The sequence below is a fragment of the Agrobacterium sp. ICMP 6402 genome, assembly GCF_009498615.1.
In the GTDB taxonomy this organism is placed as follows: Bacteria; Pseudomonadota; Alphaproteobacteria; order Rhizobiales; family Rhizobiaceae; genus Agrobacterium; species Agrobacterium burrii.
Map to the genome: position 1 here is coordinate 25,114 of NZ_QSNV01000013.1, position 90,943 is coordinate 116,056.

Annotated in this window: 89 protein-coding genes; 50 read left to right on the plus strand and 39 right to left on the minus strand. The window is 59.7% G+C overall.

Annotation, left to right across the window (positions count from 1 at the left end):
- Positions 1 to 69 precede the first annotated feature (69 nt).
- The 7 genes from DXT96_RS24265 to DXT96_RS24295 form a co-directional block, all read right to left on the minus strand.
- The gene (locus tag DXT96_RS24265; RefSeq protein WP_153516831.1) at positions 70 to 966 is read right to left on the minus strand and encodes a sugar phosphate isomerase/epimerase family protein; all 897 of its coding nucleotides are present in this window, start codon (positions 964 to 966) and stop codon (positions 70 to 72) included.
- A 46-nt stretch (positions 967 to 1,012) separates the two neighbouring features.
- On the minus strand, positions 1,013 to 1,921 hold the full coding sequence (locus DXT96_RS24270) for a substrate-binding domain-containing protein (RefSeq protein WP_194287737.1): 909 nt from the start codon (positions 1,919 to 1,921) through the stop codon (positions 1,013 to 1,015).
- Positions 1,922 to 2,074: 153 nt separating this feature from the next.
- Positions 2,075 to 3,016: a sugar ABC transporter substrate-binding protein gene (locus tag DXT96_RS24275; protein WP_153516833.1), complete on the minus strand. Its 942-nt coding sequence runs from the start codon at positions 3,014 to 3,016 to the stop codon at positions 2,075 to 2,077.
- 281 nt (positions 3,017 to 3,297) lie between these two features.
- Positions 3,298 to 4,326 carry a LacI family DNA-binding transcriptional regulator gene (locus DXT96_RS24280; RefSeq protein ID WP_153516834.1) on the minus strand — a complete coding sequence of 343 codons (1,029 nt, stop codon included), beginning with the start codon at positions 4,324 to 4,326 and terminating at the stop codon, positions 3,298 to 3,300.
- 492 nt (positions 4,327 to 4,818) lie between these two features.
- The gene (pcaF, locus tag DXT96_RS24285) at positions 4,819 to 6,024 is read right to left on the minus strand and encodes a 3-oxoadipyl-CoA thiolase (protein WP_153516835.1); all 1,206 of its coding nucleotides are present in this window, start codon (positions 6,022 to 6,024) and stop codon (positions 4,819 to 4,821) included.
- Positions 6,025 to 6,034: 10 nt separating this feature from the next.
- Positions 6,035 to 6,730, minus strand: coding sequence for a CoA transferase subunit B (locus tag DXT96_RS24290; RefSeq protein WP_153516836.1), 696 nt, complete (start codon positions 6,728 to 6,730; stop codon positions 6,035 to 6,037).
- Positions 6,727 to 7,434 carry a 3-oxoacid CoA-transferase subunit A gene (locus DXT96_RS24295; RefSeq protein ID WP_153516837.1) on the minus strand — a complete coding sequence of 236 codons (708 nt, stop codon included), beginning with the start codon at positions 7,432 to 7,434 and terminating at the stop codon, positions 6,727 to 6,729. Before DXT96_RS24295 ends, DXT96_RS24290 begins: the two co-directional genes overlap by 4 nt.
- A 139-nt stretch (positions 7,435 to 7,573) precedes the next feature.
- Between DXT96_RS24295 and DXT96_RS24300 the strand changes: the two genes are divergently transcribed.
- A complete protein-coding gene (locus tag DXT96_RS24300; RefSeq protein ID WP_153516838.1) occupies positions 7,574 to 8,335 on the plus strand; it encodes an IclR family transcriptional regulator in 762 nt (253 codons plus the stop codon).
- Here DXT96_RS24300 and DXT96_RS24305 read toward each other — a convergent pair.
- Positions 8,305 to 9,228: a helix-turn-helix domain-containing protein gene (locus DXT96_RS24305; RefSeq protein WP_153516839.1), complete on the minus strand. Its 924-nt coding sequence runs from the start codon at positions 9,226 to 9,228 to the stop codon at positions 8,305 to 8,307. The two genes, DXT96_RS24300 and DXT96_RS24305, sit on opposite strands and share 31 nt — an antisense overlap.
- Before the next feature lie 117 nt (positions 9,229 to 9,345).
- Here DXT96_RS24305 and pobA point away from each other — a divergent pair, with 117 nt between their 5' ends.
- On the plus strand, positions 9,346 to 10,518 hold the full coding sequence (gene pobA / locus DXT96_RS24310) for a 4-hydroxybenzoate 3-monooxygenase (protein WP_153516840.1): 1,173 nt from the start codon (positions 9,346 to 9,348) through the stop codon (positions 10,516 to 10,518).
- Here pobA and pcaQ read toward each other — a convergent pair.
- Positions 10,512 to 11,456: a pca operon transcription factor PcaQ gene (gene pcaQ, locus DXT96_RS24315; RefSeq protein ID WP_153516841.1), complete on the minus strand. Its 945-nt coding sequence runs from the start codon at positions 11,454 to 11,456 to the stop codon at positions 10,512 to 10,514. The two genes, pobA and pcaQ, sit on opposite strands and share 7 nt — an antisense overlap.
- Before the next feature lie 94 nt (positions 11,457 to 11,550).
- On the opposite strand from pcaQ, the gene pcaD reads away from it, so the two are divergent.
- From pcaD to aroQ, 11 genes are all read left to right on the plus strand, one after another.
- Positions 11,551 to 12,348 (plus strand): 3-oxoadipate enol-lactonase, encoded by a 798-nt coding sequence (gene pcaD, locus DXT96_RS24320; protein WP_153516842.1) that lies wholly within the window; start codon positions 11,551 to 11,553, stop codon positions 12,346 to 12,348.
- Between the two features lie 3 nt (positions 12,349 to 12,351).
- On the plus strand, positions 12,352 to 12,786 hold the full coding sequence (gene pcaC / locus DXT96_RS24325; RefSeq protein WP_153516843.1) for a 4-carboxymuconolactone decarboxylase: 435 nt from the start codon (positions 12,352 to 12,354) through the stop codon (positions 12,784 to 12,786).
- Positions 12,783 to 13,523 (plus strand): protocatechuate 3,4-dioxygenase subunit beta, encoded by a 741-nt coding sequence (pcaH, locus tag DXT96_RS24330; protein ID WP_153516844.1) that lies wholly within the window; start codon positions 12,783 to 12,785, stop codon positions 13,521 to 13,523. Before pcaC ends, pcaH begins: the two co-directional genes overlap by 4 nt.
- Before the next feature lie 2 nt (positions 13,524 to 13,525).
- The gene (gene pcaG, locus DXT96_RS24335) at positions 13,526 to 14,146 is read left to right on the plus strand and encodes a protocatechuate 3,4-dioxygenase subunit alpha (protein WP_153516845.1); all 621 of its coding nucleotides are present in this window, start codon (positions 13,526 to 13,528) and stop codon (positions 14,144 to 14,146) included.
- Positions 14,147 to 14,164: 18 nt separating this feature from the next.
- On the plus strand, positions 14,165 to 15,226 hold the full coding sequence (locus DXT96_RS24340) for a 3-carboxy-cis,cis-muconate cycloisomerase (RefSeq protein ID WP_153516846.1): 1,062 nt from the start codon (positions 14,165 to 14,167) through the stop codon (positions 15,224 to 15,226).
- 365 nt (positions 15,227 to 15,591) lie between these two features.
- A complete protein-coding gene (locus DXT96_RS24345; protein ID WP_153516847.1) occupies positions 15,592 to 16,260 on the plus strand; it encodes an amino acid ABC transporter permease in 669 nt (222 codons plus the stop codon).
- 10 nt (positions 16,261 to 16,270) lie between these two features.
- Entirely contained in the window at positions 16,271 to 16,921 is a 651-nt protein-coding gene (locus DXT96_RS24350; protein ID WP_149901538.1) for an amino acid ABC transporter permease, read from the plus strand.
- Positions 16,922 to 16,963: 42 nt separating this feature from the next.
- Entirely contained in the window at positions 16,964 to 17,803 is an 840-nt protein-coding gene (locus tag DXT96_RS24355) for a transporter substrate-binding domain-containing protein (RefSeq protein WP_153516848.1), read from the plus strand.
- Positions 17,804 to 17,816: 13 nt separating this feature from the next.
- Positions 17,817 to 18,578 carry an amino acid ABC transporter ATP-binding protein gene (locus DXT96_RS24360; RefSeq protein ID WP_149901540.1) on the plus strand — a complete coding sequence of 254 codons (762 nt, stop codon included), beginning with the start codon at positions 17,817 to 17,819 and terminating at the stop codon, positions 18,576 to 18,578.
- A gap of 71 nt (positions 18,579 to 18,649) precedes the next feature.
- On the plus strand, positions 18,650 to 19,519 hold the full coding sequence (locus DXT96_RS24365) for a shikimate dehydrogenase (RefSeq protein ID WP_153516849.1): 870 nt from the start codon (positions 18,650 to 18,652) through the stop codon (positions 19,517 to 19,519).
- On the plus strand, positions 19,516 to 19,959 hold the full coding sequence (aroQ, locus tag DXT96_RS24370) for a type II 3-dehydroquinate dehydratase (RefSeq protein WP_153516850.1): 444 nt from the start codon (positions 19,516 to 19,518) through the stop codon (positions 19,957 to 19,959). Before DXT96_RS24365 ends, aroQ begins: the two co-directional genes overlap by 4 nt.
- On the opposite strand, the gene DXT96_RS24375 is transcribed toward aroQ, so the two are convergent.
- Positions 19,934 to 20,626 carry a TetR/AcrR family transcriptional regulator gene (locus DXT96_RS24375; protein ID WP_149901543.1) on the minus strand — a complete coding sequence of 231 codons (693 nt, stop codon included), beginning with the start codon at positions 20,624 to 20,626 and terminating at the stop codon, positions 19,934 to 19,936. The genes aroQ and DXT96_RS24375 overlap by 26 nt on opposite strands.
- A 121-nt stretch (positions 20,627 to 20,747) precedes the next feature.
- Here DXT96_RS24375 and DXT96_RS24380 point away from each other — a divergent pair, with 121 nt between their 5' ends.
- Positions 20,748 to 22,649, plus strand: a complete 1,902-nt coding sequence (locus DXT96_RS24380) for a bifunctional sugar phosphate isomerase/epimerase/4-hydroxyphenylpyruvate dioxygenase family protein (RefSeq protein WP_153516894.1) — start codon at positions 20,748 to 20,750, stop codon at positions 22,647 to 22,649.
- Positions 22,650 to 22,709: 60 nt separating this feature from the next.
- On the opposite strand, the gene DXT96_RS24385 is transcribed toward DXT96_RS24380, so the two are convergent.
- The gene (locus tag DXT96_RS24385; RefSeq protein ID WP_153516851.1) at positions 22,710 to 23,003 is read right to left on the minus strand and encodes a putative quinol monooxygenase; all 294 of its coding nucleotides are present in this window, start codon (positions 23,001 to 23,003) and stop codon (positions 22,710 to 22,712) included.
- A 401-nt stretch (positions 23,004 to 23,404) separates the two neighbouring features.
- Between DXT96_RS24385 and DXT96_RS27010 the strand changes: the two genes are divergently transcribed.
- The 7 genes from DXT96_RS27010 to DXT96_RS24415 all read left to right on the plus strand — a co-directional run bounded on the left by DXT96_RS27010 (position 23,405) and on the right by DXT96_RS24415 (position 31,703).
- Complete coding sequence (locus DXT96_RS27010) at positions 23,405 to 23,542, plus strand: hypothetical protein (protein WP_174375138.1); 138 nt, start codon at positions 23,405 to 23,407, stop codon at positions 23,540 to 23,542.
- A 139-nt stretch (positions 23,543 to 23,681) separates the two neighbouring features.
- A complete protein-coding gene (locus tag DXT96_RS24390; RefSeq protein ID WP_153516852.1) occupies positions 23,682 to 25,502 on the plus strand; it encodes an ABC transporter ATP-binding protein in 1,821 nt (606 codons plus the stop codon).
- A gap of 42 nt (positions 25,503 to 25,544) precedes the next feature.
- Positions 25,545 to 27,080: an ABC transporter substrate-binding protein gene (locus DXT96_RS24395; protein ID WP_153516853.1), complete on the plus strand. Its 1,536-nt coding sequence runs from the start codon at positions 25,545 to 25,547 to the stop codon at positions 27,078 to 27,080.
- Positions 27,081 to 27,157: 77 nt separating this feature from the next.
- The gene (locus tag DXT96_RS24400; RefSeq protein ID WP_188356158.1) at positions 27,158 to 28,081 is read left to right on the plus strand and encodes an ABC transporter permease; all 924 of its coding nucleotides are present in this window, start codon (positions 27,158 to 27,160) and stop codon (positions 28,079 to 28,081) included.
- Positions 28,082 to 28,087: 6 nt separating this feature from the next.
- Positions 28,088 to 28,936, plus strand: coding sequence for an ABC transporter permease (locus DXT96_RS24405; RefSeq protein ID WP_149901547.1), 849 nt, complete (start codon positions 28,088 to 28,090; stop codon positions 28,934 to 28,936).
- Between the two features lie 5 nt (positions 28,937 to 28,941).
- Positions 28,942 to 30,675, plus strand: coding sequence for a M14 family metallopeptidase (locus tag DXT96_RS24410; protein WP_153516854.1), 1,734 nt, complete (start codon positions 28,942 to 28,944; stop codon positions 30,673 to 30,675).
- Positions 30,676 to 30,878: 203 nt separating this feature from the next.
- Positions 30,879 to 31,703, plus strand: coding sequence for an AraC family transcriptional regulator (locus tag DXT96_RS24415; RefSeq protein WP_153516855.1), 825 nt, complete (start codon positions 30,879 to 30,881; stop codon positions 31,701 to 31,703).
- Positions 31,704 to 31,783: 80 nt separating this feature from the next.
- Here the strand turns inward: DXT96_RS24415 and DXT96_RS24420 are convergent, their stop codons facing one another.
- The gene (locus DXT96_RS24420; protein ID WP_153516856.1) at positions 31,784 to 32,161 is read right to left on the minus strand and encodes a hypothetical protein; all 378 of its coding nucleotides are present in this window, start codon (positions 32,159 to 32,161) and stop codon (positions 31,784 to 31,786) included.
- Between the two features lie 378 nt (positions 32,162 to 32,539).
- Between DXT96_RS24420 and DXT96_RS24425 the strand changes: the two genes are divergently transcribed.
- The 11 genes from DXT96_RS24425 to DXT96_RS24475 all read left to right on the plus strand — a co-directional run bounded on the left by DXT96_RS24425 (position 32,540) and on the right by DXT96_RS24475 (position 45,274).
- The gene (locus DXT96_RS24425) at positions 32,540 to 33,712 is read left to right on the plus strand and encodes an ABC transporter substrate-binding protein (RefSeq protein ID WP_153516857.1); all 1,173 of its coding nucleotides are present in this window, start codon (positions 32,540 to 32,542) and stop codon (positions 33,710 to 33,712) included.
- A 117-nt stretch (positions 33,713 to 33,829) separates the two neighbouring features.
- Positions 33,830 to 34,693: a branched-chain amino acid ABC transporter permease gene (locus DXT96_RS24430; RefSeq protein ID WP_153516858.1), complete on the plus strand. Its 864-nt coding sequence runs from the start codon at positions 33,830 to 33,832 to the stop codon at positions 34,691 to 34,693.
- Between the two features lies 1 nt (position 34,694).
- On the plus strand, positions 34,695 to 35,702 hold the full coding sequence (locus tag DXT96_RS24435; protein ID WP_149901552.1) for a branched-chain amino acid ABC transporter permease: 1,008 nt from the start codon (positions 34,695 to 34,697) through the stop codon (positions 35,700 to 35,702).
- Positions 35,699 to 36,463: an ABC transporter ATP-binding protein gene (locus DXT96_RS24440; protein WP_153516859.1), complete on the plus strand. Its 765-nt coding sequence runs from the start codon at positions 35,699 to 35,701 to the stop codon at positions 36,461 to 36,463. The genes DXT96_RS24435 and DXT96_RS24440 overlap by 4 nt, the downstream gene beginning before the upstream one ends.
- Positions 36,444 to 37,160: an ABC transporter ATP-binding protein gene (locus DXT96_RS24445; protein ID WP_149901554.1), complete on the plus strand. Its 717-nt coding sequence runs from the start codon at positions 36,444 to 36,446 to the stop codon at positions 37,158 to 37,160. The genes DXT96_RS24440 and DXT96_RS24445 overlap by 20 nt, the downstream gene beginning before the upstream one ends.
- Before the next feature lie 274 nt (positions 37,161 to 37,434).
- Complete coding sequence (locus DXT96_RS24450; RefSeq protein WP_149901555.1) at positions 37,435 to 38,250, plus strand: MurR/RpiR family transcriptional regulator; 816 nt, start codon at positions 37,435 to 37,437, stop codon at positions 38,248 to 38,250.
- 206 nt (positions 38,251 to 38,456) lie between these two features.
- Positions 38,457 to 40,373: a 5-dehydro-2-deoxygluconokinase gene (gene iolC, locus DXT96_RS24455; protein WP_153516860.1), complete on the plus strand. Its 1,917-nt coding sequence runs from the start codon at positions 38,457 to 38,459 to the stop codon at positions 40,371 to 40,373.
- Entirely contained in the window at positions 40,370 to 42,196 is a 1,827-nt protein-coding gene (iolD, locus tag DXT96_RS24460) for a 3D-(3,5/4)-trihydroxycyclohexane-1,2-dione acylhydrolase (decyclizing) (protein ID WP_371418990.1), read from the plus strand. The genes iolC and iolD overlap by 4 nt, the downstream gene beginning before the upstream one ends.
- Before the next feature lies 1 nt (position 42,197).
- Entirely contained in the window at positions 42,198 to 43,106 is a 909-nt protein-coding gene (iolE, locus tag DXT96_RS24465; RefSeq protein ID WP_149901558.1) for a myo-inosose-2 dehydratase, read from the plus strand.
- Positions 43,107 to 43,295: 189 nt separating this feature from the next.
- The gene (gene iolB / locus DXT96_RS24470) at positions 43,296 to 44,108 is read left to right on the plus strand and encodes a 5-deoxy-glucuronate isomerase (RefSeq protein WP_153516861.1); all 813 of its coding nucleotides are present in this window, start codon (positions 43,296 to 43,298) and stop codon (positions 44,106 to 44,108) included.
- A 38-nt stretch (positions 44,109 to 44,146) separates the two neighbouring features.
- On the plus strand, positions 44,147 to 45,274 hold the full coding sequence (locus DXT96_RS24475) for a Gfo/Idh/MocA family protein (protein WP_153516862.1): 1,128 nt from the start codon (positions 44,147 to 44,149) through the stop codon (positions 45,272 to 45,274).
- A 135-nt stretch (positions 45,275 to 45,409) separates the two neighbouring features.
- Here the strand turns inward: DXT96_RS24475 and DXT96_RS24480 are convergent, their stop codons facing one another.
- From DXT96_RS24480 to DXT96_RS24490, 3 genes are all read right to left on the minus strand, one after another.
- Positions 45,410 to 46,372: a 2-hydroxyacid dehydrogenase gene (locus DXT96_RS24480; protein ID WP_153516863.1), complete on the minus strand. Its 963-nt coding sequence runs from the start codon at positions 46,370 to 46,372 to the stop codon at positions 45,410 to 45,412.
- A 492-nt stretch (positions 46,373 to 46,864) separates the two neighbouring features.
- Positions 46,865 to 47,887, minus strand: coding sequence for a LacI family DNA-binding transcriptional regulator (locus DXT96_RS24485; RefSeq protein WP_080793893.1), 1,023 nt, complete (start codon positions 47,885 to 47,887; stop codon positions 46,865 to 46,867).
- Between the two features lie 132 nt (positions 47,888 to 48,019).
- Positions 48,020 to 48,529, minus strand: a complete 510-nt coding sequence (locus DXT96_RS24490) for a MarR family winged helix-turn-helix transcriptional regulator (RefSeq protein WP_149901562.1) — start codon at positions 48,527 to 48,529, stop codon at positions 48,020 to 48,022.
- A 79-nt stretch (positions 48,530 to 48,608) separates the two neighbouring features.
- Between DXT96_RS24490 and DXT96_RS24495 the strand changes: the two genes are divergently transcribed.
- From DXT96_RS24495 to DXT96_RS24505, 3 genes are all read left to right on the plus strand, one after another.
- The gene (locus DXT96_RS24495; protein ID WP_153516864.1) at positions 48,609 to 49,409 is read left to right on the plus strand and encodes a creatininase family protein; all 801 of its coding nucleotides are present in this window, start codon (positions 48,609 to 48,611) and stop codon (positions 49,407 to 49,409) included.
- Positions 49,410 to 49,526: 117 nt separating this feature from the next.
- Positions 49,527 to 50,645 (plus strand): GTP-binding protein, encoded by a 1,119-nt coding sequence (locus DXT96_RS24500; RefSeq protein WP_153516865.1) that lies wholly within the window; start codon positions 49,527 to 49,529, stop codon positions 50,643 to 50,645.
- Between the two features lie 229 nt (positions 50,646 to 50,874).
- The gene (locus tag DXT96_RS24505; protein ID WP_149901565.1) at positions 50,875 to 51,867 is read left to right on the plus strand and encodes a WD40 repeat domain-containing protein; all 993 of its coding nucleotides are present in this window, start codon (positions 50,875 to 50,877) and stop codon (positions 51,865 to 51,867) included.
- 163 nt (positions 51,868 to 52,030) lie between these two features.
- On the opposite strand, the gene DXT96_RS24510 is transcribed toward DXT96_RS24505, so the two are convergent.
- From DXT96_RS24510 to DXT96_RS24520, 3 genes are all read right to left on the minus strand, one after another.
- A complete protein-coding gene (locus DXT96_RS24510; protein ID WP_153516866.1) occupies positions 52,031 to 53,212 on the minus strand; it encodes an MFS transporter in 1,182 nt (393 codons plus the stop codon).
- A 283-nt stretch (positions 53,213 to 53,495) separates the two neighbouring features.
- The gene (locus DXT96_RS24515; RefSeq protein ID WP_153516867.1) at positions 53,496 to 54,143 is read right to left on the minus strand and encodes an outer membrane protein; all 648 of its coding nucleotides are present in this window, start codon (positions 54,141 to 54,143) and stop codon (positions 53,496 to 53,498) included.
- A 489-nt stretch (positions 54,144 to 54,632) separates the two neighbouring features.
- Positions 54,633 to 54,920 (minus strand): hypothetical protein, encoded by a 288-nt coding sequence (locus DXT96_RS24520; protein ID WP_149901568.1) that lies wholly within the window; start codon positions 54,918 to 54,920, stop codon positions 54,633 to 54,635.
- A 270-nt stretch (positions 54,921 to 55,190) separates the two neighbouring features.
- On the opposite strand from DXT96_RS24520, the gene DXT96_RS24525 reads away from it, so the two are divergent.
- The 3 genes from DXT96_RS24525 (at position 55,191) to DXT96_RS24535 (ending at position 58,157) form a co-directional block, all read left to right on the plus strand.
- A complete protein-coding gene (locus tag DXT96_RS24525) occupies positions 55,191 to 56,369 on the plus strand; it encodes a hypothetical protein (RefSeq protein WP_153516868.1) in 1,179 nt (392 codons plus the stop codon).
- A gap of 91 nt (positions 56,370 to 56,460) precedes the next feature.
- Positions 56,461 to 57,102: a DUF1007 family protein gene (locus tag DXT96_RS24530; protein WP_194287735.1), complete on the plus strand. Its 642-nt coding sequence runs from the start codon at positions 56,461 to 56,463 to the stop codon at positions 57,100 to 57,102.
- Entirely contained in the window at positions 57,096 to 58,157 is a 1,062-nt protein-coding gene (locus DXT96_RS24535; protein ID WP_149901570.1) for a nickel/cobalt transporter, read from the plus strand. The genes DXT96_RS24530 and DXT96_RS24535 overlap by 7 nt, the downstream gene beginning before the upstream one ends.
- Before the next feature lie 79 nt (positions 58,158 to 58,236).
- Here DXT96_RS24535 and DXT96_RS24540 read toward each other — a convergent pair whose 3' ends face one another.
- From DXT96_RS24540 to DXT96_RS24560, 4 genes are all read right to left on the minus strand, one after another.
- On the minus strand, positions 58,237 to 58,446 hold the full coding sequence (locus DXT96_RS24540; RefSeq protein ID WP_153516869.1) for a hypothetical protein: 210 nt from the start codon (positions 58,444 to 58,446) through the stop codon (positions 58,237 to 58,239).
- Complete coding sequence (locus DXT96_RS24545) at positions 58,439 to 59,125, minus strand: GNAT family N-acetyltransferase (protein WP_153516870.1); 687 nt, start codon at positions 59,123 to 59,125, stop codon at positions 58,439 to 58,441. The genes DXT96_RS24540 and DXT96_RS24545 overlap by 8 nt, the downstream gene beginning before the upstream one ends.
- Positions 59,126 to 59,422: 297 nt before the next feature.
- On the minus strand, positions 59,423 to 60,118 hold the full coding sequence (locus tag DXT96_RS24555; RefSeq protein ID WP_149901573.1) for a tellurite resistance TerB family protein: 696 nt from the start codon (positions 60,116 to 60,118) through the stop codon (positions 59,423 to 59,425).
- 109 nt (positions 60,119 to 60,227) lie between these two features.
- Positions 60,228 to 60,866 (minus strand): 2-dehydro-3-deoxy-phosphogluconate aldolase, encoded by a 639-nt coding sequence (locus tag DXT96_RS24560; protein ID WP_149901574.1) that lies wholly within the window; start codon positions 60,864 to 60,866, stop codon positions 60,228 to 60,230.
- 172 nt (positions 60,867 to 61,038) lie between these two features.
- Here DXT96_RS24560 and DXT96_RS24565 point away from each other — a divergent pair, with 172 nt between their 5' ends.
- The 3 genes from DXT96_RS24565 (at position 61,039) to DXT96_RS24575 (ending at position 63,465) form a co-directional block, all read left to right on the plus strand.
- A complete protein-coding gene (locus tag DXT96_RS24565) occupies positions 61,039 to 61,527 on the plus strand; it encodes a CYTH domain-containing protein (protein ID WP_149901575.1) in 489 nt (162 codons plus the stop codon).
- Positions 61,511 to 62,419 carry a CHAD domain-containing protein gene (locus DXT96_RS24570; protein WP_153516871.1) on the plus strand — a complete coding sequence of 303 codons (909 nt, stop codon included), beginning with the start codon at positions 61,511 to 61,513 and terminating at the stop codon, positions 62,417 to 62,419. The genes DXT96_RS24565 and DXT96_RS24570 overlap by 17 nt, the downstream gene beginning before the upstream one ends.
- A 101-nt stretch (positions 62,420 to 62,520) precedes the next feature.
- Positions 62,521 to 63,465, plus strand: a complete 945-nt coding sequence (locus DXT96_RS24575; RefSeq protein ID WP_153516872.1) for a rhodanese-related sulfurtransferase — start codon at positions 62,521 to 62,523, stop codon at positions 63,463 to 63,465.
- Positions 63,466 to 63,522: 57 nt separating this feature from the next.
- On the opposite strand, the gene DXT96_RS24580 is transcribed toward DXT96_RS24575, so the two are convergent.
- The 6 genes from DXT96_RS24580 to DXT96_RS24605 form a co-directional block, all read right to left on the minus strand.
- A complete protein-coding gene (locus DXT96_RS24580; RefSeq protein WP_153516873.1) occupies positions 63,523 to 64,710 on the minus strand; it encodes a Gfo/Idh/MocA family protein in 1,188 nt (395 codons plus the stop codon).
- Positions 64,711 to 64,781: 71 nt separating this feature from the next.
- Complete coding sequence (locus DXT96_RS24585; protein ID WP_153516874.1) at positions 64,782 to 65,834, minus strand: sugar phosphate isomerase/epimerase; 1,053 nt, start codon at positions 65,832 to 65,834, stop codon at positions 64,782 to 64,784.
- A gap of 145 nt (positions 65,835 to 65,979) precedes the next feature.
- Entirely contained in the window at positions 65,980 to 67,053 is a 1,074-nt protein-coding gene (locus DXT96_RS24590; protein WP_153516875.1) for an ABC transporter ATP-binding protein, read from the minus strand.
- Between the two features lie 17 nt (positions 67,054 to 67,070).
- Complete coding sequence (locus tag DXT96_RS24595; protein WP_153516876.1) at positions 67,071 to 67,919, minus strand: carbohydrate ABC transporter permease; 849 nt, start codon at positions 67,917 to 67,919, stop codon at positions 67,071 to 67,073.
- Positions 67,912 to 68,850, minus strand: a complete 939-nt coding sequence (locus DXT96_RS24600) for a carbohydrate ABC transporter permease (protein WP_153516877.1) — start codon at positions 68,848 to 68,850, stop codon at positions 67,912 to 67,914. Before DXT96_RS24600 ends, DXT96_RS24595 begins: the two co-directional genes overlap by 8 nt.
- 69 nt (positions 68,851 to 68,919) lie before the next feature.
- A complete protein-coding gene (locus DXT96_RS24605) occupies positions 68,920 to 70,221 on the minus strand; it encodes an ABC transporter substrate-binding protein (RefSeq protein WP_153516878.1) in 1,302 nt (433 codons plus the stop codon).
- Between the two features lie 195 nt (positions 70,222 to 70,416).
- On the opposite strand from DXT96_RS24605, the gene DXT96_RS24610 reads away from it, so the two are divergent.
- The 3 genes from DXT96_RS24610 to DXT96_RS24620 are packed head-to-tail and all read left to right on the plus strand — an operon-like array spanning position 70,417 to position 73,445.
- Entirely contained in the window at positions 70,417 to 71,616 is a 1,200-nt protein-coding gene (locus tag DXT96_RS24610) for an ROK family transcriptional regulator (protein WP_153516879.1), read from the plus strand.
- A 53-nt stretch (positions 71,617 to 71,669) separates the two neighbouring features.
- Positions 71,670 to 72,770 carry a Gfo/Idh/MocA family protein gene (locus DXT96_RS24615; protein WP_153516880.1) on the plus strand — a complete coding sequence of 367 codons (1,101 nt, stop codon included), beginning with the start codon at positions 71,670 to 71,672 and terminating at the stop codon, positions 72,768 to 72,770.
- A 33-nt stretch (positions 72,771 to 72,803) separates the two neighbouring features.
- Positions 72,804 to 73,445: a ThuA domain-containing protein gene (locus DXT96_RS24620; RefSeq protein WP_003510737.1), complete on the plus strand. Its 642-nt coding sequence runs from the start codon at positions 72,804 to 72,806 to the stop codon at positions 73,443 to 73,445.
- A 152-nt stretch (positions 73,446 to 73,597) separates the two neighbouring features.
- Here the strand turns inward: DXT96_RS24620 and DXT96_RS24625 are convergent, their stop codons facing one another.
- Positions 73,598 to 74,956, minus strand: coding sequence for an amidase (locus tag DXT96_RS24625; RefSeq protein ID WP_153516881.1), 1,359 nt, complete (start codon positions 74,954 to 74,956; stop codon positions 73,598 to 73,600).
- A 346-nt stretch (positions 74,957 to 75,302) separates the two neighbouring features.
- Between DXT96_RS24625 and DXT96_RS24630 the strand changes: the two genes are divergently transcribed.
- The 3 genes from DXT96_RS24630 (at position 75,303) to DXT96_RS24640 (ending at position 79,544) form a co-directional block, all read left to right on the plus strand.
- Positions 75,303 to 77,645, plus strand: a complete 2,343-nt coding sequence (locus DXT96_RS24630; RefSeq protein ID WP_153516882.1) for an EAL domain-containing protein — start codon at positions 75,303 to 75,305, stop codon at positions 77,643 to 77,645.
- A 30-nt stretch (positions 77,646 to 77,675) separates the two neighbouring features.
- The gene (locus DXT96_RS24635) at positions 77,676 to 78,569 is read left to right on the plus strand and encodes an amino acid ABC transporter substrate-binding protein (protein ID WP_149901588.1); all 894 of its coding nucleotides are present in this window, start codon (positions 77,676 to 77,678) and stop codon (positions 78,567 to 78,569) included.
- 69 nt (positions 78,570 to 78,638) lie between these two features.
- Positions 78,639 to 79,544, plus strand: a complete 906-nt coding sequence (locus DXT96_RS24640) for an amino acid ABC transporter substrate-binding protein (protein WP_153516883.1) — start codon at positions 78,639 to 78,641, stop codon at positions 79,542 to 79,544.
- Positions 79,545 to 79,585: 41 nt separating this feature from the next.
- Here the strand turns inward: DXT96_RS24640 and minE are convergent, their stop codons facing one another.
- Genes minE through minC form a run of 3 tightly spaced genes read right to left on the minus strand, consistent with a single transcriptional unit; the run spans position 79,586 to position 81,424 of the window.
- On the minus strand, positions 79,586 to 79,846 hold the full coding sequence (gene minE, locus DXT96_RS24645) for a cell division topological specificity factor MinE (protein ID WP_046802074.1): 261 nt from the start codon (positions 79,844 to 79,846) through the stop codon (positions 79,586 to 79,588).
- On the minus strand, positions 79,843 to 80,658 hold the full coding sequence (gene minD / locus DXT96_RS24650) for a septum site-determining protein MinD (protein WP_149901590.1): 816 nt from the start codon (positions 80,656 to 80,658) through the stop codon (positions 79,843 to 79,845). The genes minE and minD overlap by 4 nt, the downstream gene beginning before the upstream one ends.
- A gap of 37 nt (positions 80,659 to 80,695) precedes the next feature.
- A complete protein-coding gene (gene minC / locus DXT96_RS24655) occupies positions 80,696 to 81,424 on the minus strand; it encodes a septum site-determining protein MinC (RefSeq protein WP_153516884.1) in 729 nt (242 codons plus the stop codon).
- Positions 81,425 to 81,835: 411 nt separating this feature from the next.
- Between minC and DXT96_RS24660 the strand changes: the two genes are divergently transcribed.
- Positions 81,836 to 82,522, plus strand: coding sequence for an HAD family hydrolase (locus DXT96_RS24660; RefSeq protein ID WP_153516885.1), 687 nt, complete (start codon positions 81,836 to 81,838; stop codon positions 82,520 to 82,522).
- 132 nt (positions 82,523 to 82,654) lie between these two features.
- Here the strand turns inward: DXT96_RS24660 and DXT96_RS24665 are convergent, their stop codons facing one another.
- Positions 82,655 to 83,137, minus strand: a complete 483-nt coding sequence (locus tag DXT96_RS24665; RefSeq protein ID WP_371418992.1) for a DUF2244 domain-containing protein — start codon at positions 83,135 to 83,137, stop codon at positions 82,655 to 82,657.
- A gap of 37 nt (positions 83,138 to 83,174) precedes the next feature.
- Here DXT96_RS24665 and nth point away from each other — a divergent pair, with 37 nt between their 5' ends.
- Positions 83,175 to 83,957 carry an endonuclease III gene (gene nth / locus DXT96_RS24670; RefSeq protein ID WP_153516886.1) on the plus strand — a complete coding sequence of 261 codons (783 nt, stop codon included), beginning with the start codon at positions 83,175 to 83,177 and terminating at the stop codon, positions 83,955 to 83,957.
- Here the strand turns inward: nth and DXT96_RS24675 are convergent.
- Positions 83,919 to 84,656 carry a sulfate transporter family protein gene (locus DXT96_RS24675; RefSeq protein ID WP_153516887.1) on the minus strand — a complete coding sequence of 246 codons (738 nt, stop codon included), beginning with the start codon at positions 84,654 to 84,656 and terminating at the stop codon, positions 83,919 to 83,921. The genes nth and DXT96_RS24675 overlap by 39 nt on opposite strands.
- Positions 84,657 to 84,955: 299 nt before the next feature.
- Between DXT96_RS24675 and DXT96_RS24680 the strand changes: the two genes are divergently transcribed.
- Positions 84,956 to 85,789, plus strand: a complete 834-nt coding sequence (locus DXT96_RS24680; protein ID WP_149901596.1) for a MurR/RpiR family transcriptional regulator — start codon at positions 84,956 to 84,958, stop codon at positions 85,787 to 85,789.
- Between the two features lie 230 nt (positions 85,790 to 86,019).
- On the opposite strand, the gene DXT96_RS24685 is transcribed toward DXT96_RS24680, so the two are convergent.
- The 5 genes from DXT96_RS24685 to DXT96_RS24705 form a co-directional block, all read right to left on the minus strand.
- Positions 86,020 to 87,594: an FGGY-family carbohydrate kinase gene (locus DXT96_RS24685; RefSeq protein WP_194287736.1), complete on the minus strand. Its 1,575-nt coding sequence runs from the start codon at positions 87,592 to 87,594 to the stop codon at positions 86,020 to 86,022.
- Positions 87,595 to 87,651: 57 nt separating this feature from the next.
- On the minus strand, positions 87,652 to 88,371 hold the full coding sequence (locus tag DXT96_RS24690) for an HAD family hydrolase (protein ID WP_153516889.1): 720 nt from the start codon (positions 88,369 to 88,371) through the stop codon (positions 87,652 to 87,654).
- 6 nt (positions 88,372 to 88,377) lie between these two features.
- Positions 88,378 to 89,862 (minus strand): mannitol dehydrogenase family protein, encoded by a 1,485-nt coding sequence (locus DXT96_RS24695; protein ID WP_153516890.1) that lies wholly within the window; start codon positions 89,860 to 89,862, stop codon positions 88,378 to 88,380.
- Between the two features lie 58 nt (positions 89,863 to 89,920).
- Positions 89,921 to 90,697 carry an L-iditol 2-dehydrogenase gene (locus DXT96_RS24700; protein ID WP_149901600.1) on the minus strand — a complete coding sequence of 259 codons (777 nt, stop codon included), beginning with the start codon at positions 90,695 to 90,697 and terminating at the stop codon, positions 89,921 to 89,923.
- On the minus strand, positions 90,694 to 90,943 hold a 250-nt coding region (locus DXT96_RS24705), incomplete at its 5' end, for a TOBE domain-containing protein (protein WP_153516891.1). The genes DXT96_RS24705 and DXT96_RS24700, both read right to left, overlap by 4 nt.

A 90,943-nucleotide genomic window follows, 5' to 3' on the forward strand; every position in this document is an offset into this window, starting at 1 on the left:
CGGCGGGCGTGATCGCGCCCGATTGCGCCGGTGCCGACGACACCAATTCTCACAGTCATCTGAAAAACCTCATTTCCAGTATTTGGCGACGTATCGCCGGGTTTCGCTGAGCATGAACCGCGCGCTTTCATCGACACGGTCTTCCCAGGCAAAGACGCAGTTCGACAGCACGCCGTCGAATTTCATGTCGGCAAGCGTCGCAAAGAAGGTCTCCCAGTCGATCTCGCCCTGGCCGAAATCGGTGTGCTGGTGCACCCTCACCTTCGAGCCGGGCGGATTGACGATGTAACGCAGCTGCGACGACTTGTTGTGGTCATAGGTATCCGCAAGGCGCACATGCACCAGATGGCCCTCCGTCGCACGGAGGTTAGCCACCATGTCCGGCCCGTAAAAGAACGTGTGTGGCGCGATGAAGGAGGCCTTCACCGCCTTGGAATTGATGGTCTTTATGATATCGATGGCCGGCGCGATTTCCTCGATCCAGTCTTCGGGATGAGCTTCCAGCGACAGCACCAGCCCTTCCCGTTCGAGGATCGGCACCAGAATATCCATGGCGCGGAAGAACTGCGCCTCGCAGGTTTCCGGCCGGTGCAGGCCGGAGCGGTCGTTGAGGCTGCGGTCGGGCGAGCCGCCACGGCCGAATTCCGAAACGAACATCGGGCATTCCATCTCGACCGCGATCTCGATGGCGCGTTTCCAGTTGTCGATCGCCACTTCCCACTCGTCCGGATAGGGACTTGCCCAGCGGTACATGGGTTGCAGCGTGGCGAGACCGACTCCATGGTCCTTCAACGCCTTTTTGAATTCGGCGACCCGTTCGGGATAGACCTTGGGCCGTGTCCACCAGGAGAGGAAATCCGGGCGCGGCGAAAGTTCGACGTGATCATAACCGAGTTCGGCGACCTTGCGGCAGGTCTCAGGCAACGAGAGATGCCGGAACATGTGGGGATCGAGCGTATGTTTCATGGCTGTTTCCAGTGGAGGGATAAAAAGACCGGGGCCGAAGCCCTGTCTATTTCGCGTAGGCGGACATATTTTCCGGTGTAACGAGTTCGAACGGCACCCAGAGCGTCTTCTCAGTGCTTTGCCCGGCAGCGGCCTTCACCGCCGTCTGGACGGAGACCTCCCCCTGCTTCGTCGCATTCTGGTAAACGGTGATATCGAGATCGCCGGCCTGCATGGCGGCAAGCCCGTCAGGCGTGGCGTCGATGCCGGCAATGACGACATCCTTCATGGAAACGCCCGCTGCTTTGAGCGCCTGCGCGGCGCCGATCGCCATTTCATCATTATTGGCGATGACGGCATCGAACTGGATGCCCGCCGTCAGCCAGGAGGATACGAGGTCCTGCGCCTGCGTGCGGCTCCAGTTCGCTGTCTGCTTTTCGAGGATTTCGATCTTGCATTCCGGTTTGGAAAATACCGTTTCGACATCCCTGGTGCGCACCAGCGCCGCATGGTTTTCCAACGGTCCCATCAGGATGACAGCCTTGCCCTTGCCACCCATCAGCTTGCAGGCGGCTTCAGCTTCCATGGTGCCGGAATCGAGTTCGTTGGAACCGACAAAGGCCGTTCCGTCAGGCAGGCCGGTTTCCAGCTCGGCCGGCGGATGGTTGACATAAACCAGCGGAATTTTTGCGGCTGATGCGGCCTTGGTGATTGCGGCGGTGGCGTCGCCATCCACGGCATTGACGATGATCGCGTCGACACCATTGGCGATGAAATTCTGCACCTGATTGAGCTGCTTCGACGGATCAAGCTGGGCATCCTCAACCAGAAGCTCGATGTTTTTATCGCGCCCGGCTTCTGCCCTGATGCCGTTGAGCAGGATCGTCAGAAACGGATTGTCGAAAGACGTCATCGAGACTGCGATGCGGATCTCGGCAAGGGCCGGTGTCGCGAAGATGCAGAGCGCCGTCGCCATCAATAGTTTCTTCAAGGTTTCCTCCCACGGAAAATCGCTGCTGATTGCATCATTTTGTTTCGCCGGAGCCGGCCATCCTGCCGGCTCCGGCGCGTTCGGCCTGCCCAGCGGCACTCCCCGGGAGCGGAGAAGCCGCCAAGGCAAGGCCATGGCTCAGTTCTTGGCCTGATAGTTCTTGAGGTTGTCAGGCGTCACCAGTTCGAAGGGAACGAAGACCTTCTTGTCGATCGTCTCACCCTTGGCGAGTTTCAGCGCCGCATCGAGAGCACCCTTGCCCTGTCCTGCGGCATTCTGGAAAACGCTCACATCCAGATCCCCCGCCGCCATGGCGGCAAGCGCGTCCTGCGTGGCGTCGATGCCGGCGATGATGACGCTGTCCATCGACCGGCCCGCCGCCTTCAGCGACTGGATAGCGCCGATGGCCATCTCGTCATTGTTGGAAATGACGGCATCGAACTCAACGCCGGCTGAAAGCCAGTTGGTCATCAGGTCCGACCCTTGCGTGCGCGACCAGTTGGCGGATTGTTCCTCGACAAGCTTGATGAAGCTGCAATCGGGCGTGGCAACGACATCCTTGATATCCTGCGTGCGCATACGCGCCGCCTGGTTGGAAAGCTCGCCCATCATCACCACGGCCCTGGCTTCCGTCTTGCCCGCCTCCTTCAACAGCCGGCAGACTTCCTGCGTCTGCAACGTGCCCGACTGCTTTTCATCGGAGGCGACAAAGGCCTGTTTTTCCGGCAGGCTGTCGAGATTGACCGGCTGGCGGTTGACGTAAACGAGCGGAATGCCCGCGGCGGCAGCGGCCTGCGAAAGCGCCACGGTCGCGTCCGTATCCACCGGATTGACGATGATGGCATCGACACCGGCGGCGACGAAGTTCTGCACCTGGCTCAGCTGCTTGCCGACATCGTTCTGCGCATCCTCGACCTGCAGCGAAACGCCGCTCATGCCCTTGGAATAATCAATCATGCCGTTGCGCAGCACGGTCAGGAAATTATCGTCGAACAGGGCCATAGAAACCCCGACGGTCTGCGCCGATGCGCCCGTTGCCAGCATCGCGGCGAAAGCTGCAATTGCGAAATGTCTTTTCATGTCGTTCTCCTCCAAACCCCTTTGAAAAGAACCGGTCGAGCCGGCTTGAGCGCATCGCGCCACCACCGTCTTCCGGCAAAAGCTGGCCTTCGCCGCGAAGGAAAACTCGCAGCGTCAAACAGCCTCGAAATAATCTAATGTCGTGTGGGTCCGGCCTCCTGCCCGTTCCACCCGCGGCCAAGATTTCCTAGTCCGGCCCTGGCGTCAACGCGTCAGAGACCACCGAAACCATCAAGCCTGATAGAAACGGCATCGGATTTATGATGGAATCCATCAAACCATCAAAGGCTCCCAGGAACCCACAGATGCGCAGGCACAAAACGCTGTCCCGGCGTTTCCGCAATACCGTGTTCGATGGTGTGGACCATGGTGGCAAGAAGGTCGGCGCACAACTCGCGAAGCGGTGTCTGGAAGACTCCGCTGATGCGCCTTTCCAGCAGTGCCTGACGGGACTCGGGCGTGAGTTCATTCACGAGACAGACGATTGTCTCCTGCTTGTTTTCTTGCTGCATGGCCTCGACCACCCCTTCCATGCCGCCGCCGATGCAATAGATGCCGACGAGATCCCGGTGCTTGGCGATGGTGTCCATGACAAGCTCATAGGTCAGGCGACGCGTTTCGAGCGTGATGAGGGCATCCATCACCTCGAATTCCGGCGCATATTCCCGCATGTAGCTGCGAAAGCCCGTTTCGCGCAGCGAATGGCCGTGGAACCGGTGGCCGCCCAGCAGCAAAAGCACCTTCCCCCTGCTGCGCGCCAGTTGCGAAATCATCCAGGCGGCCGTGCGCCCAACCTTCATATTGTTGGCGCCGAGATACGCCTCCCTCACGCCCTGGGCAAAATCGGACAGCAACGAAAACGTCGGGATGCCTTTGGCTTTCAAAGCCTCGACGGCGGCCGTAACATCATGATGGTCGGGGCCAGTGGCCGCCACGGCCTGCACGCGGCCCTTCATGCCTGTCAGCAACGCTGCAAGCTCAGCCGGCTCCCCCGACTGGGCGAATTCAATACGCAGATTGAGGTGGCGATCCCGGATGTTGCGCGCCGCAAGCTCCAGCTCGTCGGCAAAGGTCTGGTAGAAAGCATGCCGTTCCTTGCGCAGGATGATGCCGAGACTATAGGACGGCATATCGGCCAGCATGCGCTGGCGAATGATGTTGGTGGCGTGAAAGCCGATCTTCTCCGCGGCCTCAAACACCCGCCGCGCGGTTTCCTCCCGCACCGGCAGGCGGCCGTTCAGTACCCGGTCGACGGTGGCGACGCTGACGCTCGCGGCTTTTGCGACATCGGTGATGGTCGGACGCTTCATGTTGGCTCCCGCAGGCGGAAAGATTCCTGTCATATCTCGCAAAACATGTCACGGATAATGATGGAATCCAACATGGGCTAAGGAATATGGCGGGGAGCGTGATGGGAAAATGCTGAGGCTGCGTCTTCTGTATGGCGCCTGCTTTACCATCCACCACGACTAGCCACTACGACTAGTCCGCCACACCCCCTTCCCTCATCTCTGTGCTTGTCACAGAGATCCAGCCAGCCCAAGTCCTAGGGCTGAAGGAATTCTTTCGCGGTGCAGACGCGCGTCGGCCGGATTCCTGTGAAAAGCACAGGAATGAGGTAAATGGGGAGGGCACGGTTGGTATGGGCCAAGGCGAGAAAATCGTCGGCCAGCGCGGCTTGAATGATCGCAATCACGCGTAATGAAACTGAGGCAGCGGCATTCACCCCATTTTACAGCAGCATCCGCACCGTATCACGACGGCACTCGCCCCGTATACCGATACCGAATGCCGCTATCCGGTCAGACTCGCTCCAGCGCCACGGCAATACCCTGCCCGACGCCGATGCACATGGTAGCGAGCGCAAGCCGCTTGCCCGTCAGCGAAAGTTCAAGCGCCGCCGTGCCGGCAATGCGGGCACCCGACATGCCGAGCGGATGGCCAAGCGCGATCGCGCCGCCATTGGCATTCACCCGCGCATCGTCATCGGCAATGCCGAGCTGGCGCAGCGTCGCAAGTCCCTGGCTGGCGAAGGCCTCGTTCAGCTCGATCACGTCAAGCTGTTCCTGCTTCAACCCGAGCCGTGCCAGAAGCTTGGCCGAGGCCGGGGCCGGGCCGATGCCCATCACGCGCGGCGGCACACCGGCGGCGGCACCACCGAGGATGCGGGCAATGGGGGTGAGCCCATATTTCTTCGCCGCTTCCGCTGAAGCGAGGATGAGCGCGGCCGCACCATCATTGACGCCGGAGGCATTGCCCGCCGTCACCGTCGCGCCATCGCGCTTGTTCACCGGCTTCAGCTTCGCCAACGCTTCAAGGCTTGTCGCACGCGGGTGTTCGTCCCTTGAGACAACAAGCGGATCACCCTTGCGCTGCGGGATCGTCACCGAAACGATTTCCTTGTCGAGACGGCCATTCGCCTGCGCATCCGCCGCCTTCTGCTGGCTGCGCACCGCAAAGGCATCCTGATCCTCCCGCGACACCTGATAATCGACGGCAACATTGTCACCGGTTTCCGGCATGGAATCGACGCCATATTGCGCCTTCATCAGCGGGTTGACGAAACGCCAGCCGATGGTGGTGTCATAAATTTCAGCATTGCGCGAAAAGGCGCTTTCCGCCTTTGGCAGAACGAAGGGCGCGCGGCTCATGCTTTCCACGCCGCCGGCGATCATCAGCTCCGCCTCGCCCGATTTCACGGCGCGGGCGGCCGCAATGACGGCGTCCATGCCCGAGCCGCACAGCCGGTTGATCGTCGTTCCGGTCACCGAGACCGGCAGGCCGGCGAGCAGCAACGACATGCGCGCCACGTTGCGGTTATCCTCGCCCGCCTGATTGGCGCAGCCGAAGATCACATCCTCGACGGCTTCCCAATCGATGGACGGATTGCGTTCCATCAATGCCTTGAGAGGCACCGCCCCGAGATCGTCGGCCCGCACGGAGGAGAGCGCGCCGCCGAAGCGGCCGATTGGCGTGCGGATATAATCGCAGATGAATGCGTCGGTCATCGGTTTTTCCTCACAGTTCCGGGGCGACGAGATCGATTACCTCGCCATCCACATGCAGTGGCGCACCGGTCATGGCCTGCAATTCCTCAAACGTCATCGCCGGCAGTTTTTCGCGCAACACAAAACGGCCATCCACCACGTCGATGACGGCATGGCTGGTATAGATGCGGGTGATGCAGCCGACGCCGGTGAGCGGAAAAGCGCATGTCTCAACGAGCTTCGGTTCGCCATTCTTGGTGACATGTTCGGTGATGACAAAAACCTGCTTGGCTCCATGCACCAGATCCATGGCCCCGCCGACGGCCGGCACGCCCCTGGAGCCGACGCGCCAATTGGCGAGATCGCCATTCTGCGCCACCTGATAGGCTCCGAGGATCGCCACATCCAGATGCCCGCCGCGCACCATGGCGAAGCTGTCGGCATGGTGGAAGAAGGCGGCACCGGGTTTCAGCGTCACGGCCTTCTTGCCGGCATTGATGAGGTTCCAGTCCTCCTCGCCTTCCCGCGGCGCTTCGCCGAAATTCAGGATGCCATTTTCAGTGTGGAAGATCGCCTGACGGCCGGGTGGCTGATAACGCGCCACCATTTCCGGAAAGCCGATGCCAAGGTTGACGTAAGCACCGTCCTCGATGTCCTGCGCCGCACGCCAGGCGATCTGGGCATTGGAGAGTTTGATGTCTTCGCGGGTGTCGATGGTCTGGGTCATGCGTATGCTACTCCCGCACGAATGAGGACTTCTTCCTGTTGCGGATCGGGGATTTCTACGACGCCGTTCACAAAAATACCGGGGGTAACGACATGTTCCGGGTCGATCTCTCCGGCGGCGACGATTCTGGAAACCTGCGCGATGGTCGTCTTTGCGGCCATGCACATCAGCGGGTTAAAATTACGCCCGGCCTTGTTGTAGGTGAGGTTGCCATAGGTATCGCCAAGTTCGGCCTTGACGATGGCGAAATCCGCCTTCAGCCAGCGCTCCTGCACGTAAGAGCGGCCGTCGAATTCTGCGATGACCTTGCCTTCGGCCAGTTCCGTTCCAAAACCGGTGGGCGTGTAAAAGGCCGGAATGCCCGCGCCGCCAGCGCGGATGCGCTCGGCGAGCGTCCCTTGCGGCACCAGTTCCAATTCGATTTCGCCGGCCAGATATCGGTCTGTAAAGGCGCGGGGATCGGAAGAGCGCGGGAAGGAGCAGATCATTTTCCTGACCATGCCAGCGTCGATCATCGCGGCGATGCCAATGCGGCCATTGCCGGCATTGTTGTTGATGACCGTCAGGTTCTTCGGCCCTTTGTCTATAAGCGCGTGGATCAACTCGATCGGCGCGCCAGATCCGCCGAAACCGCCGATCATGATCGTCGCACCATCACCGATGCCGGAAAGCGCCTCTTCAGCACTCTTGATTGTCTTGTCCATTCTTAAAACCTCCATCCAGCCGAGCGGATGGAACCGACAAGGCTGCTTGGCCATGAGGTAAAGCCGAAAATGCCTCGACGGCAAGAATTTTGTGCGCTATATGATTTTTGTTCGTATATCGCACAAATGGAGCGTGAGCATGGCCGTCAGTGAAAGAGACATGATGGGCGGTCTCGCCAAGGGATTGCGGGTGATCGAGGCCTTCAGCGCCGAGCGTCCACGGCTTTCTATTTCCGATGCTGCCGAGATTGCCGGGCTTGATCGTGCGACGACACGGCGCTGTCTGCTCACGCTTTCGGAACTCGGTTATGCGGCTTATGACGGCAAATTCTTCACCGTCACACCCAAGGTGCTGCGGCTCGGCACCGGCTGTCTGGCCACAATGCCGCTGCCGAAGATCGTGCAGCCGCTGCTAGACCGCCTGTCGGAGGAGATTGGCCAGAGCACCTCAGTCTCCATTCTGGATGAGAACGAGATCGTTTATGTGGCGCGCGCCGCTCAGCAACGCGTCATGTCGATTGCGCTGATGCCGGGCTCACGCCTGCCCGCTTATTGCACCTCCATGGGCCGCGTTCTTCTTTCGGCGCAGCCAAACGAGCGGCAACACGAAATCCTCGAGGCCTCCCGCCTGGTCGCCCGCACGGAAAGAACGATCACCAGCATGGACGCCCTGCTCGCCGAGATTGAGGCGACCGGCCATCGCGGCTATGCGCTGATCGATCAGGAAGTCGAAATCGGTCTTCGCTCCATCGCCGTGCCGCTGAAAAGCGTGCGCGGCCAGACGGTCGCCGCGCTTAATGTCGGGCTCGCCGCCTCGGTGGCCTCGATGGAGGATCTGGTGAAACGTTACCTGCCAGAACTTCTTGCCGTTCAGCGGGAACTGGCGAGAATGCTGGTCTGAGGCTCTTTCTGCCGCGCACCGGAATCGCCCATTTTCTGCTGTTCGGCGACCCGCCAGGCGCGCGGCGTCATGCCTGTCTCACGCCTGAAGAAGCGATTGAAATAGGCGGGATCGGCAAAGCCCAGCCCTTCGGCGATCATCTGCACGCTCGAGACGGTGAAGATCAGCTCCTGCTGGGCTATCTCGATCTGACGCTTAGCGATCAGCCGCTGCAGGCTGAGGCCGGAAACCGAGCGGACCAGACGGTTGAGATGAGTCTCAGACAGACCGACCTTCTTGGCGTAAAACCCGGCTTTTTGCGGCTCGCGGATATGGCGGGCGATCAGCGACAGCAACCGTTCGAAACGCTGCTCCGCAAGGCCTTCGCCACTCGTTTCCAGAAGCGGGCGCGCCGCCCGCGTCAAAAGCGTGACGACGGTGGCGAGCTGGCCTTCGATCATCGCATCCCGGCCGATCTCGCGGGCCTCATATTCGGCGGAAATCCGTTCGAAACCTTGGCGCAGGCATTCTTCCTCAGCAAAATCCCGCAACGGCAGAAGCACTGGCCGCTGGAAATTGCGCAGCAAAAGCGCCTGCACCGATGCCGGCAACGCGCCCGGCAACATGGTGACGATCACTCCACCAATATCGCGTGAAAAACGGAAGCCGTGCTCGAAACCCGGCGGCACGATGATGGCGACCGGCGGGCGGATAGGCTCGATGCGGCCATCCAGCAACGCATCGCCCTCGCCGCCAAAAATGTACAAGATTTGCAGAAAGGCGGAATGGCGATGCAACCCGATTTCGAAGCGGTGCAAGCTGCTTCTTGAAAAAAGCGTCTCACAATGGAAGCGAAAATCAGTGCCTTGCGCTGCTTCTTCGCCATAAAGCCCCTCATTCGCAGCAACCCGCATCTCACCACACTCCTCCGTCTGATGGTCGGATTGTGCAACTTACGGATCAGAAAGTCCATTGAGCTTGTGGCCCGCCTTGGTCAATTTCTTGACCGGAGACAAGTTCGGGAGGAAATAATGCGCACACAGGTCGTCATCATCGGCTCCGGCCCATCAGGGCTTCTGCTCGGCCAACTTCTTGCGAGAGAAGGCATCGAGACCGTCATTCTCGACCGGGTCGGCAAGGATTACATCCTCGGCCGCGTCCGCGCCGGTGTGCTGGAAGAAGGCACGGTGCAGCTGATGGAAAAGGTCGGCGCGGATAAGCGCCTGCACCGGGAAGGCTTGCCGCATGACGGTTTTTCGCTGACCTTCGACGGCCGCGACCATCGCATCGATCTGTTCGATCTGACCGCCGGCAAACGCGTCATGGTCTATGGCCAGACCGAGGTGACCCATGACCTGATGGATGTGCGTGAGGCGGCAAACCTTGTGACGATCTATGACGCCGGCAATGTCGAACCGCATGATTTTGATGGCGCAAGCCCCTATGTCACCTACCAGAAAGACGGCGTAACCCACCGGATCGATTGCGATTTCGTCGCCGGTTGCGACGGTTTTCACGGTGTGAGCCGCAAATCGGTGCCTCAGGGCGCGATCAAGGAATTCGAGAAGGTCTACCCCTTCGGCTGGCTCGGCATTCTGGCCGATGTGCCGCCGGTCAACCACGAACTTATCTACGCCAACCACCCGCGCGGTTTTGCTCTCTGTTCCATGCGCTCGCACACACGCAGCCGTTATTACATCCAATGTTCGCTGAATGACCGGCCCGAGGACTGGAGTGACGAGCGTTTCTGGGATGAAATCCGCCGTCGCCTGCCGGAAAACCATGCGGATGCCATGGTAACCGGCCCTTCCTTCGAAAAATCCATCGCGCCGCTACGGTCCTTCGTCTGCGAACCCATGCGGTTTGGGCGGCTGTTTCTGGCGGGCGATGCCGCACACATCGTGCCACCCACCGGTGCTAAGGGCCTCAACCTCGCCGCCAGCGATGTGCATTATCTGAGCGAGGCGCTGATCGAGTTTTATCGCGACAGGTCCAAGGCCGGCATCGATGCTTATTCGCAAAAGGCGCTTTTCCGCGTCTGGAAGGCTGTGCGTTTCTCATGGTGGATGACGACGATGATGCACCGCTTTCCCGATACGGGAGATTTCGGCCAGCGCATTCAGGAAGCGGAGCTGGACTATCTCGTCCAATCCCGCGCCGCTTCCACGGCCCTTGCGGAAAACTATATCGGGCTTCCTTACTGAGATGCAGCTTCCGTTTTCCCATCCAGCAACTCGCTCGCTGCCTCGCGAATAGCCTGCATCAGCAGCGACAGCGGCAGGGAGGGCTGCGTATCGGCCCTGACCGTCAGCCCCACGGGACCGCTGGTGTCGCCGGTCTCAACCGGCAGGATCGCCAGAATGCCATCCGCCACATCTGCCGCCACCACGCCTTCCGAGATGATCCAGATCGCATCGCTGGTACGCAGGAAGGCACGGCCGAAGGCATCCGAGACGGTTTCGATGCGGATCGGCAGGGCCGGAACGCCGTTGGCGATCAGAAACTGCTCAACAACAGGACCGATGACGGATTGCCGCGTCGGCATCAGCACCGGATATTCATGCAGGTGATCGAACACCGAAAGGCCCGGAGAAAGCAGCGGGTGGCCGGCGCGCACCACGAAGCGCACCTTTTCAGAATAGAGATGTTCGAAAGAAAAGCCCGCCATTTTCTGCGGCGCGGCGAGACGCCCAACGACGAGATCGAGATCGCCGACACGCAGCTGCTCCAGCAGCACGGCGTTTTCGCCGGTGACGATCTTGACCGGGCTGCCGGTCTTTTCCGCCAGAAAACCGGCCATCGCCTTCGGCATGATCCGCACCGAAACCGTGGGCAGAGCACCGATCCGAACGGGAGGACCGGCACGCGCCGCCTCCTGCGAGACCGAATCGACCGCCTGACGCAGCGCCGTCATCGTCGCGCCCGCATGGCGCAGGAACACCTCGCCATAACGGCTGATACGGATGCCGCGCCCCTCGCGGTCGAATAACGAGACGCCGAGAATCTCTTCCAGCTCGCGAATGGTCTTCGTCACCGCCGGCTGGCTGACATGCAGGATTTCCGCCGCGCGGATGACGCTTTTCTGGCGCGCCACCTCCACGAAAGTCTGCAGGTGGCGGAACTTGATACGCTGGTCGACCATCGCTCATATAATCCATAGGTTATGATTTTCATCGATAATGTCATTTTACTTAACCGGAACCGGCTTGCAATATCCTTCGCAGGAGGAGCACATCATGCATTTTCTGCGCTGCGGCGAGACTGTGATCCATTATCGCATTAAGGGATTGGACAGCGGCAAGCCGGTCATCGCCTTCATCAATTCGCTCGGCACCGATTTCCGCATCTGGGATGCGGTGATAGAAGCGCTGGGCGATGATTATGCGTATGTCCTGCACGACAAGCGCGGCCACGGGCTTTCCGATGTCGGGCGCACTCCCTATTCCATCGACGATCATGCCGGTGACCTGATCGAACTCCTCGATCATCTCGGCGTAAAAAGCGCCATTATCTGGGGCCTCTCGGTCGGTGGCCTCATTGCGCAGGGGATTTATGCGCGCCGTCCCGATCTCGTCCGCGCCCTGGTGCTTAGCAACACCGCCCACAAGATCGGCACGGCCGAAATGTGGAATGCACGCATCGACAAGATTGCCGCCGACGGCCTCGCCTCGCTGGTCGATCCTGTCATGGAGCGCTGGTTCACGCCCGCTTTCCGCACACCGGGCAATGCCGCGTATGCCGGTGCGCGCAACATGTTATGCCAGCAGCCGGAAGCGGGTTACAGCGGCACCTGCGCCGCCATCCGCGATGCGGATTTTACGCAAGAAGCAGGCCGCTTCGCCGTGCCGACACTCTGTGTCGCGGGCGATCAGGACGGCTCCACCCCGCCGGAACTGGTGCGGTCGCTGGCCGATCTTATCCCTGCGAGCCGCTTCGTAACCATTGCCGGCTGCGGACACATTCCCTGCCTTGAACAGCCGCTTGCCTACACACAGGCAGCGTGCATTTTTCTGAAGACCTTGCCGGAGCATTGACCGATGGCGGACCATATCGACAAGAATGAACGTTTCGAACAGGGCATGAAAACCCGTCGCTCGGTGCTGGGCGACGCCCATGTCGACCGGGCGCAGACCATGACGTCCGGCTTCGACCAGCCTTTCCAGCAACTCATCACCGAAGCCGCCTGGGGCACGGTGTGGTCCGGCAATCACTGGACGAAGCGCGAGCGCTCTATGGTCACCATCGCCTTGCTCGCCGCGCTGGGGCAGGATGAGGAACTGGCCATGCATGTGCGCGCCACCGCCAATACCGGCGCCACGGAAGCCGACATCCGCGAGGCGCTGCTGCATGTGGCGATCTATGCCGGCGTACCTGCCGCCAATCATGCTTTCAAGATCGCCAAGCTTGCCCTGGCCAGCATGAAGGCCGATAGTTCCCAAGATAATTCTGGCGATGGGGAGGAGAAGAATTGAGCAACCAGCCGCCCGAAACCGGGCCGTTCTTCGCGCGCAACCGCGACATTCACCCACTGGCCTATGCGCCCGGCTACAAGACCTCCATTCTGCGTTCACCGCAGCGCGCGCTGATTTCGCTGGAAGGCACGAAAAGCGAGATCACCGGCCCGGTCTTCGGCCATGGGCTGCTGAACCCGCTGGATAACGACCTCATCCTCAACTATGCTCGCCCCGGCGAAATGCCGGTTGGCCCGCGCATTCTGGTGCACGGCCGGGTGCTGGATGAGCGCGGCCGCGGTGTGGATGGCGCGCTGGTGGAATTCTGGCAGGCCAATGCCGGTGGTCGTTACCGCCACAAGAAGGAAAGCTATCTCGCCGCCATCGATCCGAATTTCGGCGGCGTCGGCCGCACCATCACCGACGAGAACGGTTATTACTGGTTCAAGACCATCCAGCCGGGTGCTTACCCCTGGCCGAACGGCGTCAATGACTGGCGGCCGGCCCACATCCATTTCTCGGTCTTCGGCCACGGCTTTGCTCAGCGGCTCATCACCCAGATGTATTTCGAAGGCGATCCGCTGATCTGGAAATGTCCCATCGTCAAAACCATTCCGGACGAGGATGCGATCAGAAGATTGATCGCACCGCTGGACATGAATGCGACGCTGCCGATGGATATGTTGGCCTATAAGTTCGATATCGTGCTGCGCGGTCGCCGCTCCACCCTTTTCGAAAACCGCATGGAGGGCAACTGACCATGGTTCAGCCGCTCGACTATTTAAAAGAGACCGCCTCGCAGACGGCGGGCCCCTATGTGCATATCGGCTGCACGCCGAATTTCGTCGGCATCGAAGGTGTGTTCGAAAAGGATCTGGGTTCCGGCGCGCTCTATAACGACAAGGCCCGTGGTGAGCGCATCAGCGTGCGCGGCACTGTCTATGACGGCGCAGGCATGCCGCTGAAGGACGCGCTGGTCGAAATCTGGCAGGCGGATACGAACGGTTTTTACAACAGCCCGAGCGAAACCCGCGGCAAGGCCGACCCAAATTTCATCGGCTGGGGCCGCTCGCCGGGCGACATGGATACCGGCGAATTCATTTTCGAGACGATCAAGCCGGGTACCGTGCCTTTCCGCGACGGCCGGCCGATGGCGCCGCACATCACCTTCTGGATCGTGGCGCGTGGCATCAATATCGGCCTTCAGACCCGCATGTATTTTCCGGAAGAGCAGGAGGCCAATGCAGCCGATCCGGTTCTTGCACGCGTCGAACAGAAAAGCCGCATCGCCACGCTTGTCGCCAGGAAGGAAGAGGGGAATATCTATCGTTTCGATATCCGTCTTCAGGGCGAAGGCGAAACGGTGTTTTTCGATATCTAAGCGGAAGCGAAACCTGAGATGAGCCTTACACCCTTCGAACATCCGTTTTTGTCAGGCCTTTTCGGCGATAGCGAGATCGTCGAACTGTTTGCGGCAAAAGCGGATATCGACGCCATGGTCCGCTTCGAAACGGCTCTGGCGGAAGCGGAAGCCGAGGCCGGTATTTTGGCGGATGGTGTGGCGGAAGCCATCGTTTCGGGGCTGACCGACTTTGCCGCCGATATGACTGCGCTTCGCCACGGCGCCGCAAAGGATGGCGTGGTGGTGCCGGAACTGGTGCGGCAGATGCGGGCAGCGGTCGCCGGCAAGGCAGCGGACAAGGTGCATTTCGGCGCGACCAGCCAGGATGTCATCGATACCAGCCTGATGCTGCGGCTGAAGGCGGCAACTGAAATCATCACCACCCGACTCGGCCACCTCATCGATACGCTCAGTGACCTCGCCTCCCGCGACGGCCACAACCCGTTGACGGGCTATACCCGCATGCAGGCCGCCATCCGCATTACCGTCGCCGACCGGGCCGCGAGTTGGACCGCGCCACTGGAGCGCCACCTGCTGCGGCTCGAAACCTTTGCGCAGAATGGTTTTGCCCTCCAGTTCGGCGGTGCGGCCGGTACGTTGGAAAAGCTCGGCGACCATGCCGGCGCGGTCCGCGCCGATCTTGCAAAACGGCTCGGTCTTGCCGACAGACAGCAATGGCAAAGCCAGCGCGACGGCATCGCCGAATTCGGCAATATTCTCTCCCTCATCACCGGCACGCTCGGCAAATTCGGTCAGGATATCGCGCTGATGGCCGAACTCGGCGCGGAGATCCGCCTTTCCGGCGGCGGCGGCTCCTCGGCCATGCCGCACAAGCAGAACCCGGTCAATGCGGAAACGCTGGTGACACTTTCGCGCTTCAACGCCGTGCAGATATCGGCGCTGCATCAGTCCCTCGTCCATGAACAGGAACGTTCCGGCGCGGGCTGGATGCTCGAATGGATGACGCTGCCGCAAATGGTGACGGCAACAGGAGCCGCACTTCTGATTGCCGAACGGCTTGCCGGGCAGATCGACAGGCTGGGAGCCGGCGAAGACTAGCCGAAAGACTGGTTGTTTTTCAAAAGAAGACAGGTTCCCGGGCGCTTCTAATGGGAAAGCCAAGGCAGCGCAACCGTGCATCGAAACCGCTTGCGAATTTTCGCCTTAAATATTGATATAAAAAGACTTTCTGGAAAAACTAAAAAGAAGAAAAAACCGCTTTTGAGGCACTTTTCACCGGGCATGACGCTTGACTCTAAAATGAACTAACTGGTACAAACATTCTCGTTAAGACATGCCGGGGAAGAGGAAGAAGAGCTTCCAAGGCAGGGCAAAACAATGGAGGGCTTTGGCGCCACCAGGTGTCCAAAGCGATACGGGCAAGGCGAAACGCCTGTCCGGACCCGAACGGGTTGGGAGGAAGAATGTCCTACAGTCTCGATTTTTCGGTGGTCATGGACCGCCTGCCCGAGCTGCTTTTAGCCTGTCTGGCAACGATCGGCCTTGCAATCGCCGGCATGTCGCTCGCCACCGTCATCGGCGTTCTCGGCGTCGTTGCCCGTCGTTCGCGGTTCAAGCTGCTGCGCAGTCTGGTCATCGGTTTTGTGGAAGTCATCCGCAACACGCCGTTTCTGGTGCAGATATTTTTCATCTTCTTCGCCCTGCCGCAGATCGGCATCAAGCTCAATCCCACCGTCACCGCTATCATTGCGCTGGCTTTGAACGGCGGCGCCTATGCCATTGAAATCATTCGTGGCGGCGTGGATTCCATTCCCAAGGGGCAGGTGGAAGCCGGACTGGCGCTTGGCCTGCAACGGTCGCAGATATTCCGCCATATCATTCTGAAGCCGGCATTGCGCGCGGTCTATCCGTCGCTCACCAGCCAGTTCATCATGCTGACGCTGACGACATCGGTCTGCACCTCGATCGCGGCTTACGAACTGACATCGGTGGCGCAGCAAATCGAGGCGGACACCTTCCGGTCGTTCGAGGTCTATTTCTCGATCACGCTGCTTTACCTGGTCATTTCCTCGCTGATGATGGGCGTTTTCTCGCTCATCTCCCGCGCATCCTTCAGCTATCCGGTCAAGTGAGGAGAAGACAATGGAATCCATCGGTCCCAACCAACTCTTCTTCCTGATGCAAGGCCTGAAATGGACGCTGGCGTTGACGGTGATCGGCTTTATCGGCGGCGGTGTCTTCGGTCTCTGCGTGGCGCTTGCCCGTGTTGCCGATAGCGTGGCGGTCCAGCGCGCAAGCACGGCTTTCATTGCGGTGTTCCAGGGAACGCCGCTGCTGATGCAGCTTTTCGTGGTTTATTACGGCGTGGCACTCGCAGGCCTCAATGTCGACGCCTGGGTCGCCGTCGCCATCGCATTTACCCTGCATGCCAGCGCCTTTCTCGGCGAAATCTGGCGAGGCGGCATCCAGGCGGTGCCGAAAGGCCAGACAGAAGCCGCCAATGCGCTCGGCCTGCATTATATTTCCCGCATGAAGGACGTGGTTCTGCCGCAGGCCTTCAAGATTTCGCTGCCGGCCACCATCGGTTTTCTGGTGCAGCTCATCAAAGGCACCTCGCTTGCGGCCATCGTTGGTTTCGTCGAGCTGTCGCGTGCCGGACAGATCGTCTCCAACCAGACGTTCCGCCCGCTGACCGTTTTTGCCATCGTCGGCATCATCTATTTCCTGATTTGCTGGCCGCTTTCCCTCTGGGGTGCGGGCGTGGAGAGACGGATGCAGGCCAATTCCCGTTAACAACCAAAACCATCTCATCAGCTTTGTAAGGAGGAGCAAAAGATGAAAATCACCACCATGAAACTCTCTCGCCGCGCTCTGCTCGCGCTTGCCGCGGCAACGGTTGCGTTACCCTTTGTCGCGCCGGTCGATGCCTTTGCCGGCACGGTCGATGAGGCCAAGGCCAAGGGCAAGGTCGTCATCGGCATTCAGGGCGACAATTCGCCATGGGGCTTCGTCAATTCCACCGGCGTGCAGGACGGTCTCGATGCCGATATCGGCAAGGCCTTTGCCGACTATCTCGGCGTCAAGGTCGAGTTTGTGCCACTTGCCGTGGCAAACCGCATTCCGGCCCTGCTGACCGGCAAGGTCGACCTGTTGTTCGCAACCATGGGCATGACGGCCGAGCGCGCCAAGACCATCCAGTACTCCAAGCCCTATGCCGGCAACGTGTTGTCCGTCTATGGCCCGAAGGACAAGAAGATCGCCGGCTATGACGATCTGACGGGCGTTTCCGTTGGCGTGCCGAAGTCAAGCGCCATGGACACCTCGATCACCGCCGGTGCAGGCTCCAAGGCAAACATCCTGCGCTTCGACGATGACGCCGCCAACATTCAGGCGCTGATCTCGGGCCAGGTGGAAGCCGTCGGCGGCAATCAGTTTTATGGCGACCGGTTGAACAAGGCGGCGGAAGGCAAATACGAGCCGAAGTTCGATCTGACGACGCTTTATAACGGCGCCGGCACCCGCCCGGGTGAAAAGGACTGGAACGAGACCGTCAACGCCTTCCTCGACAAGATCAAGTCCGATGGCCAGCTGGCCAAGATCTACGACAAGTGGATGAAGCGCGAAGTTCCGGCCTTCCCGGACAGCCTGCCCGACATCCCCTTCACCGTGAAGTAATCCGGAGGTTTCCATGCCACAATCCACAACTGCCGAGGTTCCGCTTATCGCCCTTCAAGGGGTTGGAAAGTGGTATGGAGCCTTCCACGCGCTTAAAAATATCGACATGACGGTTCGCAAGGGTGAGAAAATCGTCCTTTGCGGCCCGTCGGGTTCGGGAAAATCCACCCTTATCCGCTGCATCAACCATCTGGAAGAAATCCAGGAGGGCAAGATCACGGTCGAGGGAACCACGCTTTCGGATTCCAGCCGCGCCATCGATGCGGTTCGCCGCGAGGTGGGCATGGTGTTCCAGAGCTTCAACCTCTTCCCGCACAAGACCATCATGGAAAACTGCACGCTCGCCCCCATGCGGGTGAAGGGACTTTCGAAAGCCGAAGCGGAAGCGACGGCGCGCAAATATCTGGAACGCGTGCGCATTCTCAACCAGGCTGATAAATACCCGGCGCAGCTTTCCGGCGGCCAGCAGCAGCGCGCGGCGATTGCCCGGGCGCTGTGCATGGAGCCGAAAGCCATGCTGTTCGATGAGCCGACATCGGCACTCGATCCGGAAATGGTGAAAGAAGTGCTCGACACCATGATCGGCCTTGCCCGTGATGGCATGACGATGATCTGTGTCACCCATGAAATGGGTTTCGCCCGGCAGGTTGCCGACCGCGTCGTCTTCATGTCGGAAGGCGAGATCATCGAGGAAGGCCCGCCGGACGAGTTCTTCCGCGACCCCAAGCACCAGCGCACCCGCACGTTCCTCGGCGAAATTCTCGCCCACCATTGAGGTTCGCGCGCTCACAGACAGGCGGGACTTTTCCCGCCTCTCCCACCCCGTCCGATGAGCGACCCGTGATCATGACAGAGAAAACCGCATTCAAGGTCGGCCTGATTGGCGCCGATATCCAGCTTTCCAAATCGCCCGCGCTGCACATGCGCGAAGGTGCGGCCCATGGGCTCGATTATTCCTATGAGCCGGTGGATGTCACCGCCCGCAAACTGCCGGCCAGCGCCCTTGCCGATCTGCTGGATGAGCTTGAGACGCGCGGCTTTGCCGGCACCAACATTACCCATCCGTTCAAGCAGGCGGTCATTCCGCATCTGCACGAACTGTCTGACGACGCCTGCATGCTTGGCGCGGTCAATACCGTTGTGTTCCGGGACGGCCGCCGCATTGGTCACAATACCGACTGGTACGGTTTTTACGAAAGTTTCGTGCGCGGCCTGCCGGATGCGAAACGTGACCGGGCGCTGCTGGTCGGCGCTGGCGGTGCGGGTGTGGCCGTGGCCCACGCCGCGCTGAAGCTCGACATCGCCCGTCTCGACATTTTCGACCGCGATTTCCCGCGGGCGGAAAGGTTGGCCGGCGAACTCAATGCCCGTTTCGGCGAAGGCCGCGCCTTTGCCGTTGACGACCCGGGTACCTCCCTGCCGTTCGCCGATGGTCTCATCCATGCGACGCCAATGGGTATGCCCGCTCACCCCGGCATGCCGGTTGCGGCCGATCTCATCGAACAGCGGCACTGGGTGGCCGATATCGTCTATATGCCGCTGGTCACCGAGCTTCTGGCGACGGCAGCAACAAAAGGCTGTCGCACCCTGCCCGGCGGCGGCATGACCGTGTTTCAGGCCGTCGGCGCATTCCGTCTCTTCTGCGGCCGCGAGCCGGATGCGGAACGGATGACGGCGCATTTCACCGAACTTTGCATGGCGGAGGGGGTGGCATGAGCCTTTTTACTGTTTTGAACGGACCCAATCTCAACCTGCTCGGCCAGCGCCAGCCGGAAATCTACGGCTATGAGACCATGGCCGATGTGGAGACTAACTGCCGCAAGGTGGCCGATGCTGCCGGCCATGAGCTGTTCTTCGCCCAGAGCAACCGCGAATATGAGCTGATCGACTGGATTCACGACGCGCGGGGCAAATCGTCAGGCATTGTCATCAATCCCGGCGCGTTTACCCACACATCAGTGGCGATCCTTGATGCGCTGAATGCCTTCGAGGCACCTGTCATCGAGGTCCATATTTCCAACATCCACAAACGCGAGGTTTTCCGCCACCATTCCTACGTCTCGACCCGCGCCGAAGGCGTAATCGCCGGTCTCGGCATCGAAGGTTACGAAGTGGCGCTTCGCCACCTCATCAACCGTTTTTCCCGATCGTCGTGATATGGGCGGGCGTCAGCACATAACGCAGTACCATGTCGCTGACATGCCGCGACAATGTCTCCTGACCGTTTTCGGTAAACAGGCCGTCGCCGAAGATGAACGAAAAGGTCTCGGCGTTCGAAACGTTGAAGAAGGACAGTGCGCTGATCTGCCAGTGCAGTTCCAGCGCATCGATGCCATCGCGGAAGATGCCGCCTTTCTGGCCGCGCAGCAGCACGCTTTCCAGCGCGTCGATGGCCGGCCGGTTCAACTGGCGGATCGTTTCGGAGGACTGCATGTGGCGGCCGTGGTGAATGTTTTCGATCATCACCATGCGGATGAAGGCCGGATTGCGCCGGTGGTGGTCGAAGGTGAACCGACAGAGCTTGTCGAGCGCCGCCGCCGGCTCCAGATCGTCAAGCTCCAGATCGCTTTCACCGCCGCGCACCTTGGCATAGGCTTCCTCAAGCACGCGCTGGTAGAGGCTCTCCTTGTCGCTGAAATAATAATAGATCATGCGCTTGGACGTGCGCGTGCGGGCCGCAATTTCATCGATGCGGGCACCGGAAAGACCGTTCTGCGAAAACTCTTCCATGGCCACCGAAAGAATGTCGCGGCGAACCCCTTCCGGATCGCGCTTCGCCTGCCGGCTGTCTCGGGTTCCGTTCGACGTCGCGCTTTTGGTCATCATCCATTCCATCGGTGGGGCGGCGGCCTGCGGTCACGCCCTGAGTATTAACCAATCAGTACATAAGGCTGAAAAGGAAGGCAATATGGCGAGCTATGACACAGGCAGACAGAGCATGCCAATGCGCACATCCATCGCAACCGTGTCGATCAGCGGAGAATTTCCCGAAAAGCTTGCGGCCATCGCCAAGGCGGGCTTCAGTGGCGTGGAGATTTTCGAAAATGATTTCCTGACCTATGACGCCTCACCGCGCGAGGTGAAGGCGCTGGCCGCCGATCACGGTCTGGATATCACGCTTTTCCAGCCATTCCGCGATTTCGAGGGCATGCCGGAACCGCACCGCGCCCGCGCCTTCGACCGCGCCCAGCGAAAATTCGATATCATGGGCGAACTTGGCACCGAGCTAATGCTGATCTGTTCCAATGTCTCGCCGGTATCGCTCGGCGGCATCGACCGCGCCGCCGCCGATTTCCATGACCTTGGCGAGCTTGCGGCAAAACACGGCGTGCGCGTCGGTTACGAGGCGCTGGCCTGGGGCCGGCATATCAGCGATCACCGCGACGCATGGGAAGTGGTGCGCCGCGCCGACCACGCCAATGTCGGCATCATTCTCGACAGTTTCCACACGCTGTCGCGCAAGATTGATCCCAATTCGATCCGCTCCATTCCCGGCGACAAGATTTTCATCGTGCAGCTGGCCGATGCGCCGCTGATCGACATGGACCTGCTCTACTGGAGCCGCCATTTCCGCAACATGCCAGGCGAAGGCGACCTGCCGGTGGTGGATTTTATGCGTGCGGTCGCCGCCACCGGCTATAGCGGCCCGCTATCGCTGGAAATCTTCAACGACCAGTTCCGCGGTGGCTCAGCCCGCCTGCTCGCCGAAGACGGACACCGTTCGCTCATCAACCTCATGGATCAGGTGTGCCGTCTCGAGCCTGATATTCGCATCGATGTGCCGGCCATGCCAGAGCGGGTGCAAACGCAAGGGGTGGAATTCGTCGAATTCACCACGGCACCGGAAGAAAAAGCCCATCTGGAGACATTGCTCGCCACGCTCGGCTTCGAAAGAACCGGCAAGCACCGCAATCGCGATGTCAATCTTTATACGCAGGGCGATATCCGTATTGTCATCAATACCAGCGATGAAGGCGACAGTTTCGCCGGTGCGTCCTATTCCATCCACGGCACCAATGCCTATGCCTTCGGCCTGAAGGTCGATGATGCGCAGGCAGCCCTTGCCCGAGCAGAAGCGCTCGGCGCGCCGACCTTCACTGAACCGCGCAAGACGGGCGAAGTCGCCGTTCCCGCCATCCAGGGCGTGGGCAATGGCGTCATCTATTTCCTTGACGGTTCGCCGGCGCTCGCCTCCATCTGGGACAATGAATTCGTGCCGACGCAGGGACAGAAGGCAGCCGACGATGCCGGGCTGAAACGTATCGATCATCTCGCACAAACAACGCATTATGATGAAATGCTGACCTGGCTTCTGTTTTACGCCTCGCTGTTTTCCACCCGCCGCACGCCGATGATCGATGTCGTCGATCCGGGCGGTCTGGTGCGCAGCCAAGCGATCGAAAGCGTTCCCTCACCGCATTTCCGCCTGACCATGAACGGCGCGGACAACCGCAAGACCTTTGCCGGCAAATTTCTGGCCGAGGGTTTCGGCACCAGCATCCAGCACATCGCGTTTGCCACCGACGATATTTTCGCCACCGCCAAGGCAATGCAGGCGCGCGGTTTCCACGCCCTGCCGATCTCCCGCAATTATTACGACGACCTCGAAGCCCGTTTCGGGCTTGAACCGGAATTTTCCGATGCCTTGCGGGAGGCGAGCATTCTTTATGACCGCGACGACAATGGTGAATATTTCCAGATCTATAGCCGCACTTTCGGTGAAGGTTTCTTCTTCGAGATCATCGAGCGGCGTGGGGCTTATGCCGGTTATGGTGCGATGAACGCGCCCTTCCGCATTGCCGCGCAACGGCGCCTCGCCCCACCAGTCGGCATGCCGCGGGAATAGGCCCCGTCAAACTCTGATCAGGCCGCAGCCGGCAGTAATGTCGATGCGGCCGATCTGCATTCAAGCCAGCGTCACTATCTCATAATCCCGTGGAATGGCGGAGGTGGCAGTGAACCACTCCGATGCCCGCGTCCGCTGCTGATGGAAATCAAAGGCGGCGCGATCGACAAAAAGTTCCTCCACTCGCCAGATCAGAGGATCGTCGGTCTGAGTGACGTCAAAGGAAATGCAGCCGGGTTCCGCTCTGGTCAGACGAAGGTGCGCTGGAAGATGGGTTTCCACAAGCTGGATATCCTCCACCGATGCGCACCGCAGGAAGCCGGATAATCTGACCGCACCCGTTCTATTCGTCATGTTCGGTATCCTTGTTGAATTACTTCATGCGCCACGGGCGACGAATAGCAGTACCTCTACCATTGCGACATCAAGATAAAATTCGCCCGCGCAACTTTCCGGATTTAATCCAGAATCCACAAACCGTTAAAAGCAATGGAGTACCGGTTCAAGCCCGAGCACCAGTTCGTGTATGGCGAGAACCCGTACATCCATATGCCCTCAGTCCAGCCAGCGGCGACCCTTTTTAAAGCGACCGAAAGCCATCGGATTCTCCTCGCCCGGTGGCCAGAACACCCCGCGCCCAAAATAAATGCACCTGCGCATTTGTAGAGCAGTACACAAAAATTGTTCAACACTCTGGACATGATTGTCGGGGTTTGTTAGCTTTTTTGTAAAACAAGGGTGGGGAATACAGTTTCATGCGCAACATCGATTCCGGGGCCGATGCCGGGCTTTTTGCCGGCACCGACGCGGTAGCTTTCAGAGCCGGGGCAAGATCGCAATATCCGCGCTTGCCGGCCTCATCCGATGCGCATTGCGCCCTTGAGGCGGCGTGAGACACCATGCGCTTCTCCCCGGCATTCACGTTTTTTGCTCAGAGATTGATACCAAACGCCTGTCCGACGCCCCTTTGCCCTTCCATAATTCAGATGGCCGCGCCAGAATTGCCGCGCACGCCAAGCCGGAGACGCTGACATGACTGCCGCAAACCGCAACGCCCTCCTCTCGGTCGAAGGCCTGAGCGTCGAGTTCGGCGACAGCCGCGTCGTGGACGACATATCCTTTTCCGTGGAAGCCGGCAGGACGGTGGCGATCGTCGGCGAATCCGGATCGGGCAAATCGGTCACCTCGCTTTCGACCATGCGTCTTGCGGACATGATGGGCGCGACTTACCCCGCAGGTCGTATCCTGTTCGAAGGCCGTGATCTGCTGAAGGCCTCTCAGAAGGAGATGCGGTCGATCCGTGGCAAGGAGATCGCCATGATCTTCCAGGAGCCGATGACCTCGCTCAACCCGGTCTTCACCATCGGCGACCAGATCTGTGAAGTGCTTGTTCTGCATGAGAAGCTGGGCAAGACGGCTGCTATGGAGCAGGCAAAGCAACTGCTCGACATGGTGCGCCTGCCCGATGCGGCCGAGCTTTTGCACCGTTATCCGCACCAGCTTTCCGGCGGCATGCGCCAGCGGGTAATGATCGCCATGGCGCTCGCCTGCCGGCCGAAGCTGTTGATCGCCGACGAGCCGACGACAGCGCTGGATGTCACCATTCAGGCACAGATTCTCAACATCATGCGCGACCTGCAGAAGAAGCTCGGCATGGGCATGGTCTTCATCACCCACGATATGGGCGTGGTGGCGGAAATGGCCGATGACGTTGTCGTTATGTGGAAGGGCAAGAAGGTCGAGGAAGGTCCGGTCAAGGATATCTTCGCCAATCCGCAGCATCCCTATACGCGCGCCCTGCTTTCCGCCGTGCCGCGCCTCGGCAGCATGACCGGTGAAGAGTTTCCCAAGCGCCTGCCGCTCACCGTGTTGCAGGATGGCCAGCCGGTCATAGTCGGCGAAGAGCGTGTGCAGAACACCGCGAAATACGATGACAAGCCGCTGCTGTCGGTCAAGGATCTGTTCGTTCGCTTCGATATTCGCAAGAACCTGTTCGGCAAGGCGACGCACCGTTGCAGCGCAGTGCAGAAGGTCAGCTTCGATATTCATGCCGGCGAAACACTGGCGCTGGTGGGCGAATCCGGTTCCGGCAAATCCACCATCGGCCGCACCATCCAGCAGTTGCAGACAGCCGTATCAGGTGAAATTGCCTTCAACGGACGCAGCTATTCGCAGATGTCGTCGGCGGAACGGTTCCGCATGCGCCAGCAGGTGCAATACATCTTCCAGGACCCCTTCGCCTCTCTCGATCCGCGCAAGACGGTCGGTTTCTCGATTGCCGAGCCGATCAACACCCATGGTTTGATCAATGATCAGAAGGCGGTACGGCGGCGGGTGGATGAATTGCTGGAGCGTGTGGGCCTCAGCTCCGAACATGCATCGCGTTATCCGCACGAGTTTTCCGGCGGCCAGCGCCAGCGTGTCTGCATTGCCCGCGCGCTCGCCTCCGACCCGAAACTCATCATCGCCGATGAGGCACTGTCGGCGCTCGATGTCTCCATTCAGGCGCAGATCATCAATCTGTTCATGGATTTGCAGGCCGAGCGCGGTCTCGCTTACCTGTTCATCAGCCATGACATGGCGGTGGTGGAAAAGATGAGCCATCGCGTCGCCGTGCTTTATCTCGGCCAGATCATGGAAATGGGCAGCCGCCAGCAGGTCTTCGAAACGCCGACGCATGATTATACCCGCCGTCTGCTTTCGGCCGTGCCGGTTGCCGACCCGTCCGTCGAGCGCCGCATCGCCATGATCGAGGGCGAAATACCCAACCCCGTGCGCCGTGTCGGCGATGAGCCGGCCATTCTCGCCCATGAGGAAATCAATCCGGGCCACTTTATCGCAAAGAGCGCCTGAACAACCGCGAAAAACCGCAACCATCTGAAGAGGAACAGGTAGATGACAAATATCAAAAAGGGGATGACGACAACGTTCGTCGCGCTTGCGCTGGCCGGCACGGCCTTCACCGCAGCACCGGCTTTCGCCGCCGGCAAGATGACCATTTCCAGCCCGCAGGACCCCGGCAGCTGGGATCCGATCGACACCTTCCTCGTGCAATGGGCGGCTGTGGCCACCAACATCTTCGATGGCCTGACCTATCGCGGCCCGGACCTGAAACTGGTTCCCGGCCTTGCCGAATCCTGGGAAGAGCTGGACGAGGGCAAGCGCATCCGCTTCAAGCTGCGCCAGAACGTCAAGTTCCACAATGGCGAGCCCTTCAACGCCGCCGCCGTCAAGTTCACCTTCGAGCGCCTTCTCGGCGAACAAGGTGCAAAAGGCCCGCAGCGCTCCAACTACGTCGCCATCGAAAGCGTCGATGTCATCGACGACTACACCGTCGACATGAAGCTGAAGGCACCGGATCCGGTGCTGCTCACCAAGCTTGCCGGTTATGGCGGCATGATCGTTCCGCCTGCCTACATCAAGGAAAAGGGCGAGGACAATTTCAACCTCAACCCTGTCGGCACCGGCGCGTTCAAATTCGTCTCCTATCAGCCGAAGACCAACATCAAGCTGGAAGCCAACCCGGATTACTGGGGCGGTGCGCCAAAGCTTTCCGAACTGGAATATCGCTTCATTGCCGAGCCGGCGACCGCCGTTGCCGAATTGCAGGCAGGCCGCGTCGATCTCGTCATTCCGCCGACCATCCCGATCGGCATGATCCCTGTCATCGAAGGCGATTCCAAGCTTCAGATCGTCAGCGTGCCCGGCCCGACGGTCGATGCGCTGCGTTTCAACACCCGTGACGGCATCACCGCCGATCCGAAGGTGCGCAAGGCGATCATCATGGCCGTTGATCGCGGCACCATCGTCAAGTCGATCCTCGCCGGCCAGGCCTCGGAAATCGCCAGCTTCCAGAGCGCGCTGTCTTTCGGTTATGATCCGGAACTGAAGCCGCTGCCTTACGATCCTGATGGTGCGAAGAAGCTTCTCGCAGAAGCCGGCGTCAAGCCGGGTGCGGCGTTGCAGATCGATATCAGAGGCAATGATGCGACGATGAACGAAGTGGCGCAGGTCATTTCCAGCTATCTGTCCATGGTCGGCATCACCGCCACCATCAAGCCTTATGAAACCAACGTTCTCCTGAACGACATCATCCCGCAGGGCAAAACTGGCGCGATGTTCCAGCAGAAATGGGGCGGCTGGACCTTCGATTACGATAACACGGCCTATTCCATGTATCACTCGGGTGAAAAGTGGAACCCTTACGACAAGGACGAGAAACTGGACAAGTTGCTGGAATCGCAGCGTCCGCTGACCGACCGTGCCGAGCGCGAAAAGATCCTCAAGGAAGTCGGCGCTTATGCCGCCGAACGTGCACTGGAAATTCCGCTTTACAACACCAATGCCATTTACGGCATCAACAAGCGGGTCAAGGGTTTCATCGCACCGCCGGACAACCGCCTGAAGCTTACCGACGTTACCGTCGAATAATCAGGCTGATTTTCTGAACAACACACCTTGCCCGCCGCAATGCGGGCAAGGCCGGATCTCTCTTCAAGGTAAAAAACGTGGCCGGTTTCCTCATCAAGCGATTGTTGCAGGCGATTTTTGTCGTCATCGCCATCACCCTTCTCGTTTCTTTCGCCGTCCGCCTGACGGGCGATCCGGCTGTCACCATGTTCCAGGGCGGCGGCAGCATGACGGAAGACGATCTGGCACGCATTCGTGCGGCGCTCGGCACCGACCGGCCGTTCTTCGTGCAATATTTCAGCTTCCTGAAGGGTCTCGTGACGCTCGATTTCGGCCGCAGCTTCACCGGCAGCACGCCGGTCTCGCGCCTCATCGCCGATGCCCTGCCCGCCACGTTACTCCTCGCCTTCATCTCCATGGCCGTGTCGATCGCGCTCTCCATCCCGCTAGGCATCAAGGCGGCGACATCACGCGGCAAGACGGCCGATCAGGTGATCCGCATCTTCTCGCTCATCGGCCTGTCATTCCCCAATTTCTGGCTTGCCACCATGCTGGTGCTCCTGTTCTCCATCACGCTCGGCTGGCTGCCGCCCAGCGGCATGGGCGGTTTTGCCAGCTACATCATGCCATCAGTGACGATGGGCGTCATCCTCACCGCCACCAATGTGCGCCTCGTGCGCACCGCCATGCTCGATACGCTGCGCTCGCAATATATCATGGTGGCGCGCGCCAAGGGCCTGAGCGAAAGCAAGGTTCTCTACAAACACGCGCTGCGCAACTGCGCCATTCCGCTCATCACCTATTTCGGTCTGCAATTCGGCGGGCTGCTCGGCGGCATCGTCGTTATCGAGCGCGTCTTCAACTGGCCGGGTCTCGGCACGCTGGCTTTCGATGCAGTCGGCGCGCGTGACTATCCCGTGCTTCAGGCCGTCATCACCGTGCTGTCGCTGATGATCGTCGGCATCAACCTTCTGGTCGATATCGCCTACGGGCTGGTCGATCCGCGCATCCGCACGGAGTAAGTGACGATGGCTGCCAAAACCTCGCGCCTGTCGCGCTTCACCAATCTCGAATTCATCCTCGGCGCGTCCCTCACCACCGTCATCTGCCTTGCAGTCGTCTTTTCCGACGTGCTGTTTCCGGGCGGGGCGGACAAGATCGACCTGATGGCGCGCCTTGCCAAGCCCTTTGCCAATGCCGCCCATCCGCTCGGCACCGATCCACTCGGACGGGATGTGCTCGCCCGCGTCGTCGCCGGCGGCAAGATTTCGCTGCTGGTCGGTTTCACCTCGGTCATCGGCGCGGTCATCTTCGGCGTCGCGGTCGGCCTGGTCGCCGGTTATTATCGCGGTTTCTGGGATATGCTGGTCATGCGCTTTGCCGATATCCAGCTCGCCATGCCCTTCATTCTGCTCGCCATCACCTTCATCGCCATTGTCGGCGGCAGCCTTACCAACACCATCATCCTGTTGATCATATCGCAATGGGTGCAATATGCCCGCCTCGTGCGCGGCTCTGTGCTGACGCTGCGGGAGCGGGAATTCATCCTGTCTGCCCGCGCCATCGGCGTGAAGGACTGGCGCATCATTCTTCAGCACCTGCTACCGAACCTCATTGGCCCGGTCATCGTGCTGATGACGCTCAATGTCGCCAACAACATCCTGCTTGAAAGCAGCCTCACCTTCCTCGGCCTCGGCGTCGATCCCACCATTCCGAGCTGGGGCGGCATGCTGGCGGACGGCCGCACTTACTTGCAGACGGCATGGTGGGTCAGCGTCTTCCCCGGCCTTGCCATCCTGCTCACCGTGCTCGGCCTCAACCTTCTCGGCGACTGGTTGCGCGACAGCCTTGACCCAACAGGCAGAACCTCGAGGTAATCCAGATGAGCCAGATTTTCGACCAGACCTTCGAGCGTACTCTGGACACGCTTGTCGCCCGCGCCACGCCCGGCCAGTCCTTCGAGGCATGGACCTTCGATGATGCCAAAAGCCGCCGCGAAGCCGAAGAAAGGCTGAAGAAAAAAGGCGTCAGCGCCCGTATCCGCAGCGCCTACAAACCGCTTCTCTTCACCTTTCTGGAAGAGATCAATCTGGAAGGCATCGACGCCATCGAGGTGGGTTACCCGGTGCACGCCAATGCGCCCGCCAACCGTTTCCGGCTGGAGGCCTATCCGCTGGCGGCTCTGGTGGGCGATGCGAAGATCGATTTCATCGCCCGCGACGACGACGCCTTCCATTATGACGTTACGCTGAGCCGCAACGGCAAGAAGGAAAGCCTGAAGGTTCCGGCCCCAAACCGGGTTCACACCGATATCGTCGGCGAAACCAATGTCTCGCCAACCGGCTGGTTCCGGCTTGCCGGTGACGCGACGGGCGAGCGACTGGCAACGGATTACGAGCAGCTTTTCGAAGCGGCGATCAATGCCGTCGCCAACCACGGCTGGGGCAATGAAGAACCCTATTTCGAGGAACTGAACATCCGCGTCGCGCATCCGGCCGAAGACATGGTCCTGCCCATCGGCGACGAAGTCGTCAGCCTGCGTGAAGCACTGCATGAGGATTTCTATTTCTCGCTGCTGGAATTCTTCCAGAAGAAATCCGGCCGCCCGCTGGGTGACCGGGGCCTGAAGCCCGGTCAGATCGTACCGGAAATCGTCAAAAACGAAGGCGAAATCTCCCTCCGCATCGAGACCCGCAAGCTCACCATCGCCTTCCTCGACGGCGGCGAACAGCCGATCGATACGGCCCGTGAACCGATCGCGGCAGGGCAGCTTTCGGCTCTGCTGGCGGATATCGGCGGCGAAGTCTTCGAGGCGCGCTCCCGTTCTGGCCGCATCCTTTCCGCCCGTTATGTGGCCGGCAGCGATGCCGCCGTGATGGTGAGCGGCGGCCAGCATCCCAATGAAACCACCGGCATCGTCGGCGCCATCCGCGCCGCCCGCAAACTCGCAGACCGCAGCGGCGCGCATTTCACCATCTCCCCGCTGGAAAACCCTGACGGCTACGCCCTGCATCAGCGGCTTCGCCTCGACAATCCGCGCCATATGCACCATGCCGCGCGCTACACGGCGCTGGGCGACGACCTCGAATATCGCACGCCGGAAAATTCAGGCAGCCATCTCAACGAGAAGGAAATCCGCTTCAAGGCGCAGGACATAAGCGGCGCAAGCCTGCATGTGAACCTGCACGGTTATCCCTCTCACGAGTGGACCCGGCCTCTATCAGGTTATGTGCCGCGCAATTTCGCCATGTGGACGCTGCCGAAGGGTTTCTTCCTCATCATCCGCCACCATGCGGATTGGGAAAGCCAGGCCGAAGCCCTGCTCGACAAGGTGACCCGCCATCTCGGCGCCATTCCGGGCCTTCTGGACTACAATAATCGCCAGATCGCGCTTTATGAAATCCACGCCGGCGAAACCGGTTTCCGCATCATCAACGGCTTCCCGTGCCTGTCTTCCATCGACGACCGCCACACCGTGCCGATGACGCTGATCACTGAATATCCGGACGAGACGATCTATGGCGATGATTTTATCACCGGCCACACGGCGCAGATGGAAACCGTTCTATCCGCGTATGACGCCTGGCAGGAGATCGTGTCGCCGCAAGTCGCCTGACATCGTCAGGCAGGGACCCCATGCCAGCGGTTCACCTTCGGGACGCACTGGCACCCGGTCAACTTGGAAGCAGCGGCGCAACATCCGATAAATGTTCGGATGTCTCCTGTATTGTCAGGCCCATGCGCGACAACAAGTCAAACCCGATCAAGCATGAAGCGGAGCGGTTTTGCATGGTGCGGGCGTGAACCACAGGAGACCCCATGCCCGCTCTGGACAAGCTCATCTGGCAGATCGAAACCGATCTGCATAAAAACCTGACATTGACGGTCCTGTCCGACCGCTGCGCCATCAGCACACATCATATGTGCCGATTGTTCCAGCTTTCCACCGGCCTGTCGATCATGTCCTATGTCCGGGCGCGTCGACTTTCCGAGGCGGCCAGAACCATCGCGCAGTGCGATGCTGACATCCTCACCGTCGCGCTTGGTGCGGGATACGGATCTCATGAGGCGTTCACACGAGCCTTTGCGAATTATTTCAACATATTACCGAGCATTGTTCGCAAGGCCCGATCAACCTCATCCCTTGATCTCATGGAGCCATTCAAAATGAAGAAAGACATGTTCGTCGAAGTCCAGCCACCGGAAATGCGCCACGCCGAGGCCTTCCTGGTAGTCGGTCTCAGCACCACCTGCTCGCTGGAGAACAACGGCGCTATTCCGGCGCTCTGGCAAGCCTTTAACACCCGTGAAAACGATATCGAGGAGGCGGTATCCGGGGCCGCTTACGGCATATGCAGCGTTGCGGATGAAGCTGGCAATTGCACATATCTAGCCGGCGTCAAAGCGCTGAAGAAAACAGCTGGCATGGATCACATCGAGGTGCCCGCGCAATCCTACGCGGTCTTCACCCATAGTGGCCATATCTCGGATCTTCCCAAAACGGTCTATACGATCTGGAACAAAGTCTTGCCCGATGCCGGCCTTAAAACTGCCCGCTCCCCCGATTTCGAACTGTATGATCGACGTTTCGATCCGCAAACAGGACGGGGCACTGTGGAAATCTGGATTCCGATCGTCGCCTGACGTCTGAAATAGCATGCCCCAGCCTGATGCTGGGGCATGCCCTGAACCGCATTTTTGGCGGGCAGGAACAGAAATTACGCTTATTTTGCCGGCGTCGTGATGGCGGCGAGCTTGTTTTCCCGCTGTTTCTGCAACAGCTTCTTGCCTTTGCTGAGGATATGCAGGTTCGCGGCGTCGAGCTTGTTATAACCGGCCTGAATGATATCGATATCGGCGACATGGCCGATTGCGGCGAGCTTGTACATGACATCGCCGACGGCCACGTCGACGGTTGGCACCGGCAGGGTTGCAATGTCCTTCGTCGCCGCCTGAACACCCTCCCCCGTACCCCCCATGACGTGATACAGAGCCAGCGCCTTGCGCAGAAACGCCTCGCGGCGCTCGATCTTGTTGTTGAGTATACTTTCTCCGACGCGATTTCGCATCAGCTCAACAGCTTTATTTTGATATTCGCCCATCAGACACCAAATAAATTTCAAAATATGCTTCGCGAGACTACGAACAATCCCCTTAGAACTGGTTAAGGCATATCATTTTGCGCGCATGAAATCCGTGTTTTCCCGTCACCCGGTCGCAGCCGGTTTTGATAACGGGACATCCAGACGCGGAAGCTAGCAGACAAGCCGCCCGCGATGGTCACCGGCACGCCTTGTATTGAGAATCATCCAGCGATCCCTATTGTGGGTTCCATTGCAGGCGGACGCGGATGAAGCGGGGATTGATAACCGTCAGGTTATTTATTACCCCCCTTATTTCATTTTACTTTGGTCATCGCACTCATCAATCTGGCAGCCTGGATCGGTGGATGGGAGCCACGGATCAATTGGGAGGAAATCATGAAATTACGGATCACCGCCGCAATCGCGGCCATCTGCTTCAGTTCTGCTGCTTATGCCGAGACGATCAAGGTCGGCGTGGTCGGTCCGTTCTCCGGTCCCTTTGCGTTGCAGGGCAAAAACTTCAAGGCCGGCATTGATGCCTGGTTTGCGCTGCACGGCAACAAGGTCGGTGATGATAGCATTGAAGTCGTCTATCGCGACGTGCCGCAGGCCGATCCGGCGCAGTCCAAGGCACTGGCGCAAGAACTGGTGGTGAAGGAACGCGTGCAATATCTTGCCGGCTTCTATTTCACCCCTGATGCCATGGCCGTCACCCCACTTCTGAAGCAGGGCAATGTGCCGATGGTCATCATGAATGCCGCCACCTCGGCCATCGTGACCAAAAGCCCCTATGTGGTGCGCACGTCGTTCACCACCTGGCAGACCTCCACCCCCATCGCCAAGGTGGCGTTTGATGGCGGTGTGAAGAAGGTCATTTCGCTGGTCAGCGATTACGGCCCCGGCGTCGATGCCGAGAACGCCTTCAAGGCGGCATTTACCGCCGCCGGCGGCGAGGTGGTGGAAACCATCCGCATGCCGCTCTCCACCAATGATTTCAGTCCGATCATGCAGCGCGTCAAGGATTCAGGCGCTCAAGGGGTTTTCGCCTTCCTGCCATCTGGCCCGACCACGCTCGGCTTCGTCAAGGCCTTCAACGATAACGGCCTGAAATCCGCTGGCGTCAAGCTTTTCGCGCCGGGCGATCTCACCCAGGAATCCGACCTGCCGGCGCTCGGCGAGGCCGCACTCGGCATGCAGACGACCTTTCATTACGCCGTCTCGCATGATTCACCTGAGAACAAGACATTCGTGGAAGCCGCCACCAAGGCGATCGGTAATCCGAAGGAACTGTCCTTCCCCTCCGTTAGCGCATTTGACGGCATGTATGTCATCAGCAAGATGATCGAGGCCACCGGCGGCAAACAGGATGCGGAAAAGGCAGTCGAGGCGGTGAAGGGTCTTTCCTGGACAAGCCCGCGCGGCCCTGTCAGCATCGATCCGGAAAGCCGCCACATCACGCAGAACATCTATCTGCGCGAAGTCGCCAAGGGCGATGACGGTTCCTACTACAACAAGGAAGTCCAGACCTTCGAAAAACAGGGCGATCCGGGTCTCGCGGCCGCGAAATAACCGGCGACACCGGCATCGCCGCCACAATGGCGGCATTCTTGAAACGGTCGAACCGCCTTGCAGCGGTTCGGTTCCGGCCCGGACGGGCGTAACAGCACCGGGAGGAGTTTTTTCAACATGCAGACGGTCTTCAGCATCCTCATCGATGCGCTTGCCTATGGCATGGTCCTGTTCATCATTTCCATCGGTCTATCGGTGACAATGGGGCTGATGCGGGTGGTCAATCTGGCGCATGGCGCTTTCGCCATGATCGGCGGTTACCTCGCCTCTTATGCCGCCCATGGCCTCGGTGTCGGTTATGCGGCGGCGATCCTCGTTGCCATCGTCGGCACCATCATTATCGCCATACCGCTCGAACGTTTCCTTTACCGGCGGATTTACGGCGCACCTGAACTGACGCAGGTGCTGATGACCATCGGCATCACCTTCTGCATCATCGGCATCGCCAATTTCGTGTTCGGGCCGACACTCAAAACCATTCCCTTGCCGCAACAATTGGCCGGCCCCACCGATCTCGGCTTCCGCACCATCGCCACCCACCGCATCTTCGCCATCGTCAGCGGCCTCGTCGTCGCGGCAACACTGTGGTTCACTTTTGAAAAGACCGCCTTCGGCATCAAGCTGCGCGCGGCGGTGGACAATGCCGCCATGGCTGCGGCGCTCGGCGTGCGCACCGAGGTCATCTATGCCGTCAGCTTCGCCATCGCCGTCGGCCTTGCCGCCATGGGCGGGGTCATCGGCGCGGAGCTGCTGCCGGTCGAACCCTATTATGCGCTGCGCTATATGGTCACCTTCCTCGTGGTGGTTTCGGTCGGCGGCGCGGGCTCCATTCCCGGCGCGCTGATAGCCTGCCTGCTGCTCGGCGCCATCGATACGACCGGGCGGTATCTCGCCCCCGAATATGGCGAATTCTTCTTTTATCTGGCGGTCATCGTGATCATCACGTTGTTCCCGCGCGGCCTTCTTGGAAGGGCGAAATGAGATGGCGGTGCTCATGAACGACCTGACTGCAACGGCAGACACCCCGAAGGCACGCTCGCCGTTGCGCGCTGTCGCCGGGCCGCTCCTCATCATCGCCGCCGCCATCATCGGCTACTTTCTGTTTCCGGATAATCTGGCGCTTCTGACCCGTATCATCGCCATTGCACTGCTGGTGCTGTCGATCGATCTCGTCACCGGTTATTGCGGCGTCGCCACGCTTGGTCATGCGGCGCTCTTCGGTGCGGGCGCCTATGCCGCCGGCATCGCCGCCGCCCATTTCGAGATCACCGATCCTCTTCTGATGACCGCCATCGGCGCGGCAGCAGGTGGCGTCGCCGGGCTGCTCTCCGGCACGGTTCTGCTGCGCGCCCACGGCCTGCCGCAGCTGGTGCTTTCCATCGCCGTCATCCATCTGTTCCATGAGGCGGCCAACAAGGCATCGAACTGGACCGGCGGCAGCGACGGGCTATCAGGCGTTTCGCCCGACGCCCTGTTCGGCACCTTCGAATTCGATCTTTTCGGCCGCACCGCCTATATCTATGGCGTCTGTCTGCTACTCCTCGTTTTCCTTGCCCTCAGGGTCATCGTCAACTCACCCTTCGGCATGCTGTGTCGCGGCGTCAAGCAGGACAGCATCCGCATTCAGGCCATGGGCGGCTCGGTCAACGGCACCATTTTGAAGATGTTCGTCATATCAGGCGTCGTCGCCGGCATTGGCGGTGCGCTGAACGCCATTTCCACCCAGGTCGTCGGCCTCGACAGCCTCAGCTTCACGCTTTCGGCCGAAGGGCTGGTCATGCTGGTGCTGGGCGGCGCGGGTTCACTTTATGGTGCGCTGATCGGCACTGTCACCTTCATGTGGTTTGAGGATGTCGTTTCCGCCGCCAATCCGTTCCATTGGCTGACGATCGTCGGCCTGTTGCTGATTGCCGTCGTGCTCTTTGCACCACGCGGGCTTTACGGCGCAGGCGAACAGATCATTGCGCGCCTGCGGGGAGATCGCAAATGAGCGCCATTTTCGAAGTCTCCGGCCTGCAGAAGAATTTCGGTGGCCTCGTCGTCACCAATAATGTCTCGCTATCGCTGTCGCCGGGAGACCGCACGGTGCTGATCGGCCCCAATGGCGCCGGCAAAACCACCTTCGTCAATCTCGTCACCGGCACCATCAAGCCCTCGGCCGGCACAGTGCGCATTGCCGGCGAGGACGTGACAGGCCTCAGCGCCAGCCAGCGGGTGAAGCGCGGACTCGTCCGCTCGTTTCAGGTCACGCGGCTGTTTCAGGATATGACGCCTGAAGAACATGTGGCGCTCGCCATTCTCCAGCGGGAAGGAAAGACCGGCCGGATTTTCGGCCGTTACCGCGCCATGCCCGCGGTGATGAGCGAAGCGCGCGATATTCTCGGCACGCTCGGCCTTCTGGCGCTTGCCGAAACAAGGGTGCGGGAAATCGCCTATGGCCAGCAACGGCTGATCGAGATCGCGCTTGCCATGGCGCTTCGCCCGAAAATCCTGCTGCTCGACGAACCGGCAGCCGGCGTGCCTTCGACGGAAACGGCGCGCATAGAGCAGGCGCTCGACCGGCTGCCGGCCGACCTCGCCATATTGATGATCGAACACGACATGGATCTGGTTTTCCGCTTCGCCAAACGTGTCGTGGTTCTCGCGGCCGGCGCCGTCATCTTCGACGGTTCGCCTGATGATGTCACCAGCAATGCGGAAGTCCGCCAAGCCTATCTGGGAAGTTATGCCGATGCCCGCAGCGCCGCTTGAAATCTTGAACCTGACCGCCGGTTACGGCCCGACCCGCGTCATCGAAGGCCTGTCGCTTTCGGTGCCATCAGGTTCGCGTTTTGCCGTTCTCGGCCGCAATGGCGTTGGCAAGACCAGCCTTTTTGCCACGCTGGCCGGCCAGACGAAACGCTTTTCCGGCGATATCCGCCTTGGCGGGCAGGACATTGCCGCCCTGCCGAGTGCCGCCCGCGCCAAAGCCGGCCTCGGTTACGTGCCGCAGACCCGCGACGTGTTTCCAACACTGACCGTTGAGGAAAACCTTTTCGTCGGCCTCAAAGGTCGGCCGAAATCTGCGATCGAGGAGGCCTATACGCTGTTTCCACGCCTGAAGGAACGCCGCCGCAATCTCGGTTCGCAACTTTCCGGCGGCGAACAGCAGATGCTCTCCACCGCCCGGACGATTCTCGGGAAGCCGCGGGTGCTGCTTCTCGATGAGCCGCTGGAAGGCCTCGCACCCGTCATCTGCGAAGAACTGATGGCCGCCTTCTCCAAACTGGCGCAGTCAGGCGAAATGACCATTCTTCTCGTCGAACAACGTATCCAGATGGCCATCGACTTCGCCGACCATGCCATTATCATGGAACGCGGCCGCATCGTCTGGGAAGGGCCGTCCAGCGAACTGGCACAAAACCCGGATATTATCGATACGCATCTCGGGGTTGGCGGGCTGCACTGAGCCAACACATCGCCGTTGCGCGTTCATATATATAATCTCCGTCATACCGGCCTTGAGCCGGTATCCAGCCACCCCAAGTCCTTGGGGTGAAAAGACTCTTCGCGCCGCGCAGACGCGCGCCGACTGGATTCCGGCTCAAGGCCGGAATGACGGAGGATGACCGATCGCACAAAGCCCCCGCCGTCTCATTTGCCCTTCCTCAAAAAACCCAATGGAATAAAAATTCCACTGGAGTTAAAGTGCACACGATTTCAGTCTGCATAAAGGAACGACAATGACGGCAATCGAGGCGCCAGAATCGGTGAAGGCTTTTGAGGAGCGATTGCTCCAGGTTGCGGAGGGGCTGCCGAAACGATTGCGGCAATGCGCCGATTATGTCGCCTCCAATCAGGACCGCATTGCCGTTTCCACCGTCGCCGAAATGGCAGAGGGTGCTGGCGTGCAGCCTTCGGCCTTCATGCGGTTTTGCCAGATCATGGGCTTTTCCGGTTTTTCGGAAATGCAGCGCCTGTTTCGCGATTCCTATGTCGGCGGCTGGCCGGATTACACCACACGGCTCGACCATCTGCGCGAAAAGGGCGACGAAAGTGCCTCCAGCCTGCTTGCGGAATTTGTCGAAGCCGGTCGTTCCTCGCTGGAAATGCTGCTGAAATCGGTCGATACGCGGCAGCTTGACGAGGCGGTTTCGGCACTGGCTGGTGCGCGCACTGTCCACATTATCGGTTTGCGACGGTCGTTCCCCATAGCCAGTTACCTTGCCTATGCCTTCGAAAAAATGAAGGTGCCAGCGGTTCTGCACAGCGCCGTTGGCGGGCTGGGCAATATCAGCGCCATCTCCAGCGATGACGCCCTGATCGCCATCACGTTTTCCCCCTATTCCACTGAGACGCTGGAACTGGCGGAAACGGCCCGGGCCAATGGCATTCCGGTGGTTGCGCTCTCTGATTCTGCCGTCAATCCGCTGCGCAAATCCGGCGCAACACTTTTGACGGTCACAGAGATCGATTTCGGCGCATTCCGCTCGCTTTCCGCCACGCTCTGTCTGGCTATTACGCTGGCCGTAGCTGTGGGAACCCGCAAAACAGCCTGAATATTTTTATTGAAAATGGAAAAAATAGAATTTATGATCCAAATCCATGAAACGGGCATTCCATATTCGTCCGTCTCGTGACGGATGACAGTGGGCGGAGGAGGCCTGCCGGAACGGGATGGCGAAAGGGGCGGGCAGCTTTGTCCGATATCGCTCCAAACATGTGAGGCAGGCCGCCGCAACAGGCGGCCCGAAGGAGGAACCTTTTGAAAAAACTTGATCTTATCACGATCGGGCGCTCGTCTGTCGACCTGTACGGTTCGCAGGTCGGCGGCCGTCTGGAGGACATGGCCTCCTTTGCCAAATATATTGGCGGCTCCCCCACCAACATCGCAGCCGGCGCTGCCCGGCTAGGCCTCAACAGCGCCGTCATCACCCGCGTTGGCGATGAGCATATGGGCCGCTTCATCCGTGAGCAGCTGGTTCGCGAAGGCGTCGACGTGCGCGGCGTGAAAACCGATCCGGAGCGGCTGACCGCGCTGGTGTTGCTCGGCATTCGTGACCAGAACCAGTTCCCGCTGATTTTCTATCGCGAAAACTGTGCGGACATGGCGCTGAGCGAAGACGATATCGACCCCGCCTTCATTGCTGAAGCTGGCTGCGTCTGCGCCACCGGCACACATCTGTCCCATCCCAATACCGAAGCGGCCGTGCTGAAAGCGCTGAAACTCGCCCGCGAAAATGGCGCAAAGACCGCGCTCGATATCGACTACCGGCCCAATCTCTGGGGTGTTGCCGGCCATGGCGATGGCGAAAGCCGCTTCGTCGAATCGCAGAAGGTCACCACCAAGCTGCAATCCACCCTGCATCTTTTCGATCTGATCGTCGGAACCGAGGAAGAATTCCACATCGCCGGCGGCTCCACCGATACGCTCGCTGCGTTGAAGGCCGTGCGCAAGGTTTCGAACGCGACGCTGGTGTGCAAGCGCGGGCCGATGGGTGCTTCGGTCTTCACCGGCGACATTCCCGCAAGCCTCGACGATGGCGAGACGGGCGAAGGTTTTCCGATCGAAGTCTTCAACGTTCTGGGCGCCGGTGACGGCTTCATGGCCGGGCTGTTTCGTGGCTGGCTGCGCGACGAAGACTGGTCGACGACGCTGAAATACGCCAATGCCTGCGGCGCTTTCGCCGTCTCCCGCCACGGCTGTACGCCTGCCTATCCGAGCTGGGAAGAGCTGCAATATTTCTTCAAGGCCGGCATTCGCAACAAGGCGTTGCGCAAGGACGAGGCGCTGGAGCAGGTGCATTGGTCCACCAACCGCAAGGGCAACTGGGATACGATGCGCGTTTTCGCCTTTGACCACCGCATGCAGCTGGAGGCCATTGCCGACGAGCTCGGCGTGAAGCACGAGCAGATCGGCGCTTTCAAGAAGCTATGCCTTGAGGCTGCGCAGCAGGTGGCCGGCGACAGGCCGGGTTATGGCATTCTCTGCGACGGTCGTCTTGGCCGCGACGCCCTGTTTGCCGCCAGCGGCTCCGGCCTGTGGATCGGCCGTCCGGTGGAATGGCCGGGCTCGCGCCCGCTGACGCTGGAACCGGAACTCGGCAAGGATTTCGGCGGGCTTTCCGAATGGCCGCTTGAAAATGTCGTTAAGGTTCTGTGCTTCTATCACCCTGACGATACGGATGAGATGCGCGCCGCACAGGAGGAGACGGTCATGCGTCTGTTCCAGGCGACACGCCGCAACCGGCTGGAAATGTTGCTGGAGGTCATTCCCTCCAAGGTCGGCCCGACCGACGATCTCACCGCCGCCCGCATCGTCGAGCGTTTCTATGAAATCGGGGTTTATCCCGACTGGTGGAAGCTGGAGCCGATGAAGACCCGTGCCGCGTGGAAAAACGCCTGCGACGCCGTGCATCGCAACGATCCTTATGTGCGCGGCATCGTCGTTCTCGGTCTCGACGCGCCACAAAGCGAGCTGGAGGAAAGCTTCCGCCTTGCCGCCGACTTCGATCTGGTCAAAGGTTTCGCCGTCGGCCGCACGATTTTCGTAGACGCCGCACGGGCCTGGCTCGCCGGCAAGATCACCGATCAGGAAGCGGTCAGGGACATGGCGCAGCGCTATACCAGCCTGTGCCGCATATGGGATGAGGCGCGCGCCAAAAAGGGAGAGGCAGCGTGAAGACAATCAGAATGACGGCTGCGCAGGCCATGGTTCGTTACCTGGCAGCGCAGATGAATGAACACGGCGAAACCTATATCGCCGGCATGTGGGCCATTTTCGGCCATGGCAACGTCGCCGGCATCGGCGAGGCGCTTTATGGCATCCGCGACGAACTGCCGACCTATCGCGGCCAGAACGAGCAGTCCATGGCCCATGCAGCCATTGCCTATTCGAAGCAGCTGCGCCGCCGCCGGGCCATGGCAGTCACCTCCTCCATCGGCCCCGGTGCGGCCAATATGGTGACGGCGGCAGCGCTCGCGCATGTCAACCGCCTGCCGGTTCTGCTGATCCCGGGCGATGTCTTCGCCAATCGCGGCCCGGACCCCGTGCTGCAGCAGCTCGAAGATTTCGGCGATGGCACCATGACGGTCAATGACTGCTTCCGCCCGGTCAGCCGTTATTTCGACCGCATCATGCGCCCGGAGCAATTGCTGACCGCCCTTCCCCGCGCCATGCGCACCATGACAGACCCGGCAGATTGCGGTCCCGTCACGCTCGCCTTCTGCCAGGATGTACAGGCGGAAGCCTATGATTACCCCGAAAGTTTCTTCGAAAAGCGCGTCTGGCGCCAGCGGCGTCCTGAGCCGGATGTAGTGGAATTCGAAGAGGCGGTTGCCGCGCTGAAGGCTGCTAAGAACCCCGTTATCGTTGCCGGCGGCGGCGTGCATTTTGCAGGCGCAACGGAAACGCTGAAGCGTTTTGCCGAAACCCATTCCATCCCCGTCGTCGAAACGCAGGCCGGAAAATCGGCGCTCGCCTGGGATCACGATCTCAATTTCGGTCCGGTCGGTGTTACGGGTGCCGAAAGCGCCAATATCGTCAGCGAAAAGGCCGATCTCGTCTTCGGCGTCGGCACCCGTTTTCAGGATTTCACCACCGGTTCCTGGGCGCTGTTCAAGAATCCGAACCGCAAGATCCTGGCGCTTAACGTGCAGCCCTATGACAGCGCCAAGCATGATGCGATCAGCCTGACGGCAGATGCCAAGATCGGGCTTGAAAAACTGTCGGCCGCCCTCAGCAGTCACCGTTTTGCGGCACCGGATGCGGGCCTCAAGGCGGCATGGTTCGAAAAAGCCGATGCCGATACGGCGGCACCGGGTGAAGAGCATGTGAACAGCCTGCCGACAGATATGCAGGTCATCGGCGCGGTGCAGCGCCAGTCGCGTGACAATACCGTCGTCATGTGCGCCGCAGGCACCATGCCGGGCGAGCTTCACCAGCTGTGGAAATCCAAGCTGCCGCTCTCCTATCACATGGAATACGGCTTCTCCTGCATGGGTTATGAAGTGGCCGGCGGCCTCGGCATCAAGATGGCGGAACCGGACCGCGACGTGATCGTCATGGTCGGCGACGGCTCCTACATGATGATGAATTCCGAGCTTGCGACATCGGTTGCCATGGGTGTGAAGATCACGCTCGTCATCACCGACAATCGCGGTTACGGCTGCATCAACCGCCTGCAGATGGAAACCGGCGGCGCGGAGTTCAACAACCTCTACGCCCACACCAACGTCAACCCGATCGCCATTGATTTCGTGGCCCATGCCGGCTCGATGGGCGCGGATGCACGCAAGGTTTCCACCATATCCGAACTCGAAGAGGCGCTTGCTGCCGCCCGTGCCTCCAGCCGCACGACTGTCATCGTCATCGATACCGACCCTTACCCGACGCCGCAGGCCGGTGGTCACTGGTGGGATGTCGCGGTGCCTGAAGTTTCCGAGCGCGGCGAAATTGCCGGCGCGCGCGCCCGTTATGAAAACCATCTCAAGGAAAGACAGTAAGATGATCCGTTACGGCACCAACCCCATCGCCTGGTCCAACGACGACGACCGCACGCTGGGCGCCCATATCAGCCTCGAACAGTGCCTGGATGAAACCGCCAAGATCGGCTTCGACGGCATCGAGAAGGGCCATAAATTCCCGACCGATCCGGAAGGCCTGAAAGGCGTGCTTTCGCCGCGTGGCCTCTCCTTCGTCTCCGGCTGGCATTCGCTGAACCTTTTGACCGATGACATCGAATCCGAAAAGAAGGCCATGCAGCCGGCGCTTGATCTCCTGAAGGCCATGGGCTCGAAAGTCATCATTGTCTGCGAAACCTCCAACGCCATCCATGGCGCAGACGACACGGCGCTGGTCGACCGTCCGCGCCTGAAGGCCGAGGACTGGGCGTCGTTCGGCGCAGGCGTCGAAGCGCTGGCAGCTTATGCGGCCGAACAGGGCATCACCCTCGTTTATCATCACCACATGGGCACGGTGGTCGAGAGCGAAGACGAGATCGACCTTCTGATGAAGCACACCGGGCCGAAGACGCATCTGCTGCTCGATACCGGTCATTGCCTGTTCGGCGGCGGCGATCCCGTGCGCGTCGCGCAGAAATATATGGGCCGCGTCGGCCATATCCATGCCAAGAACGTGCGTCCCGCCATTGCCGATCAGGTTCGCAATGACCGGCTCTCCTTCCTCGAAGGCGTTCGCCGCGGCGTGTTCACCGTTCCCGGCGACAGCGAAGGCGGCGTGAACTTCCCGCCGGTTCTGAAAGTGGCGGCCGAGCATGGTTACAGCGGCTGGCTGGTGATCGAGGCCGAGCAGGATCCTGACGTGCGCAACCCCTTCGAATATCAGAGCCTCGGGCTGAAATCGCTGAAGGCTTTTGCCCGCGAAGCGGGGCTGGACAAGGCCGAGGCTGCCTGAGCTGAGCCGATAGCGGGCGGCATATCCCGCCCGTCATGCCGGCTTGAGCCGTTATCCAGCCAGCCCAAGTCTTTGGGCTGAAAAGATACTCCCCGCCGCGCAGACGCGCGTCGGCTGGACCCCGGCACAAGGCCGGGGTGACGAGACCGCACGAACCGACGAACGACTGACCAAAAAAGGAACACCACCATGACCTCACTTCTGCGCAAGCCGGTCGCGACAAGCGGCAAGGTGCACGATATCACGCCCCAAAGCGCGGATTGGGGTTATGTCGGTTTCGGCCTTTACCGCCTGAAGCCGGGCGAGACGGCTGCGGAAAATACCGGCGATACGGAAGTAATCCTCGTGCTGGTCGAAGGCAAGGCGACGATTTCCGCGGGGGATAAGGATTTCGGTGAACTCGGTGACCGCATGAATGTGTTCGAGCGTAAGCCGCCGCATTGCGTTTATGTTCCGGCCGGCTCCGAATGGTCGCTGACCGCCACAACGGATTGCACCGTCGGCGTCTGCACCGCACCCGGCGAAAAAGGCAGCCGTGAGGCGCAGCAGATCGGCCCAAACGGCGTGCAATTGACCGAACGCGGCAAGGGCGCCAATACGCGTTACATCTTCCCCATCGCCATGGAAGAGCGCGATGTCGCAGACAGCCTGCTGGTAACTGAGGTATTCACGCCTTCGGGCAACTGGTCGTCCTATCCGCCGCACCGGCATGATGAGGATAACTACCCCGACATGACCTATCTGGAAGAGACCTATTATCACCGCCTCAACCCGGCGCAGGGTTTCGGCTTCCAGCGCGTCTTCACCGAAGATGGCTCGCTTGATGAGACCATGGCGGTGTCGGACGGCGATGTCGTGCTGGTGCCCAAGGGTCATCACCCCTGTGGCGCACCCTATGGCTATGAGATGTATTATCTGAACGTGATGGCGGGGCCGATGCGCAAATGGCGCTTCAAGAACCATCCCGATCACGACTGGATTTTCAAGCGCGACAATCCCTGACAGGTATATTTCACTTTAAAAATTTGGGAGGAGAGACCATGGCCGCTCTTGGCGTGGGACTTATTGGCACGGGTTATATGGGCAAATGCCACGCGCTTGCGTGGAACAATGTCACAAGCGTTTTCGGCGACGTGGAACGTCCCCGGCTTGTCACGCTCGCGGAGGTCAACCCCGAGCTTGCGGCAAAGAAGGCGGCGGAGTTCGGTTTTGCCCGCTCGACAGGCAACTGGCGCGATCTGCTTGCCGATCCCGAGATTGACGTGATCTCCGTCACCACGCCGAATGCTTTCCACCCGGAAATGGCCATTGCCGCCCTTGAGGCCGGCAAACATGTCTGGTGTGAAAAGCCGATGGCGCCCGCCTTTACTGACGCGGTGAAGATGCGCGATGCGGCCCGCCGATCCGCCAAGGCAGCCGCCATGGGCTACAATTACATCCAGAACCCTGTCATCCGCCATATGCGCCGCCTGATCGACGAAGGCGCGATTGGCAAAGTTTATCACGTCCGGGCCGAAATGGACGAAGACTTCATGGCAGATGCGACCCAGCCCTTCTACTGGAAGAGCGAGGCCTCTTCCGGCTATGGCGCGCTGGATGATTTCGCCGTGCACCCGCTGTCGCTGCTCTACGCCCTGTTCGGCCACGCCGAAAGCGCCATCACCGACATGGTGAAACCCTATGAAACACGACCGCTCGCCGGCGGCGGCGACCGCGCAGTCGAAACACACGATCTTGCCAGCGTTCTGCTAAAGCTTGAAGGTGGCATTTCCGCCGTGCTCATCGCCAACCGCTCCGCCTGGGGCCGCAAAGGCCGCATCGCCGTCCAGATTTACGGTTCCACCGGTTCGATCCTTTTCGATCAGGAACGGATGAACGAGTTCCAGCTCTACACCACGGACGGACGCCCGGAAGAGCAGGGTTTCAGAACCATTCTCGCCGCGCCCCACCACAAGCCCTATGACCGCTTCATCCCCGCCCCCGGCCACGGCCTCGGTTTCAACGATCTGAAGGTCATCGAATGCCGGGAACTGATTGCCGCGATCGAGGGCAAGAAGGCCCATATTATCGATTTCGAGGAAGGGCTGAAGATCGAGCGCAGCATTCACGCCATGGCCCGGTCCTTTGCCGAAGGGCGGTGGGTCGCGACTGGGGAGATTGCGGAATAGGGATGGGTATGATGTGAGCGCCGAGTTTCGACTCTTTCGTCATGCTCGGGTCTGTCCCGAGCATCTGCAACCGATCGATTTAACGCGACGTGGTTGGATCCTCGGGACGAGCCCGAGGATGACGCAGGAAAGGTATCAGCTTTTCACTGGCGTTTCCGGCACCGGCGTCAGCACCTTGCCGTCCTTGAACCAGCCGAGAATATTATCGGCCACCAGATCGGCCATGGCGTTACGCGTCGGGACCGAGGCGGAGGCAACATGCGGCAGCAGGGAAACATTCGGCAGCGACAGGAAGGCTTCCGGCACCTTCGGTTCGGCGTAGAAGACATCGAGACCTGCGGCCCCGACAGCACCGCTCCGCAACGCCTCCAACAGCGCATCCTCATCGACGCTGGAGCCGCGGCCGACATTGATGAACACACCCTGCGGCCCGAGCGCCGAGAGGATTTCGGCGTTGATCGCCTTATGTGTTTCCGGCGTTCCGGGCACGATGCAGATCAGGATATCGACGGCTTGCGCCATCTCCTTCAGCGAACCGTAATAGGTGTAGGAAAGGCCATCCCGCTTGCTGCGGGTGTGGTATCCGATTTCCACCTTGAAGGGCTCCAGCCGCTTGGCGATTTCCTGGCCGATGCGGCCCATGCCGAAGAGACCAACCTTACGGCCACGCAGCGAAAACGGCGACAGCGCAAAGGGTCCTTCACCAACCCACTTGCCGTCGCGCAGCCAAGTCTCGGCCTGATAAAGACGGCGCACGGTGTTGATCAACAGCGCAATCGTCGTATCCGCAACCTCGTCGTTCAGAACATCAGGGGTGTTGGTCACCACGATGCCGCGCGTGGCAGCATGTTTGGCATCGACGCCGTCATAACCCACGCCGAAATTGGCGATGATCTCGAGCTTCGGCAGCGCATCAATCCATTTGGCGTTGACGACGCCGGAAACGGCGATGGCATTGATGCGCTCAGCCGCACCATCAGGCAGAACCGGCTCTGCACCGGCAGGCACTGCCACGATCTCGACCTTGCCTTCGAGGCGTTCGAGAACGCGCGGGTTTATCTTGCCGGGAACGAGAACGACGGCCTTTTTGTCAGACATGAGCGGATATTCCTCCTGATAACATTCCAATAGCCGGAGTGGGTTTCAAGCGAACCGCTCGCCATGCCACTCCTCTGGGCGGCGATCCTTTCAAACAAAGACGACCGTGAAAAGGGCAATAAGGGGATGCTATGGGGGCAGACGGAAGTTTCATGCCGATTTTTTTGACGTATTCCTCACCGTCATGCCGGACTGATTCATCGCTGCCGGGTGTGAATTTCTAAATAGAATATACATGAAGGCATTGAGCGCAATGGATACGGCTTCTCGCAACGTCACCCTGGGCTTGTCCCAAGGTTCTAATCACATCCACAAAATCAATAGGTTGCAGATCCTCGGGACAGGCCCGAGGATGACGTCGGCGCGGTGGCGTGGCTCACCTCCCTGAAAAAACGTCTTTCTATCGCAGACACACGGCGGCCGAATTTCGGGCCGGGTCGGAATGACGAAGGGACGCGACGCTAAGACCGCTGCTGTGCCATCAGGTCAGGCTCACACCCGCGGCCGCACCGGCCCGGTGGATTGCCTGATGCGCATTTCCGGCTTGATGAGATGAATGCCATCAGGTTCGTGGCTGCCCGCCAGCCTGTCCAGCAGCGCGCGGGCCGCCAGACGCCCGACCTCGGCCTGCCCGTTGGAAACGGTCGTCAGCGCCGGCGTGGCGATGGCGGCTTCCTCCAGATCGTCATAGCCGGTGACGGAAATATCCACACCCGGCACCAGTCCGGCGCGGGAAATGCCGTTCATCAGGCCGATGGCGACGAGATCGTTCCAGCAGACGGCAGCGGTCGGCTTCTGCGGCAGCGACAGGAAATGCACGGCAGCCTCGAAACCGCCCTGCTTGGAGCGGGGGCCGGGAATGCGCAGGTTCGGATCAACCTCGATGCCCGCCTTGCGCAGTGCATTGACGTAACCCTGATACCGGTCGCGGCCGGTCGATGTCTGGTCCGTGCCACCAACCATGGCGATGGTGCGGTGGCCAAGGCTGATCAGGTGGTTGGTCGCCAGCGAAATGCCGTAGCTGTCGTCACCGCGATAGGTCGGCATATCGACGCCGTCCATCGAACGGGCCACCAGAATGGCGGGCATACCGTTCTCTTCCGCCAGCGTCATATCCTCGATCGGCGTGCCGATGGCCGGCGACATGATGATGCCATCCGAACCCAGCTGCAGCAGCGTTTCGATGAAGGTGCGCTGTTTTTCAACCGAATCATAGTGGTTGGAAAGAATGAAGGTCTGGCGGCTGCGATCCAGCTCGCTTTCGATGGCTTTGAGAATTTCGCCGTAAAACGGGTTCATCACATCGTGAAACACCACGCCGACAATGCCGGAGCGCGAGGTGCGCAGGCTGGCGGCGCGGCGGTTGTAGATATAACCCAGCGCCCGCGCCTGTTCCTTGATCTTGTCGCGCGTATCGGAGGCGACCAGCGGACTGTCACGCAATGCAAGGGAAATGGTAGCGGTCGAAAGACCAAGACTCTCGGCAATCGTGGACAGTTTGATCTTTTGAGCCACAGCATTCCTCCCAAACGCATGTCAGCGACGGATGTCCCTGTTTAAATTGCAATTAAACAATTTAAACAAAATCCGCAACCCGTTTAAGAGATACCCACAAAACAGAGTTTTATTTTTAAAAATTTCAACAAATTATTGAAGATTGGTATCGATTACCTTGAGAAGTTTAACCACAGTGCGCACATCCTTGGCCGAAAGCCCCTCTATGGCCCGCGCGCCGCAATCGGCTATCGAGACATTGATGTGTTCGACGCTTTGCAGGCCGGCTTCCGTCAGCTTTACCAGCGTGACCCGGCCATCCTCGTCGTCACCGCTACGTTCCACGAAACCTTGGGCTTCCATGCGGCCGATGGTGCGCGTCATGGTGGGCGCCTTGACGCCGAGCTTCTGGGCGATCTGTCCCGGCGTGAGGCTGCCTTCCTGCGCCAAAGCCAGAATAACACCGTCCTGCCCGGCATAAAGACCGCTTTCGGCAAGGCTGTGGCTCAGCGCGGTGCGCATGGAGCGGGCGGCCTGGGTAATGGATTGCGCAAGTTCCTCCGGGTTGAAATTCTCATCCCTTTTTTTGGCGTCCTTTACTTTCTTGCTGCCCTTCTCCTTCTTGGCGCCCTTGTCCTTGTTCCCAGTTTTATCCTTGCTCATATGCGAGTGCCTTTTACCCTGTGGCGGAACCGATATATGTTGCTGGAAATCCTTACCGAATGCACGCGCGGACTGCCAGATGCCAAACACATACACGCATTATCACGACGAAAACGTAACAGACCCTCATCTTCGCGCAACAGGTGCAATTTCCGTGTTGCCGCTGGGCGCACATGAACAGCATGGTCCGCACCTGCCGTTCGAGACCGATACGCTGATTGCGCAGGGTATCGTCACCCGCCTTGCCGCCGCCCTGCCCGGCCATCTGCCAATCTCGTTCCTGCCGGTGGAACCCGTCGGATATTCCATCGAACACATGGATGTGCCGGGCACGAAGACCCTACGTTACGACGAAGCCATCGAACGTTGGCTCAGCATTGCGCAGGCCGAATATGAAAAAGGCGTGCGCAAATTCGTGATGCTGAACGCCCATGGCGGCAATTCGCCGCTGATGACCATCGTCGCCACCGAAGCCCGCGCCCGCTTCGGCATGCTGGCGGTCGCCACCAGCTGGACCCGCTTCGGCGTGCCGGCGGATGTGGTGAGGCCGGAAGACAAGGCGATCGACATCCATGGCGGCGATATCGAAACCTCCGTCATGCTGGCGCTCTGCCCGGAACGGGTGGCTATGGACAAGGTTGCCGACTTCCCCTCGCGTCAAAGCGATTTCGCCAGCCGTTTCAAACATCTGCGCGCCTATGGCCCGCACGCCTTCGGCTGGCTGATGAGCGATCTCAACGCTCACGGCGTTGCCGGAAACGCCGCCGCTGCCACGGCGCAAAAGGGTGAAAGGCTGATCTCGCACGCCGTCAGCGGCCTTGTCGAACTGCTTGAAGACGTCCACGCTTTTGACATAACGTTATTTCATAACAAAATTTGAGCCACTTGGCCGGTTTAGGCCAAAATCTCTTTGAACTGCCCGGATGTCGCGCCTATATGGACGGCAACACTTCTTCCTTGAGGCCTCTAAGGGCCTTGTCTCCACGCGGGGTTTTCCATGACCGAAACAGCACCAGCCAAGCCCATTCCAGTCACCGTCCTGACGGGATATCTCGGCGCCGGCAAAACGACGCTTCTCAACCGCATTCTCTCCGAGAACCACGGCAAGAAATACGCTGTCATCGTCAATGAATTCGGCGAGATCGGCATCGATAATGATCTGATCGTCGAATCCGACGAAGAAATCTACGAAATGAACAATGGCTGCGTATGCTGCACGGTGCGCGGCGACCTGATCCGCGTGGTCGAAGGCCTGATGCGCCGTCCCGGCCGCTTCGACGGCATCATCGTCGAGACGACAGGGCTTGCCGACCCGGTTCCCGTCGCCCAGACCTTTTTCATGGATGACGATGTGCGCGCCAAGACCGAGCTGGATGCCGTCATTGCGCTTGTTGATGCCAAGCACCTGCCGCTGCGCCTCAAGGATAGCCGCGAGGCTGAAGACCAGATCGCCTTTGCCGACGTCGTCATCGTCAACAAGACCGATCTCGTCACGCCGGAAGAACTGGCCCGTGTGGAAGATGTCGTTCGCGCCATCAACCCTTCCGCCCGCATCTACAAGGCTACCCGCTCGGGCGTCGATCTCGCCCGCGTTCTCGATCAGGGCGCGTTCAATCTGGAACGGGCACTTGAAAACGATCCGCATTTCCTTGAACACGGCCATGAGGACCACGCCTGCGGTCCCGATTGCGACCACCACCATCATGACCATGATCATGGGCACGACCATGACCACCATCATCACGACCATGATCACGCGCATCATGACCATGGCCACGATCACCACCACCATGGCGCGGTTTCGCCGATTCATGATGTGACGGTGCAATCCGTGTCGCTGCGCGGCGGTGAGATGAATGCGGAACGTTTCTTCCCGTGGATCCAGAAAGTGACGCAGACCGACGGCCCTAACATTCTGCGCCTCAAGGGCATCATCGCCTTCAAGGGCGATGCGGAACGTTACGTCGTGCAGGGCGTGCACATGATCATCGAAGGTGATCACCAGCGCCCATGGAAAGAAGGCGAAAAGCGCGAAAGCCGCCTCGTCTTTATCGGCCGCGAACTCGACCGCGAAAAGCTGGAAAAGAGCTTCAACGCCTGCCTCGCGACCGCTTGAGGTTTTTGAAGGACGCACCGAGACGCTCTTTTGTGTTCCCGGTGCCCTTCCCCACTCTCGACGTCATCCTCGGGCTTGACCCGAGGACCCATTGCCGCCAGCATGTGGATGGCCGGGTCAGACCCGACCATGACGCGACGGGTTGAAACCGCACCAACGGGTCTTCCCGGCCTGGTCAGCGACCGAAATCCACCAAACGAAAAACACATAGACGAAAGACCGATTCCCCATGCCGACTGTTGCCCCGCTTGATATCGAAGGCCACGTGGTCTCGACCCATTTTCTCGGCGACATTCCGCTGTTTGCCACCGCCGCCGGCACCATTCACCGGCTGGATGGCGGCGAGAAGGTAACGCAGGCGCATGACGGGCTGCTGACCTGCATTCGTGATCCCTACAGCGCCACGCTGCTTTCCGGCGGCGAAGATGGGCGCGTGCTGCGCATCGGCCACGACGGCAGCATCAGCGAGCTGGCGAACGTGCCGCGCAAATGGATCGGCGTCGTCGCCGGCGGGCCGCAGAAGGCGGTCGCTTATGGCGTCGGCAAGTCCAGCTTCGTGCGCCTGTCGGACGGCACGGTCAAGGAATTCAAGGAAGAGCGCACGGTGGAGGCCATCGCCTTTGCGCCCAAGGGCCTGCGCATCGCGGTGGCGCGTTATAACGGCGTGACGCTGCATTGGGTGGCGAGCGCCGGCGATCCGGTCGATCTGGAATGGAAGGGCGCTCATACCGGCGTCATTTTCTCGCCTGATGGCAAGTTCCTTGTCACCACCATGCAGGAAAACGCCCTGCATGGCTGGAAGATGGAGGCCACGAAAGGAGGCATGGAAGCCCGCCACATGCGCATGACGGGGTATCCCGCCAAGGTCAAATCCATTTCCTGGTCGGCAAAGGGCAAATGGCTTGCATCTTCCGGCGCACCGGCTGCCATCGTCTGGCCATTTGCCGGCAAGGACGGCCCGATGGGCAAGGCGCCGGAAGAACTCGGCAGCCGCGCCAACATCATGGTCACCCATGTCGCCTTCCACCCGGTGGAAGACGTGCTGGCCATCGGCTTCATCGACGGCATGATCCTCGGCGTGCGCCTGGCAGATGGCAAGGAAGCTCTGCTGCGCCGCCCCGGCAAGGGTGCGATCACAGCCATGGACTGGAGCGCCACCGGCAAACTGCTCGCCTTTGCCTCAGAGGCGGGTGATTGCGGTATCATCGACATTTCAGCGTAAGGGCGGACGGGGCCGTATCCGTCAACGCGGCCTTGAGCCGAGGTCCTGGGGATAAAGTCCTTGATCGCGAAAGACACACTTCGCACGGTGCAGACGCGCCATGACGGGATGCCGGCTCAAGGCCGGCATGACGGAGGAGAGGTTTTTGGCATGCACAAAGGCCCTACTCGCTCACCTGGCGTCGCGTCAGGAAAAGCATCAGCAGGGCCGCTCCAGCGCCAACCGAAGCAAGCCTTATCGACGTGCCGAAGCTCGCATATTGCGATACAAACCCCATCAGCGGCACCGCAAACAGCCCGGCAAGAAAGATGGAGTTCATGTAGAGCGCGGTTGCCCGCGCCGTGCGCCCGCGCGCGAAACCCTGCACGAAGGTCAGGCATGTACCGGCACAAAGTCCGTAATAGGCTCCCTCCAGCGCCGCGCCGACCAACATGGCCGGTAGCGTCGTGACCGAAGCTATGACATTGAACGCGACGATCGCCATCACGGCCGCGATGCAGAGAAGGATGCGGGCGCTGACCCGGCGCATGATCCTCGGTGCAAGCAGGATGAGCAGCACCTCCATGGCGCATTTGACGCTGAGCGACAGGCCCGGCGCATAATCCGGCAGGCCCACCTCGCGCACCAAAAAAACCGGCAGGGCGGAAGCGCAGAGCGCATGGGCGAAAGACATGCAAAAACTGGCCGCCGCCGCCAGAATGAGCGGCAGGTTGCGCCCTTCATCGGCCTCGCCCTCCAGCCGCCGCTCCATCGGGCATGTCTGGCCGCGCGGCACGATGGCAAGCGCAAGCCCGCCCCAGATGGTTGTCATCAGCATGGCGATGCCAAATACGGCCTTTGCGCCGGCAAGATCGAAGATGAGATAGGCTGCAGCCGGCAGCAGCATCCACGCCAACGACACCATCGTCCGCAGGAAAGCGTTATAAGAGGCGGTATTCAACGCCTGCACCCGGCCGTGATAACGTCCGTAACTGAAGATGAGGGTGCTGGCAGCGTTGGAAAGCCCCATGCCGACCGCCGTTATCGCCACCAGCAGTCCCAAATGCCCGAAGGTCGCAGCCCCCACCGCGACAAAAGCGCCGGACACGGAGAGAAGCAGCAACGGCCGCACCCGCACCCCGGCATCGACACGCTCGCCATAAAAACGGCTGGCGAGAATCGAGGCAACCATCGCCGTCACGCTATAAAGGCCAAGCGTTGCCGGCGGATGGCCGAGCACCTGAATGATGTAAAAACCGATAAACGGCACGACAGCCGCGTTGGTGCCGCCGGCAACGAAGACCAGCAGCGCGATCATATAGGCCTGACGATCAAAAGCGCCCGGCGAAGTGCTTTTCTGAAGCATGGGGAATCGATTGGAAGCTGGGAGACGGGACAGGATCGCACCATCTCACCAAAACCGACCGCGGTTCAAGCTCGTAAATCAGGAAGCGCACGGTTTTTGGCTTTGAACGAAACGTGCTTCTTCTTTCGCGTCTCCCGGCAAGCACAGCCTCGCAATAAGTTACCCGGCCCGGCAGAACATCTTCCGCCGGGCCGGTATGGATCGATAAAACGGTCCCATGGTTGCCCATGGCGTTGGCGCTATCAGCGACCTCGTCTTCTCCGAAGAGCGGAAGCGCCCCTGATCAGAACTTTACGCCGAGACCAACCTTGACGACATGTTCATTGACATCGCCGACCGACGAGATCGCAGCCGTTCTATACGTCGCCTTACCAAAATCGTTGTAGCGATATTCAACGCGGCCGAACAAATTGTTGGTGAACGCGTAATCAATACCGGCGCCAACCGTCCAGCCATGCAGCACTTTGCTGTCCTTGCCGAACGGTGCATCCACTTCACTGTCGGTCGCGGTGTAGCCGCCGGCAGTGTAGATCAAGGCACGATCGATGGCATAACCGGCACGCAGACGCGCGGAGCCGTTCAGACCTGCGGAAACCTTGCTGGTAACAATGGTTTTGTCCCCCCAGGCATAACCAAGGTCACCTTCGACGCCGAGAACGACGGATGGTGCCACCTCGAAATTATAACCGGCAAAACCGGAAAAACGGGCGCCATCGAATTCATGCTTTGTGGTGACGCCAAAAGTGGTCGACTTCACACGGTTCCAGCCATAACCAGCCGAAGCACCGGCGTAAAAACCGTCCCAGGAAAAGGAAGGCGCGACGTCATTGACATACGGTGCAGCCGGAATGTCATTGACCGCATCAGCGGCAACCGCAGCACCCGAAAACACGCCGAGTGTGACGAGCGCCAGAAATGATTGTTTCAACATGCGATAGCTCCTTGAAAAATAACTTCACCCACCACGCTGCGGGGCACGAACAAATCCGCCACGAAACACAACGTAATTAACAAGGTGAACGCACCTTATGATTGAAGCTCAACAAGGTTAACATCGTGTGAAAATTATAAAAATATAAGTATGAACGATATAAATCCGTTAATATTTCCAGACATAACAATATATAAATTAGACAATCGACACATAAATCCGAGCGATCATAATTAAGCGATTACGGCTAAGTCCAATCTACAAAATCCATCAGAAGTAGCGTTAAGCACGCAACATTGTGAAAGTATGGCAGAGAAAATATGAACAAAAAAAGGGGGCCGCGAGGCCCCCTTTCAGGTGTGCGATGCGCCGTTTGTTGTTGCCGGAAGCGCCATGCGTCATACACACGCAACTCGGAGATCGTTCCCGGCTTATGTCCTGCGCGCATCGTTACCGTCGAAAATCCCTGTCGATTTTCGATCTGACTGATTAGTGCCGACGCTTCTTGCCGCCGTCATTCTTGTTGTCGATGACATCGACGGAGGTCTTGTTGCCGTTCAGAATACCGCTCAGGATGCCGGTCTTGTTGCCGTTCAGAATCCCGTTATTGGACAGGATACCGTTCAGCCCCAAATCGATGCTTGGCGACACGACGACGAGCGCGCCGCCCTTGTTGCTGTTTCCGGAAAGGATACCGCCCAGAAGACCGCCGGCATTGGCCTGACCAACGGAAGCGATAGTAAGAACAGCGGCTACACAAGCAAATTTAGCAATCATTTCTCTCTCCTCTTATGTTTGATCACGCCCTATGGCGTAACTGAACTGTATATTTAGAGGATTCTAATTCAAGCAAAGGCTAATATTACAATAAACGATTAACACTAATACTTGTGAATTTAATAAAACTTTATCGATCCTGCACCGTGTTCCTCACGCTGACCTGATTGCTCTGAGTAATCATTTGCTGTTGTGGCAGTAAAAAATCCCCGGAAACTTTATTAACCATCTAAATATAAGATATTGCTTAATTAGAGACCGGAGATGCGAATGCGACTGGGGGGATGTATCGCGCTTGTTCTTGGGCTTGCCTGCGCCTCCGGCGCGCGGGCGGGTGAAAGTGCGGATGAGCACAATTTCACCTACAAGTCGGGCGTCGCCTATGACACCAATTATTTCGCCGATACCAATCGCCTGAGCGCGATTTCGCTGCGCGCCGGCTTCGGGCTCAACGGCAAGGTCGCGCTGGAAGGGACGGAACTGCGTTATGCGCTCGAGCACGAGGAGGTCCGTCTCCCCCGTTATAGTTTTGCCAATGAGCACAACACCATTGCCTCGTTGGGGTTGACCAGGCGTTTTTCCGAAAAACTGGAATGGGCCATCGAGTTGCGTGGCACGCGCAGCGATGCCGGTGATATCTTTGTGCACCTGCCCGAAGAAGACATCGGTTATCGGCGGCTGGACCACAAACTGGAGGCCTCTTCCCAGCTCGGCATCCTCGCTTTGGGCGGCAAGAACACGCTGACGGCAAGCCTTGCCAGCCTGATGAAGGGCAAGGCGCGTTTCAGGCCGGCCTATTTCCTGCCCACCCGGCTGGAAGCCAATGAGGCACTTTTATCCCTCAAGGCCGAGCATGAACGACCGCTGGGCGGCGGCGAAGCGGGGCTGACACTCGCTTATGACCGCATCGTCGTGCCGGAAAGCCAGCAGGAAAAATACGAGCGGTTTGAGGCCAATACGTTGCGCGGCTCACTGGCCTATGGTTACAAGTTCTCCGAACGTTTCGCGGTTCTGGCTGAGGCGGGCCTCACAACCATTTCCGGCGATGAGATCAGCGACAAGGTGAAGCGCACCCGGCCCTACCTGCGGACAGAAGCCGAGGTAAAAGCCACCGACCGCATAACCTTCGGCGCCGGCTTTTCGCAGGACTATGCGCTTTTCGACCCGGATGACCCGATCGCCGAATTCCATCGGCGCTGGCAACTGGTCATGAAAAGCAAGCTCACCGACAAGGTGGGGCTCAACCTTGCCCTGCAGCGCGTTCACAAGGACTGGATCTATTATAATTACGACACCAGCGAGCGCAGGCTGGTGGCCACACTCTCCTTCGACACCGGCAAGAGCAGCAAGCTTGAAGTGGAATTCAACCGTCTTCTGCATGGCGAGCGCGATACCGACTTCTCTTATAGTGGCTCCAGCGTCACCTCACGTTTCACCGGCACATTCTGAAATATCCCGCCGGTTGGTGCCGGGTCGAAATTCGGTCCCAATTTCTGCTAGACTCGGGCCTTCAAGATTCGAAGGCAGGACAGACCGGATAATGAACAGACGATTTTTGCTTCTAGCGGCCGGCCTTGCCTGTATTCCTGTCGCGGCCTCGGCCCATCCGCACATCTTCGCCGAGGCGCGCATGGAAATTGTCGAGGGGCCGAACGGCACCGTGCAGGAGGTGCGCAACATCTGGCGTTTCGACGAGATGTTCTCGGCAAGCGTGGTGATGGACTACGACAAGAACAGCGATCTGAAGCTGGACAAGGACGAGTTGGCCGACATCGGCAATACCGTGCTTGAATCGCTTGCCGAATATTCCTACTACACCTTCATCACCGCCGACAGCAAACCGGTTGCATTTGGAAAGCCGGAGGCCATTCACGTCGACTACAAGGACAATCAGATCCTGATGTTCTTTTCGGTCAAGCCGACCAAGCCTCTGGCCATCAAGGGTAAGCTGAGCTTCGGTGCGTGGGATCCGACCATGTATACGGCCATCGATTTCGCGAAAGACGGCGATCTGGCGATGCAGGGCAAGGATCTCGCCGCCTGCAAGCACCATGTCGTCCGCCCGGACCCGGACGAAGTGCTCGCCCAAAACCAGAGCACCTTGACCGACGCCTTTTTCAACGACCCAACCGGCACCGATATGACCAAAATGTTCGCCACCCGGCTGGAGGTGACATGCTAAGCCGCAGCGGGCGTCTGGCCGGACATCTGAGCATCGTCGCCATCGGTTTGCTTGCCGTTGCGGGTGCTGCCCATGCGCAATCGCCGCTCGGCATCGGTTCGGCCGAACCGTCCTTTGCGCTCGGCGGACCGTTTGCGCCGCTGATGCAATGGATCAATGTGCACCAGCAGATGTTCTACCGGGCGCTGACCGGCGCGTTGAAAGCCATGCGCGAGGATGGCTGGGCGCTTGGCTCGCTGATCGGCCTATCCTTTGCCTATGGCGTTTTTCACGCCGCTGGCCCCGGCCATGGCAAGGCCGTCATCTCGTCCTATATGATCGCCAATGAAACGCAGCTGAGACGCGGCATTCTGATTTCCTTCGTGTCGGCGCTTCTTCAGGGCGCAGTGGCCATCGGACTCGTCGGCGCGGCATGGCTCGTTTTGCGCGGCACGTCCATCACCATGACGAAGGCGACACAGGCGATGGAGATCGCCAGTTTCGCCATGGTGGCGCTGTTCGGGGCCTGGCTTCTGGTGCGCAAACTCTGGTCGCTGCGCATTCGGCGCGAGCCCGTCGCCGTCTTCGCCACTGCGGGCGAAACATCGACCGGCAGAGCCACCGGCATGGGCACCGGACTACGGTTCCAGGGCAAGCCGGTTTTTGCCGATCACGACCATGATGGCACGGGCGACCTCTGCTCGGCCTGCGGCAAATCCCATGCGCCCGATCCCATGCTTTTGAAAAGCAAGAACTTCAGCCTGCACGAGGCATGGTCGGCCATCATCGCGGTGGGGCTGCGGCCCTGCTCGGGCGCGATCATCGTCATGAGTTTCGCGCTTCTGAACGGGCTTTTCCTCGGCGGGGTGCTATCGGTCCTCGCCATGTCGCTCGGCACCGCCATCACCGTGTCGGCTCTCGCCATCATGGCGGTATCGGCCAAGGGCCTTGCCGTGCGTTTTGCCGGCCCCGGCAGCCGCAAGGCAGCGGGCATCAGCCACGCGATCGAGATCGCCGGCGCACTGTTCGTTTTGATCATGGGGCTGTTATTGCTCGGCGCGTCGCTTCGATTCTAGAGCATTTCCGGTAAAAACGCGGAGCGGCTTACGTCCGGAAATGCATTAGAACAAAAGACTTGGAGCACGTGGTGGTACTCTAACCGTCGCGGCGACGCTGGTAACGTGCGCGCAGCCAGAACACCAGGAAGAAACAAAGCACCGCCACGGTACCGAAGGCAGCGGCGAGCCAGGGCGAATAATCACCCAGCCACAGCATGATTTTCGGCATGATGAAAAACACCAGCCCGAAGCCGATGATGATGAGGGCGGCGGCAATGGCCGGCGACCAATCCTTTTTCTCAACCATTGGCAAGCTCCGCACGGATATCCTCGAGCTTGCGCTTCTGCGCCCCGTCATCTGCAAAATTCTCCGGCGAAAGCCAGATTTCGAAAGCCCTGCCGATCAGCGGCCATTCGCCGTCGATCATCGAAAACCACGCGGTATCGCGGTTCTCGCCCTTGGAAATCATATGCTGGCGGAAGACGCCTTCGAAGGTGAAACCGTAACGTTTCGCGGTGATTTTCGACGGCTCGTTTTCATTATGGCATTTCCACTCGTAGCGGCGGTAACCCAGATCCTCGAAAACATGTCTCGCCATCAGGTAATGCGCCTCAGTGGACAAGGGCGAGCGCTTCATCTTGCCGCCATGGGCGACAGAACCGACCTCGACCACGCCATTGGCAGGATCGGGCCGCATGTAGCTCGCCATGCCCACGACATCACCACTGGCATTTTCCACGAAGACCAGCGTAACCCAGTTGAGCTTTTGTCCCGCACCAATCAGCCAGTCGCCAAAGGCATCAGCATCGGGAAAGGCGTTTTGCGGAAAATATTTGAGAAGAGCATTAACGCCCTCACCGCCAAGTGCCGCCCAGAGCTTCGCGAGATGCCTGCCACGATCAAACGGCTCCGCCGTCACGTAACGGCCCTTCAACACCACCGGCTGTGGCGCCGGACATCCCTTGAAATCACTCAGATCGCGCATTCTCTTCCCCATTGTCTGGGACAAGGATTAGGGCAAGCGGGATGGGATGACAACCGGGAAGTGGGACATGTCGGCGGTGGTCGCGTTTCCGCTTCGGTGAGTGTGGCTCACCCCCCTCTGCCCTGCCGGGCATCTCCCCCTCAAGGGGGGAGATCGACTCGCGGATAAGTCTCGCCCCTCTCAACATTTGCGAATGAAGTGGTGGTAGCGCCTCCTGCCGATCTCCCCCCTTGAGGGGGAGATGTCCGGCAGGACAGAGGGGGGTGAGCGCCACCCACAGACGTCAAAAGCCGGACGTCAAACCTTCGCCGCCACCACCGTCGCCTCGATATGGTCCACCAGCGCATCCGGCAACCCCAACCGCCCGGCCAAAAGATCGAGATATCCCCGCTCCGCACGCGTATCGGCCTCGATGGCAAGCCGCGAAGCGGTATAAAGCTCGACCTTCTGCTCTTCCGTGCGGGCGGCGGCCACCAGTGCGTCTATATCCAGCGGATCGGCCAGCTCCTTTTCCAGGAACCGCTCTGCTTCCGTATCGAGGCCGGAGACCTGCACCTTGTCCATGATATTGGCGCGCTCCTTCTCATCGATATGACCGTCGGCCTTGGCGGCAGCGATCATCGCCTGGATGAGCTTCAGGGCAAAATCATTGGAAAGGGCGGGCGATTGCGGATGGAAGGCGGAATCGGCGGGCGGGGCCAGAAGCTCCGGCTCGGGTTTCGGCGCGGCTTCCGGGGCCTGCCCGGACTTGTAATTCTTGTAGGCGAGATAACCGAGGCCGGCGATGGCGGCGACACCGCCGATGGTGGCGACATTGCCGGCGAGCTTGCGGCCGGTCTTGGTGCCCAGAATGGCGGCGGCGAGAGCACCTGCCTTCATAGGGTTGTTCTTGGCGATATCGGCGGCCTGCCCGGCTCTGTCACGGACGCTTCCCGAAAGGCCCGGCACCTGCGAGCCGAGGAATTGTTCAAGAAGCTTCTTGGCGTCGAACATCAAAATCTCCTGTAAAGGTCAAAATCTACAGGGGAGATAGGAAGCCGCGGCGCGAATATAAATGTCAAACCCGCTCACGCCTTCGTGAACGGGTTTGAAGCAATGTCAATCATCCGCGCAGAGCGGCCGCTTCAGCGGCAAGCTTGGTGATGCCCGCCCAGTCGCCGGTCGCCACCAGTTCACGCGGGGCGACCCAGGAGCCGCCGACGCAGACGACGTTCGGGAGCGACAGATAGTCATTGGCATTCTTCAGCGAAACGCTGCCGGTCGGGCAGAACACCGTGCCGGCGAGCGGCGAGGACAGCGCCTTGAGGTAAGGAGCGCCGCCAGCCTGTTCGGCGGGGAAGAACTTCAGGACCTTGTAGCCCTCGTCACGCAGCGCCATGACTTCGCTGGCGGTGGCCGCACCCGGAAGCAACGGCACGTTGGAGCCGTGCGCTGCCTGCAGCACACTTTTATTGATGCCGGGACTGACGATGAAGGTGGAGCCCGCTTCGGCTGCGGCTTCAAAATCCCGGGCGTTGAGAATGGTGCCGGCACCGACATGGGCGCCTTCCACTTCCGCGGCAACCGCGCGGATGGCATCGAGTGCCGCCGGCGTGCGCATGGTGATCTCGATTGCCTTCAGGCCGCCAGCGACCAAAGCGCGCGCAAGCGGCACGGCGGAAGCGGCATCATCCACGATCAGCACCGGCACGACCGGCTGAAGTTTGAGGATGGAAAGAAGTTTTTCGGAGTCCTGGGCCAAGATGAGCCTCCCTTGCGCGATTGAAACGATTGAAATCCCGTTTACCGATTAGCCTGCCCCGGCTATGATGTCGAGGCGTGGCAAGGCCATTTTTTATCCAGATACTTCAATCAATTCGCTTCTTCGCGACATCATCTTGCGATAATCTGACGCACCAGTTTGCGGAGACAGCATGGCCAAGGAAATTGAACGGAAGTTTCTTGTTGCAGGCGGTGAATGGCGCGATGAGGTGACGCATAGCATGGCTTTTCGGCAGGCATATGTCGCTTCGCTGGAAAATCGCTCGGTCCGGGTCAGGATCGTCAATGGGCGTGATGCGACACTGACCATCAAGATCGGCGCAAGCGCGCTTGTCCGCGACGAATATGAATACCCCATCCCCCTCAGAGACGCGGAAGAGTTGATGGCGAGTGCGCCGGGGGTGGTGATAGAAAAGACACGTCACACGGTTGACCATGGCGGTTTCACCTGGGAAATCGATGTTTTCGAAGGCCGGTATCAGGGGCTGGTCGTCGCCGAAGTGGAAATGAACGACGAGAATGCCAAACCCGACCTGCCGTCTTGGCTTGGGAAAGAGGTGACGGGTGACCGCCGCTTTTCCAACCAGTCGCTCGCCATGGACTGTTCGAGTGGAGACTTGCAGGATGCCCTTCAGGATTGATCCGAAAAAGCCCTTTGGCGACGAAATCCGCCGCGCCGGGCTGGAACTGATTAAGGACGCGATTACGATCCTTCGCGACCAGCCTTCCGGTTCACATGAGGCGGTGCACGATGCCCGCAAGCGCTTCAAGCGGCTGCGGGCGCTCTACCGCCTCATCCGCAAGGCGGCGCCCGATTTCAACCGCGAGGAAAATGCCCGTTTCCGCGATATTGCCCGCTCACTCGCCTTTGCGCGGGATGCGACGGCGCTGGTGGAAACGGCGGAATATCTCGAGGCTTTTGCGCTCTCCGATGCGCAAGGTCAGGCGTTGCGATCGATTACGGCAATGCTGCGCGAGCGTCGCGACGACGCCATCAACCATGAGGTCGATCTTGACGGCGCCATTGCGGCGGCTATCGCCGGCTGCGAGGCGGGACACGAAAGGCTTGCGGCTCTCTCTCTGCCGGATGATCTGAAAAAGACGGCGAGGCTGGTGAGAAGCAGCTGGGCGAAGCAAAGGGTAAAGGCGCGCAAGGCGCTCTCAGACTGTCGCGACCAGGCAGATGTTGAGCATTTCCACGAATTGCGCAAAGCGGGGCAGACCCACTGGATGCATCTTGGCCTCATGCGCCGCCTCTGGCCCTCCGCCATGCGCGCCAAGCGTGCCGACACCAAACGGCTGGTCGATATTCTCGGCCACGAGCATGACCTTTCAGTCCTCACCGCCGTTGCCGACCGGGAGCCGGACCGTTTCGGCAATGGCGAGCGACTGGCGCTTCTTCTCGATGCGATCATCGTAAGACAGCAGGCATTGCGAGCCGAAGGCCTTGAACTGGCGGACGAAGTCTTTTCCGAATCTGCACGCACCGAAAGCCGCATCGTCGGCCTTTTGTGGCGGCAGGCGGCTAAATAGGCTGGAAACCCGGCAGAATCTCGAGATTTGACGATTTTCAAAATGCTGGCCGCAGCGGATAAATATTGCTTTGCGGCCGCCGTCGCTGTATTTCAGCGCCCATGACCGACACGACCATTCTCCCCCGCCCGGAAGTCTCTGGTGATTTCCTTGTGGCCGCACTTTATCATTTTGCCCGCCTGCCGCGGTTCGAGAGCCTGCGCGAACAGCTGTTCGAGCTCTGCCAGAAAAACGGCGTCAAGGGCACATTGCTGCTGGCTGCCGAAGGCATCAACGGCACGATTGCCGGGCCGGATACGGGCATTCATGCGGTGCTTGCCTTCCTGCGCGCCCAGCCGGAATTTGCCGCGCTTGAGCACAAGGAAAGCCGCGCTTCGCACATGCCTTTCGTGCGGCTGAAGGTGAAGCTCAAGAAAGAGATCGTCACCATGGGCGTGCCGGATATCGATCCGAACCGCATCGTCGGCACCTATGTCGAGGCGCAGGACTGGAATGCGTTGATCACCGACCCGGACACCATCCTCATCGATACGCGCAATGATTACGAGACTGCCATCGGCCTCTTCAAGGGCGCTGTCGATCCGAAGACCAAGACCTTCCGCGAGTTTCCCGACTGGGTGAAGAACAATCCCGGCCTGCACAACAAGCCGAAGATCGCCATGTATTGCACCGGCGGCATCCGCTGCGAGAAGGCCACTGCCTTCATGAAGGAACAGGGTTTCGATGAGGTCTATCACCTCAAGGGCGGCATCCTGAAATATCTGGAAGAGGTGCCGGAAGAAGAGAGCCTCTGGGAAGGCGCCTGTTTCGTCTTCGACGAGCGCGTTTCGGTGGTGCACGGCCTTGCTGAAGGCGACCACCAGCTCTGCCACGCCTGCCGCAACCCGATAACGCCGGAAGTACGCCTGTCACCCAAATTCGAGGAAGGCGTTTCCTGCCAGAGCTGTTACGACGACCGCACCGAAGAGGACCGCCAGCGTTTCCGCGACCGCCAGCAGCAGATCGAGCTGGCGAAAAAGCGCGGCGAGCAGCATTTGGGACGATAAAACCGCCATCTTCTGCCCCGGGGGAGAGAAGATGGCGCGGTAACGTCGTATCGAGTCTTACAGCTTCACCCATCCGCCATTGTTTTTGCCGGATTCGATGCAGGCAGTAACAAAGGCAACACCCTTTACCCCATCATCGATGGTCGGATAAATCACCGCCGTGTCCAGCGCCGAACCCGTGCGGCGGGCTTCGATGGCGTGTGCAGCCTCGGTATAGATGGTGGCAAAGGCCTCGAGATAGCCTTCCGGATGGCCTGACGGAATGCGGGTGACACGCGCGGCCGCCGCCCCCGCCCCGGCACCACCACGGGTGACCAGCTGCTTCGGTTCGCCAAGCTTGGTGAACCAGAGATAATTCGGATCCGCCTGCGTCCATTCGAGGCCGGCCTTGTCGCCATAAACACGAACCTTCAGCCCGTTTTCATGGCCGACAGCCACCTGGCTGCACCAGAGCAGGCCCTTGGCGGACTGCTTGCCGTCCTTCGGCTTGAAGCGCAGCATCACATGCGCATTGTCATCCAGCCGGCGGCCTTCGACGAAAGTGTGCACATCCGCCGCCAGTTCATCGGCGTCCAGACCGGAAATGAAGCAGCCGAGATTATAGGCATGGGTGCCGATATCACCGGTGGAACCGCCGACGCCGGATTGCGCCGGATCGGTGCGCCAGACGGCCTGTTTCGCGCCGGTCTGCTCCAGCGGTTCGGCCAGCCAGTCCTGCGGATATTCCATCTGCACCAGACGGATCGTGCCGAGTGCACCGGCCTCTACCAGTTCCCGCGCATGCCGCACCATCGGATAACCGGTATAGTTATGGGTGAGGATGAAGAGGGCATCCGCCTTGTCGGCCACATCCTTCAGCTTTTTGGCGTCCTCCAGATTGGAGGTTAGCGGCTTGTCGCAGATGACATGGATGCCGCGCTCCAGAAACGCCTTCGCCGCCGGATAGTGCACATGGTTGGGCGTGACGATCGACACCGCCTCGATGCCATCTTCGCGCAGCGCTTCCTTCTCCGCCATTTCCTCGAAGGAACCGTAGCAACGTTCGGGATCAAGCCCCAACTCGCGGCCGGAAGCGAGGGATTTTTCCGGTGTGGACGACAGCGCGCCTGCGACGAGATCGAAGCGATTGTCGAGCCGGGCGGCCATGCGGTGCACGCCGCCGATAAATGCACCCGAACCGCCGCCCACCATGCCGAGGCGGATGCGCTGGTTTGCCTTGTCTGTCGTCTTACCTTCAATAGCCATAATGTCTCCTCGGCATTTTCTAAGCGCATTTCCGCACGGAAAACCGCTTCACATTTTTTCTGGAAAGGCTTTCAAAGCCCAAGCATACGACGGTTGGCCGCATCATCGGTGCCGCTGGATGCGAAATCGTCGAAGGCTTTTTCCGTAACGCGGATGATATGCGCCTTGACGAATTCGGCCCCTTCGCGCGCACCGTCTTCGGGATGTTTCAGCGCGCACTCCCACTCGACCACGGCCCAGCCGTCGAAATCATTGGCCGCCATCTTCGAGAAGACCGCGCCGAAATCCACCTGCCCGTCACCCAGCGAGCGGAAGCGGCCGGCCCGCTCCACCCAGCCCTGATAACCGCCATAAACACCCTGCCGACCGGTCGGGTTGAACTCCGCATCTTTGACGTGGAACATCTTGATGCGGTCTTTGTAGATGTCGATATTATCAAGGTAATCAAGGCATTGCAGCACGTAATGCGAGGGATCGTAGAGCATGTTGGCGCGTGGGTGGTTCTTCACCCGCTCCAGGAACATCTCGAAGGTGACGCCGTCATGCAGGTCTTCGCCCGGATGGATTTCGTAGCAGACATCCACGCCCTGCTCATCGGCATAATCGAGGATCGGCGTCCAGCGTTTCGCCAACTCGTCAAAGGCGGTTTCCACCAGACCGGCCGGGCGCTGCGGCCACGGGTAAATGAATGGCCAGGCGAGTGCGCCCGAAAAGGTCGCATGCGCCGTGATGCCGAGGTTTTTAGACGCTTTCAGCGCCATCTTGACCTGCTCCACCGCCCATTGCTGGCGCGCCTTGGGATTGCCGCGCACTTCCGGTGCGGCAAAACCATCGAAGGCTTCGTCATAGGCCGGGTGAACGGCCACCAGCTGGCCCTGCAAATGGGTGGAAAGCTCGGTCACTTCCACGCCGTTCTGGCGTGCGACGCCGGCAAACTCGCAGCAATAATCCTTCGATTCCGCTGCTTTTTTGAGATCGATCAGCTGTCCGGCCCATGTCGGCACCTGCACGCCGATATAGCCTTTTTCAGCCGCCCATTTTGTAATGCTGTCCCAGCTGTTGAACGGCGCAGCATCGCCAGCGAACTGGCCGAGAAAAAGAGCCGGCCCCTTGATCGTTCTCATAAAATAACCTCCCTGTATCGATACAGTTAAGCGGTAAAACCGCTTTCACTCCCAGCGCCAAGCTAACCGCTCGTAATTTTCAGACAAGCCCCAAAAGCGGAAGGGCAAGAGAATTTTGCTGTTTCGCTAAAAAAGCGAAATACGTTTACAGCGCCAGCCCGCTGGCCCTGTCGAACACATGCACGCGCTCATGGTGGACAGTGGCGGCAAAGGGGGTATTGACCTTCACCGGCTGCTCGCCATCCACCACCGCCGTTACCTGATCTCCCGCCAGTTCGAAGACCACATGCGTCTGCGCGCCCGTCGGCTCCACCAGCACGGTGCGGCCGGACAGCGAGATATCGCCACCGATGGCCGAGCCGATATGTTCGGGGCGAAGCCCGATCGTCACTGGCTGGCCGCGCTTGACATTGCGGGAGGCGGCGATGCGGATCGCGGTTCCGTCCTTCAGCCGGGCGGCGGGCTGGTCTCCCTCGCCATCGACCACACCTTCGATGAGGTTCATGGCCGGCGAACCGATGAAGGCGGCGACGAAGAGGTTGGCCGGTGTCTTGTAGAGTTCCAGCGGCGTACCCTGCTGTTCGATGCGGCCGTGATTGAGCACCACCACCCGGTCCGCCAGCGTCATCGCCTCGATCTGGTCATGGGTGACGTAGATCGAGGTCGTGCCAACTTTCTGATGCAGGGTTTTGATTTCGCTGCGCATTTGCACGCGCAACTTGGCGTCCAGATTGGACAGCGGCTCATCGAACAGAAAAACGGCCGGGTTGCGCACCACGGCGCGGCCCATGGCGACGCGCTGGCGCTGGCCGCCAGAAAGCTGCGAGGGCTTGCGGTCTAAAAGCTTGCCGAGATCGAGCATGCGGGCAGCTTCCGCCACGCGCTCCTCAATGACGTTTTTCGGCTGGCCGGCAATCTTCAGGTTGAAGCCCATGTTTTCAGCCACCGTCATATGCGGGTAAAGCGCATAGGACTGGAACACCATGGCGATGTTGCGCTCACGCGGCGTCATGCCGTTGACGACCTTGTCGCCGATGAGAATATCCCCATCGGTGATTTCCTCCAGCCCGGCAATCATGCGCAAAAGCGTGGATTTGCCGCAGCCGGAAGGCCCGACCAGCGCGATGAATTCGCCATCGGCTATATCGAGCGAGATGCCGTGAATGACATCGAGCGAGGCATAGGACTTGCGGATATCCCGAAGTTCGACGGAAGCCATATTTTGCTCCTTTCAAGTCACGATTTGACGGCACCGGCCGTCAGGCCCGCGATGATGTGTTTCTGTGCGAGGAAGAAGACGATGACGGTCGGCAGGATCGTCATGGTGATGAAGGCGAGGACCAGCTGCCATTCCGTGCCGAATTCACCGCGATAGACCATGATGCCGAGCGGCCAGGGATATTTCGATTCCGAATTCAGCATGATCAGCGGCAGGATGTAGCTGTTCCAGCTGCCGACGAAAGAAACGATGCCGACGGTGGCGACGATGGGCCGCGAAAGCGGCAGGGAAATGTGCCAGAAGAAGCGCAAATACCCGCAGCCGTCCACGAAGGCCGCCTGAAACAGTTCCTCCGGCAGATTACGGAAATAATTGCGGAACAGCAGAATGCTCATGCCAAGCCCGAAGGCCACCTGCGGCAGCACCACACCCCAATAGGTATCGAGCAGGCCGAGATCGCGGATGCGGATGAACAACGGCAGGATGGCGGTGGCCGCCGGGAACATCAGCCCCAGCAGGAAATAATTGAGCAGGAAGGACGAACCGAAGAACTTCACATGCGCGAAGGTGAAGGCGGCCATGGCCGAGACGGTCAGCGTCAGGAACACCGTCAACAGCGCAATCACCAGCGAGTTGAAGATCTGCAGCCAATAACGCTTGCCGAAAAGGATATCGCCGTAATTGGCCCATTGCCATTCGGCCGGCAGACCGAACGGATTGACGCGCAGGTCTCCCAGCGTCTTGAAGCCGCCAAGCGCTGTGGTCAGAAGCGGAATGAGCACGATGGCCGCGATCAGGCTCAGCGATATATAGAGATAAAGCTTCGTTTGCAGCGGCATGCGGACGGAGGTGGATGTGTCAGTCATGGCGCATGAAAATCCTTTTGTAACCGAAGGCGAGCGTCACGCAGATGACGAAGAGAACGACGCCGACCGCGCTGCCAAGCCCCACCTGCATGCGCATGACGCCGTAGGTGTAGAGAAACGTGACCATGGTTTGCGTGGAGTTGGACGGGCCGCCGCCTGTCAGCGGCATGATCATGTCGAACAGCTGCAATGAGCCGATCACCGCAAAGAAGACGGACAGGCGCACCGTGGAACCGAGCATCGGCAAGGTGACATAACGGAACTTCTGCCAGCCGGTCGCGCCATCGATTTCAGCCGCTTCCAGCACGTTCTTGTCAACGGATTGAAGGCCGGCGATGAACAGCATCATATGGAAACCGAAATATTTCCAGACGATGACGCCGAGCACCGCATAGATCGCCACATCCTTGTCGGCCAGCACGTAAGGATTGGCAAAACCGAAGAAATTGGAGATGGCGGCAAACAGACCGTAATCGCCGTCATAGACGAAACGCCAGATCAGACCCGCCGCAACATCCGCCAGCACATAGGGCAGGAAAAACACCAGCCGGAAGGCGACGACGCCGGGAATGCGGTGCGCCAGCATCGTGGCGAGCCAGATGGCCAGCGGGATCTGGATCAGAATGGAAATCAGGATGATGAGGCCGTTATTGAGCAGCGCCTGCGAGAAGGCGGCATTGCCGAACAGAACCTGAAAATTCTTCAAGCCGACGAAATCGGTCGGCGTGCCGTAACCGTTCCAGCGGTAAAGGCTGTACCATGCCGCCTCGCCCATGGGCAGGATGACGAACAGGGTAAAGAGCAGCAGCGCGGGCGGTAAAAAGACCAGCAGGGTCAACGCCCGGTCATGCGCGACCGAGCTTTGCTTGCGCTTGGCCTTCGCCGCGCCGCGCGCCGGTATGGACGCAGAAGTCATGGAAATATCCGTCATCTCTATCCGCTTTCATTCAGGCAGATACTGCGACGCCGCGTGCTGCGCGGCGTCGTCATGGAACCGAAATCAGCGAAGCTCGAAGGCATCCTGAATTTGCTTGGCGCCCTCTTCCGAACTCATCTGGCCGGAGACGATCTCGACGGAAACGTCGTTGACGACGCGGCCGACGGCAGCACCCAGCGTCTGGTCGAAGAAGTTCTGGTGCCAGGTGGAGCCGGCAAGCTGCTTGGCGGAATCCGCCAAAAGCGGGTTTTTCACCGCGCCATTGGCATCCGTCGCAACCGGCAGGATCATGCCGGCGGCGGCCATCTTCTCTTCGCTCTCCTTGCTGGTCAGGAAAGTCGCGAAATCGATTGCTTCCTTGGAGGCGTTTTTGGTGACCGCCCAGCCGTTCAGGCCGCCCAGCGTATCGGTGGCCTTGCCCGCACCGCCTGCAACGGCGGGGAACGCGAAGCGGCCGATATTGTCTGCGGCCAGCCCCTTGCCGTCACCGGCATTCTTACGCTGGTTGGCTTCGGTATTGTCGAAACCGAGGATCATCGCCGCCTTGCCGTCACCGAAGACGCCGAGCGCCTGCGGCCAGGTGGAACCGAGATAACCGGGCTGGAAGGGTTCGAGCTTGCCGAATTCCGCCAGCTGCTCACCGGCCTTGATGATGGCGGGGTCCATGAAACCTTCGCCTTCGCCCTTGCGGGCGGCATCGAACACGGCCTGCCCGCCATTGCGCATGACAAGATAGCTCCAGTAGAAATGGATCGGCCATTTCTCACCGCCGCCACCGGCAATCGGCACGATGCCGGCTTCCTTGATCTTCTTGACCGTCGCGCCCAGATCTTCCCAGCTCTTGATGTCTTCCGCCTTCACGCCGGCCTTGGAAAACAGCGCCTTGTTGTAAAAGAAGCTGACGAGGCTGACCTTGTAAGGCACGGCCCAGACCTTGCCATCAAAGGACAGGCCGTCGATTGCGGAAGCATTATAGGCCTGCCGCAGCTTGCCGCCATCGGCGTCGAAAACCTCGGTCAGATCCTTCAGCGCGCCGGTTTTGGACTGTTCCTCGAGAACGCCGCCACCCCAGCTATAGAAAAAACCCGGCACGTCGTTGGACTGCAAAAGCGTCGGCAATTTCGCCTTGAAGGCTTCATTTTCCAGGAATTGCAACTGCACATCCACGCCGGGATGTTTGGTCTCGAAATCCTTGGCAATCTCCTCCCAGACGGCCACGGCTTTCGGGTCCAGTTCCACATGCATCCATTTAACGACCGTCGCGGCCGAGGCGCTCGCAGCGCCGAGCATGAGAGCAATGCTTGTCGTTGTGGCAAAGCCTGTCAGCCTGCCGCTCAGGCTTGCGCCTGCGTGCCAAATCGTCATGATGGTGATCCTCCCTCGGGGATTTCCTCATTTATTCCCCAATGCGGATTAATTCACATTAGCCCTCGCTCAATGTCAAGGCACGCTGCCGATTTTTTGCGCGAACAGCTTGACATACCCCTCCCCTACACCGTTATTTAATCCGCAACCCGACATAAATCGGCTCTCGAACGGCATTGATCGCAGCAGGACACCATGAAGACCGCAGACCCAGAACTGATGCGCGCGATCAACAGGCTGAGCGTGCTGGACAGCATCCGCCGCCACGGGCCAATCTCGCGAGTGGAAATCAGCGAAAGAACGCAGCTTTCCACCACCACCGTGTCGGCCATCACCGCTTCGCTGCTCGATGACGGGCTTATACTTACCCGTCATCTCGGCGATATCCGCACGGAGGGCGCACGTGGCAGGCCACGGGTGATGCTGGAGCTGAACCCGGACGCCGCCCGCGTGGTGGGTGCGAAGATCGCCGCAAGCCGCATGGTTTTCGTCGTCACCGATTTTTGCGGCAACGTGCTGTCCACCCTCGCCCTGCCTATCCGCGTCGACCGTCAGCCCATCGGCGTCATCGCCGATCTGGTGGAGGATGGCGTGCGGCGCTGCGTGGTCGATGCCGGGCTGTCGCTGGAAGATGTCGACATGGTCTGCCTTGGCCTGCCCGGCGTCATCGAACACCGCACCGGCAAGATCCGCAGCAGCCCGATTTTGCGCGAAGTGAACGTCAATTTCGCCGAGGAAATGACGGCAAGGCTGAATTCGCCGACCATCATCGAGAGCGACGCCCACGCCATTACCCTTGCCCACCACTGGTTCGGCCATGCCCGCGATCTGGAAGACATGGTGCTGATCTCTTTGGAACAGACGCTCGGTCTTGGCGTGATGCATCAGAACCAGCTGTTTCGTGGAGCCGGCGGCCTCAGCCACAATCTCGGCGATCTCGTCATCGGCCTTGCCAATGAGGGAACCGTCCGGCTGGCAAGCCAGGCCGGCGAAAATGCCATTTTAGGCTCGCGCCCGGTGGACGGACGTTTCGCCGAGGCGATCAGGCTCGGTCGCGGCATGCAGCATGCCCATGCGCTGATTGCGGCTGAAGACACCGAGCTGATCTCGGCGGCCTTACGCGCCGGTGCCGCCCTTGGCCTGACGCTTGCCAACATTGTCACGCTGTTTGCCCCGCCACGGGTCATCATCACCGGCTCCAGCCTTGAACTGGGCGAGCCTTTCATCGCCAGCATCCGCGACAGTTACAACGCCGCCGTGCCGCCATCTTTGGCCGGCGTCGCCGAACTTGTCTTCGACGTTGCGACCGACGAATTATGGGCGCAGGGGGCGGCAGCTGTCGCACTTTACGAGCTTTACGAATCGCCATGGAACACAACGGGGCCAGCGCTTTAGCCGAAAGGCCTAAGGGCGGACTTCAGCATTTCTGATTTACGGGAGGAAATCACATGAACAAGGTCGGTATCGGCATCATCGGCTGCGGCAACATCTCCAGCGCCTATCTCAAGGCCATGGCGTCGTTTCCCATTCTCGACATTCGCGGTCTTGCGGATATGAACGAGGAGGCCGCGAAGGCACGGGCAGACGAATTCGGCCTTCAGGCAAAAACCATCGACGAACTTCTCTCCGACCCCTCGGTGGAGATCATCGTCAACCTGACGATCCCCAAGGCGCATGTGGAGGTGGGTCTGCGCGCGCTGGACGCCGGCAAACACGCCTATTCGGAAAAGCCGCTCGGCATCAATTTCGCGGAAGGCAAACGCCTTGCGGATGCGGCAAAGGCCAAAGGCCTGCGCATCGGCTCCGCGCCCGACACTTTCCTCGGCGGCGGACACCAGACGGCCCGCCGGCTCATCGACGAAGGTGTGCTCGGCCAGCCCGTCGGCGGCACCGCCACCTTCATGTGCCCCGGCCACGAGCGCTGGCACCCCAACCCCGCCTTTTATTACGAGGTCGGCGGCGGGCCGATGCTGGATATGGGACCCTATTACATCACCGATCTCGTCAACCTGTTCGGCCCGGTGGCCAAAGTGGCGGGTTTTGCCATCGCGCCGCGCAGCGAGCGCCTCATCACCAGCGAGCCGAAGAACGGCGAAAAAATCCCTGTTCATGTCGCCACCCATGTTTCCGGCGTACTGGCGTTCCAGAACGGTGCCGTGGTGCAGATGGGCATGAGTTTCGATGTGGCCGGCCACAAACACGTGCCGCTGGAAATCTACGGCACGGAAGGCACGCTGATCGTGCCCGACCCCAACCATTTCGGCGGCGAGGTGCAATTGCTGAAAAAGGGCGGCCAGTTCGAGCCACAGGCGCTGTCGTCGCCCTATGCCGACGGTAACTACCGCTCGATCGGTGTTGCGGACATGGCCCATGCCATCCGCGAGAACCGCCCGCACCGCGCCGATGGCGATCTTGCCCTGCATGTGCTGGAGGTGATGGAAGCCTTCCAGACGGCGTCGGATACCGGCACGACCGTTTCCATCACCACCAGGGTGGAGCGCCCTGCTCCGCTTGAAACATCGCTGGTCGACGGCCAGCTCGGCAAATAATCAAGTCATCCAATAATCCGGAGGAGAAAATAAATGCGCGAAGCACTCATCGTCTGGGGCGGCTGGAGCGGCCACGAGCCGCAGGAATGCGCCACCATCGTCAAGGACATTCTGGAAGAGGACGGTTTCAAGGTCTATGTCGAGCACTCGACGGAGGCTTTTGCCGATCCTTCGGTGCATGATCTCAGCCTCGTCGTGCCGATCGTCACCATGTCGAAGATCGAGAAGGAAGAGATCAAGAACCTGACGGCCGCCGTCGAAAACGGCGTCGGCATTGCCGGTTTCCACGGTGGCGCGGGCGACAGTTTCCGAGACTGCGTCGAATACCAGTTCATGATCGGCGGGCAATGGGTGGCGCACCCCGGCAACATCATCGATTATCACGTCAACATCACCCGCCCCGACGACCCGCTGATGGAGGGAATTTCCGATTTCCCCTACACGTCGGAGCAATATTACATGCATGTCGATCCCTCCAACGAGGTGCTGGCGACGACGAAATTCACCGGCGACCACGCCTGGTGGATCGACGGCGTGGTAATGCCGGTGGTGTGGAAACGCAAATACGGCAAAGGCCGGGTTTTCTATTCGGCGCTCGGCCATCAGGCCAAGGAATTCTCCGTGCCGCAGATGAAGACCATGTTCCGCCGTGGCGCCAACTGGGCGGCGCGCTAGGGCTATCGGAGCGGCGGCCTTTGCCAAGCGCCGAAGTGCCTCCTGCGCCGTCCGCTCACTCGACGTCATCCTCGGGACAAGCCCGAGGATGACGGAGGAGAGGTTTTTACGTCTTCATCCGCAACTCGTGGCAATGAGACAAGGCCCTCTTTTTAGCCCCGAACGATCTCTTCTGCCGCCATCGCCACACCCAGCAGATGATCGTCCGTGCCATGCAGGCCGGAGAGCAGCAGGCCAACCGGCATGCCCGCGTCGCCGGTTCCGCAGAGGATCGATACGCCGCAGAGGTCGAAGAAATTGCCGATCTGGGTGTTGCGCAAGGTCTTCGCATTCATGGCGAAAAAGGCCTCGTCATCATCGATGAGCGGTGCGACCTTCGCCGCGACATGCGGCAATGTCGGCGAGACCAGAAGCTCGTGCCTGCCGATCATGCCGGAAAATGCCGCCGTCATGCGTTCGCGCGCCTCGATAATGGCGATATAATCAGGCATGGAGATATTTGCTCCTAGCTTCGTTCGGACAACAACGCGCGGGTCCATGCCCGCAGCATCCGCACCTTCCAGCCGTGCTTTGTGCAGGGCAAAGGCTTCCGCCGTCACCAGCGCGCCTTTTTGCCTGATAAGATCGAACAGTTCCGCAAAGATCGGAAATGCCTGCCGCCGCACCGAAGCACCGGCGCGGGCAAACCGTTCCACCGCCTGTTCAAACGCGGCTGCGACGCCCTCCTCTATCCCGTCGAAAAATACCGTTTCCGGCACGATCAGCGAGAGGCCTGAAAGAGGTGCGCGCGCCACATCAGCCGTCGCCTTGCCACGCATGGCGGCGTCCACCCACACGGCATCCTGCACGGTGCGGGTCAGCGGCCCGAGTGAATCAAGGCTTTTCGCCAGCGGATAAACACCGCGCATCGAATATCGGCCCCGGCTGGCCTTGTAGCCCACCACGCCGTTGAAGGCGGCGGGAATACGCACCGATCCGCCGGTATCCGTGCCGATCGCCACCGGCACCAGACCGGAGGCCACCGCCACACCCGTGCCGGAGGAGGAACCGCCGGGCAAACGGTGGCCATCCTGCGAGGCGGGGTTGCGCGGCGTGCCATAATGCGGATTGATACCAAGGCCGGAAAAGGCGAACTCGCTCATATTGGTACGGCCGATAGAGACCATGCCGGCCTGCTTCAGCGCGGTCACCACATCCGCATCGCGGGACGCCGCCATGCTGTCGCCAAGCACCGTCGATCCGGCCGTCGTCGCCATGCCCTCGAGATCGAAAAGATCCTTCCAGGCCACCGGGATGCCGTCAAGCACGCCACAGGAACGACCCTCACGAATGCGTTTCGATGCCGCATCCGCCTCCGCCATGGCGCGCTCGGCCGTCAGGCCGATAAAAATCGCCTGGTCGTCGTCCTGACCAATCGCATCGAGCGTCTCATCCACCAAACTACGTGGATCAAGATGGCCGCTCTGGATGAGAACGGAAAGTTGCGCGATGTTTTTGCCCCTGTGAGCCATGATATCTTCCCTGAAACCGGCATGTTGCGCACAACATGCCGTTTCTCCGCTGCTTGGCAAGGTCAATTGTCGCCCCCTTGCTGCCGGGAATCCACCTTGAAGAACACGTAAAGCGCGTCATAAAGTCTTGGTGGTGTCGCTCCAGAATATAATCACCAGCACCCCGTTTTTTCAACTCAGGGTGCAGGCAAGCAGCGCCTTATATAAGCGACGACTATAAAAAGACGGATTAATTCTTAATCGCATCTAAACTTTGTTGAATTATTTAGCAGACAGCATTGAAATGCATGCCCTATAAAAATTCCATAAAACAATCATAACGCGACATCGCGGGGGATTATCGCGAATGGAAGAGACTGCCTATCGGGGGATAGATAGACAGACTGAACCCGGCCACACGCTTGACCTGACGACGCAGCCGGCAAATGGCCGGTTTTCGCGCCGCCGTTCGCTTGCCAGCAAGATAACCCTGATATTCTTGGGCGGTGTGATCTTTGCCTACAGCATCGGTGCGCTCGTCGGCTGGTACATGTTCGTTGCCGCCGCCAGCGAGCAATGGCTCAATCAGGCCCGTGTCAATTCGCAGATCGCCAGCGCCACGCTGCGCAGCATCTATACCTATGTCAGCGTTACCGCCGACGACGGCGGCCAGGTCAACGGCATATTGACCGACAAGCCGATCGGCGACGACGAATCCATTCTCGTTACCGGCTTCAATCCCAGTGATGTTCTCGCCCTCATCGGCGCACAGACCAAAAATGCCGTCTGGCTGTTCCGCTATGACGAGACCGATTCCGGCTTCAGGCAGATCGCCGCGGCCTTCGACAACGCTACCGATGACGCCGAGAAGCCGCTTGCCACCGACCCCATTTTTTCAAGAGACGCTGTAGCGGCCCGTTTTGCCACCGGCTTTGCGACCATTGGCGAATCCAGCCATTATATCGGCCTGCTGCCGATCATCAGCACGGAAACGAAAAAACCGATTGGCGCAGTGGCCGTCAGTATCGGCGGTTCGGATGCGCTTTACGGCGCTCAGCGCAAGCTGATCTACAATTCGCTCGCTGCGCTTATCGTGGTGCTGACGGTCACGGGCGTACTTGTTACGGTGATAGCACGGCACTTCCTGAAGCCCGTTCCGGCTCTGGTGCAGGCGACACTGCGTATCGCCCGCGAGGAAACCGATATTGTCACGCCGTTTCAGGAACGCAGAGATGAGATCGGCGACATGGCAACCGCGATTGAAACGCTTCGCGAAGCGGTTCTGGAACGCGGGCGCCTGCGGCAGATACGGGATATGGCTGAACAGCTGGAACATATGGCGCATCACGATGCGCTGACCGGACTTCCCAATCGCGTATTGCTGATGAAGACGCTGGAAAACCGTCTCGAACATCTTGCCGCATCAGGCCAGCCATTCAACGTCATGCTGCTCGACCTCGACCGCTTCAAGGCCGTCAACGATACGCTGGGCCACGCCGCCGGTGACGCGTTGCTGGTGGCCGTCGCCTCGCGAATTTCCTCCGTGCTCGGTGAAAACGACATGGTGAGCCGGCTCGGTGGCGACGAATTCGCCATCATACAGGCGGGAAGCGACGACTACCGGGCAGATGCAGCCCTGTTGGCAAAGCGGGTGGTGCACGCGGTCTCACGCAGCTTCAATCTCGAAGGCAGCCACGTCAGCGTCGATACCAGCATCGGCATCGCCTGCGCGCCGGATCACGGCACTTCCGCCACCCAGCTTCTGCAACAGGCCGATCTCGGACTTTACCGGGCGAAATCCATGGGCTGCGGCCTTTTCGTTTTTTACGAGCCCGGTATGGATATGGCGGCGCAGCACAAGCACGCGCTGGAAATAGACATGAAATCCGCCCTCGAAAACCACGAATTCGAGCTGCATTACCAGCCCGTGGTCAATCTCCAGAGCGGCCGCATCGTCGCCTATGAAGCGCTTGCCCGCTGGCGGCACAGCAAGCTTGGCCTCATCACCCCGGACCGTTTCATTGCGATTGCCGAGGAAAACAATTTTATCAGGCCCTTGGGCGAGTGGGTTCTGGCGCAGGCCTGCATGGATGCCATGGCCTGGCCGAAGGACATCCGGCTCGCCGTCAATCTTTCCGCCGTCCAGCTCGGCAATGACGACATCGTCCCCGTTGTCGATCGCGCCCTTGAAACATCCGGTTTTCCGGCCGAACGGCTGGAACTGGAAGTGACGGAAACGGCGATGCTGGAACGCGACAGCAGCGCCAGGGCCTTGAAGCTGTTGAAAGAAAGAGGCGTCCGTCTCGCCCTTGACGATTTCGGCACCGGTTACGCCGGACTGAGCACGTTGACCCATGTGGCTTTTGACAAGATCAAGATCGATCGCGAATTCGTCTCGGGCCTGCCCACCAATCCCATGTGTTCGGCGATCGTCAACACCATCATCGACATGGCCGATCAGATCGGTCTGAAGGTGACCGCCGAGGGCGTGGAAAACAGTGAACAGGTCGCCGCACTCAAGCTTTGCGGCTGCGACGAGGCTCAGGGTTATTATTTCGCCGAACCGGCGCCACTTGCGCACATCCTCAAAAATCGCGCCATCATCACGCCGGCAGGGAAAGACGGGTTTGGTGACGGAAACGACCAGTCGCTGCGCGACACCGGGCGTCCGATGCAGGAGGCCTATAACCCAACACAAAAAGCGATTTGAGAAACCGGCCGCCGGCCAAAAGGAAATAACATGCGTCTTGCGGTATTTTGCCTTTTCGTCACATGCTTTGCCCCGATCACCCCGCTGCAGGCCGCCAGCGAAGGTGACACGCTGCAGCAGATTGCCAGAACCGCAAAAATCCGCATCGGCTACCGCGAAGCCGAGCCGCCTTTTTCCTACCAGCTGCCGGATGGAGAAGTAACGGGCTTTTCGACCGATCTCTGTCGAACGATCAGCGAGGATATCCGCAAGAAGCTGAAGCTCGACAGGCTTGACCTCGAATATGTCAAGGCCACGCCTGCCACCCGCTTCATTCTCGTCCGCAGCGGCCAGATCGATATCGAATGCGCAGCGACCACCAATAACAGCGAACGCCGGAAAATTGTCGATTTCTCCTATCCGAATTTCATGACCGCGACGCAGTTCCTCTCACGCAGACAGGACAATCTGAAAAGCCTTGCCGATCTGGCGGGCCGTTCTGTCACGTCTGCTTCCGGCACCGTCAATATCGAGCAGCTGAATGCCATAAACCGGGAAAAGAATCTCAATATCTCGGTCATGCCGACGAAAACCAATGAGGAAGCCTTCGCGCTCGTCGTTTCCGGCAAGGCTTCCGCTTTCGTCATGGATGGTATCCTGCTGGCAGCGTTGGCGGCGACATCCGAAAATCCGAACCTCTATGCGCTTTCGCAGGAAACGCTGAGCGCACCCGAACCCTATGGGCTGGTTTTCCGACGCGACGACCCCGCCTTCAAAGCCGCGGTCAACGAAAGCCTGGAACAGATTTTCGCCGGCCCCGCCATTCACGACCTCTATGAAAAATGGTTCACCAAGCCCATTCCGCCCAACGGCATGAACCTGAACCTGCCGATGGCCGCCGCCTTGAAACAGGCATATGACGCCCCGAGTGAATACCGTGACTGAGGGCGCCCTCCCACCTGCATTTTTTTATGAAGACATGTTTTGACAGATCATTTTAGCTGGAGATGCGCGATGCAGAGATCGACATTGGGGCTTGCATTCGGAATTTTAAGTCTTTTATCCACCCACGCGGCAAGCGAGGACAGCCAGCCGCCGACACTCGAAACAATTGCCAGAACCGGTACCATCCGGCTGGGTTATGCCGATCACAATATTCCCTTTTCCTATCTCGGCACCGGTGCAGAACCGATCGGTTACAGCATCGAGCTATGTCTGAGAGTGGCGGATTCCATCAAGAAGAAGCTGGGCCTGCCTGAACTGAAGGTCGACTTCGTCAAACGTACCCCCAGCAACCGCATCACGCTTCTCAATGACGGGACGATCGACATCGAATGCGTGGCGAGCACCAATACGGAGGAACGACGCAAGGCTGTGTGGTTTTCCTACAGCCACTTCATCACCGGCACCCGTTATGTGGCGTTGAAAACGAGCCGCCTGAACACCGTTGCCGACCTTGCAGGCCGTACAGTGGTGGTAACGACCGGAACCATCAATATCAGCCAGTTGAATGTGCTCAACCGCAAGCTGGGGCTGAACATCGCGGTTCTGCAGAATGACAGCACCGAAGGCGGTTTCGAGATGGTGACCGAAAACCGCGCCTCAGCCTTCGTCATGGACGATATTCTTCTGCGGTCCTTCGTCGCCGAAACCGGCAAGCCGGAAGACTATTCCATTTCGAACGAATATCTCGCCCCACCGCAGCCCTATGGCCTGATGCTCCGCCACGGGGATACCGGTTTCAGGGATGCCGTCAACGAAGCGTTGGGGCAAATCTACAAGAGCGGCGAAATCGAAAAAATCTACGAGAAGTGGTTCGATGCACCAATACCGCCGAACGGCATCAACCTGAAGCGCCCACTGCCCGACGATCTGGCCGAGGTGTTTCGAAGGCCCGTCGACACGACGGCCGATAAATAAAAACGCCGCCTGTTGAAGGGCGGCGTCTTTCACCAAATATCTTATGCAGCGCGCAGGTCGGCACTCAACGGAATCTCGACATCGATCTCCAATATGGAGACATGTTCGTCGCGATCCATCTTCACATGCACCCTGTCGCTGTCGATCTGCACATGTTTGGCGATCACGGCAAGGATTTCCTCCCGCAGGACGGCGACGAGATCGGTTCCCGACGACGCCCGCTCGTGGGCGAGCAACACCTGCAAGCGCTCACGCGCAAGCGGTGCCGACTTCTGCTTGCGGAACAGGCTGAAAATGCTCATGCAGCCCTCCTTGCGAAGATTTTGGAGAAGATACCCCGCTTCTCTCCCGGAATGACCACGGGAATATCCTCGCCGGACAGGCGACGGGCAGCATCGAAATAGGCCATGGCCGGCGGGCAACGAGCATCCGCCAGCGTGACCGGTGCGCCAACGTTGGAGGCGCGCAGCACATCCGTGCTTTCCGGAATGATGCCAAGCAGAGGAATGGACAGGATTTCCAGAACGTCATCCACCTTCAGCATGTCGCCGCGCTCGGCGCGGGCGGAGTCGTAACGCGTCAAGAGGAGATGCTTTTCCATCCGCTCGCCGCGTTCGGCTTTCAGCGTCTTGGAATCGAGCAGTCCGATGATGCGATCGCTGTCACGCACCGAGGATACTTCCGGGTTGGTGACGACGACGGCAACATCCGCATGGCGCATGGCCAGCGTCGCGCCGCGTTCGATGCCGGCCGGGCTGTCGCAGATCACCCAGTCGAAATGCTTCTTCAGCTCGGCAATGACCCATTCGACACCTTCCGGCGTCAGATTGTCCTTGTCGCGCGTCTGCGAGGCAGGCAGCAGGAACAGCGTTTCTAGGCGCTTGTCGCGGATCAGGGCCTGCGTCAGCTTGGCATCACCCTGGATGACGTTGACGAGATCGTACACCACCCGGCGCTCGGCACCCATGACAAGATCGAGGTTGCGCAGGCCGACATCGAAATCGACAACCACGACCTTCTGCTTGTTCTGCGCCAGCGCGGCGCCAAGCGCTGCAGTCGAGGTGGTCTTGCCGACCCCGCCCTTGCCGGAAGTTACAACGACTACCTTCCCCATACGGCTCTCCTGTTCCTGTGTTGTTTTCTCTATTTTATCAGCCAAGTTTTTCAGCCTTGATCGTATCGTTTTCCAGCCATAGCTGAACGGGCTGGCCGCGCAGCTTCTCGTCAATATCCTCGGCAACCTTATAGACGCCATCGATGGCCAGAAGCTCCGCCTCGAGCTTGCGACAGAAGATGCGCGCAGAGACGTTGCCGAGCGAACCGGCCATGGCGCGCCCACGCAGGGCGCCGTAAATATGCACGGAACCGCCGGCGATGATTTCCGCACCCGAGGCGACCGAACCGATGACGGTCACGTCGCCTTCCGGAAACATGATTGACTGACCGGAGCGCACCGGCTCGTTGATGACCAGCGACTGCACCACGGCGCGAACCTCGCCCGACGCGCGTGGCTTTTCTTCCGGCAGTTCGGCGGCGACCGCGACCGGCTCCACCTCGACATCGGAAGCGGGCTTTCCGCCCTTCAGCGACGGCGGCATGCCCGGCTCGATCATCGAAGGACGAACGCCCTCAATGCCCATGATGCCGACATTACGCTCCGTCAGCGCCGCCAGCAGCGACTTCAGGCCCGCTTTGTCGAGCGACAGTTCCGACACATCCAGAACCACCGGACGCGACAGAAAGAACCCCGCCGAACGGGCGGCGAGATCATCGAGCCTTTCCAGCCATTGATCGACCGGAGCTTCGGGAGACAGGACGACCGCGAGGAAGGAGCGGCCTTTGATACGAATGGAACGCTGGTCTGTTAGCACTTTGGTCATCTTGGTAAACAAATCGTTGACAATTAGGTACCCCGAATATGGTTAACAAATAGTTAACAGCGCCCTTAAAGCGACGGTCTCGTTAAGAAATTTTCGCCAGGAAAAATCTCATGCAAAACATCCAAAAACATCCATTAGCTTTTGATTTTGCGTATTTCCATCGCTTGCGAAAACTCATGATAGCGACTGAGCCTTGCTGCAACCTGACGCCCCGTGAGGCCGGATTCACCGCCAGCATTCCTAACCCATCTCACCCGAGTCGGTAAGACGCGAACCGTCCGATTCCGGGACACTATCAGCCGTCAGCCAGATGCCCGTCATGGGTTTTCGAGCGGGAAAAAGCGATTTCGTTATGGCCTCCGATGCTATAGACACGGGGGGCAAGCCCGACACCTTCAACGGAAGAATGAAATGCACAGCAAAGTCCCACCGCAGAACCAGATATTTTCGCAAGACTATGCCGCCTTCCTGTTCGACATGGATGGAACGCTGCTCAATTCGATTGCGGTGGTGGAGCGGGTCTGGCGCGAATGGGCCGTGGACAACGGCATAGAACCGAACGCCTTCCTGCAACGCATCCATGGCATGCGCGCTTCGGAAGTGGTGCGCCGCGAGGCGGTGCCCGGTCTTGATGTCCAGGTAGAGGCCGATATGCTGCTGCAAAAGGAAATGGACGATGTCGACGGGATTCTTCAGATTCCTGAAGCTGCAGCGTTTCTCGCGAAATTGCCGGCCGGCAAATGGGCCATCGTCACCTCGGCTGCCCGCGCGCTTGCCGAACGCAGACTGGCCGCAGCGGGCCTCACGCCGCCCCCGGTTATGATCTGCGCCGAAGACGTGGTGAACGGCAAGCCGGACCCGGAAGGATACAAAAAGGCGGCGGAAAAGCTCGGCGTCTCGCCGGAACGCTGCGTTGTCTTCGAAGACGCGCCGGCTGGTATTCAGGCCGGGGAAAGCATGGGCGCGACCGTCGTGGTCATCAACGCCACCCATTCGCATCCCATCGAAACGCCGCATCTTTCCATTGGCGGTTATGGTGAACTGGATGTCAGCATCAGCGAGGGCGGCAGCTTGAAACTAACAGGCAGCAAGGGCTGACCGGCCGACAAGCAGCGCGAGAAACAACGATTTCGTGTGCAGGTAGGTCTCCCGGCCCGCCAACACCCTCTCATATGCAACGTCATCCTGGCACTTGTCCCGGGCACAACTGAGATAAGAAGTACCGAGCTGTCACATCCGTCGTCGGACGGTGGCGAGCGCGCCGCCGAAGGCCTTGGCGAAACTTTCCCGGTCATCAGGGTTGAGAAACGAACCGATATCGGTCGCCCGCCCCTCGCCCGTCACCTGCATGGAAACGATGCCGATCTCATCGTGCCGCCGCACGTTGAAGCGCGCCCAGAACGGATTGAAGCAATACTCCACCATACGCCCGGCCGGAGAAAATTTGCGGATCGACAGGGTGGTGCGGGAGATGCGGACCTCTTCCCGCGCCTTTGCGGCGCGATAATTGGCGCGGAAGGCAACATAGAGCAGCAGAAAATCCAGCCCGAAGAACAGGCCGACAGGCCATGCGCCGGTGGCGAGGAAAAAGCCGCCATAGATCAGGCAGGCGAACCCCGACAAGGCAAGAAGCAGCCGGAAACCCCTTCTTCCAAGCGAACGGTGCGGAACAAGTTCCGCCGCGAAAATCGGCTGGTCGTTGAGCGTATCCACGTTGCTTTCCTTCGGGCGGGCTGGCTATAGATAGACCATGACAGTCGCCAAAAAACGATCCAGCACCCAAACATTGAAAAAGTCAAATCCGGCATTCGCGCGTAAGCCAGCGCGGGTGAAGACGGCCTATTCGAAGGATGAGTTGACCGAGATCTTTCGGCGTTTTTCCATTCAGCGGCCGGAACCGAAAGGCGAGCTGGAACACACCAATCCCTTCACCCTGCTGGTAGCGGTGGCGCTTTCGGCGCAGGCAACCGATGTCGGCGTGAACCGGGCGACAAGGGCGCTGTTCAAGGTGGCCGACACGCCGGAAAAGATGCTGGCGCTCGGCGAAGAGCAGCTGATTGGCCATATCAAGACCATCGGCCTTTATCGCAACAAGGCGAAAAACGTCATCGCTTTGTCGCAGATGCTGATCGACAACTTCGGCGGCGAAGTGCCGAAGACCCGCGAGGAGCTGGTGATGCTGCCAGGCGTCGGCCGCAAGACGGCCAATGTGGTGATGTCGATGGCCTTCGGCGTGCCCACGCTTGCGGTGGACACCCATGTGTTCCGCATCGCCAACCGGATCTGTCTTGCGCCGGGGAAAACCCCGGACGAGGTGGAAGACCGGCTCGTCCGCATCATTCCCGAGCAATATCTGTTCCATGCCCATCACTGGCTGATCCTGCACGGGCGTTATTGCTGCAAGGCGCGCAAACCGGAATGCGAGCGCTGCGTGATCGCCGATATCTGCAAATCTCCGGAAAAGACCTTTGATATTCCAGCCCCGCTGGTGGAGCTACCCGCGCAGCTGTTCGGTGCGGCCGGCGGCGAATGAAGGGTCACGCCGGCTGACGGCCTTATGTAGATGCACCATCATCGAGGCGGCGAATAGCGGCGTCAGAAGGTTGAGGAACGGGACCGCCAGAAATGCCGCGATCACCAGACCGGCCATGAACACCGTGGTACGGTGTTTGGAGCGGAACAACCTTGCCTCGGCGGGCGAGCGGAAACGCATTGCCGCAAATTCGAAGAATTCCCGGCCGAGCAGATAACCGTTCACCAGGAAAAACGCGATGAGGTTGACGCCCGGCACCAGGAGCAGCAAAAGCGCAATGAGGTTGCCGGCAATAACGACACCGAAGAACTTGATCGACGACAGCACGGCCTCGCCAATTGGCATTGCCTTGCCCGGCGGATCATCGGGATAGGTCTTTTTCTCCACCACTTCGGCGACGTCGTCGAGAAACAGGCCGGCAATGACAGCGGTGACCGGCGAAATCAGCAATGCCAGCGCCAGCGCCAGTCCTATGCCGGCAAAAATGGCGAAAACGAAGGTCAGCCACCCCGCCCAGTCAGGTACCCCGGGGATAAGCGTATCCACCCATGGCAGGGCGAAGTAGATAAAGATGGAGCGGATGGCGAACCAAAGAGCCGCCAGCACGAGAAGCGTGAGCCCCAAAACCTTCCAGAATACCGACCGGGTCTCGGTCGCAAAGAGATTTTGGAATGCCAGCCTCGCTGCATCAAGAATCATTCGGAACTCCCCTGGGGCCTCTCGCGTTGAAATTCTCTGACCAGACGACAGATAAGAACTGGGCCTGCGCTCTGCAAGATTGGGTAAAAACCGCCAAACGTCTGAAATTAAACCGGAGATGGAATTTCCCTTGAATAAAAGGTATCTCTAAAATATAATAATCCATCTATAATATTTCGCATTCCTGTCCGGTGGAGGGCAAGGCCGGGAAAGCTTACCTCCACCGTCAAATCGCAGTTCGCACGCGCGTTTTGCGCGCGCGGATGCATCATCGTTCAATAAAGATAAAAAATGAGGCGTTGGTGGAAAAGCTGCTGTTGAATCTTACCCGTGCCATGAAGGCCGGCACACCTTCCGAGCGCAAGATCGCCAAATATCTGATCGAGCATCTGGACGAGCTACCTTTCGAAACGGCGCAGACGCTGGCTGCCAAGCTCAGCCTCAGCCCGATGACGGTCGGCCGTTTTTTACGTTCGCTGGGATACCGGCAGTTCAGCGACATTCGCGCCGATCTGCGCCATGCCGAACAGGCGGCAGGTCAGGATCAGCCAACGATTACCGAAAGCGGAGAGCGGCAGTCCAACCCGTTTTCCCAACTCCTCTCGCAGCAGATCCAGGCCATCCAGACCGCATTCGACATGACCTCCCAGCCAATCTGGCGTCTGGCCATGACCGAAATCGCCTCGACAACCGATGTTTTTCTGGCGACATCACCGGAAGGTCTCGGGGCCACACGTCACTTTCACGGACGGCTTCTGGAATGTCGCGGCCACGTCCATTATCTCGGCGGTGACAGTGCTGGCTATGTCGCCCTGTGGGATTTCGAGCCGGCACAGACGCTTCTCGTCATCATGGATTGCGGTGGCAGGCTCTCGCCCCTGCAACACCTGTCGGCAACCGCACGCAAAGGCGGCTACAGAACACTTCTGATCACCACCCGGTTTTACGAATGGGGTCCTGAGAGCGCAGACATCTGTCTAGCGCTGCCTCAAGCCCAGAATGGCGGTCAGGGTCTGCTGCAACTCGTTTCATTGATGGAATTTACCCTCTGCAGCCTGATGGCGGAAGCGGATGAAACGCGCAAAACACGGATGAAAAACCTCACCGGCCTGAAGCGCTCGCTAGGCATATGATCTGCGACAAGCTTTCAGCCGCGCAAGAATATGGATCGAGCGATAGCACTTTGTTTCTTCTCCCCGCCGGGGAGAAGGTCGCGGCAGCGGAATGAGGGGGCGAGGGTCGAGATCAAACCGGGAGCTTGCCCCCTCATCCGGCCCTTCGGACCACCTTCTCCCCGACCGGGGAGAAGAAACAAACCTCATCCGTCCACTCCAGATTTCACCCCATCATCTGCCGGCCAAAATCAGAGGCTCTCAAGCTCCTGGCGATGGCGGTACATGGCGAGAAAACGGCGGTAATCCCGTTCATAACGGGGTGTGAGCTCCGGATTTCCGGAAATTTCCGCATTGCCCGGATACATGGCGGCACCTGCCGCCGCAATACTCGCATGCACACCGCCGGCCGCTGCCGCCGTCATCGCCGTGCCAAGCAGTACGGCATCGGCGGTGGCGGGAACCACGATGCGCTTACCCGTCACATCAGCGTAAAGCTCCATCAAGAGCGGGTTCTTCACATGCCCGCCGGTGACGTGCAGGCTTTCGACCGAATAACCGAAGCGCTCCATGGCATCGAGCACATGGCGCGCACCGAGCGCAATCGCCACGGCGGTGCGCCAGTAAAGGCGGCAGAGACTGTCGAAGGACGTATCCAGCGTCAGCCCGCTGATGACGCCAACCGCATGGGGGTCGGCAAGCGGCGAGCGGTTGCCGTGAAAATCCGGTAGCACATGCAGCCGCTCGGCAAAGGCCTCGCCCTCAAGCGCACGCAATTCCGTGACGCGGGCAACGATGCGGGCATGCAGCGCCGTATCCGGCTCACCGCCCGCCGCATGCATGCGCACGATATGATCAAGCAGCGCGCCGGTGGCCGATTGCCCGCCCTCAACCAGCCAGTAGCCGGGCAGTATCGCCTGCCAATAGGGACCCCAGAGGCTGTGGCCGGGCATCTGCCGCTCGGACATGGCAACGAGGCAGCTTGAGGTGCCGGCGATCAGCGCCACGTGCCGACCGACATCGTCCGAAAGGAAACCGCCTAGAGCACCGAGCGCTCCGGCATAGGCATCGATCATGCCCGCCGCCACTTGGCAGCCGGTGTCGAGACCGAGTTCGGTCGCCGCCTCGGGCGAAAGCGGGCCGATGCTCTCCCCCGGCATCACCGTGGTTTCGGGAAGGCTGGCGCGCTCTTTCAGATCGGCAAGCCCCGCCAGTTCCAGATAATCCGCCTGCCAGCCGGGATTTTCCTGCGCCAGAAAATTCCACTTCGCCGTCTGCGTGCAATTTGAGCGTCTGGAGGAGCCGGTTGCTTTCCATGTCAGAAAATCCGCCAGATCGAAGGCGAAGGACATGCGCGCCCAACTGGCCGGCATATGCGTTTTCAGCCACATCAGCTTCGGCATCTGCATTTCCGGCGACACGCTGTTGCCGGCAAAATCCAGCACCCGATGGCCCGAGGCCGTCAGCCGGTCGGCCTCTGATATCGCGCGGTGGTCGAGCCAGACGATGGTATCGAACCGGTCCTCACCCGTCACCGAAACTGAAACCGGCTCTCCCTGCGCGTCGCGAACGACCAACGAGCAGGTGGCGTCAAAACCGATCGCGGCGACGCTTTGCGGCAGAACGCCGGCGTCGGCAAGGGCCGCTTTCACGGCAATGCAGACAGCATTCCATATATCGGTGGAATCGTGCTCAGCGTGGTTTTCACGCGGCCGCTGCATCAGGATTGGGTGGGTGGAGCGGGCGAGAAGCCTGCCGGTTGGATCGAAAATGCCAGCCCGCGCGCTGGCTGTACCGACATCGACAGCGACGAGATTTTGACGCATCAAGTCCGCAATTCCATCCCTTGCGCCAAGACATTGGGGCGGCAGGCAAGCCTTGCTTCAGCCTGCGTCACGTTCCACCCGCCTGTCAAAACCGCCCTTCCCCACATAGCTGCCAACAAGTTGGACCAAATCCGGCATCGCGTCAAACACGGCATCCGCCCCAAGCCCGGCGATCTTTTCGCGGAATGCCGGAAAGCGCGCATGCGAGCCGCCGGTAAAGGCAAAAACGCCCATGCCGGCCGCCTTTGCGGCAGCAATGCCGGCCGGGCTGTCCTCAATCACGATGCAGTGACGCGGCTCGGCGCCCATCGCCTGCGCCGCATGCAGGAAAAGATCGGGTGCCGGCTTGCCATTCTTCACCATCGTGGCGCTGAAGACATGCGGCTCAAACCGGTCGATCAGGCCGGTCAGCCCCAGCGAATAACGGATGCGCTCCGGCTGGCTGGAAGAGGCCACGCAGCGTCTGAGGCCCACAAGCCGGTCCAGCGTTTCTGCAATGCCGTCGATCGGCCGCAACTCGGTACGAAAGCGTTCGAACAACGTCGCCCGCATATGATCGAGAAAATCAATGTCCGTCTCGACGCCGTAATCCTCAAACAGCGTCGTCGTCATGCTGGCGACGCTGCGACCGAGAAAGCGCTCATAGGCCTCTTCCTCTCCCATCGTCACTCCGAGATGGGAGAGCATGTCGAGAAGCACCGAGACCGAAACCGGCTCGCTGTCGACGAGAACGCCATCGCAATCGAAAATCAAGAGAGGCCCGGTTCGGTCTTCCATTTCACGTCACTTTTCAGCCAGCTTGTCATCCAGATAAAGCTGCAAGGTCTTCGCCGTACCTTCTTGCCACAGCGTCTTCAATGCTTGGGCAAAGCGTTTACGGAAAAGCTCCGATTCGGCAACCTCCCCGAAAATGTCTTCGAAGGCGAGAAAGGCCGCCGGGTCGTCCTTGGCCCTGATGGCGGCCGCCTGCAGACGCTCGGCGCTGGCATCGTTGAAGGTGATTTCCTTGCCGCTGTCGGAGGCGCCGTAGAAATAGCGGCACCACAGGGCAGACACCAGCGAAAGACCGATGATGTCCTCACCGCGCGACAATCTATCCGCGGTGGATGGCAGGATGAATTTCGGCTGGCGATTGGAACCGTCCTGCGCCAGACGCGGAATGGTGTCGCCGATCTTCGGATTGAGGAAACGCCGCTCGATCAGCCCGAAATACTCCTCAAGATCAGTATCGGGAACGGGCGGAATGACCGGGATGATCTCTTCCTTTTCGAGCTTTGCCAGAAACGCCCGGATCAACGGATGCTCCATCGCCTCATGGACAAAATGAATATCGAGAAGTGCCGCCGGATAGGCGATTGCCGCATGGCCGCCATTGAGGATGCGGATTTTCATGTGCTCATAGGGCGCGACATCAGACACGAACTGCACGCCGGCCTTTTCCAGCGCCGGGCGACCAGCGGGGAAATTATCCTCCATCACCCATTGCTTGAACTCTTCGCAGAAGACCGGCCAATTGTCCTCGATGCCGAAATCGTCGCGGGCGATAGTGCGTTCGCGCTCGCCGGTGGCCGGCGTGATGCGGTCGACCATGGAATTCGGAAAGGCGACGTTTTCGCCGATCCAGTTCGCGAAGGCCGGATCAGACAAGGCCGCCAGCCCAACTACCGCATTCTTTGTGACCTTGCCATTATGGGGAATGTTGTCGCAAGACATGACGGTGAAGGGTTGCAGCCCCTTGTCACGCCTAGCCTTCAGCCCGGCGACGATGAAGCCGAACACGGTTTTTGGCGCAGCCGGGTTCTTGCCGTCTTCGGCAATGGCCGGATGCTGCGGGTTGAAGGAACCGGAGGCATCGATGAAATAACCGCCCTCGGTAATCGTCATCGAGACGATGCGGATCTTGGGATCAGCAAGGGTATCGATAATCGTCTTTGTGTCGCCGACCTTCAGAATGTCGATCATCGGCCCGGTCACCCGCGCACCGGTTCGGTTATTGTCCTGTTCCACCACCGTCGTCAGGAAGTCCTGCGCGGCAAGCTTTTCGCGCATCACCGCATCGGAGGGGAGAACGCCTGCACCGATGATGGCGAAGTCATGGTCCGTGCCCGTGTTGAACAGATCATCCAGATAGACCGCCTGATGTGCGCGGTGGAAATTGCCAACGCCGAAATGCACGATGCCGGCGGAAAGATCTGCGCGGGAATAGGCGGGAACCGCCGCCGTTTTTTTGGCTTCATCCAGCGTTGCGAGGGAGAGTTTGCATGTCATGTCACGATCCTCGAAAGGGGAAACGTTGTTCGTGCCAGTCACCGGGGAGACCCGGGGATCAGCTCATCCAGTTGCCGCCATCGACATTGTAGGTCTGGGCGACGATGTATTCGGCTTCATCAGAAGCAAGGAAGATCGCCATGCCGGTCAGATCTTCGGCACGGCCCATGCGGCCGAAAGGTACGGCCTCACCGACCAGCCGCTTCTTTTCGCCGGCCGGGCGGTTTTCATATTTCGCAAACAGTGCATCCACACCGTCCCAGTGCTCACCATCGACCACACCGGGCGCGATGGCATTGACGTTGATGCCGTGTTTGATGAGGTCAAGACCGGCCGATTGCGTGAGGCTTATGACGGCGGCTTTGGTGGCGCAATAAATCGCCACCAACGCCTCGCCGCGCCGGCCCGCCTGGCTTGCCATGTTGATGATCTTGCCGCCTTTTCCCCGAGCAATCATGGTTTTTGCGGCGGCCTGCATCATGAACAGCGTGCCGGATACGTTGATCGAAAACAGCCGCTCATAGCTCTCGCGTTTGATCTCGACAATCGGTGCGAGGTCGAAGAGTGCGGCATTGTTGATGAGGATATCGAGCCCACCCGTCTGGCCTTCCACGGTGCGGATGGCAGTGTCGATGGAATGCTGTTTGGTCACATCAAGTTCGACGGCATAGGCATTCTCGCCGATTTCGCGCGCCGTCCGGCTGGCGCGCTCAAAATCGATGTCGGCAATGGCAACCGTTGCGCCTTCGCGCAGATAGGCTTCGGCAAAGGCGCGGCCAATGCCGCGCGCCGAGCCGGTAATCAGCGCCGACTTGCCTTCCAGCCTTCCGGTCATATCGCCAGCCCCTTGTCATCGAACCTGTGGACCTTCGTCTCATCGGGTGTGATGAAGACGGTATCGCCATGCCTGCATTCGAACTCGCCATCGGTTCTGGCGGTGATCGGCCCGATGCCTGATACCTCGAGATGCAGGAAGGTATCCGATCCGAGATGTTCGGCCACCGTCACCTTGCCCTGCCACAGCCCGCTTTCCTTCGACAGCAGCAGATGTTCGGGCCGCACACCGGCGGTGGCGGCGTTC

Excerpts from the sequence above, each read along its gene's own strand:
- DXT96_RS24265 (WP_153516831.1), bottom strand. The coding sequence starts at position 966 with ATGAAACATACGCTCGATCCCCACATGTTCCGGCATCTCTCGTTGCCT.
- DXT96_RS24270 (WP_194287737.1), bottom strand. The coding sequence starts at position 1,921 with ATGGCGACGGCGCTCTGCATCTTCGCGACACCGGCCCTTGCCGAGATC.
- DXT96_RS24275 (WP_153516833.1), bottom strand. The coding sequence starts at position 3,016 with ATGAAAAGACATTTCGCAATTGCAGCTTTCGCCGCGATGCTGGCAACG.
- DXT96_RS24280 (WP_153516834.1), bottom strand. The coding sequence starts at position 4,326 with ATGAAGCGTCCGACCATCACCGATGTCGCAAAAGCCGCGAGCGTCAGC.
- pcaF (WP_153516835.1), bottom strand. The coding sequence starts at position 6,024 with ATGACCGACGCATTCATCTGCGATTATATCCGCACGCCAATCGGCCGC.
- DXT96_RS24290 (WP_153516836.1), bottom strand. The coding sequence starts at position 6,730 with ATGACCCAGACCATCGACACCCGCGAAGACATCAAACTCTCCAATGCC.
- DXT96_RS24295 (WP_153516837.1), bottom strand. The coding sequence starts at position 7,434 with ATGGACAAGACAATCAAGAGTGCTGAAGAGGCGCTTTCCGGCATCGGT.
- DXT96_RS24300 (WP_153516838.1), top strand. The coding sequence starts at position 7,574 with ATGGCCGTCAGTGAAAGAGACATGATGGGCGGTCTCGCCAAGGGATTG.
- DXT96_RS24305 (WP_153516839.1), bottom strand. The coding sequence starts at position 9,228 with ATGCGGGTTGCTGCGAATGAGGGGCTTTATGGCGAAGAAGCAGCGCAA.
- pobA (WP_153516840.1), top strand. The coding sequence starts at position 9,346 with ATGCGCACACAGGTCGTCATCATCGGCTCCGGCCCATCAGGGCTTCTG.
- pcaQ (WP_153516841.1), bottom strand. The coding sequence starts at position 11,456 with ATGGTCGACCAGCGTATCAAGTTCCGCCACCTGCAGACTTTCGTGGAG.
- pcaD (WP_153516842.1), top strand. The coding sequence starts at position 11,551 with ATGCATTTTCTGCGCTGCGGCGAGACTGTGATCCATTATCGCATTAAG.
- pcaC (WP_153516843.1), top strand. The coding sequence starts at position 12,352 with ATGGCGGACCATATCGACAAGAATGAACGTTTCGAACAGGGCATGAAA.
- pcaG (WP_153516845.1), top strand. The coding sequence starts at position 13,526 with ATGGTTCAGCCGCTCGACTATTTAAAAGAGACCGCCTCGCAGACGGCG.
- DXT96_RS24340 (WP_153516846.1), top strand. The coding sequence starts at position 14,165 with ATGAGCCTTACACCCTTCGAACATCCGTTTTTGTCAGGCCTTTTCGGC.
- DXT96_RS24345 (WP_153516847.1), top strand. The coding sequence starts at position 15,592 with ATGTCCTACAGTCTCGATTTTTCGGTGGTCATGGACCGCCTGCCCGAG.
- DXT96_RS24350 (WP_149901538.1), top strand. The coding sequence starts at position 16,271 with ATGGAATCCATCGGTCCCAACCAACTCTTCTTCCTGATGCAAGGCCTG.
- DXT96_RS24355 (WP_153516848.1), top strand. The coding sequence starts at position 16,964 with ATGAAAATCACCACCATGAAACTCTCTCGCCGCGCTCTGCTCGCGCTT.
- DXT96_RS24360 (WP_149901540.1), top strand. The coding sequence starts at position 17,817 with ATGCCACAATCCACAACTGCCGAGGTTCCGCTTATCGCCCTTCAAGGG.
- DXT96_RS24365 (WP_153516849.1), top strand. The coding sequence starts at position 18,650 with ATGACAGAGAAAACCGCATTCAAGGTCGGCCTGATTGGCGCCGATATC.
- aroQ (WP_153516850.1), top strand. The coding sequence starts at position 19,516 with ATGAGCCTTTTTACTGTTTTGAACGGACCCAATCTCAACCTGCTCGGC.
- DXT96_RS24375 (WP_149901543.1), bottom strand. The coding sequence starts at position 20,626 with ATGACCAAAAGCGCGACGTCGAACGGAACCCGAGACAGCCGGCAGGCG.
- DXT96_RS24380 (WP_153516894.1), top strand. The coding sequence starts at position 20,748 with ATGCGCACATCCATCGCAACCGTGTCGATCAGCGGAGAATTTCCCGAA.
- DXT96_RS24385 (WP_153516851.1), bottom strand. The coding sequence starts at position 23,003 with ATGACGAATAGAACGGGTGCGGTCAGATTATCCGGCTTCCTGCGGTGC.
- DXT96_RS27010 (WP_174375138.1), top strand. The coding sequence starts at position 23,405 with ATGCGCAACATCGATTCCGGGGCCGATGCCGGGCTTTTTGCCGGCACC.
- DXT96_RS24390 (WP_153516852.1), top strand. The coding sequence starts at position 23,682 with ATGACTGCCGCAAACCGCAACGCCCTCCTCTCGGTCGAAGGCCTGAGC.
- DXT96_RS24395 (WP_153516853.1), top strand. The coding sequence starts at position 25,545 with ATGACAAATATCAAAAAGGGGATGACGACAACGTTCGTCGCGCTTGCG.
- DXT96_RS24405 (WP_149901547.1), top strand. The coding sequence starts at position 28,088 with ATGGCTGCCAAAACCTCGCGCCTGTCGCGCTTCACCAATCTCGAATTC.
- DXT96_RS24410 (WP_153516854.1), top strand. The coding sequence starts at position 28,942 with ATGAGCCAGATTTTCGACCAGACCTTCGAGCGTACTCTGGACACGCTT.
- DXT96_RS24415 (WP_153516855.1), top strand. The coding sequence starts at position 30,879 with ATGCCCGCTCTGGACAAGCTCATCTGGCAGATCGAAACCGATCTGCAT.
- DXT96_RS24420 (WP_153516856.1), bottom strand. The coding sequence starts at position 32,161 with ATGGGCGAATATCAAAATAAAGCTGTTGAGCTGATGCGAAATCGCGTC.
- DXT96_RS24425 (WP_153516857.1), top strand. The coding sequence starts at position 32,540 with ATGAAATTACGGATCACCGCCGCAATCGCGGCCATCTGCTTCAGTTCT.
- DXT96_RS24430 (WP_153516858.1), top strand. The coding sequence starts at position 33,830 with ATGCAGACGGTCTTCAGCATCCTCATCGATGCGCTTGCCTATGGCATG.
- DXT96_RS24435 (WP_149901552.1), top strand. The coding sequence starts at position 34,695 with ATGGCGGTGCTCATGAACGACCTGACTGCAACGGCAGACACCCCGAAG.
- DXT96_RS24440 (WP_153516859.1), top strand. The coding sequence starts at position 35,699 with ATGAGCGCCATTTTCGAAGTCTCCGGCCTGCAGAAGAATTTCGGTGGC.
- DXT96_RS24445 (WP_149901554.1), top strand. The coding sequence starts at position 36,444 with ATGCCCGCAGCGCCGCTTGAAATCTTGAACCTGACCGCCGGTTACGGC.
- DXT96_RS24450 (WP_149901555.1), top strand. The coding sequence starts at position 37,435 with ATGACGGCAATCGAGGCGCCAGAATCGGTGAAGGCTTTTGAGGAGCGA.
- iolE (WP_149901558.1), top strand. The coding sequence starts at position 42,198 with ATGATCCGTTACGGCACCAACCCCATCGCCTGGTCCAACGACGACGAC.
- iolB (WP_153516861.1), top strand. The coding sequence starts at position 43,296 with ATGACCTCACTTCTGCGCAAGCCGGTCGCGACAAGCGGCAAGGTGCAC.
- DXT96_RS24475 (WP_153516862.1), top strand. The coding sequence starts at position 44,147 with ATGGCCGCTCTTGGCGTGGGACTTATTGGCACGGGTTATATGGGCAAA.
- DXT96_RS24480 (WP_153516863.1), bottom strand. The coding sequence starts at position 46,372 with ATGTCTGACAAAAAGGCCGTCGTTCTCGTTCCCGGCAAGATAAACCCG.
- DXT96_RS24490 (WP_149901562.1), bottom strand. The coding sequence starts at position 48,529 with ATGAGCAAGGATAAAACTGGGAACAAGGACAAGGGCGCCAAGAAGGAG.
- DXT96_RS24495 (WP_153516864.1), top strand. The coding sequence starts at position 48,609 with ATGCCAAACACATACACGCATTATCACGACGAAAACGTAACAGACCCT.
- DXT96_RS24500 (WP_153516865.1), top strand. The coding sequence starts at position 49,527 with ATGACCGAAACAGCACCAGCCAAGCCCATTCCAGTCACCGTCCTGACG.
- DXT96_RS24505 (WP_149901565.1), top strand. The coding sequence starts at position 50,875 with ATGCCGACTGTTGCCCCGCTTGATATCGAAGGCCACGTGGTCTCGACC.
- DXT96_RS24510 (WP_153516866.1), bottom strand. The coding sequence starts at position 53,212 with ATGCTTCAGAAAAGCACTTCGCCGGGCGCTTTTGATCGTCAGGCCTAT.
- DXT96_RS24515 (WP_153516867.1), bottom strand. The coding sequence starts at position 54,143 with ATGTTGAAACAATCATTTCTGGCGCTCGTCACACTCGGCGTGTTTTCG.
- DXT96_RS24520 (WP_149901568.1), bottom strand. The coding sequence starts at position 54,920 with ATGATTGCTAAATTTGCTTGTGTAGCCGCTGTTCTTACTATCGCTTCC.
- DXT96_RS24525 (WP_153516868.1), top strand. The coding sequence starts at position 55,191 with ATGCGACTGGGGGGATGTATCGCGCTTGTTCTTGGGCTTGCCTGCGCC.
- DXT96_RS24530 (WP_194287735.1), top strand. The coding sequence starts at position 56,461 with ATGAACAGACGATTTTTGCTTCTAGCGGCCGGCCTTGCCTGTATTCCT.
- DXT96_RS24535 (WP_149901570.1), top strand. The coding sequence starts at position 57,096 with ATGCTAAGCCGCAGCGGGCGTCTGGCCGGACATCTGAGCATCGTCGCC.
- DXT96_RS24540 (WP_153516869.1), bottom strand. The coding sequence starts at position 58,446 with ATGGTTGAGAAAAAGGATTGGTCGCCGGCCATTGCCGCCGCCCTCATC.
- DXT96_RS24545 (WP_153516870.1), bottom strand. The coding sequence starts at position 59,125 with ATGCGCGATCTGAGTGATTTCAAGGGATGTCCGGCGCCACAGCCGGTG.
- DXT96_RS24555 (WP_149901573.1), bottom strand. The coding sequence starts at position 60,118 with ATGTTCGACGCCAAGAAGCTTCTTGAACAATTCCTCGGCTCGCAGGTG.
- DXT96_RS24565 (WP_149901575.1), top strand. The coding sequence starts at position 61,039 with ATGGCCAAGGAAATTGAACGGAAGTTTCTTGTTGCAGGCGGTGAATGG.
- DXT96_RS24570 (WP_153516871.1), top strand. The coding sequence starts at position 61,511 with ATGCCCTTCAGGATTGATCCGAAAAAGCCCTTTGGCGACGAAATCCGC.
- DXT96_RS24575 (WP_153516872.1), top strand. The coding sequence starts at position 62,521 with ATGACCGACACGACCATTCTCCCCCGCCCGGAAGTCTCTGGTGATTTC.
- DXT96_RS24580 (WP_153516873.1), bottom strand. The coding sequence starts at position 64,710 with ATGGCTATTGAAGGTAAGACGACAGACAAGGCAAACCAGCGCATCCGC.
- DXT96_RS24585 (WP_153516874.1), bottom strand. The coding sequence starts at position 65,834 with ATGAGAACGATCAAGGGGCCGGCTCTTTTTCTCGGCCAGTTCGCTGGC.
- DXT96_RS24590 (WP_153516875.1), bottom strand. The coding sequence starts at position 67,053 with ATGGCTTCCGTCGAACTTCGGGATATCCGCAAGTCCTATGCCTCGCTC.
- DXT96_RS24595 (WP_153516876.1), bottom strand. The coding sequence starts at position 67,919 with ATGACTGACACATCCACCTCCGTCCGCATGCCGCTGCAAACGAAGCTT.
- DXT96_RS24600 (WP_153516877.1), bottom strand. The coding sequence starts at position 68,850 with ATGACGGATATTTCCATGACTTCTGCGTCCATACCGGCGCGCGGCGCG.
- DXT96_RS24605 (WP_153516878.1), bottom strand. The coding sequence starts at position 70,221 with ATGACGATTTGGCACGCAGGCGCAAGCCTGAGCGGCAGGCTGACAGGC.
- DXT96_RS24610 (WP_153516879.1), top strand. The coding sequence starts at position 70,417 with ATGAAGACCGCAGACCCAGAACTGATGCGCGCGATCAACAGGCTGAGC.
- DXT96_RS24615 (WP_153516880.1), top strand. The coding sequence starts at position 71,670 with ATGAACAAGGTCGGTATCGGCATCATCGGCTGCGGCAACATCTCCAGC.
- DXT96_RS24620 (WP_003510737.1), top strand. The coding sequence starts at position 72,804 with ATGCGCGAAGCACTCATCGTCTGGGGCGGCTGGAGCGGCCACGAGCCG.
- DXT96_RS24625 (WP_153516881.1), bottom strand. The coding sequence starts at position 74,956 with ATGGCTCACAGGGGCAAAAACATCGCGCAACTTTCCGTTCTCATCCAG.
- DXT96_RS24630 (WP_153516882.1), top strand. The coding sequence starts at position 75,303 with ATGGAAGAGACTGCCTATCGGGGGATAGATAGACAGACTGAACCCGGC.
- DXT96_RS24635 (WP_149901588.1), top strand. The coding sequence starts at position 77,676 with ATGCGTCTTGCGGTATTTTGCCTTTTCGTCACATGCTTTGCCCCGATC.
- DXT96_RS24640 (WP_153516883.1), top strand. The coding sequence starts at position 78,639 with ATGCAGAGATCGACATTGGGGCTTGCATTCGGAATTTTAAGTCTTTTA.
- minE (WP_046802074.1), bottom strand. The coding sequence starts at position 79,846 with ATGAGCATTTTCAGCCTGTTCCGCAAGCAGAAGTCGGCACCGCTTGCG.
- minD (WP_149901590.1), bottom strand. The coding sequence starts at position 80,658 with ATGGGGAAGGTAGTCGTTGTAACTTCCGGCAAGGGCGGGGTCGGCAAG.
- minC (WP_153516884.1), bottom strand. The coding sequence starts at position 81,424 with ATGACCAAAGTGCTAACAGACCAGCGTTCCATTCGTATCAAAGGCCGC.
- DXT96_RS24660 (WP_153516885.1), top strand. The coding sequence starts at position 81,836 with ATGCACAGCAAAGTCCCACCGCAGAACCAGATATTTTCGCAAGACTAT.
- nth (WP_153516886.1), top strand. The coding sequence starts at position 83,175 with ATGACAGTCGCCAAAAAACGATCCAGCACCCAAACATTGAAAAAGTCA.
- DXT96_RS24675 (WP_153516887.1), bottom strand. The coding sequence starts at position 84,656 with ATGATTCTTGATGCAGCGAGGCTGGCATTCCAAAATCTCTTTGCGACC.
- DXT96_RS24685 (WP_194287736.1), bottom strand. The coding sequence starts at position 87,594 with ATGCGTCAAAATCTCGTCGCTGTCGATGTCGGTACAGCCAGCGCGCGG.
- DXT96_RS24690 (WP_153516889.1), bottom strand. The coding sequence starts at position 88,371 with ATGGAAGACCGAACCGGGCCTCTCTTGATTTTCGATTGCGATGGCGTT.
- DXT96_RS24695 (WP_153516890.1), bottom strand. The coding sequence starts at position 89,862 with ATGACATGCAAACTCTCCCTCGCAACGCTGGATGAAGCCAAAAAAACG.
- DXT96_RS24700 (WP_149901600.1), bottom strand. The coding sequence starts at position 90,697 with ATGACCGGAAGGCTGGAAGGCAAGTCGGCGCTGATTACCGGCTCGGCG.